The organism is Bacteroides luhongzhouii, assembly GCF_009193295.2.
Lineage (GTDB): Bacteria > Bacteroidota > Bacteroidia > Bacteroidales > Bacteroidaceae > Bacteroides > Bacteroides luhongzhouii.
On record NZ_CP059973.1, the window covers coordinates 807,402 to 922,744 of the forward strand.

The following is a 115,343-nucleotide window of genomic DNA, read 5'->3' on the forward strand; positions in this document are numbered from 1 at the left end:
GGATGATGAAAAGGAAGTGACTACGGACGCTCTAAAGAATCGTAAAATAATTTTCACTCCTGGAAGTATGTTTAAAGGCATGATAAAGTCAGTAAGTATCCAGAAATTGGATAGTTCTAAAAGCAATAGTTCCGGTACGCCTGGCAATGGAAATGGAGGCAACGGAGAAGGTGGAAACGAAGGCGGTGGTGAAGCACCGGATCCGGCAGCATAAGAAACGCAACATCATTATTTTTTTGAGACAAATCCGGTTTAAACTCTTTTAAGCCGGATTTGTTAATTTCTAAAATAGCTTGTTTTTCTCACAGAAAATCCCGATTATTGCAGTCTAATACTAATTGAAAGGGCTTCCATGAAAAGAGTCGATTCTGTTATATCTCTTATATATTCTCTATCAAAATCAGAAAAAAAACACTTCTCCTTGCAAGTCATCAAAGACAAGGAGGAAAAAGACTATCTGGTGATTTATGACATTATTACTAAGAGTAAACAGCCAAATGGGAATATAGTAAAAGAGGAGTTTTATAAACGCCGCCCCAATGGTTCTTTTGAAGTGTCTATTCAATATCTATATGAAAAACTAGTAGATACTTTGCTCACTCTGCGCAAAAAGAAAGATGTTTATTATGATCTGCTGAACGATTTGTGCAAGGCTCGTATGCTATATGAACGTTCATTATTTGAAGAATGCTTCGAAATCTTATCCGATACAATAAAACAGGCGCAATTTTACGAGAACAATGAAATACTGACAATTGCACAAAAGTTAGAATTAGAATATTTGCTTCGACTAAACTTCCCCAACATGACGGAGCAGGAACTTTTCCATAAACATTTCATCCAAAACGAAGCACTAAAAAAGATCCGGAAAATCACAGAGCAATCTTCTTTACACAACTTATTAAAATATCGTCTTTCGCACATTGGCGCCATCCGAACAGCTAAACAAAAACAAGACATGAATGACCTGATGGTCAACGAACTTTATATAGCAGCTTCCTCCGAAGCGGAAGGGAACTTTGAATTGACACGAAATCATAAACTTTTTCAAGCAAATTATTTAATGGGAGCAGGGGACTATAGAGCTGCCCTGAACTCTTACAAAGAACTGAACCGTCTATTTGAACAGAACCAACAATTCTGGTCAAACCCACCCATTTATTATTTATCCGTACTTGAAGGAGTACTCGGAAGTCTACGATCAGTAGGCAACTATGATGAGATGCCCTACTTTATTGAAAAATTAAAAGAATTGATAGCAGAAGACTCGTCACTTGAGTTCAAAGTGAATGCTACCTGCCTGCTCTTTCAATACGAGCTGTTTCCTTATCTGGATAAAGGTGACTTCCTTAATTGTACAGAACTCATGAACCACTATCAGGAATCGCTCTACGACAAAGAAGCATGGTTAAGTCCCATACGTAAAAGTGAATTATTACTTTATACAACCCTCGTACATATTGGTAACCAAAACTATAAAGCAGCAAAGAAATATATAAGTAACGCTATCATCGACCACAATATTAAATATCTACCACTGATGAGAACTATTCGCTTGGTTCGCCTCATCGCCTATTACGAAACACAAGAATACGAACTGATCAGACACGAATCACGCTCCATCACCAGAAGTCTCTCCTCTCCTAAAGAGCAAACATTTAAAACCGAACGAATTATTCTATGGTTCCTGAATAAAAGGAATCTCCCTATTCTGCTTAAAGACCGGGAAGCTTTTTGGGAAAAGCTATCTCCGGAAATACAAGAATTATATAATGATAAATACGAAAACCAACTTTTACGCCTCTTCGATTTTACAGCATGGATAGAATCGAAAATCCAGAAAGAGAAACTGTCAGAAGTTCTTAGATGGCATACAAAGACTAAAGAACTTTAAAATAGAAGGTTATTAATGCCTTTTATCATCATAAAAAAGCTGTATTCAAATTCATTTTTTCTCTTTGTAATTATATAAATAGACTTTATATATTTATCCTATCATTCCTTACTATTCAAATAAAAGATCACATTATATCACTTTTGAAATTATATAAACCAATTATTAATGTAGAAAACGATGCATTATTATTTCTTTCATTTGTATCGTCTTAATTTTTAATACCATGGAAACTGTATCTATTCATAAACCCAAAGTAGTAGTGATTGGAAGTTGCAACACTGACATGGTTGTAAAAGCCAACAGACTACCAGTACCAGGCGAAACCGTCTTAGGCGGAACATTTTATATGAACCCCGGCGGCAAAGGAGCCAACCAAGCTATCGCTGCATCCCGACTAGGAGCAGAAGTTACTTTCATCTCCAAAATCGGATATGACTTATTCGGATTACAAGCTTTGGAAATATATAAATCAGAAAAGATAAACACTGAATTTATCTTCACTGATCAAAAGAGCCCATCAGGCGTAGCACTTATTTCTGTTGATTCTTTCGGAGAAAACAGTATTATCGTTGCACCAGGTGCAAGCCGTTCTCTCTCAATAGAGGACATCAATAAAGCGGAAGAGAAAATCAGGGAAGCGGATATCATACTTATGCAACTTGAAGTTCCGATAGAAACTGCAGAGTATGCAGCTACTATCGCCAATAAGTACAACAAAAAGGTAATACTCAATCCTGCGCCTGCATCTACCTTGAGCAACGCATTTCTTAGAAACATACACACCATACTTCCTAACCGGATTGAAGCCGAAATGCTATCCGGAATTAAGGTCATGGATATAGAAAGCGCCCATCGAGCCGCCAAAACGATAGGGGACAAAGGTATAGAAAATGTTGTCATCACATTAGGTAAAGATGGTGCTTATGTAAAGGAAAAAGATAAATATGCAATGATTCCCGCCAAACAAGTAGAGACAATAGACACTACCGGAGCCGGAGATGTATTCTGCGGTGCATTTAGTGTTTGTCTATCCGAAAAGCATTCATTGACAGCAGCTGTCGAATTTGCCAACGCAGCAGCGGCAATTGCCGTTACCCGTATTGGTGCCCAGAGTGCCATCCCTTATAAAATGGAAGTTACTTTATAAAACATAAAAGACCTAGGTTAAATATAAATCTGATTCACATGAAAGTAGTAGTTATTGGAAGCTCAAACATCGACATGGTTGCCCAAGTCAACCATTTACCGGCACCCGGCGAAACTGTCGGCGATGCCTCTTTTATGCAATCCCTTGGAGGAAAAGGAGCAAACCAGGCCGTGGCTGCAGCGCGACTGGGAGGTTCCGTCATTTTTGTCACTTCATTAGGGAATGATATGTATGCCGATATACTCAAAAAGAATTTTGAAAAAGAAGGAATCACTACGGATTACATCATTAATGATAACCAGCATCCTACAGGAACAGCATTAATCTTTGTAGCAGATAGTGGGGAAAATTGTATAGCCGTAGCTCCGGGAGCAAACTACTCTTTATCTCCCGAATCAATCAATCACTTTTCCAAAGTAATTGATGAGACGGAAATAGTAGTAATGCAAGCCGAGATTCCTTACAATACAATTAAGAGTATTGCCCTATTAGCACAACAAAAAGGTAAAAAGGTTTTGTTTAATCCCGCACCTGCCTGTCTGATTGATGCAGAGCTGATGAAAGCTATTGATATTTTGGTAGTCAACGAAGTAGAAGCAGCTTTTGTATCAGGTATCAAACATACAGGAGACAATCTGGAAGAAATTGCCGAAGCATTGATTACGGCAGGTGCACAAAATGTTGTGATAACACTGGGAAGCCATGGCGTATATATGAAAAACGCTTATACAAGCGGCAGGCTTCCCAGTTACAAAGTGAATGCTATTGACACAATTGCGGCAGGCGATACATTCTGTGGTGCTTTGGCTGTAATGTGCGCTCAAAAAGAGATAGATATTGAAGCCCTCAAATTTGCTAATGCAGCGGCGGCAATTGCCGTCACTCGTTCAGGGGCTCAACCATCCATCCCTACTCTCGAAGAAGTAAACCACTTCATCTTAAAAAACGAATTACCTTATCGCTCAACTTTTAAATTTAATGAACATGAAAACCTACTCGAACCGACGATTCATTCTATCAGGTAGAAATCTTCTGTCAGCAACTGACGGTATAAGACATAGACTTATACTATTACTTAGCTGTCTATTCATCTTCTCAATGAATATACATGCGCAAAACACTGTATCAGGTACTGTTAGAGATGGTAATGGGGAACCCCTACTCGGAGTTTCCGTTATCGTTAAACATGGAAAAACAACTACGGGAACCGTCACAGACCTAAATGGACATTATCAAGTGAAAGCAGAACCGAGCGCTACTATTGAGTTTAGCTTTATTGGATTCAAATCAGTAACAGTACCGGCCAATCAGAAAATGATTAATGTGACCCTACATGACGATAATCAATTGCTGGATGAGGTAGTCGTTGTCGGCTATGGAACTCAAAAGAAGGTTAATTTGACAGGAGCCGTTAGTCAGGTCACAGCCGAAATACTGGAAAACCGCTCCACATCTTCCGTTACGCAAATGTTGCAAGGAGCTATGCCAAACGTCAACATTCAGGTAAATACCGGTAGCCCCGGAGCAGGCGGAACAATCTCCATTCGTGGAATGGGTTCCGTGAATTCCAGTTCTCCTCTTATTCTGGTAGACGGTATTCCCGGTAGTATAGATCAACTGAATCCGAATGATATAGAATCTATCTCCGTTCTTAAAGACGCTTCTTCAGCAGCCATTTATGGTGCGCGTGCAGCATTCGGCGTAGTCTTAGTTACCACTAAGAAAGCAAAATCCGGAAAAGCAAAAGTTTCTTATGATGGTTATTTCTCTTGGTCGAAGCCGACAGTCTCCACCGACTTTGTTACTTCGGGATATGACCACGCTTATATTTACGATACTTCATACATGGGACAAAAGGGGTTCATGGGAGCTGCTACCGGATATACAGAAGAAGATTATAAAGAGCTGGAAGCACGTCGGTATGATACAACAGAGCATCCGGATCGTCCCTGGGTAGTTACAACAACAGAAAGTGATGGCAGACAAAAATACAACTACTATGCCAATTTCGACTGGTGGAACTGGATGTATAAAGAAAGAATGCCATCCCAATCTCACAATGTCAGCATCTCCGGGGGCACCGACAAAATCCAATATTATGTATCCGCAAATTTCTATTCAAAGGATGGTATGATGAAACGGGTGGACGAGAAATATACGCAATATACTTTAACTTCGAAATTCAATGCAGAAATCAAATCATGGCTGAGAATTGGAAACCAGACGAACTATTTTGACAGCTCGCACACTTATCCTGGTGAAAATGCTGCCAATGCAGCTTTTGCCAGAACCATGATCAACTGTGCACCTTACTATGTACCCATCGGACCGGATGGCAACTATACCGGTTTGATGAAAAATGGAAAAGTCATCAACGAAGGACGTGTAGCAGATATATATGGAGGCGTCTCCAAAGGGAATGTAGGAAAAAGACGTTTCCGAAATACATTCTCTGTTGAAATTACTCCCATCAAGAATTTATCCATAAACGCTGATTATACATTCGGATTCACGATGGATGATAACTGGAAACGCCAGGGATTAGTATATATCTCTAACGGGTATGCCAACGAAACGCAGTTGAGCACCACTTCCACTCACAAAAAAGACTATATACAGAAATCAATGTCTTATGACCCTTCACATGTATTCAATGCATACGCTACCTACGGTAACACTTTTGCAAAAGTTCATAACGTATCGGCAACAATAGGTATGAACTACGAAAAACAGCAAACACACGATTTACTTGGCTACCGGACAGATGTATTATCTGAAACATTGAATGATTTGAATCTGGCAACAGGAACAGGCGCATCAGACCTCAAAGCTACAGGAGGTGCATCCGCTTACGAACTATTCGGCCTTTTTTTCAGAGCCAATTATAATTATAAGGAACGCTATTTATTAGAAGTAAACGGAAGATATGACGGTTCTTCCAGATTCCTCTCCGGAAACAGATATGGTTTCTTTCCCTCCGTATCTGCAGGATGGAGAATAAGCGAAGAGCAATTTATGAAAGACCTAAACATCTTCGATAACCTGAAGATAAGAGCTTCATATGGTGTCCTCGGTAATCAATTGGGAGTAAGCATGTATCCCTATTCTACAATTACCCAAAAACAGTCTTCTTATATTGTTGGTAATTCACTTGCCTATTACTTGACTACCCCCGCTCCCGTAGCAGGTGACTACACGTGGGAAAAAGTAGGCACCCTTAACATGGGTATAGATATCAGCGTATTGAATAACAGATTAAACTTCAGCGGAGACTATTTTATCAGAAAAACATCAGATATGTTCGTTGACGGTATTACACTTCCTGCTGTTTATGGCGCGAATCCTCCCCGACAAAATGCCGGAGAAATGAAAACAAAAGGGTATGAAATAACCGTAACCTGGCGTGACAATTTCAAATTGGCTGGAAAACCACTGAATTATGAGGTTTTCGGTTCTTTGGGTGATGCTACCTCTGAAATTACTAAATATCAAGGAAATGACACGAATATCTTAACTGATTATTACGTAGGAAAGAAAATCGGAGAAATTTGGGGTTATAAAACCGGTGGATTATTCCAATCGGATGAAGAAGCAACTGAATGGACAAGTAAGATAGACCAGTCGGCAGTAAACAGGGATATTTTAAAGAGCCAGGGAAAATGGTCTGTTGCTCGTGGAGGAGACGTAAAATTCCTCGACAAGGATGGTAATAATATTATCAACAATGGAGCAAATACACTTGACGATCATGGCGACCTTGAAGTTATCGGCAATGAAACACCACGTTATAATTATGGGTTTGGAGCAAATATCAACTGGTATGGGTTTGACTTTTCTATCTCATTCCAGGGTATTGGAAAAAGAGATTTGTATCCGAACAAAGAAATGGAAAAATTCTGGGGTTCATGGGGGCGTGTCAACAGCGCTTTCCTTCCCAAGGGAATTGCCGAACAAGCATGGTCGGAAGAAAACAAAGGTGCATACTTCCCTCGCCTCGAACGTGGTAGTGCAGCATACAATGATGATGGACAGATGCAAGTTGTCAACGATAGATACTTACAAAATCTGGCATATCTGCGTTTGAAAAATCTCTCGATAGGTTATACACTGCCGAGTAAACTTACAACTAAAGCAGGAATCGAACGATTAAGAATCTATTTCGCTGGTGAAAACCTATGTTATTGGTCACCTTTCAAGACTGACTATATAGATCCAGAACAAGCGATGTCTGCCAACGATGCACGTATTTATCCGTTCTCTAAAACGGTGTCCATTGGTGTAAACCTGACATTCTAAATTCCCCAAACTAAACATCTATTAAGTATGAAAACAACAACGATTATAAAGAAAGCCTTTTTGATAAGTTCATTATCGCTTTCGTTTTGCGCTTGTGATTTAGATCAGTTACCGCAAGATCAAATGACTCCGGAGAACTCTCTGAAGAATGAAACGGAACTTAAGTTATACATCAACGGACTTCTGCCCATGCTGTCAGGAGCATCCAATGTAGATAATGGAGCCAGCGTAGCCGCCGGAAGAATGATGGAAAAGACTGACGACGTGATATGGCCCACACTTCCCGATTATATGACTGGCAAAAGAAGCTCAACGCAATCAGCCGGAAGCTGGGACTGGGACAATCTGCGAAAGATTAACATCTTCCTAAAATATTCTGTAAACTGTCCGGATGAGACTATACGTGAAAAATACAATGCAATGGCCTACTATCTGAGAGCACAGTTTTACTATGACAAACTGAAGACATTCGGTGGAGTGCCTTGGTACGATACTGTACTCGAAGATAATAGTCCGGAATTGTACAAACCGCGTGACTCCCGCGAAACGATTGCGAACAAGATTCTGGAAGATTTGGATAAAGCCATAAAAAACGGTGTGGAAACCAAAAGTCTGAATGAGATAACCAAATGGACTGCATTGGCTCTGAAGAGTCGTTTCTGCTTATTCGAAGGAACGTTCAGAAAATACCATAACATAGAAGGAGCAGAGGATTTTCTGAAAGAATGTGTATCGGCTTCTGAGGCACTAATGACTTCGGGGAAATACACTATTGACAAAGGAGAAGGAACGGATGTTGCTTACAGAGATTTATTTGCACAACCTGTTACAAACAATGCCAGTGACGTAGAAGTTATAACTGCCTATGCTTATAGCATTTCATTAGGCGTAAAACATAACACCAACTATTCTATCATTAACGCCAGTGGAAACCAGATTGGACTTAGTAAAGCATTCATGGATTCTTATCTGATGAATGATGGTAGCCGTTTTACAGACAGACCAGGCTATGAGACTATGATTTTTGGTGAAGAATTTGAAAACAGAGATCCGCGTATGTTTCAGACAGTCAGATGTCCCGGTTACGCCCGCATTGGCAAGACTCATGATGTAAATAGGCTCTATGAGGCCATGCAAATCTCCGCCACTGGATACATGCCGATTAAGTATATACAATCTGGCGATTATGATAAACAGACCAGCAACGAAAATGATATCATCCTGTATCGTTATGCAGAAGTTCTGTTGAATTATGCCGAAGCAAAAGCCGAGTTAGGTACGCTTATCCAGACAGACTTGGATCAAAGTATCAAACTAATACGGGATCGTATCGGGATGCCGAATATGAATATGGCAGCTGCAAATGCTAACCCGGACCCAGTGTTGGCAGTACAGTATCCACTTGTATCAGGAAATAACAAAGGAGTAATTCTTGAAATCCGAAGAGAACGCAGAGTTGAAATGGTTATGGAAAATCTGCGTTATGATGATCTGATGCGTTGGAAAGCCGGCCATTTATTTACCGAACAATTCAGGGGAGTTTATTTTTCAACAGTCACCGCTCCTTCTACCAAGTATGATTTGGATAAACCGGCATATACAGTTAGAAACGCCAACTTTTACATTTATATAGGTGAACGTCCCGCCAATCTTACCGAAAAGAACTCAATCGGGCTAAATGTAGGTATCTTCTTGAGCAATGGCAATTCTGGTAATAAAGTACTCAATACAGATAAAGTAAAAACCTGGAATGAGGAACGTGACTACCTGGCTCCGCTACCAAGTTCCGCCCTTGTTATCAATCCGAATCTAAAACAAAATCCGCATTGGGACAGTCCTTCAGATTAACTAATCTATAAAAAAATAGCAAATAAATGAAACGACGTGATTTTATAAAAAACGCAAGTCTAGCATTATCTGCTGCATTTGTACCTAATATAGCATTCCCCTCTTTCTTAAGGGGGGGGGCTCCTCTAAACAATGTTCTGTACAACGGTGTCGCATTACCTGACGTTTGGCCTCCCAGAAATATTGGCATGAATTACGATCCTATGCCAACGCCTTATTTAATCAACCGACCGGAAATCATTCCAATCGACCTAGGAAGACAACTTTTGGTTGACAATTTCCTGATTGAACAGACAGATATGGAACGCAGGTCATATACACCACATAAAATGAGTTTCAATCCGGTACTCAAACCGGAGACAGAATTGGAACAGGGTATTTACGGCATTCCCGGAGCCAGTGCCAAAGATGGTGGTGTATGGTGGGATCCGAAAGACCAACTCTTCAAAATGTGGTATGAAGCTGGCTGGTTACACAGAATGGCCTACGCTACAAGTAAAGACGGAATATATTGGGAGCGTCCCAATCTTGATATAGTGCCGGGCACTAATCAGATTGTACCGGAAATCGTAGCAGACTCATCTACTGTGTGGCTGGATCATTTTACCCAAAATGATGAAGAGCGTTTCAAAATGTTCCTACGCTCTCCTAATTCTATTCCCGGTTCCACAGAACGCTTTAATTATGGATTCAGTATGGTTTCTCCAGATGGAATTCACTGGGGTAAACCAGTCAAAACCGGACCATGTGGAGACCGGAGCACCATGTTCTACAATCCTTTCCGCCAAAAATGGGTATACAGCCTCCGGAATCCAGAAAACATAAACCGTGTACCTATCGGACGCTTCCGCTATTACCATGAACATTCCAATTTCCTGGAAGGAGCGAAATGGACAAAAGAAGACCTTATTTTTTGGTTGGGAGCAGACTATCTGGATGATCCGGATCCATATATCGGTGATAAAGCACAACTATATAACTTGTCCGCAGTACCTTATGAAAGCATTATGCTGTCATTACCTCAAATACACCTGGGACCATCTAATGAAAGATGTAGAGAAGCCGGAGTCCCTAAAATAACCGAGTTAAAAGTAGCTTACAGCCGCGACGGTTTCCACTGGGATCGTACCGACCGGCATACCTTTATTCCCGCCGAACGAAAAGAAGGTTCATGGGACAGAGGATATGTACAATCCGTGGGAGGATTATGCGCAATTGTGGGGGATCAACTCTGGTTCTACTATATAGGATTCGAGGGAAACAGGAAAAAGAAAAGTTCGGTTTACGAAAAGAACGGAATGCATGCCAATGGAAGTACCGGCATAGCTGTATTACGCAGAGACGGCTTCGTATCTTATTCCACTTCAAAGGAAAAAAGTACATTATTAACCCGTCCAGTAACATTCACTGGCAAATACCTGTTCGTAAATGTAAATTGTCCAAACGGAGAGTTAAAAGTGGAGGTGTTAGATACTGACAATAATGTAATTCCAGGGTTCTCCGCAGGTGACTGCAAGCCTCTCTCAATAGACAGCACGATTGCACAAATAAAATGGAAAAACAAAAAGGATCTGTCTATTTTAAAAAACCAACCAGTCCGATTCAAATTTTATTTAGCCAACGGTGATTTGTATTCATTCTGGGTAAGTCCCGATATAGAAGGTGCCAGTAACGGATACAACGCAGCAGGAGGTCCGGGTTTTAGCGGAGGTATAGACATTGAAGGTAAAAAGGCCTATAAAAAAGCTGAAAATTTCCCTAACCTGTTAGAAAGATGTTAAAACAATTAATAAATAAAATAATATAAATAACGATGGATAAAAAATTATTTGAAGGTGTGATTACCCCAATGGTGACCCCCCTTATTGACAGAGAGAATATTGATATTAAAGGTTTGGAAAAATTGCTGGATCATTTGATAAATGGCGGAGTCAGTGGAATTTTTCTTATGGGTACTACTGGTGAAGGAACAAGTATTTCTCTTCGAATGAGAAAGGAACTCATTAAATATTCAGTAGCATATGTAAATGGCCGTGTACCTGTATTTGCCAGCATTGCTGATTGTTGTATCGAAGAAAGTCTGAATATGGCATGTTATGCAAAAGAATGTGGAGTCAGCTATTTAGTATCCGCACTACCTTTTTATCTGGGATTAACTCAAAAAGAAATAGTCGACTATTACACGACGATTGCCGACAATGTATCCCTGCCTCTGTTCTTATACAACATTCCGGCACAAACTAAATTAATGATTTCCGTAGAAGCAGTCAAGACATTGGCTAAGCACCCGAACATCATCGGAATGAAAGATAGTTCTGGTAACGGTACTTACTTCAATACGCTACTTGCGGAAGTGAAAGCTGAACATTCTGATTTTACCATTCTCGTAGGACCAGATGAAATGTTGGCTTCTACAATGGCATTAGGTGGCAATGGAGGTGTAAACTCCGGTTCCAATCTATTCCCTGAACTTTATGTCAACTTGTTCAAAGCGTGTAAAGCTAAAGATGCGGAAAAAATATTCAATTTACAGAAGCTAGTAATGAAAGTTTCTACCAAGATTTACTCGGTTGACAAATCAAGCGTATCTTTCCTCAAAGGGTTAAAAGCCGCATTATTTACAGAAGGCCTAATAACCGATTACATCTGCGAACCCCTACAAAAAGTAAATGACACTGACCTGGAAATAATCAGAAAAAATGTAGCGGAATTGAAGAAACTAATTATTCAGGCATTATGAAAACAACCAGCAAATTAATTACTTTATTAATGATCATTACTATGACTTGTTCCTGTGGAAACCCTAAAAAGAAAGCTGAAACTATCACTTCTGACACTGATTCTACAGAAGTAGACTGGAAATATGGTTGGCCGATAGTTGCCAGTCCGACACTCGACATGAATGCTTTAAAGAAACATCAAGCCCAATACCCTGAAAGATGGAAAGCTACATTCGAGTATCTGAAAAGTACAGAATTAAGTAAATTAACTCCTGGTGAATATGAAATTATAGGGCGAGACATATATGCCATTGTTAGTGAATATGCTCCTAAAGAAGAAACAGAATGTAACTTTGAAGCACATCGCAAATATATCGATCTCCAATACCTGATCAATGGAAAAGAGAAAATGGGAGTAACAACATTGGATAAAGTAGTCCCTGTTTGCGAATATGATGAGAAAAAGGATATTGTTTTCTTCAAACCCGATGCACCGGCCATATATGAAGTGGCAACTCCCGGTTTTTTTTATGTTTTCTTCCCTAAAGATGCTCACCGTCCCAGTATAAAAGAGGAAGATGGGATGATTGTGAAGAAAATAGTTATTAAAATCAAAATATAGATATGCTGAAAGATAAGAAATTTTATCCATGGATGGTAGTAGGGATGCTCGTCGTAGTGTCTCTACTCAACTATTTAGATAGACAGATGCTAGCTACGATGCGGCCGTTCATCATGGTAGATATCAAAGAGCTGGAATCTATCACTAATTTCGGACGACTGATGGCTATATTCCTCTGGGTATATGCTATTATGAGCCCCATATCAGGAATGATTGCAGACCGCTTGAACCGTAAATGGCTGATTGTCGTCAGTTTATTCGTATGGTCTACCGTCACTCTTATGATGGGGTATGTGCATGATATTAACCACCTGTATATATTAAGAGCATTAATGGGTGTTAGCGAAGCATTTTACATACCTGCCGCTTTATCTCTCACAGCCGACTACCACCAAGGGAAAACAAGATCTATTGCTATCGGCGCACTGACTTCCGGTATTTATTTAGGGCAAGCTATCGGTGGCTTCGGAGCTACAGTAGCCGCTCACACTTCCTGGCAATTTACTTTCCACTCTTTTGGGATGGTCGGTATCATTTATAGTTTTGTGCTTATCGCACTGCTGCATGAGAAAAAAACTTATGTAGTAAATACAGAACAAAGGAGAAGTATAAAGGAAAATCTTTCAATGACCTTCAAAGGATTGGCAGTATTGTTTAGTAATATTGCATTTTGGGTAATGCTATATTATTTTGCGGCACTTAATCTCCCTGGATGGACCACCAAAAATTGGTTGCCGACAATGGTCTCCGATACATTAAATATGGATATGGAGTTTGCTGGTCCGCTTTCTACCACAACTTTGGCCCTTTCTTCTTTTGTCGGGGTATTCCTCGGAGGTTTTATCTCCGATAGATGGGTACAGAAGAATATCAAAGGAAGAGTTTACACCAGTGCCACCGGATTGTCACTGATTGTTCCCGCTCTTTTAATGATGGTTTACGGAAACAATATTATATTTATTGTTGCAGGAGCCATACTCTTCGGACTTGGCTTCGGTATGTATGATACCAATAATATGCCTATTCTTTGCCAGTTCATCCCTTCCCGATATCGCGCTACTGGTTACGGACTCATGAATTTTGTTGGAATAGCCGCCGGAGCCATTATCACAAACGAGCTAGGCAAAGCGTTCGAAGCTAATTATAAGAATCTTGTCTTTTTGATAATGATCTTCTCTGTATGTCTGTCCATATTCCTTCAGTTAAAAGTGCTAAACCCAAAAACTACGGATATGACCGATGAACTAATGACCAAGTCAAAAAATAAATAAAAAACGTAAACTGAACGATTATGAAGTATACATACTCACTTATTAGGTCAATAAAACCATATGTAAACATTATCATGTTTTTACTGTGTTTGGTATCTTATAGTTGCGGCGGTTCAGATGATGGTATATCCGGTCCCCCGGAAAATTCCGGAACTGATCCGGCCCCCGACCCTGATGACCCGTCAGACGATTGGAGAACTCTCTACAATGGAATCATTCTGCCCTCTGTATGGCCACCAAAAGATATAAATATCAGTTCATATGAACCGATGAAGGTTCCCTATCTACAGACGCCTCCGGAAGTAATTCCCATTGATGTAGGCCGTCAGTTATTTTTTGATAATTTCCTGATAGACAACACCGATCTGGTACGCAAATTCTATAAGCCCAAGAAATACGCACAGAATCCTATACTAAAGCCAGAAACAACTTTGGAGACATCAAATATTCCTGGTGCTTCTGCCAAAGATGGCGGAGTATGGTGGGAACCCAGAGAACAGATCTTCAAAATGTGGTATGAAGCCGGATGGCTCAACAAAATGGCTTATGCAACAAGTAATGATGGTGTCAACTGGGTACGTCCAGATTTGAATAACGGTTCGAATGAGCTATTGACATTGTCCAGATTCCCCGCAAATTCATGTGCTGTCGTATTGGATTATGAGGCATCCGACAATGAAAGATATAAGATGTTTTTACGTTCACCAAACGCTAATGCAACAGATAATGCTGGTTACTGCATGATATCTTCGAATGGAAAACAATGGAGCTGGTTCACAAAAACAGGTCCTTGTGGTGACAGAAGTACAATGTTCTACAATCCTTTCCGTAAAAAATGGGTGTTCAGCATACGAACTCTAGGTGTGCTAGGCAATTCTCCTCATGGAAGAGCCAGATATTATCGGGAACATTCTGATTTTCTGACTGGAGCAGTCTGGACTAAAGCAGATATAGTATTCTGGTGTAATGCGGATAATAAAGACACTCCAGATCCGGAATTCAATCTACCACCCGAACTTTATAATTTGAATGCTGTAGGTTATGAAAGTATTATGCTGGGGTTGCACCAAATTCTATTGGACGAGAATGAAATTGCCAAAGCTGCCAACAGACCGAAAATCACAGAATTAAAAGTTTCTTTCAGCCGTGACGGCTTCCATTGGGACAGACCTTACAGAGAGGCATTTATTCCTGCTACCCGAGTACCTGGCAGTTGGGATCGTGGATATGTACAATCGGTAGGTGGTATTTGTACAGTAGTAGGGGATCAATTAAGGTTCTACTACATCGGATTTAAAGGTGGAGACCCCTCAAGCTATATGCATTCAAATGGTGCCACCGGCATGGCTATTCTACGCAGAGATGGATTTGCTTCCATGTCTACAACGGGAGAAGGCAGCCTTACGACTCGTCCTGTCACATTTACTGGTAAATATTTGTTCGTCAATGTCGATTGTCCGTCCGGTGAACTTAAAGTTGAGATTCTGGATAAAAATAATAAGGTTATTGATGGTCTTTCAGCAGATAAATGTAAAGCCGTTAGTATAGATTCTACTATTCAACAAATAGAATGGAATGGAAGCAGTGACTTATCTTCATTGGTTGGTCAAGAAGTAAAGTTCAGATTCAAACTTAAAAATGGTGATTTATATGCATTTTGGGTAAGCCCGAGTACCAATGGCGAAAGTAATGGATATGTAGCCGGTGGTGGTCCCGGATATATCAGCAATAAGGATACAGAAGGAAAAAAAGCATATGAACAAGCAAGTGGTCTCCAAAAATTCTAATTAATGTAATAGAAACATTTAAAGAAACTGCAGGACAAATCATCAATCTGATCTCAATCCTACATGAAAAAGCCACAGGAAAACAATCAATAACCCTGTGGCTTTTATCTTATGTGACCTAATTTAGATTCAAACTGTCATATCCAACAAAGTTTCTCCCTTCGTATTCAATACTTTTATTCTTAACACCTCTTTTTTCTTCTCCAGAATCATCACCGTAGCACTGTCCATCTTATATCCTCCACCAATAATAACCGGATAATTATTACCCAGTTCCCCTTTCGGATGGTAAGCGTATTTATGAGTATGTGCGTTCAGGCTGATATTGAAAGGTGCTTTTTCTAATAATTTAGTCCAAAGATTCGCACAGAGATTCTTTTCATAATTACCGTAAAGCGGAATATGATGAATAAGGACACGTTTCTTTGCTTTCTTGAATTCTTTAGCAGACAGTTCTTTTTTCAGTAAATCAACCTGTTCATTACGCAATTGAGTAAAATCGTTCAAGCCATAATATACCCAATGGTCGTCCGGTTTATCTTCTCCACAATCCAACATGACGATACGGGTATCTCCCCAGTTAAAAGAAGCATAAGTTTTATCTCCCACATAATCAAAATGGTCACGCAAACCGATAGAATAGGCATTGCGGATTTCATGGTTGCCACGCATAAAGAAAGTCGGTATGCGATCGCCACACACTCCTTCGGTCAGTTCACTGATAAATGTGGTTGCCTGCTCGTGATCCACAGGATCATCCACACAATCACCATTGAAAACAACAAAATCATACTTAACATCTCGTATCTGTTTACACAGAGCACGGAAAGTATTGGTATGTTGGTGCAGATCATTAAAAATAATAGCAGTAAAAGACTCTGTATCAGCAACAGGAAGAGTAAATTCACTGAAGGTCGATTGTGCTGTATTTCCAAATACCTTTTTATATGCCTGATAAAGCAACATCTCTTGCGAACACACACGATAATAATATTTCTGTCCGGGCTGTAAGCCATCTATACGTATTTTATGCAGCTTGTTATTACAGACCACCTGACCGTCAACAATCATACGCGCACGTTCCAGCCGGGTAGTATCTGTGCCATATTCCACCCAGCAATAAGAAGGAACGGTTGTTTCCCACATCACAGTAATGCCATTACCCACAGGATTCTGCAAATAAGGTTTAATACGGAATATCTTGTCTGCCTTTTCAGCGGTACGCAATTCCACAAGTATGGGGCGATGGTCGGAAGCCATTGGCTCATTAACTACTCTCGCAGATATGACAGCAAATCCGGTAGCGTTTTGCTTTGACGCGGCAATATAATCAATGGTCTCTTTTGGATCGGGAGCAGGATAAGTATGCTTTTCCGGATTGGAGAGTATTTGAAAATCCTTTTGCAATTCTTTGATGAAATCGGATTCAGGTTCAGCATTCATATCCCCGGCTAGAAAAAGAGGCTTTTTATAGGAAGCAATCAATGACTTCACTATTTCCAAAGATTTCATACGGTCTTCTTCCGTTAATGACAGATGAGTACAACAATAAATATAATCCTCAAATTCTGCCAGAATCAAGGTGCGGACCTCTTCTCTACCAGGTAAAGGGATAGTTTGTAAACGTAGCGGAACTTGCTTTGTCAACAGTCCGATTCCATATTTACCTCCTTCAAACTCTATAGCAGGTGCAAAACAAGCATGCATTTGCGTACGTTCAGCTATCTCACCCAGCACATATTTCTGTCCGCTCCGACGGGTCATACTGTCTACCTCTTGTATAGCCACAACATCAGGAAAAGCATTATTTATCACATTGGCTACCCGTTGAAAACTACAAATATCATCCATGCCATTCGCATTTTTAATATTATAAGTCATCAGTCTCAATGTATGTTGAGCCTGTACCGGAAAAATAAATAAGATGACGGAAATGAGTAAAAAGATCTTTTTCATGTTCTTCATTTTTGGGGGTTATGTTAAGTTCCCCCAAAGGTAAGAAAAAAATAAAAAGCCACAAAGATACGGATTCATACCTTTGCGGCCTCTTATTGTTAAGAATAACTTTTCTCTAAATGGGGGGATGAGAATAAAGCTATATTATTTACAAGGTCGATTTATTATCTTATTATTTCTTTTGCCACTTTGCGGTAGTATCCCACATTTGCGGATCTACACTATTAAAGTGCCAAAAACCGATTTGAGAGATTCCCAGTTCATCAGCTAGTTCAAGTAGCGCTTCCGTACTTCTGGCATCACTTGCATAAAACAGATGCCGATTACCATCAGTACCATCATACAGATACATGTTTACCTTTTCATAACATAACCAGGTAGGAGAAGGCAAAATTCCATTTATACTGTCAGGCACAGATTGGTAAATCTGCCTTCCTTTGATGCCGCCAGTTACAGCATAATCATTTGCATAAGCAGGCAGCGCCATCACTAATTTATCATTTGGAATATGTTTCATCCAGAAAAGCATCGCCTCTTTAGTCCATAGATAATTAGACGTAGGTCCAATGCCCATACAATCATCCCTATGTTTGAGCTCGGGCTTATCTATCCCAGGTGCAAAATACATATCGTAACACATCACTCTAATTAAGTCGCAGGTAGTATTCAAAACTGCCGGATCGTGAAACATCTTAGTTTCGTTATCTTGATACAAAGCCGGATAAAAACTAACGCAATGGCTTAATTTCTTTCCAACAGCATGGAGTTCTTTTGAAGCAAGTTTCAGGAATTCGGTATATGCATCCTGAATATCAGGACGCAAATGTTCGAGATCAAGATCTATTCCATCATATCCATTTGCATTGCAATCACTTACATACTTCTCAACAAGTGCCTTTCTTTTCTGTGGCGTATCAATCGTTTCTTCATTCCCACCTACAGCCTGATATACTTCGATATGATTCTGATGACATTCATCAATAAATGATTTCGGAGGATTCCCGAAAACGCTAATGGAACTAATAATCTCTTTCACTGGCTCTATATCCTTAAAAGAGCTTCCATCTATATAGACATACCAAGGAGCTACTTTCTTCTCCTGGGTGGTGGAAGAGAGTGTTTCCTGCTTGCAGGAAACACTCGTCATTACCAACATTACACAGCATATAGCTGTTCCAATTATGCTTAAATACCTCATTGAATGTAAAGTAAACTGTTATTCTTCATCATAATTATACTTCTTATATTCTATATAGTCATATTTGACTGTATATGTCTTTGAAGTAGGCTTATCTCCTTGCCAGCCACCTCCATCAGCAAAGGTCATCATTGAGAATCCAAATTTAAACTGTGCCGGAGTATACCAGGTAGTAAATGTTTTCGCCACTTCACCATCTATAATCCATGCCGCCCAATATGCACCATCTGCATTAAGTCTAAGATCAATAGTCAAAGTATGTTTACCCGGATCAATAGGTACACCGTAAACTCCCATAGCTTCCGTATAACAACGTACCAGCATCTGACCTGGAACAGGAGGAACCGTACAAGCCGCACGATCATTTTCAGTACCCGAGAAAACAAACATAGAGAATGACCTTTCTTCAGCGTTAGTTGCAGCGATATTACCACCTGCCAACCATTTTTCACCTACCCCTACCAAAGGAACATCTATTTCCCATGTATATTTTCCAGCTCCCACTTCCGGACTATAAACGAAGTTATTCCCGTTAGATAGATTCAAACTTCCATCTGCAATCGTTCCTCCATTGTTAGTCCATCCAACAGGAACAAAACCAGCTTCCTCAAAGTCCCACTTCACTGTTGTTCCCTCTGGTTCGGGAGGAAGCTGACCTTCAATAATCGGCTTCATTGAGTAATCATAAGGAACATACTCTAAATAATCAAATAAGGCATAATTTTCTTGAGTTGCCGCATGATCGCCCATACCATAAAGATTCTCGACACTAGATATAGCACGGAAATAAGCCTCTTCACCATAATCTAATTGTGCCCTCTTTAAAACTTTACCATCAACCGACCACTCCGCCTGATATTTCTTATTTTCCAGCTTCAAATCCAAAACAAATGTATGCCAAGCATCCCCCTTAATAGGCGTGAATTCAGAGAAAAAAGGATTAGCCTGACTAGTCACAAGGCACAGCATATCATCTGGTCCGGCACTATGTGCTGCACGGTCTGCAGCTGTACCGGAACAAATTTCAAAATCCAATTCATGCCCATCGTCAAAATATAAAAATGCTCCAATACTAGCCCGGTCATTCATTCCGAATTTAGGGACATATATCCTCCATTCATAACGACCTGATCCGAATTGCGTTGTTGTCTGCACCTTGAAACGGTCCCCATTAGTACCTTCATACTCTTCACCTGCCCGGGTATAGATTCTTAACGCTTTTCCATCTTCACATTCGTCATTATCTACGATAGTGATCGGATTGATCCCTGCCACAAGCCCCGTCTTTTGCAATCCAGTAAAGTCACCATAATTATAAATGGTTCCTTTATAGCCATCCTGAATAACTGTGATGGTTCGAAGTTCAGCACCTTTCGCCGCTATGGTCAAGGTTGCACTGCGTTTTGGGCCGTTATTCTTATCAGCAGCAATTGTTAGCGTACCATTACCAGTTCCTTCCAAAGGAGAAACTGTAAGCCAATCACCACCTGCCTGATCCACTGCTACTTCCCAAGCTGCTTCTGACGTAATATCTACAGTCTGAACTTCAGTAGAGGAGACTCCGAATGTTAAAGCATTTGTGGAGATTCCGCATGCAATAATCTCTGTTTTCTCTTTGAAGCTATCACCGCATGATACTAAAGAGGCATTACATAATACACCTATTGCTAAATATAAATATCTTAGTTTCATAATGATTGTTTTTATTGTTTCACTCAGTTCTTCAAATTCGGATTAATAGACGAGTCTACAAAAGGACGGGGAAGATACATCTTACTGTCATTCCACGTACCTGATACGGAAACAGCTTCTTTCCTAAAGACTCCAGGAGCCACTTCAATCTCCGGATTTAATTTTCTGTATTCAAAATGATCTTTAATGCGATTCATGCGAAACATATCCCTCGCTCTAGTGGCAATATTTCCCCAATAATATCCGGCTATTTCCCAGCCATGTTCATTATAGGCAGCTTCTGCCAGATCATCATACGACATGGTTGTCTTATAGATATCCCGCTCTGCAACAACAGATCCATTAGCACGGTTACGTACCTCATTCAATAAGTTGACAGCTTCCGTGATACTGCCTGTTTTTGAACGACCTACGGCTTCGGCATACCAGCAATATACTTCTGCCAAGCGAATAATCTGATGCGTCTTTTCTCCATTCTGATTCATCGAAATTTTCGGATTCGTATAGTCGAATTCTTCTCCAGTAGTCGTTTCTACTTTCTTCATGAAACAGGGAGCAACAACCACACGTGGCGCTTCCGGATTAGGGTCTTCCCACCAATCACGTAACTGTGTTTCATTCTTCAATATTATTTTCGGAAAATAAGATGCATCTTTGCGTGAGCCTTCCGGGAAATCATACCAGAATTTAATTTCTCCGTTCGTATCTCCCCATCCACCGCCACCATAAGCATAGTCTGCCAGGAAATCGGCTAAAGGAGCATTGGTAAGTGCATCTATTCCCAAATTATAATAAACACCAAGTAACACTTCAGGATTATTCTTATTATACTCCATCGAATATACTTGCTTGTAATCAGGTAATAATTTGTAGTAGTAAGTACCTTTCTTCGCAGCATCGATTACTTCTTTTGCCTTTGCAGCGGCCAGTTGATAATATTCTGTTCCTTTGTTCAACGGCCATCCCGCCATTGCCATATACACATAAGCCAATGTTGCTTTTACAGCTCCTTGACTAACAGCAATGTTTACCCCATTTCTTGCGTAGGGTTCTTTAGTATAATTAGCAGGGACCATTGTTTCTGCCTTTTTCAGGTCAGATACAATCAGCTCGTAAATTTCAGGAACGGTTGCCAATGGCATGTTATAATTGATTTCATCTTTCACAACCATAGGTACCTCTCCCCAAGCCATTACAAAGTAAAAATAAGAATAAGCACGCCAATAATAAGCTTGTCCAATGGCCGCATCTTTCTCTTCCTGACTCACCTCCGGAGTTCGTCCGGCATTATCTATAATGAAATTAGCTGCTTTTACCAATCTCCAACGAGCACCCCACAATTCAGTCACCCAAGTGTTGTTGTCCGAAACATTATAAGTATCTACCTCACGCAGCCCCTGCTTATTAGCTGCAGGGTGTGTAGAAATATCATCCCCCATCACTGATTCGAAACCTGCCCAAATATTTGCATACATATCACTCGCAACTTTGGAATACATTCCATTCAGAGCCAAGTCCAGATCACCTTTTGAATTGAAGAAATTAGTTACCGCCAATTGCCCTTTAGGATCTTCTGTCAGTAAATCCTGGCAAGACACCATCCAAAGTGCGATCAATGCTAGTCCGACAGATTTGAATATTCTATATATTGTTTTCATATCCATGTATAGTTAAAAGATTAAAAGTTAAGTTTCATACCAAAAGTGAATGTTCTTGGAACAGGATAAGATCCCATATCCACACCATTAAAGCCATAATCGGATTCACTGTACACTTCTGGGTCCATACCTGTGTATTTCGTTAATGTAAACAGGTTTTGAGCACTGACCGACAGTTGAATATCGGCTACTTTCGTTATCTTCTTAGGAATATTATACGTAAGGCTTATATTTTTCAGTTTCACAAATGATGCATCTTCAAGCCAGAAATCGGAATCAGGATAGTTTCTATTATCTGAATTTTTATGACTTGCATACACAGCATCTGCTTTATTGGCTACTTTATCCCAACTTTTGTAATAAGCATCAGATAAAGAGATGAAACGATATACACCTGTCATAGATCCCATCGCATAGCGGCTTACATTCAGTCTATCTTGTCCTAATGCAGCATTGATAAAGAGATTGAGCGTCCAATTTTTCCAAGTAAATGTATTATTCCATCCGAAAGTCCAATTAGGCTCGGCTTGCCCTTTAGTAACCAGATCGTCAGCACCCGGATTGGTTGTCAAACTTCCATTAGATTGATGTTTATATAAGTTGGCGCCCTGGTCATTAAAATTTGCCCATTCATAAAGATAGAAAGAACCAATCGGATACCCTACTTTTTTAATTTGAATGGGACCACCGCCAATACTTGTATAATTCTCCCCAACGATAAAATCACTACCTGCCAGATCGATTATCTTATTCTTTAAATAAGATGCATTCAGCGATGTTTCCCAACCAAATATATCTTTGTCAGTCAAAGGAGTTGCTGTGATGGTAAATTCAACACCAGAGTTTCTAACTTCACCTTGATTGACCCAGAAAGAGCCACCTCCGTTATACTGAGGAGCAGGTTTGCGAAGCAACAAGTCCTTAGTATCCTTTCGGAACCATTCGGCTGTAAAACTCAAGCGACCGTCCAAAACACTGGCGTCCAAACCTATGTTATACTGATAGGTGCTTTCCCAAGTTACATCTGGCGTAGCGAGATTTCCAGTCCAATAACCGGTATGGATTGCATCGCTACCATAACCGTCATAATTCGTAGGAGCCAACATACCTAATGTTGTGTAAGCACCGATACTTTGATTACCAACAACACCAAAACTGGCTCTTAGTTTCAATTGCTGGACAATGTTTTGTTTGCTCATAAAGTTTTCTTTAGCAACATCCCAAGCAACAGCTGCTGACGGAAAATATCCCCATTTATTCTTCTTCTGAAACTTAGATGAACCGTCGGCACGGAAAGTACCTGTCAGCATATACTTCCCTTTGTAATTGTACATAATTCGACCAAGCCCGGACACAATAGCTTCTGCGGAATAGCCATTTTCCCCATCGCGTGTCTTTGCATTTTTTGCATTCCAATAACCAACAAATTCATTGGCTAAATCACTACCGGTTAGCTTTAGATTTCTGCCTTCGGCACCACTTGCTTCAAATACAGCTGTTGCAGTCAAATGATGATCGCCGAAACTTGTGTTATAAGTCACATTATTGGTATTCTGCCAGAATAGATTCATCCTGCTCGCATTTTCCATACCACTAATTTGTCCGGGTTTTGCTAACGACGAGGTGAAAGAGTAACTCGGAACATGAGAGTAATTAGCAGCACCCTGTACAGACAATGTCAACCCTTTCATTATTTTGAAAGTCAAATCCATATTAGTATTCAAAGCATACACATATGAATCGCCATAATTTGCCACACGGGCACCATAAGGGTTTCCGTTTACTGAATTATAAGGGTCCATATTATAAACGCCCGTCACCGGATCTTTCATTTCCATCGTAGGAGAATAGTTTAGAAAGTTCATAATGTCAATGCCCCCGTTATGACTGTGAGTACGTGAAGCATTAATTTTGGTAGAAAGTGTCAACCACTTGGTGAGTTCATTATCCAAATTTATCCGCAACTGTGCACGTTGATACTTAGTCGTGATGGTCATGGCTGTCATATTCAATACATTGGCTGAAATAAGATACTTATTTTTAGCCGTTCCACCCGAAATACCTAATTTATAGTCCTGACTAATACCGGTCTGCAACATCAAATTCTGCCAGTCAATGCCTTTGGAACCATTCTTATAGGCTTCCATCTCATCATCTGCAAATGAGATACCATTATACTCCTTTAATGCAGTCGCATATTCATAAGCATTCAGTAAGTCATATTTTTTAAGGATGTTCGATACGCCTATAGCCACATCTGCATAAATCTGCACTTTACCTTCCACCCCTTTTTTAGTAGTTACCAACACCACACCATTAGCGCCGCGTGAGCCATAAATAGCTGTTGCCGAAGCATCTTTCAGAACTTCAATAGATTGAATGTCAGCTGGATTTACATCCAGTCCACCAGACATAATACCATCGATGACATACAGGGGGTCATTGCTGGTATTAAGAGAAGTAGTACCACGAACACGAACTTTAACTGTACCACCAGGTAAACCATTTACGCTCGTCACTGCCACACCTGCAGTACGTCCTTGCAGAATATCTTCCACCCGCTTTACCGGCTGATCCTTAAATTGTTTGGAAGAAACAGAAGCCACAGCACCGGTTATATCTGATTTTTTCACTACACCATATCCGATGACCACTACCTCACTCAATTGGTTCTGATCCTCCTGCATTGTAATCTTCAAACTGGTATTCGTTCCCAGTTTAACCTCTTTAGTCACGTATCCGATATAAGAAAACAATAGTGTAGACCCAACAGGAGCACTAATCGAGAATTTTCCGGAAAGATCCGTTACGGTACCTGTTTGTGCGTCTTTAAGGGTTACGTTGACACCGATGACAGGTTCATTGCTGTCGGCATCCGTAACCGTACCCGAATACTGCTTTACAACCTGTGCATAAGTAGATGTAACTGCTGCAAAAAGAAATAGTAGCAAGCAGCCAAGCGTTTTTCTTAGATTATCCATATACTTTTCATTTAGTTAGAATATAATGATATTAGATTTTTAGGAATTTTAGGTACAAGTCAAGGCATTTAAAATGTTCCCAACATTACTCCGCCTCTTCATTCTACAGTTTTAGGATGTATCCATAGTAAATAGTCTTTTTTTAAGGTTTAATACGTTTCGTATTTAGTGTTAACTGTGCAAATATAGGCGCAAAGCATGGAAATAGAGATCAAATAACATCCATAATTAGTCCGCTACTGTTCAAAAGGATCATTCTGAATATCCTTTCTAGCTATCTAATGAGCTTTGTGGACAAAAGAAGATGAAATCTATTGTACAGTTTCATAACTTCTTTTATATTTGCTCTATCAAAAGAACATAACTATGTCAAAAGCACACGTACTAAAGAGGTATTCTTTTCTAATCTGGATATTATTCTTTGTTCTTTCTACCAAGGCTGAACAACAAGACTACTACTTCAGACAAATTTCTTTGGAACAGGGATTGTCACAATCAAGAGTGCAGTGCATTTACAGAGATCATCAAGGAGTCATATGGATAGGTACCAAATGGGGATTAAATAGTTATGACCAATCTGAACTGAAAAGTTATTTTCATGACCGGGAGCAGCCCAACTCATTGCCAGACAATTTCATTCGTTTTATTACAGAGGATCGTTTAGGCGATTTATACGTTTCTACCAATAAAGGAATTGCCATCTACAATAAAGCAGAAAATCAGTTTCAGCCATTGAAATATAACGGGAAGCCATTTAACGCTTGGTCTTATCTTCAAATAGGTGACAATTTCCTGTTTGGAGGAGAAGAAACTTTATACCAATACAATCTGACGGATAAAAGTATTACGACGATCTTCCCCAACATCGATGGAGACAAGTTAAAATGTATCAACCGCATCTTTCAGTGGAGTCCCGATGTACTGATAACCAGCAGTAAAAAAGACGGGCTTTGGATGTACGACTTGGCAAAAAAGAAAATGTATCGATGTCCATTTGTAAAAGAGCGCGAGATAAACACCATATTTGTTGACTCTCAAAACCAGCTTTGGGTATCATTCTATGGCAAAGGAATAGCCTGTTACTCGAAAGAGGGGAAAAGGCTTTTCAGTTTATCCACCAAAAATTCCGGGCTCAACAACGATATCATTTTTGATTTTCTTGAAAAAGACAACCAACTTTGGATAGCTACTGACGGAGGAGGTATCAACATACTTGACTTCCAGACTATGAAGTTCTCTTATCTTAAACATATTTCCGATGATGAACAATCCTTGCCGAATAACTCTATCTACCGGCTTTATAAAGATCAGATGGACAATATATGGATAGGCAGTATACACGGAGGATTATTCGCCATCAAAAAAGTGTTCATCAAAACCTATAAAGATGTTCCACTGAACAATCCCAATGGAGTTAGCGAACGTACCGTGGTTAGCATCTTTGAAGATAAGGATACATTGCTTTGGATTGGAACAGACGGAGGAGGTATCAACTCATTTGACCAAAAAACGAATACATTTCATCATTACCCTACTACATACGGGGAGAAAGTTACCTCTATCACAGATTTTTCTGAAAACGAGCTCTTATTATCATGTTTTAATAAAGGGGTCTTTACCTTTAATAAGAGAACCGCACAGACGCAACCTTTTCCCATTATCAATGACTCTATTTCGAAAAGAGAATTTTCATCCGGTGATTTGGTAAATCTATATGCTACAAAAGATAATATTTACATATTAGGCGCAAAAGTCTATATCTACAACAAGCATACCCGGCAAACATCTATTCTCTACGCACCCCAAATAGACATTCAACGCCAAATAGCTATGCAGGCAATTTATTCCGACGATACGCATCTGTATCTAATGGGAACCAATAACCTGTTTAAACTAAACTTCAAAACCAACGAACTGTCTTCATTAGTCAATATGAAAGAGGGAGATGATTTCACATCGGCCTGCCGGGATGATAAAGGTAACTTTTGGATAGGAAGTAATTTCGGACTGCTCTTCTATAATAAACAGACTGGAAAAACAGAAAAGATACATACCAACTTGTTCAACAGTGTATCCAGCCTTGCCTATGATAAAAAAGGAAAAGTCTGGATAGGAGCGCAGAACATGTTCTTTGCGTATATTATCAACGAAAAACGTTTTGTTATCCTGGACGAATCCGATGGAGTTCCTTCCAATGAATTGATATTTACCCCTATTCCTGCTCTTCGTACTCCCAATCTGTATATGGGAGGTACTATGGGACTGGTACGCATTAATACGGATATTATTTTCGAAAACAATTCGTCTCCTATTCTCAAGCTACTTGAAGTAAAACTGAATGGTAAATCAACTCTGAAACAGGTTAATAATAACTGTATTTCGATTCCCTGGAATCATTCATCGTTCAACATTAAAGTGATTGCTGACGAAAAGAACTCCTTCCGAAAACACCTTTTCCGGTATGTCATCACAGGAAAAGACAAAATGGTGATCGAGAGTTATCTCCAGACACTCGAATTGGGTACATTAGCATCAGGAGAATATACCATCAGCGTATCCTGCGACACCTCCAACGGTGAATGGAGCCAGCCGACAGAGATCTTAACTATTATAGTCTCACCTCCTTGGTGGAAATCTACCTGGTTTATTATACTATGCATTTTCTTTGCATTTCTAGTGGCAGGAGTGGTATTCTTTAGTTTGATAAGAAAAAAAGAAAATCGGCTGAAGCGTGAGATGCGGGAACACGAGAAAAAGATATATGAAGAGAAAATACGCTTCTTAATCAATATCAGCCATGAGCTACGTACCCCTTTGACACTCATCTATGCTTCCCTGAAACGCATTCTAAATAAAGAGGTGAAGCAAGACGAGCTACCGGAATATCTACAGGGGGCATTCAAACAGGCGAATCAGATGAAATATATTATCAACATTGTGCTTGATGCACGCAAAATGGAGGTAGGACAGGAAGTGCTACACATCTCTTCGCATCCTTTACACAAGTGGATACAGGAAGTGGCAGAAACATTTCAAACTGCATCTAAAGCCAAAGAAATTGAAATTACATACGACTTTGACGACAGTATACAATCTATCGCGTATGATGACACAAAATGCAAAGTTGTTCTTTCCAATCTGATTATGAATGCTTTGAAATATAGTCCTAATCAGACTCGTATTGTTATAAAAACCATCCGTACAAATGAAAGTATACAAGTACACGTACAAGACCAGGGAATCGGATTGGATAATGTAGATATAAAGAAGCTCTTTACCCGTTTCTACCAAGGCAAACATAATGAGGGAGGAAGTGGTATCGGTTTATCTTATGCTAAAATGTTGATTGACTTACATGGAGGCAGGATGGGCGCTTTCAATAATAAAGACAGAGGGGCCACATTCTTTTATGAAATACCGGCTAATCTACAAGAACAAGAAGTATCATGTCCTCAACATTCCTACCTCAACGAACTTTTAAGTTCTCCGGAGGAAGAAGAGAAAATAGAATCCGGTTCTTTCTCTCTACAAGGATATTCACTGTTGATTGTAGAAGATAAACAGGACTTAAGAGAATTCTTAAAAAATGCTCTTAAGGATAAGTTCAAGAAGATCTATCAGGCAGAAAATGGATTGGTAGCGCTGAAAGTTATTAAGCAACAGCAACCGGACATTATAGTAAGTGATGTAATGATGCCACAAATGAATGGCTATCAGCTATGCAAGGAAATTAAAGAGAATCTGAATATTAGCCATATCCCTGTTATTCTACTTACCGCCAGAGCCGATTCTGAAAGCCAGATGTTAGGATACAAATTAGGAGCCGATGCCTATTTGCCCAAACCATTTGAAATGGAAATGCTCCTTAGCGTGATCCAGAACCAGATGAGAAATCGTGAATATATTAAATCCAGATACAGGGGCAATCAATTCATTCTGTCTCCGCAAGAGGCTACTTTCAGCAATGCGGATGAACAATTTATGATTAAATTGAATGAAATGATCGATCAGAATCTGTCTCAACCAGATCTGGACGTAAAATTCCTGACTGCCCAAATGGCTATGAGCCGGACATCCTTATATAATAAGATCAAGGAACTGACCGGCATGGGAGCAAACGATTATATCAATCGTAGAAGAATCGACAAAGCAATCATTCTTTTAACTCAGTCTGACATGAGCATTACTGAAATATCAGAGCAGGTAGGTTTCACTTATCAACGATATTTCAGTACGTTATTTAAAGAAATGAAAGGAATGACTCCTTCTCAATTCAGAGCACAACATGGTTTCACCCAACAACAATCAGAGTAGACTCAGCACTTTAGTTTATCATTTATATAGAAATTATACTTCCCGGAACAGAGCGATTAAGATTTCCAGTGCAGATTTGAACGTTTCATGATTTGAAATGACTAAAATCTGATGAGTAGAATAAAGCATTCGACTACTTTTGCAGCAAGCAATTGATAGAAAACGAATACACTTAAATTCAATTATTATGAGAAACTACTATTTAACTCTGTTACTAATATGCATTTGCGGCATTTGCTTTGCACAGCAACAGACCAATGACATCAGTACTAAAAATCCGCCAAACAAAGAATGGAACTTCAACAATCTGGATGGATGGAAATACGGACATCAGGATAACAACCCGGATAATCAATGCATATTAGAGAATGGTTACTTACGGATCTTTACACGGGCTAACTCGGTGGATCGGAAAAAGGTTCACACTGTAGAACGGATTTATACAACAGGAAGATATACCTGGCGTACTCATATCCCGCAAATGGGAATAGGAGATCAATGTAGCGTGGGTTCGTGGATATACCATGACGACCAACATGAATTGGATTTTGAAGTCGGATATGGTAAAAACACAGTTCGCAAGGAGTTAAATGCAGCTCCGAACGAAATGATTGCTTATATGACATCGCAGGCATATCCTTTTTCTTCCGTTCCTGTAGTAATCAAGACCGGATGGCATCTGTTCGAAATTGATCTGACATTAAAAAACGGGAACTATTACATCATCTGGTTAATAGACAACGAGCCCAAACATGAACTTCAACTGGAATTTGGGAAAGACATTGCATTCCATATTTTTTGCAGTGTAGAGAATCTTAAATTTATTGGAGACCAACCGGCACAGCAGGAAAATTCCGGATTGTTTGATTTCGTCAGATATACATATCATGACTAAATAAATGAACTTAGCACACATTTCTTAAAAGCCAAAAAAATTAATGCCATGAGAACAACGTTCATTTCACTTTCTCGGATATTCATGAACATTTGTCTCCATGCGCAGGATAGAGCAGTCGATGAAGGTCATGCTCTCTAAATATAAAATAGCCCTCGCTACAAATTTGTAACGGGGGTATTTTTTAAAGGAGTTATTCCTCCTCCTGCTAATATTTTGTTTATGTGCTTTTTATATCTGAATATATCAATCAGATAATCCCTCTCACTCTATCGTCAAATGCAGAAAGCGCAGCTTTCGCTCCTTCGCCCATAGAGATAATAATTTGCTTATAAGGAACCGTAGAAACATCTCCGGCTGCATAGATACCCGTCACATTCGTACGGCAATGTGCATCAATCATGATTTCGCCCGGACGGTTGGTTTCCACTATGTCGCGGAATACACTGCTATTCGCAGAAAGCCCGATCTGTACAAATACGCCATCCAACTCAACCAAACGTTCTTCTTCCGTTTTGCGGTCTTTAATGCGTAAGGCAGTCAACTTATCACCATTTCCTATCACTTCCGTAGTCTGTGAACTTACAAACACTTCCACATTCGGCAATGATTTAAGTCGATCTTGAAGTACACTGTCCGCTTTCAGTTCATCCATAAATTCAAAAACAGTCACTTTGGAGCAGATACCAGCCAAGTCAATGGCTGCCTCAACGCCGGAATTTCCTCCACCTACTACTGCTACATGCTTTCCTTTATAGAATGGGCCATCACAATGAGGACAAAAGGCAACACCACGGCCGATATACTCCGCTTCTCCCGGAACATTCAGTTTACGCCAGCTTGCACCGGTTGCAATAATCAGTGCTGGAGCTAGAAATTTCTCACCAACAGAGGTAGTGATCTGCTTTTGTTTTCCAACCACTTCTACTTTTTCCACTTTACGATGCTCCAGCAAATCCACCGGATAACGCAACAAGTGAGTTTTCAGATTATCGGCAAGTTCATTTCCTGTCGTTTCCGGAACAGAAATTAGATTTTCAATACCCACCGTTTCTTTTACCTGTCCGCCAATACGCTCGGCCACGATAGCTACACGGAGTCCTTTACGGGCAGAATAAATAGCTGCCGATACTCCTGCAGGTCCTCCACCGGCTACAATCACATCATATTCTTTCACCTCTGCATTCGCTTTGGTTTCGTCAATACCATATTGTTCTTCCAACTTGGCAAGCAATTCGCCAAATTCACCACGGCCTACATGAAGCAGCTTTCCATCGGCAAATACAGAAGGTACTCCCTGTATCTTCAATGCATCTACTTCATCCTGATAAAGCGCACCGTCTACCATTTCATGCGTAATAGCCGGACTCAAAGTGGTCATTGCATTCAGAGCCTGCACTACGTCAGGACAGTTCGTACAAGTCAACGAAACATAAGTAGTCAGATGTATCGGGCCTTTCAGTGCTTTCACACGGTTGCAAACGGCCTCATCGGGAAAGTTCTTTCCTTTGCCGTCCAGATTCAGGATAGCCAAAAGCAATGACGTGAACTCATGTCCGTTAGGAATACCCCGGAATGTGATTCCGGTACGATCACCATTCTTTAATAAAGTAAACTTCAATGCTTCTCCCTCATTCACCGAGCAAGTGATATGATCGGAACAATCCACTACATCTCCCAGCAGCTCCAATAATTCTGTTTTGTTTTCGTGGCTGGATGATACGGATATATCAAAAGTAAAGTTTGCCTCCAGCCCAGCAAAAATACCCTTTAGTTGTTCTTTTAATGCAGATTCTAACATACCTTTTTTCCTTTCATTTTTTTAAAAGAAAGGCCGGCAGCGTCTCCCGTTACCGACCTCCCATAATCACCATTATCAAGATCTATCAAATCTTACCTACCAGATCGATGCTTGGTTTCAGGGTAGACTCACCCTTCTTCCATTTAGCCGGGCAAACTTCTCCGACGTGGCTGGCTACAAACTGTGCAGCTTCCACCTTACGAAGCAATTCACTTGCATCACGGCCAATATTGTTATCATTCAGTTCTACCACTTTAATCTTTCCTTCCGGATTGACAACGAATGTACCACGATAAGCCATACCCTCTTCTTCGATATATACACCCAGTGCACGGCTCAAAGCGCCAGTCGGGTCTGCCAACATCGGATATTGAATCTTGCGAATACTTTCAGAAGCATCATGCCAAGCTTTGTGCACGAAATGAGAGTCAGTACTTACCGAATAGATTTCTACACCCATCGCTTTGAATTGGTCGTACTTTTCAGCCATATCCACCAATTCAGTAGGACATACGAAAGTAAAGTCGGCAGGATAGAAGAAAAGAATCGCCCATTTACCTTTCAGGTCATTGTTGGTTACAGTCTTGAAAGCTCCGTTGTGAAAAGCCTGAACGCTGAATTCAGGAAGTTGAGAATTTAAAATTGGTTCCATAATCTTTATTGCTTTTATTGTTATTAATTGATTTGACTTATAACATCAGAAACAACGTTTTGTTTTTTGTTTCTGGTGCAAAGATAAAGGCAGCTCCCCCGCCTTTGCAAAAAAAGTCCAATCGAATATTTCTATGCTATGATAGATGAAATTAATAAAAGCATTTTATAACTTTGCATGCATAAACAAAAAAACTGGAAGTATATACGATTATGAAACATCCTCTAGCTCAATTCCTATATTGTCCCAAATGTGGTTCTCCGCATTTCGAGGTAAATAACGAAAAGTCCAAAAAATGTACAGATTGCGGCTTTGTCTATTACTTTAACCCTTCCGCAGCTACTGTGGCGTTCATCTTGAACGAAAGAAAAGAACTGCTTGTTTGCCGACGTGCTAAAGCCCCGGCTAAAGGGACTCTTGACCTTCCCGGTGGATTTATAGATATGAACGAGACAGGTGAAGAAGGTGTAGCCCGTGAAGTGCTGGAAGAAACAGGATTGAAGGTAAAAAAAACTATTTACCAGTTTACACTTCCCAATATTTATGTCTACTCGGGTTTTCCTGTGCATACACTCGACATGTTTTTCCTGTGCATCGTAGAAGACATGAGCCATTTTTCGGCAATGGATGATGTAGCAGACTCTTTCTTCCTGCCTCTTTCTGAGATTAATCCGGAAGATTTTGGACTGGATTCTGTCCGGCGAGGACTTAAAAAGTTCTTATCCGAGAGATAATTCGTTAAAATATAACAAATTACAGAAATATATCCCCTTTCATTCTGTACTTTTGCATAAATACCCGATTATGAAAAAAGAAATTACTAGACTCATTTGTGCGGCCATTTGCTGCACGCCCATTATAGGATTTGCTCAGACAGGTGATAAGTTCACTTCAACTGACAACCTTTATAAAGAAGGGAAAGAACTTTTCCAGGAAAAGAATTATGCAGCTGCTTTGCCGGCTCTGAAAGCATTTGTAAAACAAAAGCCCGCAGCCAGCCTTCTTCAGGACGCAGAGTATATGCTGGTCAGTTCGGCTTACGAACTGAAAGACAAAAACCGTATCGAACTCCTCCGTAAATATCTCGACCGTTATCCTGACACTCCTTATGCCAACCGTATTTATTCGTTGTTAGCCTCCGGCTATTTCTACGAAGGAAAATATGACGAGGCACTGGCGCTTTTCAACTCTGCCGACCTTGATTTGTTAGGCAATGAAGAACGAGATGACTGCACTTACCAACTGGCTACTTGTTATCTGAAAACCGATAACCTACGAGAAGCAGCAATCTGGTTTGAAACGTTGCGTGCCAACAGCTCCAAATATGCCAAAGACTGTGATTACTACCTCTCTTATATCCGCTATACGCAAAAGCGTTATACCGAAGCGTTGAAAGGTTTCCTTCCCTTACAGGACGACCCAAAGTACAAAGCTCTCGTCCCCTATTATATAGCCGAAATTTATGTGCAGCTCAAAAACTACGATAAAGCACAGATTGTAGCACAAAACTACCTGTCAGCCTATCCGAACAATGAGCACGCAGCAGAAATGTACCGCATCCTGGGAGATGCCTATTACCATTTCGGACAATATCACCAAGCCGTAGAAGCATTCAACAATTACTTGAATAAAGATCGTTCGGCTCCCCGCCGCGACGCCCTTTATATGCTGGGTCTCTCCTATTACCAAACAAAAGTCTACTCCAAAGCTGCCGAAACATTAGGGCAGGTGACAACTGCCAACGATGCCCTTGCCCAAAATGCATATCTCCACATGGGGCTCTCTTATCTGCAACTGGCAGAAAAAAGCAAGGCCCGCATGGCTTTCGAACAAGCAGCCGCCTCCAATGCCAATATGCAAATCAAAGAACAGGCAGCCTACAATTATGCTCTTTGCCTGCATGAGACTTCTTTCTCCGCTTTCGGTGAATCAGTTACTGCCTTCGAGAAATTCCTGAATGAATTTCCGACTTCTCCTTATGCTGAAAAAGTCAGCAGTTACCTGGTGGAAGTGTACATGAATACGCGTAGCTACGATGCGGCTTTGAAATCAATCGACCGGATTGCCAAACCAAGTGCGCAAATATTGGAAGCCAAACAGAAGATACTGTTCCAATTAGGTACACAATCTTTCGCTAACGCTGACTTTGAACAAGCTTTGAAATATCTGAACCAATCCATTGCCATCGGACAATACAATCGTCAGACCAAGGCAGACGCTTACTATTGGTGTGGAGAATCCTATTACCGTCTAAACCGAATGGTAGAAGCTACACGTGATTTCAATGCTTATCTGCAACTTACCACCCAACCCAATAACGAAATGTACGCGCTTGCCAACTACAACCTAGGATATATCGCTTTCCACCGGAAAGATTATACGCAAGCAAGCAATTACTTCCAAAAATACGTTCAACTGGAGAAAGGTGAAAATGCAACCGCACTTGCCGATGCATACAATCGTATTGGTGACTGCCACCTGCATGTACGTAACTTTGAAGAGGCCAAACATTATTATTCGCAAGCCGAGCAGATGAATACCTCTTCCGGAGACTATTCTTTCTATCAACTGGCTCTTGTATCCGGTCTGCAGAAAGACTATACCGGTAAGATTACCTTACTGAACCGTTTGGTAGGAAAGTACCCTGCTTCTCCTTATGCAGTAAATGCTATTTATGAAAAAGGGCGTTCCTATGTTTTGATGGATAACAACAATCAAGCCATCACCTCCTTCAAGGAATTACTTACTAAATATCCTGAAAGCCCGGTCAGCAGAAAAGCTGCCGCCGAAATCGGGTTGTTATATTACCAAAAAGGAGATTACAATCAAGCGATCGAAGCCTACAAACAGGTTATTGAAAAATACCCGGGTAGTGAAGAAGCCCGCCTTGCCATGCGTGATTTAAAATCTATTTATGTGGACCTCAACCGTATCGATGAATTTGCAGCTTTAGCAAATGCCATGCCGGGGCATATACGTTTCGATGCTAACGAACAAGACTCGCTTACGTATGCCGCCGCAGAAAAGATCTATGCACGAGGCAGAATGGAAGAAGCCAAGACAAGCCTCAACAAATACCTGCAGACCTTCCCGGAAGGAGCCTTCAGCCTGAACGCACATTATTATCTCTGCCTGATCGGAAACGAGCAGAAAAATTATGATATGATTCTTCTCCACTCCGGTAAATTGCTGGAATATCCTAACAATCCGTTTGCAGAGGAAGCACTGATCTTGCGTGCTGAAGTGCAATTCAACCAGCAAAAGATGACTGAAGCATTGGCTAGCTACAAAATGCTGAAAGAAAAAGCAACCAACGTAGAGCGTCGCCAACTTGCTGAAACGGGTATTCTGCGTTGTGCCTTCCTGCTACGAGATGATATAGAAACCATCCATGCAGCTACCGATCTGCTTGCAGAAGCCAAACTTAGTCCGGAGCTGAAAAATGAAGCTCTTTATTACCGTGCTAAAGCCTATACCAAACAAAAGGCTGACAAAAAAGCAATGGAAGACTATCGTGAACTGGCCAAAGACACACGTAACTCTTACGGTGCCGAAGCGAAATACCAGGTTGCACAATCACTCTACGACGCAAAAGAGTATGCCGCTGCAGAGAAAGAATTGCTCAACTATATAGAACAGAGTACACCACATGCTTATTGGCTGGCACGTAGCTTTGTCCTTCTATCCGATGTTTATCACGCTACAGGTAAAAATCTGGACGCACGTCAGTATCTGTTAAGTTTGCAACAAAATTACCAAGGCAATGACGACATTGAAAGCATGATTGAAAGCAGACTTCGTAATTTGAAAGTTGAGAATTGAGAATTAAAAAATAGAAAAATATGAAACGATCTCATTATATAATAGGGGGACTCGCATTGGCAATGTCAATGCCATCCAGCCTTCAAGCCCAAACTACCCAACCGAAGGATACAACAATGAACCGTACGGTCGTTGTGGAACAAGAATATAACCCAGACATTATGGACGCTTCGAAAGTAAACGTCCTGCCTAAAGTAGAAGAACCGACAGTGAGCAAGAAAGAGGTAGAGTATGCCACAACATTCTTTCCGGCCACTTCCGTTCCGGCAGGTCTGATGCGCCCCTATACCGGAAAAGAAGTTCAGCCCGGCACTACCCCGGGATATGTACGTGCCGGATATGGTAATTATGGCAATTTGGACATTCTTGCCAATTATCTATTCCGTCTGTCAAAGAAAGACAAATTGGATGTACGTTTCCAAATGGATGGAATGGATGGTAAGTTAACTCTTCCCTTCACAGATGGAGAGAAATGGAATGCTTTCTACTACCGCACACGTGCTAATGTGGATTATACGCATCAATTCGATAAGTTGGATTTAAATATTGCCGGAAACTTCGGATTGAGCAACTTCAACTTCCAACCGGAAAGCGTAAACAGCAAGCAGAAATTCACATCCGGTGACTTCCATGCGGGCATTCATTTCATTGATGAGACCGCACCACTGCGTTTCAATGCAGAAACAAATCTGTTGATGTATGAACGCCAGCATAACATGTTCAATGAATTTGAAACCAATACAGGTATCAAGGAAACAATCATACGTACCAAAGGCGATGTCACGGGAGCTATCGGCGACCAACAATTAATAACTATCGCTTTGGAAATGAACAATCTTCTCTACAACGGATATACAAAGAATGTTTCTACCGGAGATGAATATTTCAAAAACTACACAACACTTCTTTTAAATCCATATTATGAACTGGATAATGATGACTGGAAATTGCATATCGGAGCCAATGTAGATTTATCTTTCGGATTTGATAAGTCTTTCCGTATTTCACCCGATATCACTGCACAGTATATTTTTTCTGACAGCTACATTGTTTATGCAAAAGCAACTGGCGGTAAGCAACTGAATGATTTCCGCAGATTAGAAAGTATCTGTCCTTACGGTGAACTGCCGGAGGCAAATACCACTGCCACTTTGGGATATGTACAACGTCCTTATGATACTTACGAGCAAATCAACGGTAGTATCGGATTCAAAACAAGCCCTTATCCGGGACTTTGGTTCAACGTGTTCGGTGGTTATCAGAATCTAAAGAACGACTTATCTTATTTAGGTTTTGACCCAAGTAATATTTATTCAGGTTCTTATCTTTCTTTTGCTCAAGATAATACAGATAATCTTTACCTTGGAGGTGAAATCAGTTACGATTACAAAGATATCCTCGGAATATCAGCTAAATATACTTACCGTAATTGGGACAGCAAAACAGGGGAATATCTGTTGACTGTGAAACCAGTCAGTGAAATGTCTTTCAATGTACGTATTCATCCGATCTCTGCTCTTAACATAAATCTGGGTTATGAATCTATCAGCCGCAAAGAAGTAAAAGAGCATGCGAAAATGACTGCAGTGAATGATTTGCATATCGGAGCCAGCTACAATGTGTTCAAAGGCGTATCTGTCTATGCTCAAGTACATAACTTGCTGAACAAGAAATATCAATATTATTTAGGTTATCCTACGGAAGGATTCAATTTCTTAGGAGGATTGAGTTTCCGATTCTAAATTAATGAAAGGGGCGTTATCCGGAAATGGAAACGCCCCTTCTTAAAAAACTTAAACTTCAATTATTCTGTTGTCGTCACTACAAATCCGCCACCAATAGATTTATAAGCCTTGTATTTCTTCTACCGACAGACCTGTTATCTGTGAAATAGTATTAATAGGAATATTCAAAATCTTCATATTACGTGCTGTTTCTTTTTTTTCTTCTGCACGGCCTTCTGCACGGCCTTCCGCACGGCCTTCTGCACGTTCTGTTAATATATTATCTTTCAATATTACAATATTATCCAAATGACGATAATATGCTTCAAGTTCGGTTTTCGTCATTTTATCAAGTTTCAATCGTTCACGGGCCTCCGTCAAACCGGGAGCAGTAGCACTATCAGGAATATCACCTGTATTCAGATAACCAATCCATTCTTCCAACGGGCTCTTGGCAACCTGATTAAAGTCATTCACCTTTAGTATATAATATTCAGGATAAAGCTGGCTGACAGCATCGACCTTAAACGTCTGTTTTTGGAACGGAGTCAACTCCAGCACATCATTCTGATGAATCCCTCTGAATTCCGTTTTACCATGATATACTATATCCTTTCCATTGCCCAATGAAAAATAGACAATATTGACGCTATACACTTTACGTACTTTATCATAACCTTCTCCACGATTGATGTACTCGGTCACCAATTTAGAAGTACCAAACAACATACGCTGAAAATAAGCATACTCATTGTTATTCTGAACTTCAATCAGAATAAGTTCTCCTTTAGAGTTCTCCGCAAGCATATCAACACGATTATACTTATCAAACTCATCTTCTTGATTACCTTCACTTTCCAACAATTTCTGAATGACAATCTTTTCATTGAGAAGAGTAGTCAGGAAGCCTTCAAGAACTGCAAAATTGGCTTTATTACGCAATAAGCGTTTCATAGCCCAATCGAAACGAATATAATTACTGGCCATAGGTTCGTCTCCTTTCCCATTTTCTTTTTTCATGCAAACAAAGGTAAGCAGAAAATGTTTAATATCAAGTATATATATCTGATAAAATGGCTCATCCTATCTTTATATAGACTACCGATCGTCCCGCTCCATACTTTTTTAAAATCCCTTTCTCAATAAATGCATTAATATCCTGCAATGCCTGTGTTTTTGTCTTTCCAACAAGTAAGGCATAATCCTGCCGGTTAATACATGGATTCTTTTCCAAGAATTTATTTAATCGCTGCAAACACTTTTCTTCTGCTAAAGGATTCTTCACACGAAAAGGCGAATGATAACGTTGTAATACCAATTCAGTCTCAATATCCTTCTTAAACTGGCGGTTGATTCTCAAATTAATATCTTTAAGAGATACTGACGGTGAACGCAAGTCTTTTGAATCAGTCACTTCTTTGTTCACATTCAAAGAAAGAGTAAAATAACCAATATCACCCAATTCAACGGAAAATCCCTTCAAAAGCAAATGTCTTAGTTCTTTCGAAATAGCTTCTATGACACCTACCACTTGCGCATGAGGCATATGCTGAAATGCAGTCACTTGTTCTACAAATTCTTCGGCTGTATAACTGCCTTTCAAAACGACACGTGCATGCAGTGGTAGTTCTTCTCCACTCTTATCAGGGTTGGGAGTCTCATAAAGGTCATAATTAACACTCATTACTTATTAGTTTTTCATTGGAAAAGATTAATTTCTCTCTTCCAATATATTATTTATTCAATTTACTATTCAATTTCCGTTTGACAGTTGTCAAGCGATAGCTCAACAGTTGTCAGGCGTTCGTTTGACAACTGTCAAACGAAAACTAACTTACTAATGAGACAAATGTACGTAGAATATAGAGAAACTAACCTATACCAATTGATATTTTATTTCCTGCAATAAAATGTAAATCTTAAGATTTTATTAAATTCTCCTTATAATATAAGGTAGGGAGAATCTTTTTTTTTACTTTTGTCCCCGAATATTATGGTACAAGCCATTATAAAAGAAAGAATTATGCAGAAAAACCTTGTCATTGTCGAGTCTCCGGCAAAAGCAAAAACGATTGAAAAGTTTCTGGGGAAAGATTTCAAAGTCCTTTCTAGTTACGGACACATACGTGATCTGAAGAAAAAAGATTTCAGTATCGACGTAAATAATGATTTTGAACCCAGTTACGAAATCCCGGCAGACAAAAAGGCGCTGGTTAGCACACTGAAGACAGAAGCTAAAGAGGCAGAAACCGTATGGCTCGCATCCGATGAGGACCGCGAGGGAGAGGCGATTGCCTGGCATCTGTATGAGGTCTTGAAACTAAAACCGGAAAACACAAAACGAATCGTATTTCATGAAATTACGAAGAGCGCTATCTTAAAAGCTATTGAACAACCACGCAACATTGACCTCAACCTCGTAAATGCACAGCAAGCACGACGGATTCTGGACCGTATCGTAGGTTTCGAACTCTCTCCCGTACTTTGGAGAAAAGTGAAACCGGCACTCTCTGCCGGACGTGTTCAATCAGTTGCTGTCCGTCTGATCGTTGAACGTGAACGTGAAATACATGCTTTCAAAACGGAAGCTGCTTATCGCGTCACTGCCGTATTCCTCGTCCCGGACACGGATGGGAAACTGGTGGAAATGAAAGCTGAACTAGCTCGCCGTATCAAAACAAAAAAAGAAGCAAAGGCTTTCCTCGACGCTTGTCAGGGAGCGAGCTTTGCAATCGATGATATTACCACCCGCCCGATCAAGAAAACGCCTCCTGCTCCGTTTACAACATCTACTTTGCAACAGGAAGCCGCACGCAAGCTGGGATACACCGTAGCGCAGACCATGATGCTCGCGCAGCGTTTATACGAATCGGGATTCATCACTTACATGCGTACGGACTCTGTCAACCTCTCGGAATTTGCAACGACAGGCAGTAAAGACGCTATCATCAAAATGATGGGCGACCGCTACGTACATCCCCGCCATTTCGAGACAAAGACCAAGGGCGCACAAGAAGCTCACGAGGCCATCCGTCCTACATATATGGAGAACCAGTCCATTGAAGGAACAGCGCAGGAGAAAAAATTATATGACTTGATATGGAAACGCACCATAGCTTCACAAATGGCAGACGCGGAACTGGAAAAGACGACTGCTACAATAACAATCAGTGGCAGCAATGATGTATTTACAGCTACTGGTGAGGTGATTAAGTTCGACGGCTTCTTGCGTGTATATCGTGAATCTTATGATGACGACAATGAACAGGAAGATGAGAGCCACCTGCTTCCTCCTCTGAAAAAAGGTCAGAAGTTGGAACATGGACCTATCATCGCAACCGAACGTTTCACCCAACGCCCTCCGCGCTACACGGAAGCAAGTCTTGTACGCAAGTTGGAAGAACTGGGTATCGGACGTCCGTCCACGTATGCACCTACCATCTCTACCATCCAGCAACGTGAGTATGTGGAGAAAGGTAATAAAGACGGAGAAAAACGTCAGTTTAATGTCATGACATTAAAGGATCATCAGATTAAGGATGAGAATCATACTGAAATTACCGGTGCAGAAAAGGCAAAGTTACTTCCAACAGACATCGGCACAGTAGTAAATGATTTCCTGACCGAGTATTTCCCGGACATTCTGGATTTCAACTTTACCGCCAGCGTAGAAAAGGAATTTGACGAAATTGCAGAAGGAGAAGTAAAGTGGACTTCTATCATGAAGAATTTCTATGATAAGTTCCACCCGTCTGTAGAAAGCACGTTGGCTATCAAGACGGAACATAAAGTAGGCGAACGCATCTTGGGAGAAGAACCGGGAACAGGTAAAACCGTTTCCGTTAAGATTGGCCGCTTTGGTCCTGTTGTACAGATTGGTACTGTAGAAGATGAAGAAAAGCCACGCTTTGCGCAAATGAAGAAAGGTCAATCCATGGAAACCATCACATTGGAAGAAGCACTGGAATTATTCAAATTGCCTCGTACATTGGGCGAATATGAAGGAAAGACAGTCAGTGTCGGTGTAGGCCGTTTCGGTCCGTATATCCTGCATAATAAAGTATATGTATCGCTGCCGAAAGGACTCGACCCGATGGAAGTTACTTTGGAGGAGGCGGAACAACTGATTTTGGACAAACGCCAGAAAGAAGTGGAACGCCACATCAAAAAGTTTGAAGAGGAACCAGAACTCGAGATTTTGAACGGACGCTATGGACCTTATATTACCTATAAAGGTTCTAATTATAAAATCCCTAAAGATATTGTCCCACAGGATTTAACGTTAAAAAGCTGTCTTGACTTAATCAAGCTTCAAGACGAAAAAGGAGCGAATCCAGCACCCAAAAAGAAATTCTCGAAGAAGAAGTAAGAAAATAAAATAAGAATGTTGGCAGATATATATATTTTTTATATATTTGCCATTTATTCTACTTATTTTCAAAAACTTATGAAACAAACAAGATCCCATTTGAAAAGCATGACTATAGGCTTGCTTTTAATTTCTTCCTTTTGTAGCTGCGTAGATAATGAACGAAATCTTTCTTCAGAAGAAGAAACAAAAAAAATCCCCAAAGAAGAATTCTTTGACTATGACATGAACCAAGCTGTTGCCGTAGACATTGATTATACTTTTGGTAACCAAACAAGACTTTCAGGCTCTTATCGTATTCTTTTCGAGATTTATGATCAGAATCCACTCGAATTAGACGAAAGTGCTGATGCTATTACCAGTTGGAAAAAGAAAAATATAGAACCACTTTACCGTGGCGCAACAGATCAAAATGGTAAATATTCCGGAGAAATGGCTATTTCAGCTAATATATCAAAGGTATGGCTATATTCTGATTATCTGGGTACGGTATCTCCCTTAGAGTTAACGATTGAAGGCAACCGAATTACCTTCAACCAAGATGCGTATATCAAAGCTAAACAAGCACTTGCTGCATCAAAAACCAGAGGAATAACGACTAACCAACATACATATCTTGATGATTGGCATCTTCTTCCCGGAGCTGACTGGGACGAAAACGGGAGACCTAACAATTTGGAAGATGGATTAAATATCCCTCCTGCTGATATTCTTTACAATATCAAACATGTTTTTAGAAAAAAAACTGTCAAAGTAGATGGGAAGAATGAAATTCATAACATCAGCTATAATTATCCGGAATTTTTCGATGGTTCAATAGCTATGACATCGGACATTCCTATTGTAAAACCGACCGAAGTCAGCCTTGTTTTCGTTAATAGTTCTGCCGCATGGTATAATACAGTAGGATATTATACATATAAAACAGGTACTACACCAGATGTAAACACGATTAAAAAGACAATTGCATTTCCAAATGTTTCTCCAGTCTACAAGACACTAGGGAAAGGCGCTTTAGTATGCGGTGAAGCTGTGAAGCTAAAATATTGGAATGAAACAACAGAAAAATATGAGGATAAATTCCCTGAAGGTGTTACTATCGGATGGTGCCTGCAAGGAATGGGATTCAAAAGTAAACTTACCGGCAATTCAGAAAAGATCGGTGATATCGTAAAAGGGATGGGACCACGCTATTCTACCAGAGCCTTTAATAAGGACAACCAACAGAGAACAGTATCTCTCCGTGATAAGACTTCCGGAAAAATTGTAGCCATAGGATTTGAGGATAATATTGATATGGACTATTGCGACGCACTCTTCTATATCACTACTTCTGAAAAAGACGCAGCCGACCCGAATCTACCGGAACTCCCCCCAAGTGAAACGGTTCCTGGGGATAAAGATCTGTATACCATTACTTATTCCGGCACACTGACCTTTGAAGACTTATGGCCGAAAGAAGGTGATTATGATATGAATGATATAATAGTCCGTTATACCAGTACTCTGTCTCGAATGGTATTGGACAACCGGATTTATGAAATAGAAGACAAATTTACTGTAGAACATTGTGGAGGTTATCTGAGAAATGGATTCGGATACCAATTCCATAATCTATCCAATAGTAACATCAAGAGCGTCAAGATAACTCCAGAAGATAATCCAACTTCCAGCTTTATGGCAGGACAACGAGTAGAACCCGGACAGACTCATCCTACTATCCTGCTATTTGACGACATGACTGTGTTCAAAGGCATTGCAGATGAATCTAAAAGGCAATATACTGTAAAAGTACAGCTTGATGGAATAAACGAAAAGGAAATAGTTCCTCCTTACAACCCGTTTATTTTTATCAGTTCGAATGAAGGCAGAGGAAAAGAAGTACATTTGGTAAACTATCCTCCTACCGACAAAGCTGACGTATCACTCTTCGGTACAGGAAAAGATCTTTCCAGACCGGCAGAAGGACTCTATTACGTTTCAATAGACATGATGCCATTTGCTATCAATATGCCTGTAAGTGATGAAATCGAACGTGAATTAATAACCAAGTTAAAAGATTCCAAGAACGAAGGCAAAAGAATAGACGAACTATATCCAAGATTCACATCATGGGCTAAATCGAATGGAACAAAGGATAAAGATTGGTATATACAAAAATAATAAACCAATAAAGTAAGCCGTCTGAAAAGTAACCGAAAGACCTTTTTAAACGCAACTAACACGGATTATATGAATTAAATTTTATCATCCATATAATCCGTGTTTTATTTTAAACTGTGGTGTCGCTCAAAGAATCTCCCGTCATCAATAAAGTCTCTCCAAAAGCTATGATGACAAACTACTGACAACGTTCCACCAAATGATGTCCTTCAATAGTCCATTCCTTACCGCTGTCCGAACAACCTAAGCGAGGTAAGGCAAATCCGTGCATCGGGGCGGTATAGTCGCAGATTGCAGCCATAATCCATAGTAGGAAGAGACAGTAACAGTTTCCGTTTCTCTCTTCTGAAGTAATAAATGGGGGGAATAAAACATACGGGGTTCCTTTTATATATAAAAAGAAACCCCGCAGAAATATATTTTGTTCGGAGAAAGTCTTACATTCTGGAAGGTACCTCAATACCCAACAAGTTCATTCCCAAACGAACAACTTTGGCTACATTAGCCGACAGAGCGATACGGAATACTTTCACCGCCTCATTCTCTTCACGCAAAATGCTGAAATCGTGATAGAATTGATTGTATTCTTTCACCAAATCATAGGTATAATTGGCGATAATAGACGGGCTATAATCTTCACCGGCTTGTTTTACAACAGCGGCAAAGTCAGCCACCATCTGAATCAAGCCTTCTTCTTTCTCGCTCAATTCAATACCAGCCGGAATCTGTTCAGGAACAACAATACCCGATTCTGCCGCTTTCCGAAGTACTGACTGAATACGCGCATAAGTATATTGGATAAATGGACCCGTATTGCCATTAAAATCGATAGATTCTTTCGGATTGAACGTCATGTTCTTACGGGCATCCACTTTCAGAATGAAATATTTCAATGCTCCCAGACCAACGATACGGGCAATATCATCCGCTTCTTCCTGTGTCAAACCATCCAGTTTTCCTAGTTCTTGTGAAGTTTCTTTAGCAGTGGAAATCATCTCTTCCATCAAGTCGTCGGCATCCACCACAGTACCTTCACGGGACTTCATCTTACCTTCCGGCAGTTCCACCATTCCGTAAGAGAAGTGGACCAGGCTCTTGCCCCATTCGAAACCGAGCTTGTCAAGCAAAATAGAAAGTACCTGGAAGTGATAATTCTGTTCGTTACCCACTACATAAATCATCTTATCAATCGGATAATCAGCAAAACGGAGTTTAGCCGTACCGATATCCTGCGTCATATACACAGAAGTACCGTCACCACGGAGGAGTAATTTGTGATCCAGTCCTTCGGCAGTCAGGTCAGCCCATACAGAACCATCCTCTTTTTTGAAGAAAAAGCCTTTTTCCAATCCTTCCATCACCTTCTCTTTTCCTTCGAGGTAGGTGTTGGATTCGTAATATATCTTGTCGAAGCTGACGCCCATCTTTTTATAGGTTTCGTCGAATCCGGCGTATACCCAGTTGTTCATCATTTCCCACAATCCACGTACTTCGGGATCATTGGCTTCCCACTTCACCAGCATTTCACGAGCTTCCTGCATCAAAGGAGATGCTGCCTCGGCTTTCGCCTTAGCCTCATCGTCACTCATTCCCTGTGCTGTAAATCCAGCCATCAGTTCTGCCAGTTCCGCTTTATAATGTTTATCGAAAGAGACATAATAATCGCCTACCAAATGGTCGCCTTTCTTTCCGGAAGTCTCCGGAGTTTCGCCATTCCCATATTTCTTCCATGCCAGCATGGATTTACAGATATGAATACCACGGTCGTTTACGATATTAGTCTTTACTACCTTGTTGCCGTTTGCTGCCACAATGTTAGCCAACGCGTTACCCAAAAGGTTGTTACGCACGTGTCCCAAGTGAAGCGGTTTGTTTGTATTCGGAGAAGAATATTCGATCATCACCAACGGAGAAGTTTCGGTAGCTTTTACCAGACCATATTGTTCGTCAGCCTGAATCTCATTGAGCAGTTCAATCCAAGTAGCCGATGCAATAGTCAGGTTCAAGAAACCTTTTATCACATTAAAGGCAGCTACAGCCGGTTCATTGGCTTTCAGATATTCACCGATCTCCTGTGCCGTCTGTTCCGGTCCTTTTCTTGACATCTTCAGGAAAGGGAACACGACCAGTGTCAAATGTCCTTCAAATTCTTTCTTCGTTTTTTGCATCTGCACCATCTTTTCAGGGACTTCCTGACCGTAGAGTGCTTTCAGTCCGCTGATGACGGACGCTACAAGTTTATCTTCTATCTTCATAATCAAGTTATTTCTTGCGCGCAAAGATACAAAAAAAGGAGACGCATCACGTCTCCTCTCCTAATTTCTTTCAACTATCTATCTTATTCAACAGCTGCAGATAATTCAGCACCAGCTTTAAATTTAGCTACTTTCTTAGCAGGAATAGTAATAGTTGCCTTTGTAGAAGGGTTAATACCAGTTCTTTCAGCTCTTTCGCTTACAGAGAAAGTACCAAAACCTACGAGAGATACTTTGTCACCAGCTTTCATAGCATTAGTAACTGAAGTGATGAAAGCATCAAGTGCTTTTTTTGCATCGGCTTTGCTCATTTGAGCTTCAGCAGCCATTGCACTAATAAGATCAGACTTATTCATAATACGTAAAATGATTAATTAATATATATGTTACACAAAAGATTATCCCACAATGGATTGATTCCACAAATATAGCCGAACAAAACAACATATCAAATAAAAACATAAAAAAAACGCAGCAAATTATTGAAAAAGAGCTAATAGGAAGCGTTTTTCATGCTTTAAAACAGAATTTATTCGTACTTTTGCGTCTATTATCTAAATATTCAGAAATTAAAATGATGCCAACTGTAACTAAAAACCTGATAATTATCAATGTACTAGTATTTTTCGGGACAATCGTAGCCCAACGTTACGGCCTGGATTTAACGAATTATCTGGGATTACATTTTTTCCTCGCAAGTGACTTTAATCCGGCACAACTTATCACTTATATGTTTATGCATGGCGGATTCAGCCACATTTTCTTCAATATGTTTGCTGTCTTCATGTTCGGACCAATTCTCGAACAAACTTGGGGACCCAAACGTTTCCTCTTCTACTATATTCTCTGCGGTATCGGTGCGGGACTTATCCAGGAAGGAGTGCAGTATGTTCGATATGTGATGGAACTCAGCCAACATACACAAGTGAATTTGATAGGTTATGGCATTATCCCAATGAAAGAATATCTGAACATGATGACCACCGTAGGTGCTTCGGGAGCCGTTTACGCCATTTTGCTGGCATTTGGTATGCTGTTTCCCAACAACCGGTTGTTCATCTTTCCGCTGCCTTTCCCTATCAAAGCGAAGTTCTTCGTTATAGGATACGCTGCAATTGAACTATGGTCAGGACTTGCCAATAGCGTCGGAGATAATGTCGCTCACTTTGCTCACTTGGGAGGAATGTTATTCGGATTGATCCTGATTTTGTACTGGAGAAAAAAAAGCAATAACAATGGGACATATTATAGCTGATTTAAAGGAGACATTCAGAAGAGGAAATATTTTCATCCAACTGATTTATATCAACGTAGGCATCTTTCTGATCGGCACGTTGATTAACGTTTTCTTACGACTTTTTGAAGTAAGTACACCCGATATATTCGGTATATTTGCCTTACCGGCATCCCTTATCGGATTTATTCATCAGCCGTGGTCGTTATTTACTTATATGTTTATGCATGCCGGCATCCTGCATATTTTATTCAATATGCTCTGGCTGTATTGGTTCGGAAGTTTGTTTCTCTACTTTTTCTCGGCCAAACATTTAAGAGGACTATATGTATTGGGAGGTATCTGCGGAGGTTTACTGTATATGATCGCCTACAATGTATTTCCTTTATTCAGTTCGCAAGTGGCGGGCTCAACATTGGTAGGAGCGTCGGCTTCCGTACTAGCCATCGTAGCTGCTACGGCCTATCGTGAACCGAATTACAGGGTACAACTTTTTCTTTTCGGCGCTATCCGTCTCAAATACCTGGCACTGATTGTTATCGGAATCGATGTATTATCCATTACCTCAAGTAATGCCGGAGGACATATCGCCCACCTGGGCGGTGCTCTTGCAGGACTTTGGTTTGCCGCCAGCCTAAATAAAGGAACTGATTTGACTTCCTGGATCAACTGGATTCTGGATAGCTTCATCTCCTTGTTTCAGAAGAAAACATGGAAACGGAAACCGAAAATGAAGGTACACTATGGAAACAGTGCCACCGGTCGCGAGAAAGATTATGATTACAATGCCCACAAAAAAGCACAGTCTGATGAAGTGGACCGTATTTTGGAAAAACTAAAAAAATCCGGTTACGACAGTCTGACAACTGAAGAAAAGAAAAGCTTGTTCGACGCAAGCAAAAGATAAAAGAATGGAACATATTGGCAAATTTGTCACATATCTGATACTTGCTGTCAACGCTCTCTTTGTGGGAACGTTGATATTAAGCGCTTATAGCCCTTACCTTAACCCGAAAATAAACCCACTTGCTTCCAGCTTGGGACTTGCATTTCCGATATTCCTGACGATTAATCTGATTTTTATCGGCTTCTGGGCATTCGTCAATTACCGGTATGCTCTCTTGCCTGCCATCGGTTTTCTGATTTGTATTCCGCAGATACGGACTTATATTCCTTTTAACTCCACCTCTAAAACCATACCGGAAGGAAGCATCAAAATCCTATCTTACAACGTGATGAGTTTCAGTAATCTGGAGAAGAAAGATGGAAAGAACCCTGTATTATCTTATCTTGTAAATAGCAACGCCGATATTATCTGCCTGCAAGAATATAACACTGCTACCAACAAGAAATACCTGACGGAACAGGACATTAAAAAAGCATTGAAAGCCTATCCTTACCAATCCATCCACCAACAAGGGAAAGGAGATGTACAACTAGCCTGTTTCTCCAAGTTTCCTATACTTTCAATACATCCCATCGAATATGAAAGCAATTATAACGGTTCCATGAAATATGTACTGAATGTAAATAACGATACTCTTACATTAATCAACAACCACCTGGAATCCAACAAACTCACCAAAGAAGACAGAGGGATGTATGAGGATATGATTAAAGACCCGAATGCCAAGAAAGTAAAAACCGGACTTAGGCAATTAATCAGAAAACTGGCGGAAGCATCGGCTATCCGGGCTTCACAAGCAGATTCTGTGGCTAAAGCCATTGCAGAATGTAAATATCCGACAACCATAGTATGCGGCGATTTCAACGACGGTTCTATCTCGTATACGCATCGCATCCTGACTCAGAAGCTAGACGATGCATTCACACAGTCCGGTAAAGGATTGGGCATCTCCTACAATCTGAACAAGTTCTATTTCCGCATAGACAATATCTTGATCAGCCCTAACCTAAAAGCCTACAATTGCACTGTAGACCGGTCTATCAAAGCATCAGACCACTACCCGATCTGGTGCTATATCAGTAAACGATAAGAACTGAAAACTCTAATAAAAAACACTTATGATGATTAAAAAGACACTAACCATTTTAGCAGTAAGTTGTATGATGTACTCCTGTGCTACGAAAACAGAAAGCAATCCTTTCTTTACAGAGTTTCAAACCCAGTATGGTGTTCCTTCTTTCGACAAGATTAAATTGGAGCACTATGAGCCCGCCTTCTTGAAAGGTATAGAAGAGCAGAATCAAAACATCGAAGCTATCATCGAAAGTCCGGAAATTCCGACATTCGAAAATACAATTGTAGCTTTGGACAACAGCGCGCCTATCCTGGACCGCGTGAGTGCCATTTTTTTCAATATGACAGATGCGGAAACGACTGATTCGCTGACCGCACTTTCCATCAAACTGGCACCGGTTCTTTCGGAACATAATGACAATATCTCCCTGAATGAGAAGCTATTTAAGCGTGTAAACGATGTCTATCAAAAGAAGGACTCACTGAACCTGACGTCAGAACAAGAACGTCTGCTGGACAAAACTTATAAAAGATTTGTCCGTTCCGGAGCAAACCTTAATGCCAAAAACCAAACCCGCCTCCGCGAAATCAACAAGGAACTTTCTACACTCGGCATTACTTTCAGCAACAATATACTGAATGAAAATAATGCTTTCAAACTCTTTGTTGACAAAGAAGAAGATCTGGCAGGATTACCCGAATGGTTCCGCCAAAGCGCCGCTGAAGAAGCAAAAGCAGCCGGACAACCGGGAAAATGGCTATTCACCCTACATAATGCCAGCCGCCTGCCTTTCCTGCAATATTCAGAAAATCGCCCGCTTCGGGAAAAAATATACAAAGCTTACATCAACCGTGGTAACAACAATGACGGAAACGATAACAAGGAAAATATCCGTAAGATCGTTTCTCTCCGCTTGGAAAAAGCTAAATTATTAGGTTTCGACTGCTATGCAAACTTCGTTCTGGACGAAACGATGGCAAAGAACGCCAACAACGTAATGAGCCTTCTGAATAACCTTTGGAGCTATGCACTGCCAAAAGCAAAGGCAGAAGCTACCGAACTTCAAAAATTAATGGATAAAGAGGGCAAAGGAGAAAAACTGGAAGCATGGGACTGGTGGTATTATACCGAAAAACTGCGGAAAGAAAAATACAACCTGTCTGAAGAGGATACAAAACCTTACTTCAAACTGGAGAATGTGCGCGATGGTGCTTTCGCCGTAGCCAACAAGCTATATGGCATCACCCTTACCAAGCTCGAAGGTATCCCTACCTATCATCCTGATGTGGAAGTCTTTGAAGTGAAAGACGCAGACGGATCACAACTAGGAATCTTCTATGTCGATTATTTTCCACGCTCCGGAAAAAGTGGCGGCGCATGGATGAGCAACTACCGCGAACAACAAGGAGATACCCGCCCATTAGTATGCAACGTTTGCAGCTTTACCAAACCGGTAGGCGACACCCCTTCCCTGCTGACAATGGATGAAGTAGAAACTTTGTTCCACGAATTTGGTCATGCTCTGCACGGACTGCTGACAAAATGCGAATACAAAGGAACATCAGGCACTAATGTAGTACGCGATTTTGTAGAACTTCCTTCTCAAATCAATGAGCACTGGGCAACTGAGCCGGAAGTGCTGAAAATGTATGCCAAACATTATCAGACAGGAGAAGTGATACCCGACGATATTATTGAAAAGATACTGCAACAGAAGACTTTCAATCAAGGCTTCATGACCACTGAATTATTGGCTGCCGCCATCCTCGACATGAATTTGCACACGATGACAGATGTAAAGAATCTAGACATGCTTGCATTCGAAAAAGAAGCGATGGACAAGCTCAATCTGATCCCCGAAATAGCACCACGTTATCGCGTGACCTACTTCAATCATATCATCGGCGGATACGCAGCCGGATACTACAGCTATCTATGGGCCAATGTACTGGATAACGATGCTTTCGAAGCCTTTAAAGAACATGGAATCTTTGATAAAAACACCGCCGACCTCTTCCGCCACAACGTATTGGAGAAAGGGGACAGCGAAGACCCAATGACGCTTTACCGGAATTTCCGTGGAGCGGAACCAAGCTTGGAACCGCTACTGAAAAACAGAGGAATGAAATAATTCAGCAAAAAAGCCCTTAAACATCAAATATTTGAGGGCTTATTACACATGAATGTGAAAAAAAAACTATATTTGCAGCCTTGTATGCGGCAAAAAGAACTTGTGTACGACAGAATTTAACTGAAAATTAAATTAAAAAAGTAATCATCATAAATTAAAAGTAAAATGCAAAACAAAGGATTTGTAAAGGTTTTTGCGGTATTACTCACACTGGTATGTGTGTTCTATCTCTCTTTCTCCTTCGCAACACGCCATTATACCAATAAGGCGAAAGAAATTGCGAATGGCGACCCGAAAGTAGAACAAGACTACCTCGACTCTCTCTCAAATGAGAAAGTGTGGTTGGGTAACTGGACGCTGAAACAATGTCGTGAGATGGAGATTAGTTTAGGTTTGGACCTAAAGGGTGGTATGAACGTTATCCTTGAAGTTTCTGTACCTGATGTTATTAAAGCACTGGCTGACAACAAGCCGGATGAGGCTTTCAACAAAGCATTGGCAGAAGCTGCAAAACAAGCTGTAAACAGTCAGGATGATATCATCACTCTGTTTGTCAGAGAATACCACAAAGCCGCTCCTAACGCAAAACTTTCCGAACTCTTCGCAACACAACAGTTGAAAGACAAAGTTAACCAGAAATCATCGGATGCAGAAGTTGAAAAAGTATTGAGAGCAGAAGTAAAAGCTGCTGTTGAAAACTCATATAACGTGCTTCGTACCCGTATCGACCGTTTTGGTGTTGTTCAACCGAACATCCAGAGTCTGGAAGACAAAATGGGTCGTATCATGGTGGAATTGCCGGGTATCAAAGAGCCGGAACGTGTGAGAAAACTTCTCCAAGGTTCTGCCAACCTGGAATTCTGGGAAACTTATACAGCTAGAGAAGTTCTTCCTGCCATGCAATCTGCTGATGCTAAATTGCGTGCTATATTAGCGCAGGAAACAACTGCAGACTCTACTGCCGTAGACTCTACCAAAGAAGCTGCACTTGCAGAAGCTACTCCGGCTAAGAACGTAAGTGCCGCCGACAGCCTTGCTGCAGCTTTGAAAGGGGACATTGCCGCTGATGACAAATCTACAGCCAACCTAGAAGAAGTTAAAAAGCAATATCCTCTCCTGGCTATCCTGCAGTTGAACTCTAGCGGACAGGGGCCTGTTATCGGTTACGCTAACTATAAAGATACTGCTGACATCAACAAGTATCTGGCTATGCCGGAAATCAAAGCAGAACTTCCGAAAGACCTTCGTCTGAAATGGGGCGTTTCTCCTTCTGAATTTGACAAGAAAGGACAGACTTTCGAATTATACGCTATCAAGTCTACCGAACGTAACGGCAAAGCTCCGTTGGAAGGTGACGTAGTAACAGATGCGAAAGATGAATTCGACCAATACAGCAAACCGGCTGTCAGCATGACGATGAACTCTGACGGCGCACGTCGCTGGGCACAGTTGACCAAACAAAATATCGGTCGTTCAATTGCTATCGTTCTTGATAACTATGTATATTCTGCACCAAACGTAAACTCTGAAATCACAGGTGGACGTTCACAGATTACAGGTCATTTCACTCCTGAACAAGCAAAAGACTTAGCAAACGTATTGAAATCAGGTAAAATGCCGGCTCCGGCTCATATTGTACAGGAAGATATCGTTGGTCCGTCACTGGGTCAGGAATCTATCAACGCAGGTATTTTCTCATTCGTCGTTGCTTTGATTCTGTTGATGATTTACATGTGCTCTATGTATGGATTCATCCCGGGTATGGTAGCCAATGGAGCACTACTCCTCAACTTCTTCTTTACACTGGGTATTCTTTCGTCTTTCCAAGCTGCATTGACAATGTCCGGTATTGCCGGTATGGTATTGTCACTGGGTATGGCAGTGGATGCGAACGTACTTATCTATGAACGTACAAAAGAAGAGCTTCGCGCAGGTAAAGGTGTGAAAAAAGCACTTGCCGACGGTTACTCCAACGCATTCTCGGCTATTTTCGACTCTAACTTGACATCTATCATCACAGGTATCATCCTGTTTAACTTTGGTACTGGTCCGATTCGTGGTTTTGCTACGACTTTGATTATCGGTATTCTTGTATCCTTCTTTACTGCCGTATTCATGACTCGCTTGGTTTATGAACACTTCATGAGTAAAGACAAGTGGTTGAACCTGACATTCACAACCAAGATTTCAAAGAACTTGATGACCAATACACATTTCGATTTTATGGGTACAAACAAAAAATCCCTTATTATCGTCAGTGCAGTCATCATCGTTTGTATCGGTTCATTTGCCATCCGTGGTTTAAGTCAGAGTATCGACTTCACCGGTGGACGTAATTTTAAGGTACAATTTGAGAACCCTGTAGAACCGGAACAAGTTCGTGAATTGATCTCTAGTAAATTTGGCGATGCTAATGTAAGCGTTATCGCTATCGGTACAGATAAGAAAACTGTACGTATCAGCACGAACTACCGTATCGAAGATGCAGGTAACAACGTGGACTCTGAAATCGAATCATACCTATATGAGACTCTGAAACCGGTATTGACGCAGAACATTTCTTTAGCGACTTTCATTGACCGTGACAATCACACAGGTGGTAGTATCGTAAGCTCACAAAAAGTAGGTCCGAGTATCGCAGACGACATCAAGACAGGTGCTATTTACTCTGTAGTTCTGGCATTGATCGCCATCGGCTTATATATCTTGATCCGTTTCCGCAACATTGCTTATAGTGTAGGCTCTATTGTAGCTCTGACAAGTGATACCATTATGATTATCGGTGCTTACTCCTTATTCTGGGGTATTTTGCCGTTCTCATTGGAAATCGACCAGACATTTATTGGTGCTATCCTGACAGCTATCGGTTACTCTATTAATGATAAGGTGGTAATCTTCGACCGTGTACGTGAGTTCTTCGGTTTATATCCGAAACGTGACAAGCGTGTGTTGTTCAATGACTCTCTGAACACAACTCTGGCTCGTACCATCAATACATCATTAAGTACATTGATTGTGTTGCTGTGTATTTTCATCCTTGGTGGTGATTCAATCCGCAGCTTTGCATTCGCAATGATCCTGGGTGTTGTTATCGGTACATTATCTTCACTGTTTATTGCATCTCCGATTGCATACAACATGATGAAGAACAAAAAAGTCGTAGCAGCAACTACGGAAGAATAATAAGTTCCAGAAATAGAAAAAGCCTCTTCCGAACATTCGGTAGAGGCTTTTTCTATTGATTATTAAAACAAATAGAAGCTATAAGACGTTCATCTTAAAAGAAGCTATTGTTACACTTAAAACTTGATACAGCATGAAAGCAAAACAACACTCCCATAGATTCTTCTGTAGTAGCCCCGAGGGGAATCGAACCCCTATCTAAAGTTTAGGAAACTTCTATTCTATCCGTTGAACTACAAGGCCGCTTCAAATTTGCTTGCAAAGATAACGGTTTCTGTCGATTTAACAAGAATAAAAATACAGGTTCCTTTCAGATATTTCAAATAATTGGCGTCAATAGGACAATAAAGTACGATTTATTTTGATAATTCGATTAACTTTCCGACCTTTGCGCTCACAAATTGAAAGTAAAATCAGTTTTTAAATTAAATATAGTAATTAAAGTTATGGCAGACGAAATGATGGTTAAAGAATTGGAGGAAGTAGTAGTACGTTTCTCCGGCGACTCCGGCGATGGTATGCAGCTGGCCGGCAACATCTTCTCGAACGTGTCGGCTACAGTAGGAAATGACATCTGTACATTCCCTGACTATCCGGCAGACATCCGCGCCCCGCAAGGTTCGCTAACCGGTGTTTCCGGTTTCCAGGTCCACATCGGTGCCGGACAAGTTTACACTCCCGGAGACCGTTGCCACGTATTGGTGGCTATGAACCCCTCCGCTTTGAAAACACAAATCAAATTTTGTAAACCGCAAGGACTTATCATTACCGACTCCGACTCATTCGAAGCCAGAGATTTGGAAAAGGCACAATTCAAAACCAACAATCCTTTTGAAGAATTAGGAGTAAAACAGGAAGTATTGGAAGTTCCGATCTCTTCCATGTGCAAAGAGAGCCTGAAAGACTCCGGACTGGATAACAAATCGATTCTCCGTTGCAAAAATATGTTTGCACTCGGATTGGTTTGCTGGTTGTTCAATCGTAACCTTGCCGCAGCTGAAAAAATACTGCGTGAGAAATTTGCCAAGAAACCCGAAATTGCAGAAGCTAATATTAAGGTATTGAACGATGGTTTCAACTACGGAGCCAACACTCATGCTTCTGTCTCTACTTATAAGATTGAAAGCAAAGCTCCGAAATCAAAAGGACTTTATACAGATATCAACGGTAATAAAGCAACCGCTTACGGACTGATTGCCGCAGCAGAAAAAGCTGGTCTGGAACTCTACCTGGGTTCTTACCCTATCACTCCGGCCACTGATATTCTGCACGAATTAGCTAAACATAAATCATTGGGAGTAAAAACCGTACAGTGCGAAGATGAAATCGCAGGTTGTGCTTCTGCAGTTGGTGCCGCTTTTGCCGGTGCCTTGGCTGTAACAACCACTTCCGGCCCTGGTGTTTGTTTGAAAAGTGAGGCTATGAATCTTGCTGTGATCGGTGAACTTCCATTGGTGATTGTAAACGTACAACGTGGTGGTCCGTCTACCGGTCTCCCCACAAAATCTGAACAGACAGACTTATTGCAGGCCCTCTACGGACGTAATGGTGAAAGCCCGATGCCAGTTATTGCCGCAACTTCACCAACCAACTGCTTTGATGCTGCATATATGGCTGCCAAAATAGCTTTGGAACACATGACTCCGGTTGTATTGCTGACTGATGCTTTCGTCGCCAACGGTTCCGCAGCTTGGAAACTTCCTAATCTGGATGAATATCCTGCCATTAATCCTCCATATGTAACTCCGGACATGGCCGGAAAATGGACTCCTTACCTACGCAATGAAGAAAACGGTGTACGTTACTGGGCAATTCCGGGAACCGAAGGATTCATGCATCGCATCGGTGGTCTTGAAAAGAGCAACGAAACAGGTGTTATCTCTACCGAACCGGAAAACCACAATAAGATGGTCCACCTGCGTCAAGCTAAAGTGGATAAGATTGCAGACTATATCCCCGAACTCGAAGTATTGGGTGACGAAGACGCAGACTTATTGATTGTAGGTTGGGGTGGTACTTATGGCCATCTCCGTCTGGCTATGGACTTTATGCGTGATCATGGAAAGAAAGTGGCATTCGCACACTTCGAGTACATCAATCCGTTGCCTAAGAACACTGCCGATGTATTGCGTAAATATAAGAAGGTCGTAGTAGCTGAACAGAATTTGGGACAATTTGCAGGTTACCTGCGCATGAAAGTGCCCGGATTGAACATCAGCCAGTTCAACCAAGTGAAAGGACAACCTTTCGTTACGAGAGAATTGATAGATGCATTTACTAAATTATTGGAGGAATAAAAAGATGAGCGATAAAGTATATACCGTACAAGATTATAAATCAGGCCAACCTCGCTGGTGTCCGGGATGCGGTGACCACGCTTTCCTGAACTCACTGCACAAAGCTATGGCCGAACTGGGAGTAGCTCCGCACGATATTGCCGTCATTTCCGGTATCGGTTGTTCTTCCCGTCTGCCTTACTATGTAAATACATATGGTTTCCATACTATTCACGGACGTGCTGCTGCCATTGCAACAGGAGCTAAAGTAGCCAACCCTAATTTGACTATCTGGCAGATTTCCGGTGATGGTGACGGTTTGGCAATTGGTGGCAATCACTTCATCCACGCCGTTCGCCGCAACATTGACTTGAACATGATTCTGTTGAACAACCGTATCTATGGTTTGACAAAGGGACAATATTCACCGACTTCAGAACGTGGATTCGTCAGCAAATCATCCCCTTATGGAACAGTAGAAGACCCGTTCCATCCGGCAGAGCTAGCTTTTGGTGCCCGCGGACGTTTCTTTGCACGCTGCATTGCAGTAGATGGTGCTGCTTCTGTAGAAGTATTGAAAGCAGCTGCTAATCACAAAGGTGCCTCTGTTGTAGAAGTTCTGCAAAACTGCGTTATTTTTAACGACGGAACTCACGCCAGCGTTGCAACAAAAGAAGGACGTGCCAAGAATGCTATCTATCTGGAACATGGACAGCCGATGTTATTTGGCGAAAACAAGGAGTTCGGATTGATGCAGGAAGGATTTGGATTGAAAGTAGTAAAATTGGGTGAGAACGGCATTACAGAAAAAGATATTCTGGTTCATGACGCTCATTGCCAGGATAATACTCTTCAATTGAAACTGGCTTTAATGGAAGGTCCCGACTTCCCGATTGCACTTGGTGTTATCCGCGATGTAGAGGCTCCGACCTACAACGATGCAGTCACAGAACAAATCGAAGAAATCAAAGGCAAGAAGAAATATCATAATTTCCAAGAGCTGTTGATGACTAATGATACTTGGGAAGTAAAATAACACTGCTTTAACACATAAAATAGTAAAGGCGTAGATTGAGAGTTAGTTCTCTTTCTACGCCTTTATTTATGAGCCGTCATCAATTTGCTTTACCTTTTTAAGCATTCACAGAATAACTAAAAATATTCTTACTATGTTTCTCAAGACAATTCAAAACATCTTTAACTATAAAAGCCTCTTACTTAGATAACGTACAGGATACCATACAGAGAGAAAGCCAACTGCCAAAACTGTGATAAAGATTAATACGACATCCCAAGCGTGAACGCTGACAGGATAGGCGTCTACAACAAAAGTACCACCACCGCCTCCCAATGAAATTATACCAAATTTCTGTTGGATAAAACATAGGATTAAGCCTAAGACAATACCGGAAATAGCACCAAAAAGAGAAATGAGACGTCCTTCAAAGAGGAATATTCGGGAAATGAGTTTATCACTAGCTCCAAGACTCCGCAAAGTTACTACATCATCCTTCTTATCCAAGATCAACATAGAAAGGGAGCCTATCACATTAAAACAGGCTATCATTAAAATAAAAGTGAGGAACAAATAAGAGATTAGTTTCTCTATCTCCATAATACGGAAAACATCTGCCTGCTGCTGATAACGATTCTGAACAACAAAATCATCACCTAGTATGTTTTCGATTTTAAATTGTACCGATGAAGTATTTGCATCAGGCTTTAATTTCAATTCCATCGCAGAAACTTCTGTTGTATAATCCAGAAGCTGACGAAGAAAATCAAGAGAAGTCAGAATATATTTTCCATCATATTCTTGCTGATTCACCACAAATACGACACCTGGAGAATACAGATAATCACGGTTGAAAGAAGCACCGGGATTTGCCATGTTCACTTTGGCATTTCGCTTGGGAAGATATACCTGAAGAGGATCGACAAACTCCAAACCGGTTCCCAAGGTCGCAACCAATTCCACTCCCATGACGCCATAATTCACGATCGAATCATGAAGAACGAATTTTCCCGCGCCATAAAGTATACTGTCTATAGCCGTCAGTTCTTCAAAATTATCCTCCACCCCTTTTAGTACAACCATAGCTTGGCGGTCCTTGTATTGCACCATTGCATTCTCTTCGAGTGTTTCTGTAAACACCTCCACTTCAGGAAGTGCACAAACAGCACGTATCCGTTCATTCTGGCTATCAAAGACCTTTCCCTCACGAACCGTAATTTTCAACTGCGGATCAAAAGCTGTAAAAAAGCTGGCCACCATATCCTGAAAACCATTAAAAACAGAAAGAGTGCAAACCAAAGCAAGCGTAGCAAGAGCCACCCCACATACGGAAATGCCGGATATGATATTAATAGCATTATGCTTTTTCTTTGAAAAAAGATAACGCCTGGCTATATAAAAAGGGAAGTTCACCTCTGCAATGAATTATTTCACTTCAGCAGCGAATCTATTTTCTCAATATAATCCAATGAATCATCCACGAAGAATTTCAATTCAGGAATGATACGCAGCTGGTGACGTACACGAGTCCCAAGCTCATAACGAATGGATTTCATATTGTTATTGATATTCTTTACCATCTCTTCTGCTTTCTCTGAAGGAAAAACACTGAGGTAAACACGGGCAATACTCATATCAGGACTAATACGAACTGCGCTAACAGAGACCAATGTACCTGGCATGGACTTTGTTTGAAGCAGGAATATCTCACTTAGCTCTTTCTGCAACAGGCGAGATATCTTATTCTGTCTGGTTGTTTCCATAAAGTTATTTACTGTTTTACGATTTACTACTTACTATTTTCTTCCTTATAATCGTTAATCCGTCACGCAAAGGAAGTATTACTTTTTCCACTCGCACATCTTGCGCTACCAAATCATTAAAGGCTTTAATACCAATCGTTTGAGCATCAGTATTGCGAGGTTGTTCAAGCACATGCCCGTCCCACAAAGTATTATCAGCAATGATATATCCACCTTCGGAAAGATGCGCTAATGTCATCTCGTAGTATTCAATATACTTGCGTTTATCGCCATCAATAAAAGCCATATCAAAAGTAACACCTAAACTCGGAACAAGTTCTAAAGCATCACCTATATAAAAACGAATTTTATCGGCAAACGGTGATTTCTCCAACCATGGACGGGTAAAGTCCTCTTGCTCATCATTGATCTCAAACGTATGCAACAGTCCACCTTCCGGCAGACCTTCCGCCAAACAAAGAGCGGAGTAGCCGCTATACGTTCCGATTTCCAATATCTGACGAGGCTGAATCATTTCTACAAACATTTTCAGCATCCGTCCCTGCAAATGCCCGGAAGCCATACGAGGACGAAGAAGCTTTACATGTGTATCCCGATAGAGCGATTTCAAATAATCGCTCTCGGGATCAATATGCTGCAAAATATATTCGTCTATCGATTCGGTTTCCTGCATAAAACTGACTTTTACAATTACAGATAGCGGTTGTTGTTAGGTAATACAGTCTCCTCTGCATGTTTCAATGCATCTTCCACTACATTAATTTCAAGGAATGAGGTCTTTGTTCCTGCCTTACCACTACTTAAATAACCTACCATATCGGAAGGTTGCAAACGGCCTTCTTTCAACAGACGACGCAATGCCGCAAAGTAATATTGCTGTCCGTTAGCCAATTCCGGCATATAGATAGCTTCCACACCATAAGACAAAGCCAAATGACGCATTGTCTTTTCTTTATAGCAGATAGCCAACACTGGATACTTTCCACGGAAAGCAGCCAGATTACGAGCAGTGCGTCCGCTATAACTATCAGTAATAATAGCACGTATTTTTAGCTTAGAAGTAGCTTTTACAGCTTGTTTAGCAAGGAATGCCGTAACATCATTACTATTCTCATCTAACGGAATACGGATATCATTTTCTTCCAGTTTATCTTTTTCTGCCTGAGCCGCAATTTTAGTCATCGTTTTCACCGCTTCTACCGGATACTTACCATAAGCAGTTTCTCCGCTCAACATCAAAGCATCTGTACGATAGTAGATTGCATTGGCAATATCAGTCACTTCCGCACGAGTCGGACGAGGATTATTTATCATTGTATGGAGCATCTGAGTAGCAACGATTACCGGCTTCTTTGCCAGAATACATTTGCGAATCAATACACGCTGGATTCCCGGAATACGTTCTTGAGGCACTTCAATACCCAAGTCACCACGGGCAACCATTACGCCATCTGCCACTTCCAGGATTTCATCAATATTATCTACTCCTTCCTGATTCTCAATCTTAGCAATAATCTTAATATCACTATTGTGTGCATCCAGAATTTCACGTATATCAAGTACATCCTGACGGTTACGCACGAAAGAGTGAGCGATAAAATCAATATCCTTTTCGATAGCATAAAGAATATTGTTACGGTCTTTTTCCGTCAACGAAGGAAGATTGATGCGAACCCCCGGGACATTTACGCTTTTACGGCTTCCCAAAGTAGCATCGTTCTTAACTTCACACAACAAATAACCATCAGTCTTATCAATAACTTCCAGTTCCAGATCGCCATCATCAATCAAAATCGTACCACCGATATTCAAGTCAGACACAAAGTTCGGATATGAAACAGCAATACATTCACGGGTTGTTTCCAAATCCGGATTACCTACAATCTTTACTTTCTCTCCTATTTTATATGGAATCGGCTCCGCATTAGCCGTCGTACGAACTTCCGGACCTTTTGTATCCATCAAAATCGCAATACGGTTGGACACAGCACGTACATTTGCAATCAAAGCTTCAAAACCTTCACGGCTAGCGTGCGCTGTATTCATACGCACTACATTCATCCCAGCCTCAAACAACTGTTTTATAAAATCCACATCACAACGTCTATCCGAAATGGAAGCCACAATCTTAGTCTGTTTCAATAACATAGTCTTTCTACCTATTATATATTATTACCTTATTTATTATCTATCCAATAAAGCTTCTAAAGCCAAACGGTACGAATTTAGCCCAAAGCCACAAATCACTCCTTTACAAGCACAAGCAATCATCGACACATGCCGGAAAGACTCGCGACTATGCACATTGGAAATATGCACCTCAATCACCGGAGATGTCACAGAACGAATAGCATCCTGCAAAGCTATGGAAGTATGTGTATACGCACCTGCATTCAAGATTATACCATCCACATCAAATCCCACCTGCTGTATGCAGTCTATCATCTCCCCCTCAATGTTCGATTGAAAATAGTCGATCTCCACGTCAACGTATCTTTTACGAAGATCAGCCAAGTAATCTTCAAATGTAACGCTTCCGTAAATGGAAGGTTCACGCTTACCCAACAGATTAATATTCGGGCCATTAATAATTTGTATCTTCATCGCGCAATCCTGTTTTTTTATACCTTTGTATCTGAAAGAATGTGCAAAGGTAGAAAAAAGAAATGGAAATCAACGAAAAAAAGCATAAGAAGGAGCAACAAGAGCTGATAATCAGAAAGTATCAGCAGTATCTCAAACTGGAAAAGTCCTTATCTCTTAATACTCTGGATGCCTATCTTACGGATCTGGACAAACTGATGAGCTTTCTGACATTGGAAGGGATTAACGTATTGGACGTATGCCTGTCCGATCTTCAACGTTTTGCGGCCGGATTACATGACATCGGTATTCATCCCCGTTCACAAGCCCGCATCTTATCAGGAATCAAATCATTTTTCCGTTTCCTCATCCTCGAAAACTATCTGGAAGCAGATCCCAGTGAGCTATTAGAAGGGCCTAAAATAGGTTTCAAACTTCCTGAAGTACTGACTGTGGAGGAAATTGACCGGATTATCTCCGCCGTCGACCGCAGCAAAGCCGAAGGACAGCGAAACAGGGCTATTTTAGAAACACTATACAGCTGCGGACTTCGGGTATCGGAACTTGTCACTCTTAAACTATCCGACCTCTATTTTGATGAAGGCTTTATCAAAGTAGAAGGAAAAGGAAGCAAACAACGACTCGTACCGATCTCCCCCCGGGCTATTAACGAAATAAAACTTTACATCATAGACCGCAACCAGATTGAAGTGAAAAAAGGACATGAGGATTTCGTTTTCGTCAGTCAGCGGAGAGGCAAAGGACTTTCCCGGATTATGATCTTTCATATGATAAAAGAATTAGCACAAAAAGCGGGCATTACCAAAAACATCAGCCCGCACACTTTCCGGCACTCCTTTGCCACTCATTTACTGGAAGGCGGAGCCAATTTGAGGGCCATTCAATGTATGCTCGGACATGAATCCATTGCGACAACGGAAATCTATACCCACATCGACCGCAATATGCTTCGTAGTGAGATTATCGAACATCACCCACGAAATATCAAGTATAGGAAAGAAAAAGAGAAGCTATTTCATTAAATTATGATAAAATCAGCCCCTTAACTATATATTTATATTAAGAATTAATATCTTTGCGTTACTTTTTCTGTGTGAGCAGAAGGAGGTTGGCAAATAGACGATATTTCAATTACAAACATTTAATTTATACCTAAAATGACTAAGAAGTTGTACTTGCCTTTACTCATGGCAATGGTTGTTGCATTATTCTCTTCTTGCAGCAAAAAAATGGGTGAATTGTCAGCTGATTACTTCACTGTTACTCCGCAAGTGTTGGAGGCAATAGGTGGTAAAGTTCCTGCGACCATCAATGGTAAATTTCCTGAAAAGTATTTCAACAAAAAAGCGGTAGTAGAAGTTACTCCGGTTTTGAAATGGAATGGCGGCGAAGCTAAAGGCCAACCAGCTACTTTCCAAGGTGAAAAAGTGGAAGGTAACGACCAGACTATCTCTTACAAGATGGGCGGTAGCTACACAATGAAAACTTCCTTTGACTATGTTCCTGAAATGGCTAAGTCAGAATTGTATCTGGAATTCAAAGCTACTATCGGAAAGAAAGTTGTGACTATTCCTGCTGTGAAAATAGCTGATGGTGTAATCTCTACTTCTGAATTAGTAAACAATACATTAGGTAACGCTAACCCTGCATTGGGCGAAGACGCTTTCCAACGTATCATCAAAGAAAAACACGATGCCAACATCATGTTCTTGATCCAACAAGCTAACATTCGTTCCAGCGAATTGAAGACTGCTAAAGAATTCAATAAAGAAGTAGCTAACGTTAACGAAGCTGCTAACAAGAAGATCAGCAACATCGAAGTTTCTGCATACGCTTCTCCTGATGGTGGTGTAAGCTTGAATACTACTCTTGCTGAAAACCGTGAAGGCAACACAACTAAAATGTTGAGCAAAGACCTGAAGAAAGCAAAAATCGATGCTCCGATCGATGCTAAATATACTGCACAGGACTGGGAAGGTTTCCAAGAACTGGTTTCTAAATCTAACATCCAAGACAAAGAGTTGATCCTCCGCGTATTGTCCATGTACCAAGATCCTGCACAAAGAGAACAAGAAATCAAAAATATTTCTTCTGTATACAAGACTTTGGCTGACGAAATCCTGCCTCAGTTACGTCGTTCTCGTTTGACTTTGAACTATGAAATCATCGGTAAGTCTGACGAAGAAATCACTAAGTTGGCTTCTTCTAATCCTTCTGAACTGAACGTAGAAGAATTGCTGTATGCTGCTACACTGACTAGTGACCCGGCTAAACAAGAAGCTATCTACACTCAAGCTACAAAACAGTTCCCGAACGATTACCGTGGTTACAACAACTTAGGTAAATTAGCTTACCAAGCTGGTAACATTGACAAAGCGGAATCTTACTTCAAAAAAGCTGCCAGCGTTAATGCTACTCCTGAAGTTAACATGAACTTAGGTTTGATCTCTTTGATGAAGGGTGACAAAACTGCTGCAGAAGCATACTTCGGTAAAGCTGCCGGAACAAAAGAACTTGGCGAATCTATGGGTAACCTGTACATTGCTCAAGGTCAATATGAAAGAGCAGTAAACTCATTCGGTGACTCTAAGACTAACAGTGCTGCTTTGGCTCAAATCCTTGCTAAGGACTACAACAAAGCTAAAAATACTTTGGCTAACGTAGAAAGACCTGATGCTTACACTGACTACCTGATGGCAGTTTTAGGTGCTAGAACTAACAATTCTTCTATGGTAACAAGCAGCTTAAAGAGCGCAGTTGCTAAAGATTCTTCATTAGCTAAGAAAGCAGCTACTGACTTGGAATTTGCTAAATTCTTCACAAATGCAGATTTCATGAACATCGTTAAATAAGAGAATTACCACTCTATTTTAAATATTAAGAATTGCCTGTCATTATAAATGACGGGCAATTCTTTTTTTTTATCTGTAAAAACCGTACTTTCGCAGAAAAGAAATCAAAGCAATGAAAAAGAGTAGCATTTTAATCCTCATAATCATTTGTCTATGCAGTTGTGGTAAATCTTCAGAGAAGGTAAACATAACCGGGGAGATCAAAGGTCTGGGCACAGATACACTTTATCTGTATGGAATGGATGAATCATTCGACCGGATAGATACCATTTTCGCGAAGAACGATAAATTCTCTTATACAGCTTCAATAGACACCATTACTTCTGCCTTTTTACTTATTGACAATCAGACAGAATATCCAATCTTCCTTGACAAAGGAAATCAAATCAAAATAAAAGGAGACATCAATCACCCGGAATATCTGGATATCAATGGCAATATATATAATGAAGAGTTTACAACCTTTCAGAAAGAACTAAATAGCTTGCCTACCCCGTCCGAGAAAGATTTAGAGCAAAAAGCAGAAGAATTCATCATGAAGCATCATTCTTCTTTTGTCAGCCTCTACTTATTGGATAAATACTTTGTTCAAAAAGCCTCACCCGATTTCAACAAAATAAAAAAATTAATTGAAGTCATGACAGGAATATTGCAAGACAAGCTGTATATTGAACAGCTCAACGAAGCCATCTCTCTGTCAGAGAAAACAGAAACAGGCAAATATGCCCCCTTTTTCAGTCTATCTAATATAAAAGGAGAGAAAATTACCCGGTCATCAGAAAATTTCAAGAAAAAGAACCTGTTAATCAACTTTTGGGCTTCATGGGGAGATAGCATTTCCAATCACCGAAGCAATACCGAGCTAAAAGAGATCTATCAGAAATATAAGAAGAACAAACATATAGCTATGCTCGGTATCTCCCTTGATATGGATAAACAAGAGTGGCAGGATGCTATAAAACGTGATACGCTCAATTGGGAGCAAGTCTGTGATTTTGGCGGACTAAATTCCGAAGTAGCCAAACAATACGCCATCAAGCAAGTTCCCAGCAACATTCTTCTATCAGCAGATGGGAAGATTCTTGCGAAAAACCTCAAAGGAGAACAATTGAAGAAGAAAATAGAGGAAGTAGTCACCGCTGCTGAGGAAAAGGAAAAACAAGACAATAAGAAGAAAAAATAACCAGTAATCAAACGTGTTAATTAAAGTATTCGGAGCGGCTGTTCAAGGAATTGATGCAACACTCATCACAATCGAAGTCAACAGCTCGCGCGGCTGTATGTTCTATCTCGTCGGCCTTCCGGATTCTGCGGTCAAAGAAAGCCATCAACGTATTATCTCCGCATTGCTGGTGAATGGTTATAAAATGCCCACAAGCAATATAGTAGTCAACATGGCACCAGCCGACATCCGAAAAGAGGGTTCAGCTTATGACTTACCTCTTGCCATCGGATTACTAGGGGCTAGCGAAACAATCTCCTCCGAGAAGTTTTCCCGCTATTTGCTAATGGGCGAACTAAGCCTGGACGGAAGTATACAACCTATCAAAGGTGCGCTTCCCATTGCTATCAAAGCGCGCGAAGATGGTTTCGAAGGGCTAATCATCCCCCAACAAAATGCACGGGAAGCTGCCGTTGTCAATCAATTAAAAGTATACGGAGTCAGTAATATCAAAGAGGTCGTCGAATTCTTTAATAATGAACGCGAATTAGAGCCGACTGTTGTTAATACACGGGAAGAATTCTATCAACAACAGACCAACTGTGACTTGGATTTTGCAGACGTAAAAGGACAAGAGAATGTAAAAAGGGCACTAGAAGTTGCAGCCGCCGGAGGACATAATTTAATAATGGTAGGCGCCCCGGGGAGCGGTAAATCGATGATGGCCAAACGCCTTCCTTCCATTCTTCCTCCTCTTTCGCTGGGTGAAAGTTTGGAAACCACCAAGATCCATTCAGTTGCCGGACAATTGAAACGCGGGTCCTCATTGATTTCCCAGCGTCCATTCCGTGACCCACACCACACAATTTCCCAAGTGGCGATGGTTGGCGGAGGTAGTTTTCCACAACCCGGAGAAATCAGTCTGGCACATAATGGGGTACTTTTTTTAGATGAATTACCAGAATTCAACCGAGGAGTGCTGGAAGTATTGCGTCAACCATTGGAAGACCGTCAAATCACAATTTCCCGCATCAAAAGCACTATCAGCTATCCGGCCAATCTGATGCTGATCGCATCCATGAACCCATGTCCCTGCGGATATTACAACCATCCGACAAAAGCATGCGTATGCAGCCCCGGACAGGTCCAAAAGTACTTGAATAAGATATCCGGTCCATTATTAGATCGCATCGACATTCAGATAGAGATCGTTCCTGTACCCTTTGATAAGATTTCCGATCAAAGACAGGGAGAATCGAGCAATATCATCAGACTACGAGTGATAAAAGCCCGTCAAATGCAGGAAAAACGATACACCGAATATACCGGAATTTATTGCAATGCACAAATGAACAGCAAACTGCTTGCAATGTATGCTCAACCGGATGCAAAAGGACTCGCATTGCTAAAAAATGCTATGGAACGGCTCAACTTGTCTGCCCGAGCCTATGACCGGATTTTAAAAGTTGCCCGTACAATCGCTGATTTGGAAGGAACAGAGCAAATACTCCCCAACCATCTGGCAGAGGCTATCAGCTATCGAAATCTCGACAGAGAGAACTGGGCAGGATAATAACAATGAATATAATAGAAGAGAATTATTTCATCACTAACGCTATATTTTTTCATATATTTGTTTTACATTTGTGACAAATAAATATGCAATCATATGAAAACATCAATAACAAGTCTTTTAATGATATTTTGTTTGAGCATATTAACTTATGCGCAAACTCCCCAAGACAGAGCCACAGAACTAAAAAACCAAGCACAAAGTAGTCTCAATCAAAAAGATTACATCAAAGCGCGTTACTTATTCAAAAAAGCATACGAAGCATTTGCAACCCGCGAAAACTATCCACAGGCAATAGAATGTGGTGTTCAGGCTAATGCTTTATACGTCAGAGAGAACTTTTACAAAGAAGGATTCGAACTTTGTCGTGACATGGACCAACTTATATGGGCCGGAGAGCAAAATCAGAAGAAAGTCTTTTATGACCTCCGCTTCCTCGTGAACAAAGAACGGTTGCAGATGTACACAGCACTTAAAAATCCAGCTCAGGCAAAAACACAGCTGGATAAATTGGAAGAGACCGCTAACCTTGCCAAGAATGACTCATTAACAGAGGTTTTACTGTATACAAAAGCCAACTATTACTATACATTTAATCAAAACACACAAGGCGATGCCTGTTTCCGCAAACTGATTAATCAATATAAGGAAAAGAAAGATTATGCCAAAGTGAGTGATTGCTACAAGAACCTTATCGGAATTGCCCGTAAAGCCAATAATGCCCGTTTAATGGAACGCACCTATGAAAGTTACATCGTTTGGACAGACTCCGTGAAAGCGCTGACAGCTCAAGACGAACTGAATGTACTGAAAAGGAAATATGACGAAAGCCAACTGACCATACAAGAAAAAGACGATACGCTATCAGCCAAACAATACATCATTATAGGTCTGTGTGTTCTTGTAGTCATTCTCATAGCCGGACTGACAATACTGGCCGCCATATTACTGAAATTTATCGCTGGCAACCGCAAATTAAAGAAAAGTGTGAAGATTGCCAATGAACATAATGAATTAAAAACCCAATTCATACAGAACATATCTTCACAGATGGAGCCGACTTTGAATACGTTGGCTACTTCAGCGAATGAACTTTTACAGAAAGCTCCTCAAGAAGCGGGACAAATGCAGAGCCAAGTTGCTGCTCTAAAGAAATTCAGCGATGATATCCAGGAACTGTCTTCATTAGAGAATTCATTAACTGAACTCTATGAATTAGGTGAAATCAACGTAGGTACTTTCTGCGAAAATGTAATGGATAAGGTTAAGGAGCATATTAAAACAGATGTTACTCCTTCAGTCAACGCTCCCAAACTTCAAGTAAAGACAAACAAGGAACAACTGGAACGTATCCTTCTCTATTTACTGAAAAATGCAGCCTTCTACACCGAACAAGGACGTATCAGCCTTGAGTTCAAGAAACGTGGTGCACATACTCATCAGTTTATCGTGACGGATACGGGAACTGGTATTCCAGCAGAGCAACAGGAAAATATCTTCAAGCCTTTCACGGAAGTGAAAGACCTCACTACAGGAGATGGACTAGGACTACCAATCTGTTCACTAATCGCCGCAAAAATGAATGGTAGACTGACGCTAGATACAGGCTATACCAAAGGAACCCGTTTCATACTGGAACTTCACGTCTAAATTTTGCATAAACGAATAACTTGTATCATTAGATTACTTTCTAATTTGTTTATTATAGTTACTTTTAGCAAAGAGTATTCCAAACGCAAATTTGAAAATACACAAAAATATTAACAATTTCCCACATAAACAGATATCACGTTTAATAAACTTTTGAGTAATTTATTAAGAACGGTATTTGAGTTTATTAAGAACTTTGTAATCGGATTTCCGAGTTCTCAACTCTATCTATTACAACAAAAAGGCTGCAAATTTCATGAAATTTGCAGCCTTTTTGCCTATAGCCGATACACCATTCCTGATACTAATCAAGAAATAAAAAGCATTTGTCAAGAACTTACTGAATTTTTGCTGAAAAAACAAAGAGAAAACTAACTTATATATAATAAGATAGCCTTCTCTCTATTTATAAACAGACTTTCCGCTTTATTCTACGGAATATCATCTCACGATATTTTGTATCAATAAATATCAGACAATAAAATCTAACTTTTGCGGCATATTTCCCATTTTTACCACTGAATAGCTTGGTCTGTATCAGGAATCAAGCTATTAACTTTTCGTTCCATCAACATACTACCTTCAGCACGACAAGGTACAACGATATCTTTATCTTCATACGTTGTCACATCATCATACGTATATGACATATAAATCGTCGTGAAATGATGTTCCAAATAAGGAGTTACTTCATCTAAAGACATGCTAGTCGTATAAGTAGGCGAATCTCCTATAAGTCGGAAGTTCATGGCATTAGTCGGATCGGCAGGTTCAGCTGTCAATGTCCCATTTTCGTTAAAAGTCAACACAATCTTATATTTATCTCTATCCTTCAATTCTTCACTAATGACTCCGGCATAGAAGAAGCATTGATTCTCACTCACTACATGCAAGGTACGTGTACTTGAAACCATAGCACTCGTATTATCCATCATATATACAAACATATTGGTGGCCCCATAAGATCCTGAATAATCATTAAACGGCATCACACGAAGAAGTGCTTTACGATAATTCTTACGTGGATTCGGATCATACGAGTCACTATCCAAAATCGTCAATGGAAGTACCCATTTATCAACAAGATCCAGTCCGTTAAATTTGAATTTAATATCAAACAAACCTTGACATTCCCCAGCCGGGATATGACAAGTAGGAGAGGCAAACTCATAGTGTTTCTTATCCAGCAATTGGAAATACAAGTCTTCACGTTGTTTCCAGCGAGCTTCATTCAAACCAATCAATGTATCCGGATCCACATCAATAGCAACATCCAGATCTCTTTCATTCATAGTAGAGCCACCTACAATCACCGGTAGCCGATAAGTCACTTCACCGTTGGCTTGGTAACGCAAATATACATCAGTCACTCCCTTACTATTGACAGGGGCTTTCAATCCGACATTTTGCACATACACTTCTTCCACCCATTCATTGTTACATGCACCAGTCAGAACAAGCGTTAATAACAATATAAAATATACGATATAATTCTTCATATTTTTCCATTTAATAAGGTTAATCATAATATGTCCATCCCGGGTTCTGAGTCAGACGCAAGTTTCTTCTCAACTGATCATGGGAAATCGGCCAGAAATACATTTTACGACTAAAAGTAGTCGGCAAGTTCGAATTGATCACTTGAGTATGAAATAAGTCTCTTTCTGTTTTACTCATATATGCATTGCAACCATACATCTGCTGCGACTCCTCATATTCGGCATCCTTCCAACGGCGCAGATCAAAGTAACGACTGTTTTCTGCAAATAACTCTATCTGGCGCTCATGCTTCAAATGCTTGCGGAACTCATCAGCATTCTCATAAACATCTGATCCAAAATCAGGAACTCCTCCACGAATACGAACTCTGGAAATAGCATAACTCATTTCATTCTTATCACGTGAAATATCATAAGACTGAGTTCCATCCCATGAAGGAATCTGATAAGTACTCGCACCTAATTCATTTAATGCCTCTGCATACCATAACAACACATCAGCATAACGAATACCAATCACAGGCTTTGAGATAACCCCTCCCTCTGTCTTAAAGTTGTCACGAGAACTAACAAATTTCCTGATCCCAATACCAGTAGCCAACCAACGATCACCTGAATTACTCCAGCCACTCTCTTCACCACGATAATACCATATGATTAGATTCCGGTCATACGACTGTACAGCATTAGTACCATTCCATAAGCAACCATTGTATGCTACCGTAGCATAAAAACGTGGTTCACGATGTCCATATTGTTTGTTTACACCTTCCACCAATGGCGCCCAATCACCACTAGCTGCTTCCTCGGCACTCACATAATTTTCATCACCCGTCCAGTCTTTCGTCTTATCAAAAGGTTTTCCGGTATTCATCTGGTAGGCATCGCATTGCTTACCTGTCATAGCATGACAATTATAACCTCCGAATGCAATTGGCATCTGATGTTGAATCATCGTATTGATATCTCCGTTGTTCTGTCCGGTTGTAAAAATCATCTCTTTGTTTTCCGAAGGAAAAATCACTCCATTAAAAAGTGTCTCGTAGGACTGTAACGGGTCAATATTCCGCCATCCTGCAGGAAAATCCGCATGAGAATATACCGCATGCGTAGGAGGAGCAATCGTTGCCGGATTATCAATTGTACCAGTAGAGTGAGCTGAAACCGTATGTAGCTCATACACACCCTTACGACCAAGTTCTACCACATCACGAGCAGCTGCTGCCGCCTTTGCCCACTTTTCTTCATTGTATTCTTGAGCCATCAGATAGCGTCCTTCATCATCCACCAAATCCGTGAAACGTTCAGTATCGGTTGGACGCGGATTATTAAGAGGGCTGGCAGCATAAAGCAATGCTTTTGCGCGAGTTGCCAAAGCTGCTCCACGAGTAGGACGTGCCATATTACGTGTATCACGTTTCAATGGTAGGTCTTTCGCTGCAAGCTTCATTTCCTCTGCAATGTAGTTGACACAATCGTCATACGTGCTACGTGGGATATAAAGATCCTCATAAGCAGCATTATAGTCCATCACACCATCATTAGGTATAATTGGTATAGGACCGTACTTTTGCAACAACTTCCAGTAGAAATAAGCGCGTACAAAACGGGCCTGTGCTTTATAATCAACAATTTCATCCGGAGTCATTTCTTTATTTCGGTCAATATTCTGAATAAAAATCGAGGCATGACGAATACCATCATAAGCTTGTGCCCAAGAGTCTTGTTTCCAATTCTCATCATATTCACAATATTTGAATACACGATATTCAAGATTACGGTCGCTATAACACATATCGTCAGAAAAGTTAGTGATACAGTTATCTTTCGAACCAATATCAATGTTACTCCATGTCAGCCAAGCGTATGCAGTCGCCAACCATTGTTCCGACCATTCTTTATTTTCGAATATATTTTCCAAACTCTGGGTATTTTCTCCCAATTTCCCCTCCACGCTCAAATAATCTGAACAAGAGGAAACCATCATTCCCATACTGATAATGGTGGAAAACAATATATGTTTCTTTTTCATATTTCGTATTATATATTAACAGTTAAACCTAAAGTGAGCATTTTAGACAATGGATACTGCTGTCCGTTAGAGCTCCCCATTTCAGGATCCCATAATTTGAATTTAGAGAATGTTAACAGATTTGTCCCGATAAAGAAGATGCGTACATTATTCATCAAGATTGCACGGCTGATGTTCTTTGGAAGTGTATAACCCACCTCTACCGTTTTCAGGCGCAGATATGAACCATCACGCAACCAATATGTCGATTCACGGTTATTGTTACTGTTATTCTGCCAAGTCAAACGAGGATATTTGGCATCAGGATTCTCATTCGTGCCAAGACTCCAGTAGTTTCCTACTACATCCGTAAGAATGTTACCCCAGTCACCACCACTAAATGGTCTGACTCCAAAACCATCAATAAAGAAAGAGGATTTACCAGCACCTTGGAAATGTAGATTCACATCGAACCCTTTCCATGTAGCAGACATACCAAAGCCGTAAATCAAATTCGGACGGGTTGTAGAACCAATAGGTACCCTATCACTATCATTAATCACGCCATCACTGTTCACATCTTTATATTTAATATCACCAGGCATTACTGTTCCCCATTCTGTTTGTTGAGGACTGTTACGTATATCATCATAATCCTTAAATAAGCCAAGAGCTATCAGACCTTTCGCTTGATTGACACGATACCCTGTATCACGTATATAAGGATATGCGCTATTTGCCTCGTCAGCAGCCAGAATCTTATTATTACTATAAGTGAAATTACCGCGTACAGTCAGACTGACATTGCCTATATTCTGTTTGAAAGCCACATTTCCATCAAAACCGGTAGAACGTACCTTACCTACATTCGCACTAGGTGTAAGATAACTCAGACCTAAAGTTCCTGGTAAACTTTGACGCTGCATAAAGATTCCATCACGTGTTTCATGAAAGTAATCTACAGTACCAGTAAACCTGTCATCCCATAACGAGAAGTCAACACCTATATCATGCTTAGTAGCAATCTCCCATGTCACACCAGAAGAAGATATCTGCTTATAAATCTGTCCATTATCCACATTAGGAGTATTGTAATCTCCCCAATTATAAGGATTTCTACTTTCAAAAAGCTCCAGATAAGGGAAACGAGTTCCAATATTGTCACTACCTACCTTACCATAAGAATAACGAAGCTTAAACATATTCATCCATTTCAGATTCTTCTTAATAATAGGTTCTTCCGCAATATTCCATGCTACTGAGTATGCAGGAAAGAAACCAAACTGGTTACCTGGGGCAAAATTTTCTGAACCATTGTAACCAAAGTTGAAATCAACCATATAGCGATATTTCCATCCATAGGTAACACGACCAGCAAGTCCCATGTGTCTATTAGGTAGCCAATCATAGCCGACTGTACTTTGTGTGTTGACATATTCATCCTGAGTATATTTCAACGTACCGCCCACCGAATGATCGCCGAATCGACGATCATATTGCAGAATAGCCTCCAAAAACTGCCTACGGTTACCTGAAGCAGAAGACTCATGAAACATCAGCTGTTTCTCTGCCACTTTTTTGAAAACGATTTCCCCGTTAGAATCTCGCTGACGTTCGGCTTGCCATTGTTCAGGCCACTGCTTATGATTACGATAGTTATTGTTATAAGTATCAAATCCAAAACGTCCGGTAAACTTCAAACCTTTCGTTATAAAATCCAATTTCTGATCCAAAGTTGCATTCGTTTGAATTACGTTCTGCCACTCCTCATAATAACCGGTTTGTGTAGCAATTACCCATGGATTAGTACGTTCACTTGTTCCAGCGGCCGGAATTCTTCCGTTCGAAAAAATTACCGGCATATTAATAGGTGTCTGTCCCATTACAGACTTCCACAATGCATCAGAACCAAGTCCCGGATCATTCTGAGTAGAAAGCCAGCCTGAAACACCTACCGTCACCATGGTGGTCTTTGTAACGTCAAAATCTACATTCATACGATAGTTCCAACGCTGATAATTGGCATTTGTATTATAATCTTTCAACTTGCCGTCTGTCTTATACATACCTCCCTCGCTAACATAGCTTGCTGACACAAAGTAGCGTGCCACAGAGCCACCGCCACTTATATCAAGATTAGCACGATAAGTCATTGCACCGTCTCTTAACAATACATCCATCCAGTCTACATTCGGATACAAATCTGGATCCAGTCCTGTCTGAATCAGTCTCAACTCATCTTGAGAATACATCGGCTGTTGAGAACGGGTTGTACGTGACTCGTTCAGCATGGTAGCGTAAGTATAACCATCTACAAAGTCAGGAGTCATAGTACGTGTATTATAAGAAGTTTCCACTTTCGCATTGATATTAATTTTACCAGCCTTACCTCTCTTAGTAGTAATCAACACTACGCCATTTGCACCACGACTACCATAAATTGCTGTAGCCGAAGCATCCTTCAATACGGAGAACGACTCAATATCTTCCACATTGACTTCATTCAGACTACGTTCGAATCCATCTACCAAAACCAATGCTCCGGAGCCTGCCCCAAAAGTAGAAATACCACGAATCCAGAATTCCGACATATTGGCTCCCGGTCTACCGGAAGTCTGTCTTGCTAACACACCAGGAACATTTCCTGCCAATGCATTTACCAGACTTGAAGTAGGAGATGACTTCAACACATCCACATCTACCGTAGAAACTGCACCTGTCATTGTTATCTTCTTTTGAGCACCTGTACCAGTGATAACCACTTCATCGATCACACTCGCAGAAGATTCGCGTAATGTGACATCAACCTTACTCATATTATCCTTTATCAGGACTTCTTGGGTTTCAAATCCTATATAAGAAAAGATCAGCGTACTGTAAGGAGCTATTTTGATCTTATACTCACCATCAATATTAGTGATAACTCCCAAACCCGCAACATTCTTTACCGAAATATTGACTCCAGCCAAAGGTATCTTTTCGGCATCTCTGACCATACCGGTTACCTCTATCGTCTGACTCTGGGCATACATATCAATGACGCAACCTGTTGTCAGTAATAATATCATAAATAAAAATTTCCTCATAAAATAAGAATTGTGAGTTAATCATCAATTTACTGTAATGCAATGGTACGAACACGGTGATTACCGTTGTCACCAACATAGAAAGTACCTGTAGACTCTTCATAACAAAGTCCTAAAGGATAGTTGAAACGTGCTGTTTCACGAGGATCACCATCAATATATCCTGATACAATCTGATCTGTCGAATAACTTCCACGACCGGCAAACGTTGTAACAATACCATCTGGAGTGATCTTACGAATACAATGATTGGCAGCATCAGTAAGATAAAAATCATATACATCCGCACGTTGCTCTGCCACATATTCTTCGTTCAACACAAAGCACCCCTGCATTGGATTATCAAAACGGGCAGAATTCTGGGATGCGTCCTTGTAACCATATGATCCGAACTCTCCAGCAAAAGTAATAGGAGTTTCCAGATATTTACCAGCCCAATTATATTCTGCTTTCATCACACATTGCTTGTCACGTGCTATTAAATAGGCAAAATTTCCACTTGGATGAAAAGTAACACACTGGAACCAGCCGCTTGGTCCCATCTTGGCAATCTGCTTCGGATCCCACATTTGTGTCTTCTCATTCCAAACCGCCTTATGAAGCGTAGCATCACGACCACGACACAAAAAAATAGTACCATCTATAGGATGTGTGAATAATGTATTGAAATCATCTCCATTTAAAGCCGGATAAGAATTTTTAAAATTTTCTTTACGAAGTAGGTAATAAGCTCCTGCACGTTCTACATTCCCCTGCGGACAGTTCACAAACATAGTATCCCTGTCCACACTCCAGCCAAGTCCACTCGGAGCACTACTCCAGCCAGCAGCACCATTGGTAATCACAGTAGCTATAGAATCTTTATCTAGATAGATTTTACGTAAACTATGTTCATTCTCGAAAAAATAAATGCAACGTTCGCCTGATGATTCGTCATAGTACATGGCAAGAGGAGTTTGAGTTCCTGCTTTATCAAAATTACCATCCGTAATAGAAGTATTACCTTCACTATCTACTACACCGCACAACGTGCCAACAACTACATTATACTGATAAGAGAACTTTTGGTCAAATGTATAGGTGGCATTCAAGCTTTTATCCTTATTCAAGATATCCACCTGCACAGCCCCTCCATCCGCACGGGAAGGAACAATACAATAAATCTGTGTACCGGAAGAGCTAACAACTTTCGCTTCCTTACCACCGACAACCACTCGTATCAGTGAAGGATCAGTCCCAAAATTACTACCATTGATAAACATGTTCGTGCGCACAGCACCTTCCAAGGGAGAATAGTCAGTAAAAACAACTTCAACATTAGGATCAGAAGCTACATAAGACGGAAGATTTACTTCCACATTTTTGTCCATGCAACTACCCAATCCACCCAGGCAAATCAAGGAAAACAATACAAACCTAACCTGTTTCCCTCCTTTTTGTGTTTTAAAAAGGTTTTTCATTGTATTTAATTATTCGTTAAACAATAAATATAAAAATCAAAAGAAAAAAAATAACTATGCATTATTCCAATGCGCACTATTAACGAAATGCAAAATAAAACGCTATCCTATTAATAGAATAAAAATAACGGTTCAATAAATGACAAAAACAGGTCAAAAACCTATAAAACGACTATCCAAGTATGTTTTGGAGCACTTTTACTATTTTATTATGTTGTGTGCTTTTCTCTATTATCATCCAGCCTATATCTCCCCCCCCGAAAGTGATGTTACATATAGCATAGTTATATAAATGATCATAAAAATACAAACATTTTCTAAAACGGAGCAACATCAGAAAATATCAACTACAGTATCTGGCTTGCCCTTCATTACTTATAAAAAAAATAGTGGGATGCTTTTATCACCCCACTATTACATTTCTCATACTATTGCTTGCTCCAGCAAATAGATTGCAAAAACCAAGCTTTATTTTCGTCATTCAAACCTTGACGCTTCAAAACCTCCGGGAGGTCAGTATAACTTTTCCAAAAATCGGAAACTAAAGAAGAGATCTTCTCCGGTGCATAGATTACCGCTTCACTCAGACTTCCCATTTTACCAAATTCTTCCTTGAAGCAAATATATGAATCACGGTATTTTAACTGCTCCATAGATTTAGCAATTCGTCTAGATACTCCCAACAAGCCGTTCATATCAGCTGTTTCCGTAGGATAAACTATTTTAATAACCTTTTCCTGATCACACGACAAAACAGGCAAATCAACCGAAAGAGCAAACTCTTCACCCAAATATTCATATTTGGCAGGTTGACCATTTACAGTGACAGACTGAGGAACAAGTGATAAGAGCACTTTCACTCTGAATGAACGAGATTCAGGCATATCTTTATATTGGCCATCACGTTTACCGATAACAATCGTTCGTTCCTGCCCTTGGCTGGAGGATGTTAATTTAGTCACAGCATATTCCGAAGCATAGTTCTTATCGTTTCCATTATCTTCATAGAAATTAAAGGACGAAATTCCATTTCCACCAGGGAATACGGTAACAACAACCTCCTCATCATTACCGTTCAGGTTCATCACCTTTCTTGTATACATCGGTAATACCGCTCCCGCTTTTACATAAATCGGATATTCATCAATAGCAAAAGGACGTTCTACTATTTGTCCTCCTTTCAGTAAGGTGCCTGTATGCAACTCATACCATTCACCTTCGGGCAGCCACACACGCACTTGTACATAACCATCTTTTGCAGGAGCTGTGGCAGGAGCAACCAGAATATCATCTCCAAACATATATTCATTACGGAACTCATATGCTTCCTTATTATCCGGATAATCATAATACATCGGACGACAAAGTGATAATCCTTCATCATAACCTTTACGAGCCATTGTATAAATATAAGGTGCCATCTCATAACGTTGCTGGATTGTCTTACGAAGAACATCACAATATTCTTTGTTGAATACCCATGGTTCTTTATTCAAACCGGCACTTTTTTGAGAATGTGTACGCATAATCGGGCTTAAGGCTCCGAATTGCAACCAACGAGTGTACATTTCCGGATCTATACTTTCACCGATATGTCCTCCCAGATCATGACTCCAATAACCATATAATACATTGGAAGCTGTCGAGTTGAAGTAAGGCTGAAAATCTAATGATTTCCATGAAACAACAGCATCACCGGAGAAACCTACTTGATAGCGATGATTACCCAAACCTCCCCAACGGTGATATAACATCGGACGTGTGTCCCTGTTCTTTTCCATATTACTAAAGAAAGCATAATTAATCCACCAAGTGTTGCTCAAATTCTTCACCTTCGGATCATATATCCCTTGCTGCCAGTCCAGCCACCAAAAATCAACACCATCTTTTTCCATTGGCGTCAATACATTCTTAAACATATTTTTAATAAACTTCTTATCTGAATTTATCCATGGAATAGTCTGTTTGGACTGAGGATCGACTCCCATATCTTTTGCTAATCCAGGATATTTTTCTTCATAAGAAGCTACTCCATCCGCCGGATGTAAGTTAAGGGTGATTTTCACATCATTCTGTTTCAAGTATCCCAAAAACTCCTTTGGATTCGGGAATAAATCACGGTTCCATGTCCAACCGGTCCAACCACCTTTTCCTTGCTCTGTATAATGCCAGTCCATATCTACCACCAATACATCCAAAGGAATCTGATAAGTATGGAAATTATCAATCAGATTACGGAACTCCCTGTCAGAATATAACCAATAGCGTGACCACCAATAACCAAATGCATACCGGGGAGGTAATGGTACTTTTCCCGCAAAGAGGGTATAATCTTTCAAGGCAGCTTTATAGTCATGTCCATATGCCATGAAATACCAATCCTGTCCGCCATTAGCCGGACGCTCTTTCACCCAATCCCAATCTTTATTATCATCAAACAAAAGTCCCTGAGAATCATCAATCAAAGTCCAACCGTCCGTAGCCAACAGGCCATCTTCCAATTTCAGTTTATCACCTTTCTTTGTATCAGCCACCCATGTTTGTGTCTGTGTATCACCATCCATACCATCCAATGTACGATAGGTTCCTTTCAGGTTGCCCTTCTGTTGCATACCGGGTTTCCAGGTAAAAGGTAATATTTTTTTAGAGGCAGTGATAACCAAGTTCTTATCTGTAAACTGTCCACTGTTTTTCTTATAACGCATCTTCATTTTGGAAGTCGTTATTTCAACCCATCCCCCTCTTGTTTTTAGCTTGTAATCTACCTGGGGATAGTTACGATTCACAACGATGTGAGATCTATCGTCCACGAATTTCCCATCTGGTGCATATTCTAAACGGATTGCTCCATCAGAAATGACTGTAAATCTTACATTGTCATCTGTATAAGCAATATTTCGCTGTGTGTTTTGCGCATGCAATACAAATATAAAACTCTGCATGACACAGAGTAAAAGCAATAATCCTCTTTTCATGATAACATTTAAAAGCAATAAATTTATAATTCGAGAATAAAATAGGGTCGTTGCAGTTATCATAGCTACAACCACCCTATGTCAACTACTTACTCTTCTTGAAAGTCGGAGCTTCCGCCTTCACAACCGGTCCGTCCCCTACGAGATACGGCCAATCATCGTCATCCCAATAAACTCTATCAAGCAATACTACACGACCTAAAGATGGATCGGCAGTCCGGTAAGCATGATAGATAATCCAATCTTTACCTTCATCATCCTGCACTATTTCAGCATTGTGCCCTGTCCCCAGGAACGCATCATTTCTGTGTATCAGTACCTCATGTTTATTATCATTCATGTTGTCACCTGATTTATTCAAATAAGGACCAAAAAGCTCGGTGGCACGACATACAACTGTTTGGTATGTACTATTTGCACCGTCACAGCAAGTGCCTGTAGAGCAGAACAAATAATAGTATTTACCTCTTTTCAAAATATATGATCCTTCATAAGCATTGGTACCTCCAGTATTGGCAGCAACCTGTATTTTTGTCGCTTTTGCATTTTCAATACCTCCTTTCAATCCAAGACCGTCTTCAGTCAATTCAACACCCCAAATACCATACCAGCTTCCCCAGAAAAGATATTTTTTACCATTATCTTCAATATAGAAAGGGTCGATACTATTATGAACATCGATCTCATTGCTACGGAATAATTTGCCTTGATCAGTAAACGGTCCTTCCGGCTTGTCCGAAACAGAAACACCAATACCACAAGTTGCTCCACCTCCCCACTTGGACAAGGAGTAATACATCACATATTTTCCATTGATATAATTGATATCCGGTGCCCAAATACCTGCTTCCGGTTCCCATGACGGTTTTTTATCATCCTCGTAAGCGCCGCCCACATAAGTCCAGTGAACCAAGTCTTTGGATTTGTGTATCCATGTATTTCCTCCGGTAGCATACAAATAGAAACATCCGTCTTCCGCTTTTATCACTGTCGGATCCGGATTATCGGAGTCGATGACCGGATTTGAATACCACACTTTGTCTACCAATGGAGCTTGTTCTGCTTCACCTTTCTGTTTATCGTTGTTACCACACCCCCATGTAAGCAGGGAGAGTATTCCAAGCGTAATTGTATGTTGTAAGTATAACATAAGTTCTCTGTTTTTTATTAATTTTACTAATCTATTCCATACTCAAATTCAATTCAACACCAGGCCCCAATACAATATGGATTAATGAAGTCTTTGATTCTTTGTCCGTTTCTGAAGTAATTGGCATACCATCCGACTGAAACGCTTCCAATGTAATGCTAAACTGAGCTTCTTTTTCGTCCACTCCAAAAGCTTTCATATATTCTATTATCTGTTGATTGGTAAAAAGCTGTTCGCGTACTCCGTTATAAGTAAGTATGCTTTTATCTTCCACACCCATTGTTCCAGTTGTTTCCCCATCTACCTGCAGTCCTAAAGTCATAACATACTTCGATGCTGTTTCTATATCCAGCCAACGGTAGACAAAAGCAACCCCATCCATATTCTCCTGTGTAATCTGTACATAATAATCATCAGATTCCACTTCTACTCTCGGTACACGTGGTTGTGGGTCACCCTCACTTTCCACATCTCCACATGCTCCCAATACAAATATATTAGTAAGCAGATATAGTATTATAAACAGTTTTTTCATGATTTTCATATTTTAATTTACTTCTTATGGAGATTATTCAGTCGACTCCAAATATATCTTCATCTCATTAAGGTCTACTGTCAAAATGTATTTACCATCATCAGCAACAATCCATTTCAAGTCACCGCCATTATCCTGATACCTTGCTTCTCCGAGTTCATTGTCTGCGGCCGGATTTGCTCCTTGTGAAGGAGCAAAAAAGAATTTTCCTGCAAAATCTGCTCCATTCGGCTCCAACGCCAACTTAAACTCTTTACCGCCATAAAAGTTACCTGTATACGTCCAACGTTCTGGATGGCGTGGATCATTATTCACAAATGCACCTTCCTTTTTCATTTTACCCCAATCCCATCCGATTGTACTGGCATCGCCAACAATCCAAATCCCATCTTGCGGTAAAGGGTAAATACTAACGATATTCACATCCAAAAGATTTAAGTCCACAACTATTGTATAGGTACCGTTCTTTGTATTTTCAAACATCTCACCATTCCCTGCTTCTGCCACATATTGCAAAGAATTATCTCCATTCTCAGCTTTCATGTAGCATGGATAATCAGAATCCGGACTAAGTGCAAAGAAGTACTCACATGGCTTCAATTCTGCTGTCGACTGATATACTCCTGAACCCACAACCTTCTCGGTCATTCGGCGAACAGTTTTCTCTCCAGCATCATCCACCATCACCATATATATCGCAGTAGCATTCTTATCATATCCGATCACATCCAATTGTGTCTTCGACAACTCCGGTTTCAAGTATTCTACAGATGAATTGACCTGTCCTATAACCTCTGCTTCAATAGTCACCTTATCTCCAGGAAGTATACTCCAGAAAGCCAGTATATCATTCAACTCCTTATGCGTAAAACTAATGGAACGTTCCTCCGATTCAATCTCATACAAATCTGTCACATTAGAATGTAAATCTGCCATATACATTCTGAAAAAATAGGTGATAGTAGCATCAGCTCCCCCACGTTGAGCCGCAGCATCCCATGCAAATATAACAGCAACTTCATTCTCCTTCTCTTTCTCCAAAGTAATTTCAGAAGAAGAAGCCTTCAAAAGCATCTGATCTACAGGAGTTTCAAGCGCGTAATACTCCGGATCTTTATTACAGCTCGCTGCTATCGACATAAGAAAGAGCAAGCATATTAGTTTCATTATCTTATTCATAATTATGCTTTTCATTTTATTAATTCCAGAAAGGCGCCTGGACCAAGTTCGTGTTCTTATTCATCTCATCTATATATACCGGCAGCCAATACATCGCCTTTTTCCAAACACGGGTCTGAAAAACGGTTCTCTTGTAAAATTCCTGACTATTTATTCCTGCAAAGTTCATACCATAATCATCTCCACACATCTCCGGAAGTTGTTCTACAATTTTCCAACGGCGAATATCCGACCAGCGTGATCCTTCACAACAAAGTTCAACACGACGTTCCATATGAACGATCTCACGCACTGCTAATTGATTATCATCAACATGGATGTATTTGGGATCATCCAGTGCTACAGTATTCAGCGTATATTGACGTACACCCGCACGTTCACGAACTTTATTCACGTATTTCAATGCATCCTCACGAGATGCTCTATTATCGTAGGCCTCATTAACGGCCTCGGCATAATCCAAATAGGAAGCTGCCAAACGATACAAGAACATTTGACGCCATTTATAACTACCATTCTTCGGATTATCTTGCGGATATACTTTTTTACGAACCAAATAACCATTTTGGGGGGCATCGTGTGTATAGTCATTATCTCTCTGATTCTTAAAGAATTCAAATTTACGCCCTGCCAAAGCATACCACGAACCATTATAGCTCACTGCCGTATAGAAACGTGGCTCTCGGTTACAATACATATTATATGTACCTTCGGCAGTTATTTCTCCCTTTTGCCCTGTTCCGCCAGTCCAATTGGTAGACCTAGCTTCTACTTTTGTCGAGAAACCTTCTTCTACATATTCTGAATTGTCATCGTCTTTCGGAAGTCCGTTCTTCATAAAGAAAGCATCCACCAATCCTTGATATACGCCCAAACCATTTCCGCCACCATATTCTTTAGTAACCGCCTTGTTTGTATAGAACTGATAACTTTGATAAGCATCTTCTTTTGTATATGGGAACAATATTTCCTTGTTTCCATCCTGAAATTTTGTAAACCAAAGATTCTCAAGTGAAGTGAACGGATCAATTTCTCCCTCATCATTATATTCTACATACAAACGATAACCAGCTTGCTCTGCCACATCAAGTAATTGTTTGCAAGCCTCTGCCGCTTTCACCCATTTCTCTTGGCTATAAGTAGAGTTAAACAATTCCTCACCTTCTTTATTCTTATGCCCGATATACCACTCATTTCCGTTTACTAACGGGCTTGCAGCAAATAATAACATCTTCGCACGAACAGTCAGACACATGACTGAAGTTATTCGCCCATATTTCTCCACACTCTGCCATACAGCAGGTAATTGTTTAGATGCTTCCAACATTTCATTATCCAAATGACTGACAACTTCATCAAATGGCCTTTGTCCCACCATCAAATCTGAAAGAGTAAAGTCAGTCGGGGCAATATAATTCGGTCTGAATGGAATAGGCCCATATGCTTCCAATAATTGCCACCAATAATAAGCTGCAAGAAAACGTGCTTCCGCTTTCATATAATCCACTTCTCTCTGAGGAAGGTCGGAATCAGGTAATGCGTGTACACGTTCTATAAAAATATAAGCCTGACGTATTTTTCTCGGAAGACCATCCCAGAAATTTCCTGCCCATTGTGTATTCGGTGTCCATCCACCAAAAATCTTGGTGATATTGGGCCAGTCCCATTGCTGCCAGCGTGCAGAAGCAGTCAAGTCATCTGCAAACACTTCCCAACCATACGTATTTAGCCAGTCATTACCCGGATTAGGGATACGGCTGTATACATTGGCCAGCCATGATTCTACTTTTGTCTTATTCTCAAAGACCATGTCTATGTCAATTTCCGTATCCGGTTCTTTATCAAGATACGTACAGGAACCCAACGATACAATGCCTATTAAACCGGCAACTATATATTTCTTAAGTTTCATTATCGTCATTTTTTTAATTAGAAATTCAGGTCAACTCCAAACATTACAGAACGCATAGCCGGATAACGCAGACCGGTGTTCGTATTTAATTCCGGATCCCACAGTTTGAAAGGAGAGAAACAAAATAAGTTATTACCACTCACGTAAAAACGAATAGCTTTGGAATGTATCTTATCAGTTACAGATTGCGGTAAAGTATATCCAAGTTCCAACGTTTTCAAACGCATAAAACGCATATTCTTTTTCCACCATGTGGAATTCCGGTAATTCTGTCTATTAGGCTCCTCCGTCAGTCTCGGCCAGAAGACATCTTGAGCCGGGTTCTCTTCTGTCCATCTGTCGTTATAATTAGAGTAAATATTCCCTTGTAATGTTTGTCCGCTACCCGGAATGAAATACGTAGTTCCACCAATCACACGATAAGTATCACCTGTTCCCTGGAAGAAGAAATTCAAATCCCAGTTTTTATAGCTTACATTACCTCCGAAACCATAAACAATACGCGGGTCTACCGTTCCACCAATGTATCCTTCATCCGCATCAGTGATAATGCCATCACCATTCATATCTATATATTTGATATCACCGGGACGTACTTTTGAAGCTCCAACGTCCTGTGTCGGTATACCGAATTTCAAATTACCATTCGCATCGAAATCATCTTCTGTAAACAATCTTTCTGCCTGCAATCCATACAAAGTATTTAATGAACGACCTGTCAATCCTCTGTATGTACCTTTCACAGTTTCTGGTTCATCGTATTCGTCCACCCTGTTGATAGCATACGTGAAATTAGAGCGGAAACCTACAAACCAATCTTTATTAATTTGTTTATTATAGTTTAAGGAGAATTCCACACCGCGGTTAGTCACTTCACCAAAATTAGCCCAAGGATTAGTCAAGAATCCTGTCTGTGAAGGAATAATCTTACGCTGCATAAAGATATTGGTACGTTTTTCTTTGAAAACATCTACCTGTAATTCCAATTCATTCCATAATCCCAGTTCAAAACCAAGGTTCATTTTCAGAGCTGTTTCCCAGGTAAGATTTTCAACTCCAACTTCTCCTTCTGAAATACCGGTACGACCAATCTGTCCTGTATCACCCCAGTTATACTTATCTGCATTGGTATTCAATGTTGTTATATAGGCAAAACGGCGTCCTCCGATATCATCATTACCTACTTTTCCTATAGAACCTCTTAATTTCAATTTACTCAATGTATTTCTGAAACGATCCATGAAAGGTTCTTCAGACAATAACCATCCGACTGCCACAGAAGGGAAAAAGCCGAAACGTTTACCTTTAGCAAAATTCTCTGAACCATTATATCCAAAGTTGAACTCCGTCACATAACGGCTATCGAAAGTATAAGATAATCTACCCGCAATACCTTGTTTTCTATAAGGTTGTACACTACCATTATCATAACTTTGCTGATTATACAGAAACAATGCATCTACGTCATGCTTTCCGAAAGTGCGAGCATACGTTAATGTTCCTTCAAAATACACCCTCGAATTTCCATATTCCCCCTTATTTCCATGTCCCAAAGACTCATCTCCATATTTAAGTACCGAATGAATCAGATTACCTTCAATGTCACGTCCGGTAGCAATACTATGATAAGTAGCATCCTTTCCCCTTGTAATCGAACTCTGATTCCAACGGTCGAAAGAAAAGGTTACTTTCGCTTTTAATCCCGGCGTGATCATCTTCAGATTCTGTTCAATAGCAAAGAGTGACTGAATCTGTGAAGCTGTAACTACGTCGTAACCTCGCTGTGTCACCGCTGCCCAAGGGTTCACATCATTAATAGCCATTATTGGAATAGTCCCATCTGAATAGCGGGCAGGATACACGAAAGGAGAAGTTATAAACGCTCTATCAAAAGCATCGTCCGTACTAAATGCCTGTTTGCGGTGTGTTTGAAGGAACCCACCGACATTTAAACGCAGCACTGTTGTCTTAGTCACATCCAAGTCAACATTCGCACGCATATTATAACGAGTTAGTTTCGTTCCCGTATCATAAGGCAATGATTTATCCGTCTCCATAATTCCCTTCTCACCGAAATAAGAACCAACCAACGAATAGCGCAGAAAATCAGAACCACCTGATACGGTCAGATTCGCACGAGTAGAATAAGCATAATCCTTTGTTATTTCATCCAGCCAATTTACATCCGGATACAAATCTCTGTCATAACCATATCTCGTTCTGTCAATCTGCTCCTGGCTGAAAGGCAAACGCGACTTGTTCTCTGTTATTTCATTTATCAATGTCATATGATCGGCTGCCCCAATAAAATCCGGAAGTTTTGTCGGCTCTGCAATAGAATGTTCCACACGCAGATTGACAGAAGGAGCTCCTACTTTACCACGCTTCGTATTGATAACGATGACACCATTTGCACCACGTACACCATACATAGCACTCGCCGATGCATCTTTCAATACTGAGAAAGATTCAATTTCAGCAGGGTCTATGTTATTCAAGTCGCGCTCAATACCATCTACCAACACTAACGGAGATTGTCCACCGGAGAAAGAAGCAATACCGCGAATCCAAAAATTCGAGGAATCGTAACCCGGTTCTCCCGAACGTTGAACCGCTATCACACCGGCAATCTGTCCTGCCAGATTATTAGACAAAGAGCGCGTGGCACCAACCTGTAACTTCTTAGGCTGTAATGTCTCAATAGAACCGATAACCGACATTTTCTTCTGACTACCATATCCAGTAACCACAACTTCATCCAAGGCTTCAATATCTTCTTCTAAAATTACATCAAAGTTAATCTTACTTCCAACTTTTATTTGTTGAGTTTTGAAGCCAATATACGAAATCTCTATTACGGAATTCTTTCCGGGTACATCCAAATAAAAGTGTCCGTCCATATCCGTAATCACTCCAGTCCCTGTCTGTTCCAGTACACGTACATTCACACCAGGAAGAGGATTCTTGTCCTTATCGGTTATCGTACCACTGATACGAATACCTTTCGCTTGCTCCGACATATTAGTCTTACCAAACATAGAAGAATGTTCCGGTAAAGCGGAGTTAGCACTTATTCCATAATACAACAACAAGCAACCAAACAATGCTTTCTTCAAATCCATAATATTAAATTTAAAAAACTCATAATAAATACTTTATCTCATATTGAGTGAGAGCAAAAGTAGATAACCAACATAAAATGTAATAAAACACATAAACCAATAATTAAAAAAAATCGTTCAAAATGAAATTAAAATATAATTGAGATATCTTCTGACCTATTTCTGTCATTTTAAGAAATGTTCCGCACGTCCCGGAGTCAATAACTCCCACAAAGATGCAACTGTCCATCCTGGTGCGAAGATATCGTTATAATACCCTTTTCCATTTTTGCCATAGTCCCAGTTGGTATGTTGAACGACTTCCGGATAAAAACCGGATTTAGCAATTCCACATAGATGCCCTTCGTGAGGTAGCAATTGGCGCATGGAAGTAGAAATCACCTCAGCGAAATGGGCAAAACGTGGCTCCTCATATTCCTTTGACAACCATTGCAGTACCGAAGCAAATTCAAAAACAAACACGTCAATATGGTTGTTTTCTACAGAGACATTGCCCCAACCACGAGTTTTCAGACCGATATCACCCAACATCTGACCTTGAGCAAAAGGAACGTCCCATACATAATACCATGACAATGCAAAATAAGCAGCCTTTCTTGTCAAGTCGGCATAATGACGATGCTCGTCTCCTTTCGTTATTAACGAAAGATAGTAAGTTGCTGTAGCAGCATAAAGAGAAGCCTCTTTATCTTCACAATTGGCATCGAGAGTAGATGAAAAATAATCAGCTTTAGATATCAAGACTTTCTCCAGATAATCTGCTGTCCTTTTAGCACTGGCTAAATAACGTTTATCCTTAAAATATTTATATCCCATTATTAAAGGTAAAGTGGCCGAGGGTGTACTTCCTCCACTATTATCGACCACTGTAAAATCATCGTGGAATTTACGGGGGAAACTGCCATCTTCATGTTGCAACTGCAGAAGTATATCGAGCATATTTTTCATCCTTTGTTCCCATTCAGGATGACGACGGCCATTCTCCCTTTCATAAGCAAGAAAATGGAGCATAGCATAAACCCCTTCTGATTGACGACGAATACTATGTACAGGATCTTCATACCCTCTATCAAAGTTTACCGATTCTTTAAAGAAACCAGCTTGGGTAAAGCCATTCTTCAAATAACTATCGAATACTTTCATACTGTTTTCTTTCAGATCCTCTCTGCCGCATTGCCAACTATATTCCCAAGCATTGAATGCATTAAGGAGTACACGACCGATAAAACCGACTTCTGCCTGACCGTTACTCTGACAATCAGCAGTCCGCAAATGAATACCCGAATTAAAAGTCAACGAATTACCAGTCACCAGACTATTCACAAAAAAACGGCTCATAACTTCTTTCATATCCTCAATAGAATAAGGAGTATCAACCGGAGCCGGAGCATAAGTGTCATAACTATACTCCCACGCATTCCGAATAAAATCAGAATAATCATCAGCTTTATTCTCCAGAATCTCCCATGTCAGTAACATTGTTTCTCCTTTTTTCAGAGACTGAAAAGCCTCTACCGCCGGAGCCAATGTTAATTTTCGAATATAGCTTTTAGGTGCTTCACGGTAAGGAAAACCGAAAGAAAGTGTTGCCACTCCATTCTGATTTTCGAATCCAGTAAAACCTATTGAAGTTTTACCTGAAAGAATGATTTCTCCCTCTCGATGAGTAGACAAAACCTCATTAGCAAAATTGTCTATACGACTCACTGTCACAAAGCTTTTTTCCTTTTCTGAATAAATACCTGTAAGAGGAGCACTCAATCTATCCTCACGTACCAACCAGCTGTCTGATGTATGAAATGAAGGTGCTTCCTTAGGAGATCGCAGATTGCGACGATACCAGAACCCCGGCATATAGAACTGGCAATCATCATGATTAAAACCGGTTGACAACTGCTCGCTAAAATTAAAATAAACATCCTCTAATGCAGTTAGACTGACATTGATGCGTAACTTACCATTCATATCCTCCATTCTCTGAGTTATTACCATCGGAATACCTTTTGAAGGTTCCAACAGATAAGATGAACGGTCATTCTTCAACTGCCGCATATCCAGCGAGTATTTTTCCGACTCATTTCCCGGTACTTTTAAGGAAATAGATGCTGAAATCTTTTCTGGAGTATAATTGACAGCTTCAACAGCCTCAACATATAACCCAACAAGTATTCCACAAAATAAGCATTTTAAATTCATGTAAATTCAATTAAATGAATCAGTAATAAAATAAATACTGGTTCTGTTAATACATTAATAATTCATTTTCAAACTTGAGCAACAGCTAATATCTTGTAGCTTGTGTGATACGCGACAAAAGTATGGAATTCTACCAGCTTAGGATATTAAAAACAGGTCAATAAATGAAATTCCTGTCTCAATTTCCCTCCCAAAGTATACATCTTCTGACTCTTATTTACGCAACCGAAAAATTGAACTCATTTCTGAAGCCGGACATATGTTTTACCATCCGGTCCGACTCCTTTAACTACCAACTTCTTCCAATGTCCTGGCAATTTCGAAGGCAATTGTTTAATACCGCTATCTGTAATTTCCAAACCACAAAAGCCATTGATTACAGCCTGCAAAAGTCCTCCCGCACCAGTTGAGAAATAAGGATTAGTACCTCCTGCACCTTCAGAAAGTACACCGAACGGAGGTAGCTGGTTGGGACGGAAGCTTTGCACAAATAATTCATAAGCCTTATCCCCTTCACCAAGGCGTGCATATTGCAAAGCCAATACAGAGAATGACATTGCGGGGCCTCCTTTGTCAATCTTTCCCTCATAATACTCCAAATCCTTACGAATTTCTTCCGGACGGGTAATCAGGTTTAATGGATATACCAGTAAATTAGCATCCGCCTGCTTGATAACCTGTCCATTATAACCATCATACTCCATAGTCACTCCATTTTCAAATTTGGGGATGCGCAACTTTGCAGCTATTTCTTTCCAAATTACTGGAGCTTTAACCCCACATATGGAAGCTGCTTTAGCAGCATTCTGTAATGCGCGAATAACAGTACCGTTCGTGAAGGCATTATCATCACCCTCTGCATATTCATCGGCACAGACCACATTACGAATCGAATAAGAACCATCGTCATTCTTTTCTACACGACTTACCCAAAATTCTGCCACTTTCTCCATTAAAGGGAATCCTTCTTCACGCAACCATCGCTGATCTCCACTCATACAATAATAATTCCAGGCCGCAATGGCAATATCAGCTGTGATATGATGTTCAAAAGGACCAGTCAACGCCCAAGTCGGACACACTTCTTCTCCTGCATCATCACTTTCCCAAGGAAACATAGCCCCATCATATCCATAACTTAATGCTTTCTGGCAAGCTGCTTCCAGCCTATCTGTACGATAATCCATCATTGTTCGTGCAATGCCCTGATTCATAAAGAGCATAGGCGGATACATCCAAAATTCGGTATCCCAGAAAATATGCCCATTATATCCCTGTGAAGAAAGTCCAAAAGGAGGTATACTCAACCGACTTCCTTTGCGTGCATTGGAATACAGATTATAAAGTGCAAAACGCACAGTACGCTGTGCTTCATCATCCCCCTCAATTACAATATCACCTTTCCACATCTCGTTCCAGAGTTTCCGATGCCCATCCATCAGACGCGTCAATCCCTCTTTCGCACCATAAATCACTTCACGGTCTGACTCATTGTACGGATCTATAAAATCACGTCCGGTACAAACAGCACCTAATAAAGTAAAAAAGAATTTCTCTCCTTTCTTTAATGAAATAGAAATCTGACCACTCCCATTATATTGTTGCTGCACGTTGGAATGCTTATCATAAATAAATGCGGAAGAAGCTGAAACTTTTTGTTCGCGGTATTTTGATAAAGCCCAAGTACGCACTATTTTTATATCATTCCCATTAACATTCACATTGACCAGTTTCGAACCTATGTTTTTATACTCATCAGGTACCTCAATAGGATTTGACAGTGTCAAATACATATCCCCCAGTGCCGTAACCTCGACACGAACCAGTCCCGCATAAGGTAAATTTCTTAGAGCACAGATGCTATAAGATACATCCGCTTTTCCATCACAAGTGAAGTGCGTATTATGGGTAGCCTCTTTCATATCTATGCACTGTTCCCATCTCGAAATATTATCACCATTTACAGTCTGTCCATTAATCCGCATCTGCAAATTGAATGGATTGATTCCTCGTAAAACACGACTCACATCTTGAGGAGTAGCAGAATCAAAAACATGGTTTAGCATGACATGACGAATAGAAAACGGTTCTTTCCACGGCAGGATACCAATCCCCCCATTGGCAACTGTTGCCCCGTAATAAGCTCCGTGATAATCGGTTGTCTGTATCTTCCACAAACTATCCTGTCCATTTGCCTTAATGGTGAGAGCTGATACCAGACAATAAAATACGATAAATAGATTTCTCATATAAAAAATAAGATATTTAATTTGTTAATGACATCCGACACAAAAATAGGGCGTATCTGCCAATCATTAGGGAATAACCTGACCAAATGATGTGACAAATAAACCAAAAGCGTACTAAAAATAATATTTAAGCCAATTTTGGTAACAAAATTGGCTTAAATCAAAAGACAGATTGTTTTATCTTATTTAAATGCGTACTTCAATCGGTTTTCCATTCGTAATCTTACTTCTTTTTACAATCTTATGATCCTTTTTTATCAGAACCAACAGTTTGTCATCTTTATCGCGCTTCACCTCAATATCGAATATGGAACCAAATGCACAGATACGTTTCAATGACATCGTATTCCAACTTTCCGGTAGCTGCGGTGTCATCATAAAAGCATCCAATGCAATGGGACGGATGCCGAACAACCCCTCGGTCATAATGCGACAATACAAAGCACTTTCTGTAGATAAATGCCTTTGGTTTCCCTCCGGCCACGCTTCCACTGCGTAAGGAACATGATCACCCAACAAACGAGTAGCAGAGTATTTATCCAAATATTCAGTAGCTATGTCTCTGGCACCACAAGAGTAAGCCCCCCGGAAAGCATAGAGTGTAGAACGATCCCAATAAGTAGAAGTACCCGATTGAGTTAACAACCCATTCTCCATCCACAGTTTATCAGAGAATAGAGCCTCCACAGTACCTTTCGCCTGATCATAAACACCCATAGTCAGAGGAATGCAAATCCATGAACGAAGCACTGTATTACCATCATAATAACGATAGGTATCATACCCCTCTACATTACAGGCAAAATATGCATCAATATTCTTATAAAGTTCAGCAGCCCTATCCTGATAAGACTTTATCTGTTTATGTTCTTTTTTCAACGCCTTTCCCAAATAAGCAGCTGAAATCAAGGCATCATAATATAATGAAGATGTACATAGATTGGCTTTTCCAGCAGGAAAACGATTTTCAAGTTCATCAGAATCAGATTTTACCACCCCATCCGCATTCAGCTGGCGATGACAATATTCCAGACACCATTCAATCAGCGGCCACAATTTTTCAGCCTCATTACGATTACCAGATGCCAAAGCATAACGTGCTGCGCCATAGCCAACCATTGCTACATCACCACGATCACCCGCAACACCAAAACAATCAATTCCTTCTGCAATTATAGACGAGGGTAAAGGTTTATACTCATCATTCATATAGCGCATAAACAAGCCGAATGAATCCATAGCCGAACGGTTTCCGGCTTGATAACCTAAATATGGAAAAAATGGATTAATATATTCGGCCTGATCATTCGCCCAAACAGCAGCATAATAAGCTTCTCCACCAGGGCTCTGCATATATCCGCCTTTAGTATCAAATATGCTTTCCGAACCACGTATCTTGGCAAAAGAAAACATGGTATTGATTACGTCATTCGGAGTCTCTAACACAAGGTTACCCTGTATCTGTCTCAAAAATCTCCGACGTGCCAAAAGTTCATTATTAACATCCAACGCCAACTCCCGATCATGTTTCTTATATCCTGCATAGACTACCTGAAACCAAGCTTTTTCTCCGGCTTTCAGTAGATAAGTACCATTTTTTACCGGAGAAGAAAGAGTGGCCGTTAATGTATAGCTACCCTCCACTCCTTTTGTCTCATCAGTAGAATAAGAAAGAGTGGTCGATGGGAATTGGACTGTCTGTGGGTGATCTGTCGTATTCTCCAACTCATATTTCTCACAGAAGGCCGGTTGTGATGTGGAAGGAAAAAGCGTACGTGTCAATGAAATCCCCCTAGCTGCATATACACTCTTTACAGTCATAATTCCATTCAACGATACAGTCTCCACCTTTTCCCCTACTAACGGCCGGCCATTTACAAGACATAAATGTGCCCAGTCTCCATTAAAATGGTGTTGTAAACTACCATGGGTATCATTAGGGATAGTACGAAAAGTAGGTAAAACCATATTCCGGTCAATCACCCATTCACCTGCCTCATTAACACCATAGCGCAATACCGTTGAAACTTTCAGTCCACTCATTTCAATGTGGTCATTATGCGCTCCATTCACTTTCCAGCAAATACTATCGGAAGAAGCAATCATCCATCTCATTATCTCACTGGCATTCAAAAAATCAGTATATAATCCAATTAGTAATAGTGTAAGCCACACTGTCTTTTGTCTGGTCATCATATCTTATAGTATTATTAAAATTTTCACACTAATAAATTATAAATTCTCAATATAATAGATGAAATAAAATACAGCTTTATGTATAAACTACTCTTCTTTCGAATTAACAAAATCTTTAGGCAATACTCCAAATTGCTTTTGAAAACATTTAGCAAAGTAAGACGGAGAATTAAATCCTACCATATAACAGATTTCATTCACACGGTTTTCTCCCTCTTTCAGCAATTGGGCCGCCTTTTTCAAACGCTCCAAGCGTAAAAACTCATTCGGACTCAAATCCAAGACTCCCTTTATTTTCCGATAAAAGTTAGACCTGCTCATATTCAGATTATCCGCCATATTATCCATGCTAAATTCAGGGTTACCATAATTAATTTGGATTACTTCGTTCAACCTCTTAATAAACTCCTCATCAGCTTTTGTTAAAGCCATTGTATTAGCAGCTATAAAAGGAGACTCTGCAAAAGCCTGACGTAATTTTTCCCTATTCTGAATAAGATTAGAAGCACATGCTTGCAGATATTCTACAGAGAAAGGTTTTTCAATATAAGCATCTGCCCCCAGTTCCACCCCTTCTATCTTTGATTGTATATTGGTCTTGGCAGTCAGCAGGATGACAGGAATATGACTGTAATTCAAATCTGACTTAATAGTCTTACATAATTCAAAACCATCCATCACGGGCATCACAACATCACTTATCACTAAGTTCACATAATTGCCATCGAGCACCTGCAAGGCTTCTGCACCATTAGTGGCTGTCAGCACTGTATAATCTCTCGACAATTGACGGACAACAAAAGTTAGCATATCAGGATTATCTTCCACTACCAGCACAGCGGGGCGATTATCTTTCTTTCCTGTCTGCTCTGCAGGAATCTCGTTAACCCTTTCAATTTCAACCTCCGCCTCTGGAGTCAAAGTGATTGTCGTATCCTGAACAACCGGTAAAGTCAAACAGAAAATATTACTTTCCTCTCCTGCCTCCATAACCAACGTTCCTAGATGGAATTCAGCCAGCGAGCGGGAGAGTGCTAAACCGATTCCAGTACCGGTAGTCACCTTTCCGTCCTCTTGTTCATTAAAACGAACAAAAGGTTTAAAAATCTCCTCTTTCATTGCATCAGGAATAATTACTCCATCGTTCACTGTGCGAATACGGAATAGATTATTATCATCCCTTTGGGGAACTTCCAGCATTACATGTACATAACTTTCGGCATATTTCATTCCATTGTTCAGCAGATTGCTAATAATCTTCGTAAATGCCTCCTGATTAACATGAGCATAGAAGTCCTTCTCTGGAACCTGTAGGGTAAAATCCAACCCTTTCTGTTTTGCAAGAGAAGTGAAACGTACATGGGTTTCTTTCAGTACTTCCGTTATATTGCATTTTGCAAAGTTCAACCGGAATCCCTGGCTTTCCGTCGTGCGGAAGTCAAGTAGCTGATTGGTCAGATTAAGTAATCGTTCCGTGTTCTGTTTCATAACGTTCAAATCCTCACGGGTTTCAGCATCCACTTGTTTTTTCAGTATGATGTTTTCCAACGGGCCTTTAATCAATGTCAGCGGTGTACGTATCTCATGAGCTACATTCGTGAAAAAGTCAATCTTTGCATGATAAACTTCACGCTCCTTCTCCTGCTCAAACTTCTCCATCTGCCTGCGATGCTTATTATTACTACGTCTTTTGAAATACATAATTATATACAAAGAACAACCTATAATCAACAAAGCATACACAAAATAAGCCCAAGCAGAAAGATAAAAAGGCGGAAGGATATGCACTTTTAATGATATTTCGTTTTCATTCCATACTCCGTCACTATTAGAAACTTTCACCTTGAATGTATAATTGCCATATCGCAGATTGGAATAAGTAACGATAGGACTTTCGCCAATTGTCAGCCAATCTACATCAAAACCATCCAGTTTATACATGATTTTACTCATTCTTGGAGCTTGAAAGTCCAATGCTGTTACCCGGAAAGAAAAAGAGTTCTGGTTAGACTGGAGAATGAGTTCATCAGAGAAAGTGATACTCTTTTTCAATGGAGATCCCGGTTCACCGACATACACTTCTTTACCAAACAACAGGAAATCCGTAATCACAATAGATGGAAGCGACCTATTCTCTGAAAAAGTTTTCGGGTTGAAAGCGATAAAACCGTCGATACTTCCCAAATAAATCGTACCGTCTTCCGTCTCCAGACTGGAGCGGTAATTAAACTGATCGCCCAGCAGACCATTAGAGGTAGTATATACTTTCATTTTTCCGGTAGTAGGTTGGAAACATACGAGCCCATTATTCGTTGTCAACCAGAAAAATCCGTCTTTATCTTCTACAATCTGATAAACAACATCGTTTGGCAATCCGTCTGCCAGATTATAGCTGGTAAAAGTTTCCGTTTCCGGGTGGAACAGGCAGAACCCTCCGCCTTGAGTTGTCAACCAGACTTGCCGGTGAGAATCTTCGAAGATACTTACCACTTTATCATACGGAAGGCTTTTCGGATCATTTTCATTGTGCAGATAATTCTTCCATTTCTTCTCGCTTACATTATAACAGTAAGCGCCGTTGGCATAAGTGGCCAGCCAGAGGTTTCCGCCGAAATCTTCTTTTATGTCATATACAAACCGGCCATTCAGCTCTGGTATCCGGTCAAAATCGTCAGATTGTCTATTATAACGCAACAAACCGAATAAAGTACCCATATAAATATCCCCTGTCGTCGTTCTACAAATGGAGAAAACACTGTTATCTATCAATGAGCGGGGCGAATCTGTCTTCTGATAGGTTTTCACAATAGCACCCGTACGCGTATCCACCACTTTCACCCCTTTCGAAAAAGTGCCCACCCAAAGGTTATCATCAACCAAACACAGCCCATGAACATTTGTAAAAGCATTGCTTGGTGTGAAAAAAGAAAAAGTCTTGGTCTTAGGATTAAAACGATTCAGACCGCCATCTTCTGTACCAATCCACAGAATTCCTTGATTATCCTGACAGAACTCACGTACCCGTTTCCCATGCAAACCATTATCAGTCCCCTTGGGATAATATTTCTCGAAGTTCGTATAAAAACGGGGATAGTAGTTTATACCACCAAAGTAAGAACCAATCCATATGCCACCCTCACGATCTTTACACAATGAATAAATGGCATTATCGGATAAAGAATAAGGGTCATTGACCGAACTGCGCAAATGGGCGTACTTACTTAACCGGAAATTATAAATATAAAGTCCCGACTCTGCACCAATCCATAGTTCATTGTCAGAAGCGACCAACAGTTCACGACAGAAAACAGGCTCTCCACTTTCATCTTCTGAAAGCAAGTCATGCAATTTGTTAGAGGTCAGGTTAAGCTCTTTCACCCCTCCCTTTAAAGAACCTACATACAGACAATTGTATGCACCTTTCACAATACAGGTCACTACGTCGTTCGCATAAAATTCCTTGTTATCCAGAGGCGAAAGATAAGGATGAAGGGTGTGCAGACGGTCTTTCGAATAGAATAGTCCATCGCCATAACAGCCGATCCAAAGGGTTCCGCTATTGTCAAAAGCAAAGGTCTCAACATTAGTAGTAAGAAAAGAGAAGTTCTGTAAGGTATAGTTTTGAAGCTCTCCTTTTTCGAGATTATAACAGAACAGTCCCTGTGACTCCACTGCCACCCAAACGCATCCTTCGTTGTCTCCAGAAATTGCGGTTACAGTATGTTCTATTTTAGTGTTTTCCTCACTCAATTCGGTAAAGTGCCGGAAAGAGTCTTTTTCAGGATCATAGATATAAAGTCCCACGTCAGTACCTACCCAAATATCTCCTTTCGTATCTTCATAAAGTGCTGTGATAAAATTATTTCCGATACTCCGTCGAGTACGGTCATCATGTTTGAATTTACGGAATGATAAACCGTCATATCTATTCAAGCCATCTTTGGTGCCGAACCACATAAAGCCTTGCCTGTCCTGCAAAATCGCATTAACCGTATTCTGGGATAAGCCGTTTTGTACACTTAGATTTTTAAAATAAACACATAGCGAAAAAGTAAATTTGGGTAAAACGTAGCGAATTAGCTGATACAGCGTTCGTTACGCTTTGTTTTTCTATGGGACAGAGCCAACGAAATACCACCTCGAAGCCAAACAGCGCAGAAGTTCAGTTACCACCTCATTACCCCCGTAACGGGTGTGAATTTCTTGCTAAATGGTTCTGTTTCTGCGATTTGCGTAATTTTGCATAGCAGTCGGTAACTCACTAATAACTAATTTTGTAACCAAAAAAAGGAGTGAGTTATGCGTAGTACATTCAAGGTATTATTTTACGTGAAGAAAGGCAGCGAGAAGCCGAACGGCAACCTGCCTTTAATGTGCCGTATCACGGTGGACGGCGAGATTAAACAGTTCAGTTGCAAGATGGACGTTCCCCCACGGCTGTGGGACGTGAAGAACAACCGTGCTTCGGGCAAGAGCGTCGAAGCGCAGAGAATCAACCTTGCGGTAGATAAAATCCGTGTGGAAGTAAACCGCCGCTATCAAGAGTTAATGCAGACGGACGGTTATGTTACCGCCGCCAAACTCAAAGACGCCTATCTCGGTATCGGCGTCAAGCAGGAAACTTTGCTGAAGCTGTTCGAGCAGCACAACGCCGAGTTCGAGAAGAAAGTCGGGCACAGCAGGGCGCAGGGTACATTTACCCGTTATCGGACGGTCTGCAACCATATTCGGGAGTTCCTGCCCCATACCTACAAGCGTGAGGATATTCCATTAAAGGAACTCAACCTCACGTTCATCAACGACTTCGAGTATTTTCTGCGCACGGAGAAGAAATGCCGCACCAATACCGTGTGGGGCTACATGATTGTGTTGAAACACATCGTTTCCATAGCGAGGAACGACGGGCGTTTGCCCTTTAATCCCTTTGCGGGATATATCAACTCTCCCGAAAGCGTGGACAGGGGCTACCTCACCCAAACGGAGATACAGACGCTCATGAACGCACCGATGAAGAACGCCACCCACGAGCTTGTACGGGACTTGTTCGTCTTTTCTGTTTTCACGGGTTTGGCGTATTCGGACGTGAAGAACCTCACCGCCGACCGCCTGCAAACATTCTTCGACGGCAACCTGTGGATAATCACCCGAAGAAAGAAGACCAACACCGAATCGAACATCCGCCTTTTGGACGTTCCCAAGCGTATCATCGAGAAGTACAAGGGGCTGGCAAGGGACGGTCATGTTTTCCCCGTTCCGAACAACGGCAGTTGTAACAAGATACTCAAAGATATAGGCAGACAATGCGGCTTCAAGGTACGCTTGACCTACCATGTCGCACGCCACACGAACGCCACGACCGTACTTCTGTCGCACGGCGTACCCATCGAAACGGTGAGCCGCCTTTTGGGGCACACGAACATAAAGACCACCCAAATTTACGCCAAAATCACCGCCCAGAAGATAAGCCAAGACATGGAAACCTTGTCGCACAAGTTGGAAGATATGGAGAAGAATATCTGCCGAGCCATCTAATTAAGAACAGAATACCGATGAAAGAAGAAAGGAACATTATCACGATGGACGGGCAGGGCAATATCTCCCTGCCGAGCGATATAGGCGCAACCGCCATGACCGAGCGGGAAATCTGCGAACTGTTCGGGGTTATCGCCCCGACGGTTAGGGCAGGGATAAAGGCACTCTGCAAAAGCGGAGTTTTATCTATATATGACATAAAGCACATTATCCGCCTATCGGACAAATACAGCGCGGAGGTTTACAACCTCGAAACGATAGCCGCCCTCGCTTTCCGTGTCGAATCGTTCGGGGCGGCGAAAGTCCGCAGGGCATTATTAGAGAGGATTATACACGGGCGAAAAGAGAAAACGACGGTATTCGTGTCGGTTGTTTCGGACGGCAAGCCCAACAGCCGTTGGAAAGCATGATGATATACCAACATACCAACATGCAAACGTACCAGCATACCAGCATGCAAACATGCAAACCTATCACTATGGTGATATATATTGCAGGGTCTATTTCTCTTTTCAGAGGAAAGCGGAGCAATCGTTTTCGTTTACAAAGGCAAAGCAAGCACGGGGCTTTACGTCGGCTAAAAGGTCAGGCGGCTGCGCCGTTTCCCAATAAATCTTCCTCTCGCTTCGCTGCGAGCGTATTTATCGGGAAAACCTTGTATCCGACCGCCCCGTGCAAAAGAGCCTTTGAAAACGGAAACGACCGCCCCGCCACCCACCGACCGAAAGGAAAAAAATAAGGTGGGGTTACGGGCAAGCAGGCGGCAGGGACAGCCATAGCCGAAAGGCAGACGGGCAGGCAGACGGCACGCCGCAGGGTATTTACGGAGAAAATACCGTAGCTTATTAGGGAATTTTCCGAGCCGCAATACTACGTATCGCTGAAAATTCCCCAATAAGGCAAGGGGTAAGCCCCTCTGCACACCCCATCGGGGACGGCATTTGCCGCCCCGAAGATACGAAAAATCATTGTTTCACAAGTCAAGGAAGAAAGGAAAAATATATGGGTTTCGTAGTTTTACACATGGAAAAGGCGCACGGCAGCGACAGCGGAACGACCGCACATATCGAGCGTTTCATCATACCGAAGAACGCCGACCCCACACGCACGCACCTAAACCGCAGGCTTATCGAATACCCCGACGGGATAAAAGACCGTTCGGCGGCTATACAGCAGAGATTAGAAGAAGCGGGGCTGACACGCAAAATCGGAAGCAACCAAGTACGGGCAATCCGCATCAACGTATCGGGAACGCACGAGGACATGAAGCGGATAGAGGAAGAGGGGCGTTTGGACGAGTGGTGCGCCGACAATCTGAAATACTTCGCCGACACGTTCGGAAAGGAGAACATCGTGGCGGCTCACCTGCACAGGGACGAGGAAACGCCGCACATACACGTTACACTCGTCCCCATCGTCAAGGGAGAGCGCAAGCGCAGGAAAAGGGAGGAACAGACGAAGAAGCGATACCGCAAGAAGCCGACCGACACCGTGAGGCTGTGCGCAGACGATATTATGACACGGCTGAAATTGAAGTCCTACCAAGATACCTATGCCGTGGCGATGGCGAAATACGGGCTGCAAAGGGGCATAGACGGCTCGAAAGCTCGCCACAAGTCCACGCAGCAGTATTATCGGGATATACAGAAACTCTCCGACGACCTCAAAGCGGAAGTGGTGGATTTGCAGCAGCAGAAAGAAACGGCACAGGAGGAACTAAGACGGGCGAAAAAAGAAATACAGACCGAGAAGCTGAAAGGGGCGGCAACCACCGCAGCCGCCAACATCGCCGAGAGCGTCGGTTCTCTTTTCGGCAGTAACAAGGTCAAGACGCTGGAAAGGGAGAACACCGCCCTGCATAAGGAGGTAGCCGACCACGAGGAAACCATCGAAGCCCTGCAAGATAGGATACAGACCATGCAGGCAGACCACAGCAGGGAGATACGGGAAATGCAGCAAAAGCACGGCAGGGAGATAGCCGACAAGGACACAAGGCACAAGCAGGAAATATCGTTTCTGAAAACGGTAATCGCAAGGGCGGCAGCATGGTTTCCCTATTTCCGTGAAATGCTCCGTATCGAAAACCTCTGCCGCCTTGTCGGGTTCGATGAAAGGCAGACCGCAACGCTCGTCAAGGGAAAGCCGTTGGAGTATGCAGGGGAACTCTACTCGGAGGAACACGGACGGAAATTCACGACCGAAAGGGCAGGTTTCCAAGTGCTGAAAGACCCCACGGACGGGACTAAATTGGTTCTTGCCATCGACCGAAAGCCCATTGCCGAGTGGTTCAAGGAACAGTTCGAGAAGTTAAGGCAGAACATACGCCGACCTATACAACCGCAAAGGAAAGGCAAGGGATTCAAGCTATAAATGTTAAATCCTGCCCGATTTGCCGAAAAAAGTGCGGTACGCTGTTCGTGGTGTACTGCACTTTTTTTATATTTGTTCGCAAGGTGATATACTTGAAGAAAATAACAGCCGATTTCGCTGTTAGCACAATGTTATGCGGCAGCTTAAAAGACGACACCAAACCAGAAAAATCATCTTGACAACCACCCGACTTTGAACTACGAAGGATGAAATTTTTCAGGGACAACTTCCAGCATTTCCAAAAAACAGTTTACCCATTGACTTGGAGACAAACAAACAATTTGAGCATTAAGGTTTAAACCGAATTTTTCCGAAATTGACCTGACCTGACTTTTCCTGAAAATCGACTTTAAAGCTGTTTTTACAGATAAATCAGGTTTCTCTAACAGACAGGAAATAAATGCTAAGTATTTGGCTTTAAACTTAAAATCAAAAAATAACTGTTTTCTTTTAATGTTTAACAGGGCTGATTTGACAGTTGGCGGTGGAAAGAAACTTTCAGGACCTACCTCATAGACAAGTTTCAAATCAAAAAAAGTATGATAGAAAACGGTATATGGATTGTAAAGCTTCCTCGAAAATAACTTTTGTGTAGGTTCTAACTGAAGGACAATGGAACCTCCCAGAAAATTTCCAAGACTCTCAAACATCAGGATTTTGAAAATATCGGAAGTAATGCCATAAGGAATATTTGACACCACTTTGAAAGGAAATTTCGGAACTGCAAAATTCCTAAAATCACAACCGACAACTTGAACATTTCGGGCATCAGAAAATAATTTTCGTAAATGTTCAACCAAAGCTGTGTCGTTTTCAATAGCAACAACATTGTTGGCGATTTTTAATAAATGAACAGTAAGAAACCCCTTGCCTGCCCCAATATCTAAAACCGTATCCTGATTACTTATATTTGCTTGTCTTATTGCATCTTTTATTAGCACTTTATCAATAGTAAAGTGCTGACCCGTAAAACGAACGGGCAATTTCTTTTTTGTCATTAGTAACTTCTTACAGGTGAATACTTGACTGCAAATTTAGTAACTTTGCATGAAAAATTAACGAGAAAGAAGAGAAAATGAAAACCGACCGCATAACATCACCTATACGCAAGCAGGGGTTTCGTGCTTCGTAGGACAGTTAAGTGGTAAATTTAAAGTTCAGTTCTTCGTAGGAAGTTCAGTGGTTAAAATCCCTGCCTGCGTATAGCTGAGAACCGTTATCAACCTCGAAAAGCAAAAATACAATGAATAGAATATTAACACTATACCTCTTTTTGCTATTGTGTGGCACGGCTTCCGCACAACAAATAGTAAAATGGGACGATTTACAGACTATAACGGATAACGCACGGCGCACGGTCTATTATGAAAAAGGCAGTAAACAGCCGTTGCAGGGAGAATATCGCATTATACGAGGGCTTGACGAGGAGCGTGTTAAACTTTCCGACGGCATAATAAACGGTGATTATCTCCGCTATCGTGATGGGGTACTGCGTGAATCGGGCATATATGCCAAAGGAAAGCGCAACGGCATATTCACGGAGTATTACCAAGATGGCGTTACTCCCCGAAAAGAAACACCCATGCAGCAAGGCAAGATAGACGGAACTGTAAAGACCTATTTTCGTAACGGCAAAATAGAAATCGAAAAGGAGTATAGGCAGAGTGTGGAGAGCGGACGGGAACGCCGCTTTGACAGCAAGACGGGTGAGCAGATTTTTGAATCTCATTATATAGACGGCAAAAAAGAGGGTGAGGAATGGGAAATATTCGAGGATGGGCGCACGCTTCGCAGCAGGACTACACGACACTACCGTAACGGAAAACTTGACGGCTTTTATCGTGTGGAATCGACACGGGACGGAAAACCCTATATAACCATCGAGGGGCAATACACCGACGGCGAGAAATCGGGACGTTGGAAACAGTACAACGCCACCGATGACACAACCCATGAATGGGATGAATGATTTTCTTTTTTCGCAAGTTGATTTTATAAAATTGCCACCGAAAGTTCGTACTTTCGGAAAAAGATGTTATATTTGCAAATGAAAGAGTTATTTGACAGCATAGCAACGCAAAACGCTGAAATTCGCACAGTTGCTAAATCGTTACTTCTATTTCTCAAATAATTCGCTAAAAGTTTATTTCTCAATCGGTTAAGTCAAACCGAGAAAAATCTAAAATAATAATGTTCGTCCGCCATTTGTGCATGGCAGCTTATCTGATAGCCTGTTAAACAAATTAAAAGTATTAGAACTTTCTTCATAAATATACATATCTTCTATCCTTCCGTTTGAGTTACCAAATGTAGGCAAAATCACAGCAGAAAGATAGTAAATATATCTCAATGAATGAAAGAATAGTCCTATTTTTCTATTCGGATACGCGCGTCAACTGCTACAACGGCTTTTGGTGTAGCTAAAAGCAGAACCAAACCGGAAGACACATCTTTCAGCACCTCCACAAAAACACCTCCCAAACCGCAAAGTACCACACTGTCACTTTTAGCAATAACAATACCTTCTTTATACCTGAAACAGGATTATTGAGCATCTCTATCATATAGCGTTCTCATTCCCTGACAATGGCTACCGTATCTATTTTGTATCTATATGCCCCCAAAAGCCCTGTCAAATATCAGTAGTTATCACCTCAACTATTAATAACTACCTCCTTAATTATTAATAATTGAAAACCCCATCAGAATACTTTAAAATCAAACATGGCTACTTAGGAAAACAAATATTAGCACATCAGAGAAATACCTAATAACCAATCAAGAAAAACTGGCTTAATACAGAAGAGAATTCAGTCAGTAAATCCTTGCGCTGTTCGCCGTCAGCAGCAAACAAAGCGGTAGACAATATTTCTCCTATCGCTCCATCGGGTGTAACCACAGCTATCTGTTGAACGCCTTCCACCAATTTCCCGTTTCGAGGAGAAACAATATGCCGACGTTCAGGAGAGTCATTACCGGAGGTTGTAAGACACTCATTATGAAGAAGTATATTATTGACTTTCCATCCCGATCCTACCGGATGATTACCTAAAGCAAGGACGGAACTGTTTCCTATATTTATCAATGCATTCTCTATCAAAAACTCATTCAGTATGCTTTTAATTGTATCCAAAGCATACCCTTTAAGAAAGCCGGATAAGTTGACAGTAACTCCCGGTTGTGAGAAATAGATGCTATGATCTTCGACTGATAAATGAACCGATTGTATCGTGTTCTGATTGTAATTTTCCGAATGGACTGTAATATCAAAACACCCCAGAGTCTTCCCGTTATATTTCAGGCATAAATCAATCATTGAATAGAGTTCTTCGCTAAGAACAACTGGTGAAGTCGGAGCTGTTCGGTTGACAAAAGACAATTCGCTGGCCGGATCATAAAAGTTCGCCATCTTTTCCAACCGGCACAATGCGTCATAAATACGATTAACCACAAGCAACAATTCTCTTTCCGTTTTCTGGCTATACAGGATAATATCCACCCGTGTATGCATGGAAAGAAACCAGGCATAAAGCAGTCCATTACCTTCATGGGATGGTTTATACATATGTTGAATAGGGACTTGCATCGTATAGTAGGACAAATTAGGCACAGATTACACGGATTTTACGGTTGTTCCAATGAAATAGCAACCGCGTAATCCGTGTAATCCATGCCTGAGTAAAAATCATAAGGAATTTTGACGTATCTCCCACAATAACATGGAATACGCCTTATTTCAGTTCTTTAATCTTCACATTTTTGAACCATACTTCGTCTCCGTGGTCCTGAAGAAGTATATTTCCTTCCTCCGGATTTCCGAAATTAGGCCAGTTTTTATATTTACTGTATGCTACCAATGCATTCCACATATCATTGTTACGATCATATTCAATCAATTTAACGCCGTTCAACCAATGTTCTACATGGTTACCTTTTACGATAATGGTAGCTGTATTAAATTCTTTCTTGTTGAAAGGTTTATTCTTAGGAGCCGGAATCAAATCATACAACGACCCTAGCTTTCTGTTACCTTTCACACCCAGTTTTGCATCAGGATGTTTGTCATCATCAAGAATCTGGAATTCACAACCGATAGCAGAACCTGCACCTTTATTCATATCCGGGTTTACGAAATATTTAATTCCGCTATTTGCACCTTCAGTAATCTTAAAATCTACTTTCAGAATAAAGTTCTTGTATTTACGGGTAGTCACAATATCACCGCCATTAGCTGATTCAGCACCACCACTCTTCATTACTTTCAGAATACCATCTTCTATCTTCCAGCCTTTTGCGGGGAAAGTAGAAAGTTTAGCTCCTCTCCATCCATCAGTAGTCTTGCCATCCCATAATAGAGTCCATCCTTCTTTTGCTTCGTTCGGAGAAATCGTATTGGCAATCAGGTTCACTTCCGGTGCAGCTTGCGCTTCCGGTGTCTGATAGCGTTCTACGTCCGTCGTACAAATGCGGATATCTTTCCAACTAACTGTTTTACCTTCATCTGCCGCATTTCCAATGGCGTGCACTTGCAAAGCAATGAAGCCCACAGGAGTCATATCATCCCAGATATTAGCACAAGGTACTCCGTTTATCCAAGTACGAATTGAGTTACCTACAGCCTCAATACGGGCTTTATTCCATGCGTTATTCTTAAAAGCGGTTTTTGCCGACGGATTCAGCGTCAAAGGATAAAGCCAGTTTCTACGTGCCTCATCATAGATACCACCTGACCAAGCGCGTTTGGAAGGATCGATCTCAAACTGATAACCGTGTACACGACCTTTCTTATAATCTTTCTTGCTTTCACTGCGAAGCTGTACCCCGGAATTTAAACCATCATCTACCTTAAAATCAAACTCAAGGATAAAGTCACCATAATTCTTTGTCGTTGCTAAAAAAGTATTGGGTGTTCCCATCTTAGATACACCGACAATGGCACCATCTACAATTTTATACTCGGCTTTGCCATTCAATTTCTTCCATCCTTTCAGGTTTTTTCCATTGAAAAGAGGCTCCCAATTCTGTGCACCTAAAGAAGCGGCGCAGAATAAAAGTAAAGTTAATACGATATTCTTCTTCATAATCATTGATTAGTCTTTCCCCATCCCCTTACATTCGAAAAAGGGATGGAAAAAGCCATTTTCTATTTATAATTTATAAAATTCATCCCAGCCTTTACGCGGCGGAAGTCCCGCCAACATTGCATTAGCAAACTCATTATTTGTAATTTGCTTCGTACGAGGATCAAAGAACAACTGTGTATTAAGTCGTTGAGCCATCACACCCAGTGAGAATACCTGACTCAACACTCCATTGATTTCGAACGGAGAACGCGTCTTTTCAATACCGTTACATGCCAACAAGAAGTTTTCGAAGTGATTGGAAGGGCTTTTAGGAACTTTCGGCAACTTGTCTGCCATCTCTTTTGCTTTCTCCTCCGGAATAATAGACAAAGTGCTTCCATGACTACCACCCTTGAAGATCAAATCCTTAGTATAAATGATCTTTCCGGGATTCAACTTAGATTTCGGAGTATCTCCCTGATTAGTTACCGGGATGTTCGGATCTAGTCCCGAAACTCCATAACCGGCAGGAATAGGAGGAAGATTATCCAGACCATCATACCAGGTAATATCTACCGGTGGCATTCCTTTACGTTGCGGGAAACGGAAGAGAATCGTGGAAGAATATGGGAAGAAATAATCATTATGCCCTTTTGCGTATTGCATAGTGACCTCATAAGGCAATCCCAGTTCCAGAAATTCGTGAGCCGTATCAAGGATATGTGCTCCCCAGTCGCCCAATGCACCCATACCAAAATCATACCAACAACGCCATTGTCCCAAATGATAATCTTTATTATACTCGTGATAAGGAGTAACTCCGAGCCAAGTGTCCCAGTCCAGATCTTTCGGCAGTTGCTGTCCCGAAGGAAGCTTATAGATATTAGTGTCCCACTTATGCCAACGGCGCGGGTTATTCATGTGGGCAGTGATAGCAGTAACGTCTTTGATAATTCCCGCATCCATCCAGGCTTTAAACTGGAAATAGTTTGCTTCAGAATGTCCCTGATTTCCTACTTGAGTAACCAAGTTCGGACGTTTAAGCGCAGCTTGCATCAACAGTTCCGCTTCATAGAAGGTACGTGCCAGCGGTTTCTCTACATATACGTGCTTTCCGGATGCCAAAGCCAGCATACTGATCGGGAAATGCGAATGGTCGGGAGTAGCAATTGCTACAGCATCAAATTCGTTACCGGCCTTATCAAACATTTGGCGGAAATCCCTAAACTGCTTTGCTTTCGGATATTTAGCCATTATCTTTTGTGTATGTTTGGCACCCATATCTACATCACATAAAGCCACCACTTCCACCATACCTGTCCGTGCAAAGTCTTCAATAATCTGCTCTCCACGGTTACCAATACCGATATAAGCAATCTTCACTTTGTCACCTCTTCCTTTTTTAGGTGAAGCGGTTTGCGCATGTAATAAATCACCGGTTCCCAATGCCAATCCGGCTGAAGCCATCGACATCGTTTTCAAAAAATCCCTTCGTGTTACCATAAATTATTTATTTTCATTGATATTGATTAAGTTCTTCTTTAAAATTATGCAAGAAAACTATCAACTCCTGCTTTTCTTTTTAAACAGTGCTTGCATTCCATAAAACAAGAGACGCAAAATCCCCCAGAAAGCATAAAGCACAAAAGTAAATATAATTATATAAAAAATAGACGTTATCATCTCCGTAAATGGCGCATGATAAGCAATAATTGCATAAAGATGTATCAAATTAGATACTACGAAACAAACGAGTAAAGTGATTAACTCAATTTTCTTACGTCGTGCGGTTACAATCGTGTCTTTCATATTGCTTCGGGTGTTTTTACAGATTGATGGTTCAGATAGTCTATTTTATACTCATCAGGGAAATAAAGCGTCCGTTCTTCTTCCAATGCCTGATGTCCCAACAAACAGAGCATACTTGCATAATATCCTTCTTCCGCGATGTTTTTAGGTTGTTTTTGTGTTATGACGGCCTCAACAAAAGCTTCCAACAACAATGATGTACCATCGCTCTTGGGACGTTCTCCGATAATGAATTCTCCTTTGTTTTCGTTTGCAGTTTCCGGTGCCCAGCTTGTTCCGGCAAAAGGCAGAGAATCGAATACCTTGTTCTCCCAGTCATTCACCATCTGCAGGAAGGCCGGTGCAGGAGCTACACTCTCAAAGTAATATTTTCCCTTTTCCGGTTCTACCGTTCCGAGATTACCCATGATCTGTTCTTCCAGTCCATAGAATTTATTGGAAATGACAGAATCGAATGTCATCTTTACCCCATCATCAAACACATATACACAACTCACATTGTCATACACATCCCTGCCGTCTTTCCAATAAGTGATGGCACCGTGTCCCATCACCTTTTCGGGTATCTTACGCAAAGCCCAGCTTCCGATCTGAAGCTGATGGCAAGCGAGTTCCGTCATCAATCCTTTTGAGAACTCCTTGTAAAGACGCCAGTTTATCAGACGTTCCAGATTGGGTGAAGGCACCGAACGTCTCCAATCCCCATTCCGGTTCCAGAAGGTACGGATTGCATTTATTTCACCGAAGGTACCCGCATGAATCATCTCCATTGCTTTAATGTAACGAGGATCGAACAGACGCTGTTGCCCTGTGAAGAATATTTTTCCCGTGCTACGGTGTTTCTGATACATACGATAACATTCCTCCATCGTGAAACCTATCGACTTTTCGCAAAAAACGTGCTTTCCTGCGTCAAAAGCATCCAGCACTATCTTACAATGCGAACTAAGAGGAGTAGCCACGAGTATGGCATCTATCGACTTATCTTCCAACACTTCTCGATAGTCACCGTACACCTTGGCATTAGGAACGAGCTTCAGTGCTTTTTCAATAGACGGTTTATAAATGTCGCACAATGCAACAATATCGACTTTAGGATTTTTAGTCAGAAATCCCATTAAAAACTGTCCCCGGGAACCGGGACCGATAATTGCCAAACGACACTTTTCGTTTGAGGTGTTCATCACCTCCGAAAAAGCAGAAAGCCAAGGGCTTGCTGCAAGAAGAGTGCCAGCCCCGGCTATGCCTAAATTCTTTAGAAAATCCCGCCTGCTAATAGGGGTATGTTTCATGCTTGTAGGATTTAAGATTATAATTGTTTTATCTGGAAATCAGTTATTAAATATAGGTGCTTTTTGTGTTTCGTAAGAAGGAGATCCTCCCTCTACATAAGGCCAACCCTCTTTATCCCACTTAATCTGGTCCAGCAACAGAATACGTCCATTCTCCGGAGCCGATCTTGCAAAACCATGATACAGAAGCCAGTCCTGTCCGGCATCATCCCGGATAATCTGTGAACCGTGCCCATTGCCTACAAAATGATCATTCGCACCTATCACCAAAGAATAACCATTCTTCAACATCGGTTTACCCGTCTTATCTTTGTACGGCCCCCATACCTTTTTAGAGCGACCCACTACGACCTTATATGTGCTTTCCACTCCTCTACAGCAACTTCCGATAGAAGCAAACATATAATAATAACCGTCGTGCTTATGAACATAGGCAGCTTCAAAAGCTGTTCCTGCTATTTTCTTTTTTTCCGCTCCCGGCATCAACGACAAGCCATCCGCAGTCAGTTCAATAACATATATCCCCCGAAAGCTGCCCCATACCAAATAGTTTCTCCCCTCATACTGCAGGAGACTGGGATCAATCGAGTTCTGCACACCGATCTCATTACTGCGAAACATCTTACCATGATCCGTAAAAGGTCCTTGCGGAGAATCGGCAGTAGCTACTCCAATGCCGCACGTTTGTTCTCCTCCCCACACCGACATCGCATAATAAAGCACATATTTACCGCTAATATAATTGATGTCCGGTGCCCAAATTCCAGCTTTAGGTTCAAATCTGGGACGAGTTTTATTCGTGAATGCCGTGTTGCAATACGTCCATTCCACCAAATCTTTCGATTTCATTATCGGAACATTCCTGGTAGATTCGGTAGCATACACATAAAAATAACCATCCGCAGCCTTAATCACCGTAGGGTCGGGCATGGCAATATCCACAACCGGATTCTTATAACTCATCGCAGACTTTGTCTGTGCTTTTCCCTGTGAAAAACAAACACCTATCATGAATACGAAAACGAACAAATTTACATACTTTTTCATCAAATCATTCTTTTAAAAGCTCCTTTTTACCTAATCTTTATAGCTATAAATCAATATTAACTTACAAAATCTTTGGGTAACACTCCAAATTGTTTCTGGAAACACTTGGCAAAATAAGACGGAGAATTAAACCCTACCATATAGCAAATCTCATTCACCCGGTTTTCTCCTTCTTTCAATAATTGAGCCGCTCTCTTCAAACGTTCCAGTCGGAGATACTCATTCGGACTCAAATCCAAGACACCCTTTATCTTCCGATAGAAATTGGAACGACTCATATTCAGGCTATCCGCCATATCATCCATACTAAATTCCGGATTACTATAATTCACCTGGATAACCTCATTCAGTTTCTTTATAAAATCTTCGTCAGCTTTTGTCAACGCCATCGTATTGGCCGCCACAAAAGGAGACTGTGCAAAAGCCTTACGTAATTTCTCTCTATTCTGAATAAGGCTGGAAGCACAAGCCTGTAAATATTCCACAGAGAAAGGTTTCTCCAGATAAGCGTCTGCTCCCAATTCCATTCCCTCTATCTTAGACTGGATATTCGTCTTCGCAGTCAACAGTATAACGGGAATATGGCTATAATTCAAATCCGACTTGATCGTCTTACACAGTTCAAAACCATCCATCACAGGCATCACAACGTCACTAACCACTAGATTCACATAATTACCGTCCAACACTTGCAACGCTTCCGCACCATTAGCGGCAGTCAATACAGTATATTCTCTCGCCAACTGACGCACCACAAAGGCAAGCATATCCGGATTATCTTCCACAACCAATACCGTAGGACGGTTATCCTTCTTTTCCACCTCTCCCGCAGGAACTTCGCTCATCCTGTCTATTTCAACTTCCGGTTCCGGTGTTAAGGTTATTGTCATATCCTGAACTATCGGCAAAGTCAGACAGAAAGTATTATTTTCTTCCCCTTCTCCCATAGCCAGAGTTCCTTGATGCAGTTCTGCCAACGAACGGGAAAGAGCTAAGCCGATTCCTGTTCCAGTGGTCACCTTTCCATCTTCTTTTTCATTGAAACGAACGAAAGGTTTAAATATCTCCTCCTTCATTTCATTGGGAATAATCACTCCATCATTCTCCGTACGAATACAGAATGAATTATTCTCATCCGCTTCCGGCACCTCCAAAGATATGTGTACGTAACTTTCAGCATACTTCACCCCATTGTTCAACAAATTACTGATAATCTTCGTAAACGCCTCCCGGTTCACATGTGCATAAAAGTCCTTCTCAGGCACTTGCAAAGTGAATTCCAAACCTTTCTGTTTGGCAAGGGAAGTGAAACGCACATGAGTCTCTTTCAGTACCTCCGTCACATTGCATTTCGCAAAATTCAACCGGAATCCCTGGCTTTCCGTTTTACGGAAATCAAGCAACTGATTAGTCAGATTCAACAATCGTTCTGTATTCTGTTTCATTACGTTCAGGTCCTCCCGTGTTTCCGCATCAACCTGTTTCTTCAATATGATGTTTTCCAACGGACCTTTAATCAATGTCAACGGCGTACGTATTTCATGGGCTACATTGGTAAAGAAATCAATCTTTGCATGGTAAACCTCGCGCTCCTTCTCCTGCTCGAATTTTTCCATCTGCCTGCGGTGCTTGCTATTACTGCGTCTCTTGAAATACATAACTGTATATAAAGAACAGCCGATGATCAGCAAAGCATACACGCAATACGCCCATATTGAAAGATAGAAAGGAGGAAGAATATGCACTTCCAATGACACTTCATCGTCACTCCATACTCCATCACTATTGGCAACTTTCATCTGGAAGGTATAATCACCATATCGAAGATTGGAATAGGTAACAATAGGGCTTTCACCAACTGTCAACCAGTCTGTATCAAAGCCTTCCAACTTATACATAATCCGGCTTGTCTTGGGAGCCTGAAAATCCAGCGCGGCTACACGGAAAGAAAAAGAATTCTGATTAGACTGGAGAACAAGCTGGTCAGAGAAAGTAATACTCTTTTCCAGCGGGGAGCCCGACTCACCAGCATATACTTCCTTTCCAAACAGAAAGAAATCTGTAATTACAATAGACGGGAGAAACTTGTTTTCCGAAAAATTCTTGGGATTAAAAGCTATAAAGCCATCGATACTACCTAAATAAATCGTACCATCCTCGGCCTCAA

The 115,343-nt window shown here is 40.8% G+C and carries 73 protein-coding genes and 1 tRNA gene (2 of these 74 cut by a window edge); 34 read left to right on the forward strand and 40 right to left on the reverse strand.

Going from position 1 to position 115,343, the window contains the following annotated elements:
• The 11 genes from GD631_RS03170 to GD631_RS03220 form a co-directional block, all read left to right on the forward strand.
• Positions 1–214, forward strand: partial view of an HU family DNA-binding protein gene (locus GD631_RS03170; RefSeq protein WP_117810229.1) — the end only. 269 nt of this gene lie to the left of the window's left edge; the window shows 214 of its 483 coding nt (coding positions 270–483); its start codon lies off the left edge, out of view; it ends in the stop codon at positions 212–214.
• A 138-nt stretch (positions 215–352) separates the two neighbouring features.
• Complete coding sequence (locus GD631_RS03175; protein ID WP_143259259.1) at positions 353–1,894, forward strand: BT2802 family ribose utilization protein; 1,542 nt, start codon at positions 353–355, stop codon at positions 1,892–1,894.
• A gap of 226 nt (positions 1,895–2,120) precedes the next feature.
• Entirely contained in the window at positions 2,121–3,044 is a 924-nt protein-coding gene (rbsK, locus tag GD631_RS03180; RefSeq protein ID WP_185911564.1) for a ribokinase, read from the forward strand.
• Positions 3,045–3,082: 38 nt separating this feature from the next.
• Entirely contained in the window at positions 3,083–4,069 is a 987-nt protein-coding gene (rbsK, locus tag GD631_RS03185; RefSeq protein ID WP_143259261.1) for a ribokinase, read from the forward strand.
• A 73-nt stretch (positions 4,070–4,142) separates the two neighbouring features.
• Positions 4,143–7,340, forward strand: a complete 3,198-nt coding sequence (locus tag GD631_RS03190; RefSeq protein ID WP_223225887.1) for a SusC/RagA family TonB-linked outer membrane protein — start codon at positions 4,143–4,145, stop codon at positions 7,338–7,340.
• A gap of 27 nt (positions 7,341–7,367) precedes the next feature.
• On the forward strand, positions 7,368–9,188 hold the full coding sequence (locus tag GD631_RS03195) for a RagB/SusD family nutrient uptake outer membrane protein (RefSeq protein ID WP_050428246.1): 1,821 nt from the start codon (positions 7,368–7,370) through the stop codon (positions 9,186–9,188).
• Positions 9,189–9,214: 26 nt separating this feature from the next.
• A complete protein-coding gene (locus tag GD631_RS03200) occupies positions 9,215–10,969 on the forward strand; it encodes a glycosyl hydrolase family 32 (protein ID WP_152288004.1) in 1,755 nt (584 codons plus the stop codon).
• A gap of 32 nt (positions 10,970–11,001) precedes the next feature.
• Positions 11,002–11,928: a dihydrodipicolinate synthase family protein gene (locus tag GD631_RS03205; protein ID WP_118418315.1), complete on the forward strand. Its 927-nt coding sequence runs from the start codon at positions 11,002–11,004 to the stop codon at positions 11,926–11,928.
• Positions 11,925–12,530, forward strand: coding sequence for a NanQ anomerase/TabA/YiaL family protein (locus GD631_RS03210; RefSeq protein ID WP_008646441.1), 606 nt, complete (start codon positions 11,925–11,927; stop codon positions 12,528–12,530). Before GD631_RS03205 ends, GD631_RS03210 begins: the two co-directional genes overlap by 4 nt.
• Positions 12,531–12,532: 2 nt before the next feature.
• Entirely contained in the window at positions 12,533–13,801 is a 1,269-nt protein-coding gene (locus tag GD631_RS03215) for an MFS transporter (RefSeq protein WP_143259264.1), read from the forward strand.
• A gap of 74 nt (positions 13,802–13,875) precedes the next feature.
• On the forward strand, positions 13,876–15,588 hold the full coding sequence (locus GD631_RS03220) for a glycosyl hydrolase family 32 (RefSeq protein WP_223225888.1): 1,713 nt from the start codon (positions 13,876–13,878) through the stop codon (positions 15,586–15,588).
• A gap of 129 nt (positions 15,589–15,717) precedes the next feature.
• Here GD631_RS03220 and GD631_RS03225 read toward each other — a convergent pair whose 3' ends face one another.
• The 5 genes from GD631_RS03225 to GD631_RS03245 form a co-directional block, all read right to left on the reverse strand.
• On the reverse strand, positions 15,718–17,544 hold the full coding sequence (locus tag GD631_RS03225; RefSeq protein ID WP_185911565.1) for an endonuclease/exonuclease/phosphatase family protein: 1,827 nt from the start codon (positions 17,542–17,544) through the stop codon (positions 15,718–15,720).
• Positions 17,545–17,716: 172 nt separating this feature from the next.
• Positions 17,717–18,700, reverse strand: coding sequence for a glycosyl hydrolase family 18 protein (locus GD631_RS03230; RefSeq protein ID WP_143259310.1), 984 nt, complete (start codon positions 18,698–18,700; stop codon positions 17,717–17,719).
• 60 nt (positions 18,701–18,760) lie between these two features.
• Positions 18,761–20,434, reverse strand: a complete 1,674-nt coding sequence (locus GD631_RS03235) for a BACON domain-containing protein (protein ID WP_143259267.1) — start codon at positions 20,432–20,434, stop codon at positions 18,761–18,763.
• A gap of 23 nt (positions 20,435–20,457) precedes the next feature.
• On the reverse strand, positions 20,458–22,092 hold the full coding sequence (locus GD631_RS03240) for a RagB/SusD family nutrient uptake outer membrane protein (protein ID WP_143259268.1): 1,635 nt from the start codon (positions 22,090–22,092) through the stop codon (positions 20,458–20,460).
• A 20-nt stretch (positions 22,093–22,112) separates the two neighbouring features.
• Entirely contained in the window at positions 22,113–25,073 is a 2,961-nt protein-coding gene (locus GD631_RS03245) for a SusC/RagA family TonB-linked outer membrane protein (RefSeq protein WP_143259269.1), read from the reverse strand.
• Between the two features lie 366 nt (positions 25,074–25,439).
• Between GD631_RS03245 and GD631_RS03250 the strand changes: the two genes are divergently transcribed.
• Positions 25,440–29,387 carry a hybrid sensor histidine kinase/response regulator transcription factor gene (locus tag GD631_RS03250; RefSeq protein WP_143259270.1) on the forward strand — a complete coding sequence of 1,316 codons (3,948 nt, stop codon included), beginning with the start codon at positions 25,440–25,442 and terminating at the stop codon, positions 29,385–29,387.
• A 187-nt stretch (positions 29,388–29,574) separates the two neighbouring features.
• Positions 29,575–30,282, forward strand: coding sequence for a LamG domain-containing protein (locus tag GD631_RS03255; RefSeq protein WP_143259271.1), 708 nt, complete (start codon positions 29,575–29,577; stop codon positions 30,280–30,282).
• A gap of 250 nt (positions 30,283–30,532) precedes the next feature.
• Here GD631_RS03255 and ahpF read toward each other — a convergent pair whose 3' ends face one another.
• Together ahpF and ahpC are read right to left on the reverse strand one after the other, a co-directional pair.
• On the reverse strand, positions 30,533–32,083 hold the full coding sequence (gene ahpF, locus GD631_RS03260; protein ID WP_143259272.1) for an alkyl hydroperoxide reductase subunit F: 1,551 nt from the start codon (positions 32,081–32,083) through the stop codon (positions 30,533–30,535).
• 85 nt (positions 32,084–32,168) lie between these two features.
• Positions 32,169–32,735 carry an alkyl hydroperoxide reductase subunit C gene (gene ahpC / locus GD631_RS03265; protein ID WP_143259273.1) on the reverse strand — a complete coding sequence of 189 codons (567 nt, stop codon included), beginning with the start codon at positions 32,733–32,735 and terminating at the stop codon, positions 32,169–32,171.
• A gap of 212 nt (positions 32,736–32,947) precedes the next feature.
• Here ahpC and GD631_RS03270 point away from each other — a divergent pair, with 212 nt between their 5' ends.
• The 3 genes from GD631_RS03270 to GD631_RS03280 all read left to right on the forward strand — a co-directional run bounded on the left by GD631_RS03270 (position 32,948) and on the right by GD631_RS03280 (position 38,299).
• On the forward strand, positions 32,948–33,469 hold the full coding sequence (locus GD631_RS03270; RefSeq protein WP_143259274.1) for an NUDIX hydrolase: 522 nt from the start codon (positions 32,948–32,950) through the stop codon (positions 33,467–33,469).
• Positions 33,470–33,539: 70 nt separating this feature from the next.
• Positions 33,540–36,557, forward strand: a complete 3,018-nt coding sequence (locus tag GD631_RS03275) for a tetratricopeptide repeat protein (protein ID WP_143259275.1) — start codon at positions 33,540–33,542, stop codon at positions 36,555–36,557.
• 20 nt (positions 36,558–36,577) lie between these two features.
• Positions 36,578–38,299 carry a TonB-dependent receptor gene (locus GD631_RS03280; protein WP_143259276.1) on the forward strand — a complete coding sequence of 574 codons (1,722 nt, stop codon included), beginning with the start codon at positions 36,578–36,580 and terminating at the stop codon, positions 38,297–38,299.
• A gap of 102 nt (positions 38,300–38,401) precedes the next feature.
• Here the strand turns inward: GD631_RS03280 and GD631_RS03285 are convergent, their stop codons facing one another.
• Both GD631_RS03285 and GD631_RS03290 read right to left on the reverse strand, forming a co-directional pair.
• Positions 38,402–39,301 carry an Rpn family recombination-promoting nuclease/putative transposase gene (locus tag GD631_RS03285; RefSeq protein ID WP_143259277.1) on the reverse strand — a complete coding sequence of 300 codons (900 nt, stop codon included), beginning with the start codon at positions 39,299–39,301 and terminating at the stop codon, positions 38,402–38,404.
• Between the two features lie 58 nt (positions 39,302–39,359).
• The gene (locus GD631_RS03290; protein WP_143259278.1) at positions 39,360–39,965 is read right to left on the reverse strand and encodes an HU family DNA-binding protein; all 606 of its coding nucleotides are present in this window, start codon (positions 39,963–39,965) and stop codon (positions 39,360–39,362) included.
• A gap of 339 nt (positions 39,966–40,304) precedes the next feature.
• Between GD631_RS03290 and topA the strand changes: the two genes are divergently transcribed.
• Positions 40,305–42,650 carry a type I DNA topoisomerase gene (gene topA, locus GD631_RS03295; RefSeq protein WP_143259279.1) on the forward strand — a complete coding sequence of 782 codons (2,346 nt, stop codon included), beginning with the start codon at positions 40,305–40,307 and terminating at the stop codon, positions 42,648–42,650.
• A gap of 78 nt (positions 42,651–42,728) precedes the next feature.
• Entirely contained in the window at positions 42,729–44,813 is a 2,085-nt protein-coding gene (locus GD631_RS03300; protein ID WP_143259280.1) for an LruC domain-containing protein, read from the forward strand.
• Between the two features lie 178 nt (positions 44,814–44,991).
• Here GD631_RS03300 and GD631_RS03305 read toward each other — a convergent pair whose 3' ends face one another.
• The 3 genes from GD631_RS03305 to GD631_RS03315 all read right to left on the reverse strand — a co-directional run bounded on the left by GD631_RS03305 (position 44,992) and on the right by GD631_RS03315 (position 47,424).
• Positions 44,992–45,114 (reverse strand): low temperature requirement protein A, encoded by a 123-nt coding sequence (locus GD631_RS03305; protein WP_223225889.1) that lies wholly within the window; start codon positions 45,112–45,114, stop codon positions 44,992–44,994.
• A gap of 136 nt (positions 45,115–45,250) precedes the next feature.
• Complete coding sequence (argS, locus tag GD631_RS03310) at positions 45,251–47,068, reverse strand: arginine--tRNA ligase (RefSeq protein ID WP_143259281.1); 1,818 nt, start codon at positions 47,066–47,068, stop codon at positions 45,251–45,253.
• A gap of 83 nt (positions 47,069–47,151) precedes the next feature.
• On the reverse strand, positions 47,152–47,424 hold the full coding sequence (locus GD631_RS03315; protein WP_004296482.1) for an HU family DNA-binding protein: 273 nt from the start codon (positions 47,422–47,424) through the stop codon (positions 47,152–47,154).
• 221 nt (positions 47,425–47,645) lie between these two features.
• Here GD631_RS03315 and GD631_RS03320 point away from each other — a divergent pair, with 221 nt between their 5' ends.
• From GD631_RS03320 to secDF, 5 genes are all read left to right on the forward strand, one after another.
• A complete protein-coding gene (locus GD631_RS03320) occupies positions 47,646–48,323 on the forward strand; it encodes a rhomboid family intramembrane serine protease (protein ID WP_143259311.1) in 678 nt (225 codons plus the stop codon).
• Entirely contained in the window at positions 48,304–49,209 is a 906-nt protein-coding gene (locus GD631_RS03325) for a rhomboid family protein (protein ID WP_143259282.1), read from the forward strand. Before GD631_RS03320 ends, GD631_RS03325 begins: the two co-directional genes overlap by 20 nt.
• A 4-nt stretch (positions 49,210–49,213) precedes the next feature.
• Positions 49,214–50,299 (forward strand): endonuclease/exonuclease/phosphatase family protein, encoded by a 1,086-nt coding sequence (locus GD631_RS03330; RefSeq protein ID WP_143259283.1) that lies wholly within the window; start codon positions 49,214–49,216, stop codon positions 50,297–50,299.
• 31 nt (positions 50,300–50,330) lie between these two features.
• Positions 50,331–52,415, forward strand: coding sequence for a M3 family metallopeptidase (locus tag GD631_RS03335; protein WP_143259312.1), 2,085 nt, complete (start codon positions 50,331–50,333; stop codon positions 52,413–52,415).
• A gap of 165 nt (positions 52,416–52,580) precedes the next feature.
• The gene (gene secDF, locus GD631_RS03340) at positions 52,581–55,598 is read left to right on the forward strand and encodes a protein translocase subunit SecDF (RefSeq protein WP_143259284.1); all 3,018 of its coding nucleotides are present in this window, start codon (positions 52,581–52,583) and stop codon (positions 55,596–55,598) included.
• 171 nt (positions 55,599–55,769) lie between these two features.
• Here the strand turns inward: secDF and GD631_RS03345 are convergent.
• Positions 55,770–55,841: transfer RNA gene (locus GD631_RS03345), tRNA-Arg, on the reverse strand.
• Positions 55,842–56,044: 203 nt separating this feature from the next.
• On the opposite strand from GD631_RS03345, the gene GD631_RS03350 reads away from it, so the two are divergent.
• Complete coding sequence (locus GD631_RS03350; protein ID WP_143259285.1) at positions 56,045–57,895, forward strand: 2-oxoacid:acceptor oxidoreductase subunit alpha; 1,851 nt, start codon at positions 56,045–56,047, stop codon at positions 57,893–57,895.
• Positions 57,896–57,899: 4 nt separating this feature from the next.
• Entirely contained in the window at positions 57,900–58,910 is a 1,011-nt protein-coding gene (locus GD631_RS03355) for a 2-oxoacid:ferredoxin oxidoreductase subunit beta (protein ID WP_143259286.1), read from the forward strand.
• Between the two features lie 165 nt (positions 58,911–59,075).
• On the opposite strand, the gene GD631_RS03360 is transcribed toward GD631_RS03355, so the two are convergent.
• The 5 genes from GD631_RS03360 to aroQ are packed head-to-tail and all read right to left on the reverse strand — an operon-like array spanning position 59,076 to position 63,256.
• Complete coding sequence (locus GD631_RS03360) at positions 59,076–60,302, reverse strand: FtsX-like permease family protein (RefSeq protein ID WP_143259287.1); 1,227 nt, start codon at positions 60,300–60,302, stop codon at positions 59,076–59,078.
• Positions 60,303–60,319: 17 nt separating this feature from the next.
• On the reverse strand, positions 60,320–60,652 hold the full coding sequence (gene rbfA / locus GD631_RS03365) for a 30S ribosome-binding factor RbfA (protein ID WP_004296522.1): 333 nt from the start codon (positions 60,650–60,652) through the stop codon (positions 60,320–60,322).
• Between the two features lie 16 nt (positions 60,653–60,668).
• Positions 60,669–61,325, reverse strand: a complete 657-nt coding sequence (locus tag GD631_RS03370) for an O-methyltransferase (RefSeq protein ID WP_143259288.1) — start codon at positions 61,323–61,325, stop codon at positions 60,669–60,671.
• A gap of 17 nt (positions 61,326–61,342) precedes the next feature.
• Positions 61,343–62,800, reverse strand: coding sequence for a pyruvate kinase (pyk, locus tag GD631_RS03375; RefSeq protein ID WP_008023274.1), 1,458 nt, complete (start codon positions 62,798–62,800; stop codon positions 61,343–61,345).
• 36 nt (positions 62,801–62,836) lie between these two features.
• Positions 62,837–63,256, reverse strand: coding sequence for a type II 3-dehydroquinate dehydratase (gene aroQ, locus GD631_RS03380; protein WP_004311171.1), 420 nt, complete (start codon positions 63,254–63,256; stop codon positions 62,837–62,839).
• A gap of 62 nt (positions 63,257–63,318) precedes the next feature.
• On the opposite strand from aroQ, the gene xerD reads away from it, so the two are divergent.
• The 5 genes from xerD (at position 63,319) to GD631_RS03405 (ending at position 70,493) form a co-directional block, all read left to right on the forward strand.
• Positions 63,319–64,278: a site-specific tyrosine recombinase XerD gene (gene xerD, locus GD631_RS03385; RefSeq protein ID WP_143259289.1), complete on the forward strand. Its 960-nt coding sequence runs from the start codon at positions 63,319–63,321 to the stop codon at positions 64,276–64,278.
• Positions 64,279–64,413: 135 nt separating this feature from the next.
• The gene (locus GD631_RS03390) at positions 64,414–66,108 is read left to right on the forward strand and encodes a tetratricopeptide repeat protein (protein WP_185911566.1); all 1,695 of its coding nucleotides are present in this window, start codon (positions 64,414–64,416) and stop codon (positions 66,106–66,108) included.
• A 112-nt stretch (positions 66,109–66,220) separates the two neighbouring features.
• Positions 66,221–67,291, forward strand: a complete 1,071-nt coding sequence (locus GD631_RS03395) for a TlpA disulfide reductase family protein (RefSeq protein ID WP_143259290.1) — start codon at positions 66,221–66,223, stop codon at positions 67,289–67,291.
• 13 nt (positions 67,292–67,304) lie between these two features.
• A complete protein-coding gene (locus GD631_RS03400; protein ID WP_143259291.1) occupies positions 67,305–68,843 on the forward strand; it encodes a YifB family Mg chelatase-like AAA ATPase in 1,539 nt (512 codons plus the stop codon).
• Between the two features lie 96 nt (positions 68,844–68,939).
• Positions 68,940–70,493 carry a sensor histidine kinase gene (locus GD631_RS03405; protein ID WP_143259292.1) on the forward strand — a complete coding sequence of 518 codons (1,554 nt, stop codon included), beginning with the start codon at positions 68,940–68,942 and terminating at the stop codon, positions 70,491–70,493.
• Between the two features lie 512 nt (positions 70,494–71,005).
• Here the strand turns inward: GD631_RS03405 and GD631_RS03410 are convergent.
• The 14 genes from GD631_RS03410 to GD631_RS03475 all read right to left on the reverse strand — a co-directional run bounded on the left by GD631_RS03410 (position 71,006) and on the right by GD631_RS03475 (position 100,152).
• The gene (locus GD631_RS03410; RefSeq protein WP_143259293.1) at positions 71,006–71,992 is read right to left on the reverse strand and encodes a DUF4973 domain-containing protein; all 987 of its coding nucleotides are present in this window, start codon (positions 71,990–71,992) and stop codon (positions 71,006–71,008) included.
• 19 nt (positions 71,993–72,011) lie between these two features.
• Positions 72,012–74,024, reverse strand: a complete 2,013-nt coding sequence (locus tag GD631_RS03415; protein ID WP_004317131.1) for a RagB/SusD family nutrient uptake outer membrane protein — start codon at positions 74,022–74,024, stop codon at positions 72,012–72,014.
• Between the two features lie 8 nt (positions 74,025–74,032).
• Positions 74,033–77,089 (reverse strand): SusC/RagA family TonB-linked outer membrane protein, encoded by a 3,057-nt coding sequence (locus tag GD631_RS03420; RefSeq protein ID WP_143259294.1) that lies wholly within the window; start codon positions 77,087–77,089, stop codon positions 74,033–74,035.
• Between the two features lie 29 nt (positions 77,090–77,118).
• Positions 77,119–78,549 carry an IPT/TIG domain-containing protein gene (locus GD631_RS03425; RefSeq protein WP_143259295.1) on the reverse strand — a complete coding sequence of 477 codons (1,431 nt, stop codon included), beginning with the start codon at positions 78,547–78,549 and terminating at the stop codon, positions 77,119–77,121.
• 428 nt (positions 78,550–78,977) lie between these two features.
• Positions 78,978–81,524 carry a glycoside hydrolase family 31 protein gene (locus GD631_RS03430; RefSeq protein WP_143259296.1) on the reverse strand — a complete coding sequence of 849 codons (2,547 nt, stop codon included), beginning with the start codon at positions 81,522–81,524 and terminating at the stop codon, positions 78,978–78,980.
• 85 nt (positions 81,525–81,609) lie between these two features.
• Positions 81,610–82,674, reverse strand: a complete 1,065-nt coding sequence (locus GD631_RS03435) for a family 43 glycosylhydrolase (protein WP_143259297.1) — start codon at positions 82,672–82,674, stop codon at positions 81,610–81,612.
• Between the two features lie 31 nt (positions 82,675–82,705).
• Complete coding sequence (locus GD631_RS03440; RefSeq protein ID WP_143259298.1) at positions 82,706–83,218, reverse strand: hypothetical protein; 513 nt, start codon at positions 83,216–83,218, stop codon at positions 82,706–82,708.
• 24 nt (positions 83,219–83,242) lie between these two features.
• Positions 83,243–84,388 (reverse strand): SusE domain-containing protein, encoded by a 1,146-nt coding sequence (locus GD631_RS03445; RefSeq protein ID WP_143259299.1) that lies wholly within the window; start codon positions 84,386–84,388, stop codon positions 83,243–83,245.
• Positions 84,389–84,407: 19 nt separating this feature from the next.
• Positions 84,408–86,300 carry a RagB/SusD family nutrient uptake outer membrane protein gene (locus GD631_RS03450; RefSeq protein ID WP_143259300.1) on the reverse strand — a complete coding sequence of 631 codons (1,893 nt, stop codon included), beginning with the start codon at positions 86,298–86,300 and terminating at the stop codon, positions 84,408–84,410.
• A gap of 17 nt (positions 86,301–86,317) precedes the next feature.
• Positions 86,318–89,422 (reverse strand): SusC/RagA family TonB-linked outer membrane protein, encoded by a 3,105-nt coding sequence (locus GD631_RS03455; protein ID WP_143259301.1) that lies wholly within the window; start codon positions 89,420–89,422, stop codon positions 86,318–86,320.
• A gap of 165 nt (positions 89,423–89,587) precedes the next feature.
• Positions 89,588–91,618 (reverse strand): hypothetical protein, encoded by a 2,031-nt coding sequence (locus tag GD631_RS03460; protein ID WP_143259302.1) that lies wholly within the window; start codon positions 91,616–91,618, stop codon positions 89,588–89,590.
• A gap of 239 nt (positions 91,619–91,857) precedes the next feature.
• Positions 91,858–93,867, reverse strand: coding sequence for a kojibiose hydrolase (locus GD631_RS03465; protein WP_143259303.1), 2,010 nt, complete (start codon positions 93,865–93,867; stop codon positions 91,858–91,860).
• Between the two features lie 186 nt (positions 93,868–94,053).
• Complete coding sequence (locus GD631_RS03470) at positions 94,054–96,063, reverse strand: hypothetical protein (protein WP_143259304.1); 2,010 nt, start codon at positions 96,061–96,063, stop codon at positions 94,054–94,056.
• 87 nt (positions 96,064–96,150) lie between these two features.
• Positions 96,151–100,152, reverse strand: coding sequence for a hybrid sensor histidine kinase/response regulator transcription factor (locus GD631_RS03475; RefSeq protein ID WP_244983362.1), 4,002 nt, complete (start codon positions 100,150–100,152; stop codon positions 96,151–96,153).
• Positions 100,153–100,362: 210 nt separating this feature from the next.
• Between GD631_RS03475 and GD631_RS03480 the strand changes: the two genes are divergently transcribed.
• From GD631_RS03480 to mobV, 3 genes are all read left to right on the forward strand, one after another.
• A complete protein-coding gene (locus tag GD631_RS03480) occupies positions 100,363–101,595 on the forward strand; it encodes a site-specific integrase (protein ID WP_004293706.1) in 1,233 nt (410 codons plus the stop codon).
• A gap of 17 nt (positions 101,596–101,612) precedes the next feature.
• A complete protein-coding gene (locus tag GD631_RS03485; RefSeq protein ID WP_004293707.1) occupies positions 101,613–102,005 on the forward strand; it encodes a hypothetical protein in 393 nt (130 codons plus the stop codon).
• Positions 102,006–102,597: 592 nt separating this feature from the next.
• Positions 102,598–103,965 carry a MobV family relaxase gene (gene mobV, locus GD631_RS03490; RefSeq protein ID WP_008999098.1) on the forward strand — a complete coding sequence of 456 codons (1,368 nt, stop codon included), beginning with the start codon at positions 102,598–102,600 and terminating at the stop codon, positions 103,963–103,965.
• A gap of 197 nt (positions 103,966–104,162) precedes the next feature.
• Here mobV and erm(F) read toward each other — a convergent pair whose 3' ends face one another.
• Entirely contained in the window at positions 104,163–104,963 is an 801-nt protein-coding gene (gene erm(F), locus GD631_RS03495; protein ID WP_004295323.1) for a 23S rRNA (adenine(2058)-N(6))-methyltransferase Erm(F), read from the reverse strand.
• Positions 104,964–105,208: 245 nt separating this feature from the next.
• On the opposite strand from erm(F), the gene GD631_RS03500 reads away from it, so the two are divergent.
• Positions 105,209–105,934 carry a toxin-antitoxin system YwqK family antitoxin gene (locus GD631_RS03500; protein ID WP_004293712.1) on the forward strand — a complete coding sequence of 242 codons (726 nt, stop codon included), beginning with the start codon at positions 105,209–105,211 and terminating at the stop codon, positions 105,932–105,934.
• Between the two features lie 798 nt (positions 105,935–106,732).
• Here the strand turns inward: GD631_RS03500 and GD631_RS03505 are convergent.
• The 7 genes from GD631_RS03505 to GD631_RS03530 form a co-directional block, all read right to left on the reverse strand.
• Complete coding sequence (locus GD631_RS03505; protein ID WP_223225960.1) at positions 106,733–107,530, reverse strand: FAD:protein FMN transferase; 798 nt, start codon at positions 107,528–107,530, stop codon at positions 106,733–106,735.
• Between the two features lie 166 nt (positions 107,531–107,696).
• Positions 107,697–109,046, reverse strand: coding sequence for a 3-keto-disaccharide hydrolase (locus GD631_RS03510; protein WP_004302557.1), 1,350 nt, complete (start codon positions 109,044–109,046; stop codon positions 107,697–107,699).
• Positions 109,047–109,112: 66 nt separating this feature from the next.
• Positions 109,113–110,531 (reverse strand): Gfo/Idh/MocA family oxidoreductase, encoded by a 1,419-nt coding sequence (locus GD631_RS03515; RefSeq protein ID WP_004323915.1) that lies wholly within the window; start codon positions 110,529–110,531, stop codon positions 109,113–109,115.
• 60 nt (positions 110,532–110,591) lie between these two features.
• The gene (locus GD631_RS22100) at positions 110,592–110,837 is read right to left on the reverse strand and encodes a hypothetical protein (RefSeq protein ID WP_143260725.1); all 246 of its coding nucleotides are present in this window, start codon (positions 110,835–110,837) and stop codon (positions 110,592–110,594) included.
• Positions 110,834–112,129 (reverse strand): Gfo/Idh/MocA family oxidoreductase, encoded by a 1,296-nt coding sequence (locus tag GD631_RS03520; protein ID WP_004323019.1) that lies wholly within the window; start codon positions 112,127–112,129, stop codon positions 110,834–110,836. The genes GD631_RS22100 and GD631_RS03520 overlap by 4 nt, the downstream gene beginning before the upstream one ends.
• Positions 112,130–112,168: 39 nt before the next feature.
• Positions 112,169–113,176, reverse strand: a complete 1,008-nt coding sequence (locus tag GD631_RS03525; protein ID WP_143260723.1) for a family 43 glycosylhydrolase — start codon at positions 113,174–113,176, stop codon at positions 112,169–112,171.
• A 56-nt stretch (positions 113,177–113,232) separates the two neighbouring features.
• On the reverse strand, positions 113,233–115,343 hold the 3' portion of the coding sequence (locus GD631_RS03530; protein WP_143260721.1) for a hybrid sensor histidine kinase/response regulator transcription factor. Its footprint extends 1,906 nt past the window's final position; 2,111 of the gene's 4,017 nt are visible here — the last part of the coding sequence; its start codon lies beyond the right edge, outside the window; the stop codon is at positions 113,233–113,235.

Coding starts and splice junctions, on each gene's coding strand:
- GD631_RS03390 (WP_185911566.1), top strand. CDS start 64,414: ATGACTAAGAAGTTGTACTTGCCTTTACTCATGGCAATGGTTGTTGCA.
- GD631_RS03485 (WP_004293707.1), top strand. CDS start 101,613: ATGAAAGAAGAAAGGAACATTATCACGATGGACGGGCAGGGCAATATC.
- GD631_RS03275 (WP_143259275.1), top strand. CDS start 33,540: ATGAAAAAAGAAATTACTAGACTCATTTGTGCGGCCATTTGCTGCACG.
- GD631_RS03210 (WP_008646441.1), top strand. CDS start 11,925: ATGAAAACAACCAGCAAATTAATTACTTTATTAATGATCATTACTATG.
- GD631_RS03225 (WP_185911565.1), bottom strand. CDS start 17,544: ATGAAAAAGATCTTTTTACTCATTTCCGTCATCTTATTTATTTTTCCG.
- GD631_RS03290 (WP_143259278.1), bottom strand. CDS start 39,965: ATGAGTGTTAATTATGACCTTTATGAGACTCCCAACCCTGATAAGAGT.
- GD631_RS03465 (WP_143259303.1), bottom strand. CDS start 93,867: ATGAGAAATCTATTTATCGTATTTTATTGTCTGGTATCAGCTCTCACC.
- topA (WP_143259279.1), top strand. CDS start 40,305: ATGCAGAAAAACCTTGTCATTGTCGAGTCTCCGGCAAAAGCAAAAACG.
- rbsK (WP_143259261.1), top strand. CDS start 3,083: ATGAAAGTAGTAGTTATTGGAAGCTCAAACATCGACATGGTTGCCCAA.
- GD631_RS03445 (WP_143259299.1), bottom strand. CDS start 84,388: ATGAATAAGATAATGAAACTAATATGCTTGCTCTTTCTTATGTCGATA.
- GD631_RS03300 (WP_143259280.1), top strand. CDS start 42,729: ATGAAACAAACAAGATCCCATTTGAAAAGCATGACTATAGGCTTGCTT.
- GD631_RS03355 (WP_143259286.1), top strand. CDS start 57,900: ATGAGCGATAAAGTATATACCGTACAAGATTATAAATCAGGCCAACCT.
- GD631_RS03415 (WP_004317131.1), bottom strand. CDS start 74,024: ATGAAAAAGAAACATATATTGTTTTCCACCATTATCAGTATGGGAATG.
- ahpC (WP_143259273.1), bottom strand. CDS start 32,735: ATGGAACCAATTTTAAATTCTCAACTTCCTGAATTCAGCGTTCAGGCT.
- GD631_RS03430 (WP_143259296.1), bottom strand. CDS start 81,524: ATGAAAAGAGGATTATTGCTTTTACTCTGTGTCATGCAGAGTTTTATA.
- GD631_RS03440 (WP_143259298.1), bottom strand. CDS start 83,218: ATGAAAATCATGAAAAAACTGTTTATAATACTATATCTGCTTACTAAT.
- GD631_RS03405 (WP_143259292.1), top strand. CDS start 68,940: ATGAAAACATCAATAACAAGTCTTTTAATGATATTTTGTTTGAGCATA.
- GD631_RS03520 (WP_004323019.1), bottom strand. CDS start 112,129: ATGAAACATACCCCTATTAGCAGGCGGGATTTTCTAAAGAATTTAGGC.
- aroQ (WP_004311171.1), bottom strand. CDS start 63,256: ATGAAGATACAAATTATTAATGGCCCGAATATTAATCTGTTGGGTAAG.
- GD631_RS03270 (WP_143259274.1), top strand. CDS start 32,948: ATGAAACATCCTCTAGCTCAATTCCTATATTGTCCCAAATGTGGTTCT.
- argS (WP_143259281.1), bottom strand. CDS start 47,068: ATGAAGATAGAAGATAAACTTGTAGCGTCCGTCATCAGCGGACTGAAA.
- GD631_RS03200 (WP_152288004.1), top strand. CDS start 9,215: ATGAAACGACGTGATTTTATAAAAAACGCAAGTCTAGCATTATCTGCT.
- GD631_RS03470 (WP_143259304.1), bottom strand. CDS start 96,063: ATGATGACCAGACAAAAGACAGTGTGGCTTACACTATTACTAATTGGA.
- pyk (WP_008023274.1), bottom strand. CDS start 62,800: ATGTTATTGAAACAGACTAAGATTGTGGCTTCCATTTCGGATAGACGT.
- rbfA (WP_004296522.1), bottom strand. CDS start 60,652: ATGGAAACAACCAGACAGAATAAGATATCTCGCCTGTTGCAGAAAGAG.
- GD631_RS03410 (WP_143259293.1), bottom strand. CDS start 71,992: ATGAAGAATTATATCGTATATTTTATATTGTTATTAACGCTTGTTCTG.
- ahpF (WP_143259272.1), bottom strand. CDS start 32,083: ATGTTAGAATCTGCATTAAAAGAACAACTAAAGGGTATTTTTGCTGGG.
- GD631_RS03190 (WP_223225887.1), top strand. CDS start 4,143: ATGAATATACATGCGCAAAACACTGTATCAGGTACTGTTAGAGATGGT.
- GD631_RS03370 (WP_143259288.1), bottom strand. CDS start 61,325: ATGCAGGAAACCGAATCGATAGACGAATATATTTTGCAGCATATTGAT.
- GD631_RS03285 (WP_143259277.1), bottom strand. CDS start 39,301: ATGAAAAAAGAAAATGGGAAAGGAGACGAACCTATGGCCAGTAATTAT.
- GD631_RS03480 (WP_004293706.1), top strand. CDS start 100,363: ATGCGTAGTACATTCAAGGTATTATTTTACGTGAAGAAAGGCAGCGAG.
- GD631_RS03220 (WP_223225888.1), top strand. CDS start 13,876: ATGTTTTTACTGTGTTTGGTATCTTATAGTTGCGGCGGTTCAGATGAT.
- GD631_RS03350 (WP_143259285.1), top strand. CDS start 56,045: ATGGCAGACGAAATGATGGTTAAAGAATTGGAGGAAGTAGTAGTACGT.
- GD631_RS22100 (WP_143260725.1), bottom strand. CDS start 110,837: ATGAAAGACACGATTGTAACCGCACGACGTAAGAAAATTGAGTTAATC.
- GD631_RS03500 (WP_004293712.1), top strand. CDS start 105,209: ATGAATAGAATATTAACACTATACCTCTTTTTGCTATTGTGTGGCACG.
- GD631_RS03515 (WP_004323915.1), bottom strand. CDS start 110,531: ATGGTAACACGAAGGGATTTTTTGAAAACGATGTCGATGGCTTCAGCC.
- rbsK (WP_185911564.1), top strand. CDS start 2,121: ATGGAAACTGTATCTATTCATAAACCCAAAGTAGTAGTGATTGGAAGT.
- GD631_RS03435 (WP_143259297.1), bottom strand. CDS start 82,674: ATGTTATACTTACAACATACAATTACGCTTGGAATACTCTCCCTGCTT.
- GD631_RS03235 (WP_143259267.1), bottom strand. CDS start 20,434: ATGAAACTAAGATATTTATATTTAGCAATAGGTGTATTATGTAATGCC.
- GD631_RS03320 (WP_143259311.1), top strand. CDS start 47,646: ATGCCAACTGTAACTAAAAACCTGATAATTATCAATGTACTAGTATTT.
- GD631_RS03175 (WP_143259259.1), top strand. CDS start 353: ATGAAAAGAGTCGATTCTGTTATATCTCTTATATATTCTCTATCAAAA.
- GD631_RS03315 (WP_004296482.1), bottom strand. CDS start 47,424: ATGAATAAGTCTGATCTTATTAGTGCAATGGCTGCTGAAGCTCAAATG.
- GD631_RS03325 (WP_143259282.1), top strand. CDS start 48,304: ATGGGACATATTATAGCTGATTTAAAGGAGACATTCAGAAGAGGAAAT.
- GD631_RS03250 (WP_143259270.1), top strand. CDS start 25,440: ATGTCAAAAGCACACGTACTAAAGAGGTATTCTTTTCTAATCTGGATA.
- GD631_RS03455 (WP_143259301.1), bottom strand. CDS start 89,422: ATGGATTTGAAGAAAGCATTGTTTGGTTGCTTGTTGTTGTATTATGGA.
- GD631_RS03240 (WP_143259268.1), bottom strand. CDS start 22,092: ATGAAAACAATATATAGAATATTCAAATCTGTCGGACTAGCATTGATC.
- GD631_RS03450 (WP_143259300.1), bottom strand. CDS start 86,300: ATGAAACTTAAGAAATATATAGTTGCCGGTTTAATAGGCATTGTATCG.
- GD631_RS03525 (WP_143260723.1), bottom strand. CDS start 113,176: ATGAAAAAGTATGTAAATTTGTTCGTTTTCGTATTCATGATAGGTGTT.
- GD631_RS03460 (WP_143259302.1), bottom strand. CDS start 91,618: ATGAATTTAAAATGCTTATTTTGTGGAATACTTGTTGGGTTATATGTT.
- GD631_RS03255 (WP_143259271.1), top strand. CDS start 29,575: ATGAGAAACTACTATTTAACTCTGTTACTAATATGCATTTGCGGCATT.
- GD631_RS03330 (WP_143259283.1), top strand. CDS start 49,214: ATGGAACATATTGGCAAATTTGTCACATATCTGATACTTGCTGTCAAC.
- GD631_RS03505 (WP_223225960.1), bottom strand. CDS start 107,530: ATGTATAAACCATCCCATGAAGGTAATGGACTGCTTTATGCCTGGTTT.
- GD631_RS03230 (WP_143259310.1), bottom strand. CDS start 18,700: ATGTTGGTAATGACGAGTGTTTCCTGCAAGCAGGAAACACTCTCTTCC.
- GD631_RS03215 (WP_143259264.1), top strand. CDS start 12,533: ATGCTGAAAGATAAGAAATTTTATCCATGGATGGTAGTAGGGATGCTC.
- GD631_RS03395 (WP_143259290.1), top strand. CDS start 66,221: ATGAAAAAGAGTAGCATTTTAATCCTCATAATCATTTGTCTATGCAGT.
- secDF (WP_143259284.1), top strand. CDS start 52,581: ATGCAAAACAAAGGATTTGTAAAGGTTTTTGCGGTATTACTCACACTG.
- GD631_RS03195 (WP_050428246.1), top strand. CDS start 7,368: ATGAAAACAACAACGATTATAAAGAAAGCCTTTTTGATAAGTTCATTA.
- GD631_RS03335 (WP_143259312.1), top strand. CDS start 50,331: ATGATTAAAAAGACACTAACCATTTTAGCAGTAAGTTGTATGATGTAC.
- GD631_RS03510 (WP_004302557.1), bottom strand. CDS start 109,046: ATGAAGAAGAATATCGTATTAACTTTACTTTTATTCTGCGCCGCTTCT.
- GD631_RS03420 (WP_143259294.1), bottom strand. CDS start 77,089: ATGAGGAAATTTTTATTTATGATATTATTACTGACAACAGGTTGCGTC.
- GD631_RS03280 (WP_143259276.1), top strand. CDS start 36,578: ATGAAACGATCTCATTATATAATAGGGGGACTCGCATTGGCAATGTCA.
- GD631_RS03245 (WP_143259269.1), bottom strand. CDS start 25,073: ATGGATAATCTAAGAAAAACGCTTGGCTGCTTGCTACTATTTCTTTTT.
- xerD (WP_143259289.1), top strand. CDS start 63,319: ATGGAAATCAACGAAAAAAAGCATAAGAAGGAGCAACAAGAGCTGATA.
- mobV (WP_008999098.1), top strand. CDS start 102,598: ATGGGTTTCGTAGTTTTACACATGGAAAAGGCGCACGGCAGCGACAGC.
- GD631_RS03425 (WP_143259295.1), bottom strand. CDS start 78,549: ATGAAAAACCTTTTTAAAACACAAAAAGGAGGGAAACAGGTTAGGTTT.
- GD631_RS03305 (WP_223225889.1), bottom strand. CDS start 45,114: ATGGCTGCAATCTGCGACTATACCGCCCCGATGCACGGATTTGCCTTA.
- GD631_RS03205 (WP_118418315.1), top strand. CDS start 11,002: ATGGATAAAAAATTATTTGAAGGTGTGATTACCCCAATGGTGACCCCC.